This is a genomic window from Parcubacteria group bacterium, assembly GCA_041659505.1.
Taxonomy (GTDB): domain Bacteria; phylum Patescibacteriota; class Minisyncoccia; order Moranbacterales; family UBA2206; genus UBA9630.
On sequence record JBAZYF010000001.1, the window covers coordinates 57,672 to 173,014 of the forward strand.

Here is a 115,343-nt window from a genome sequence, read left to right on the forward strand (position 1 = left end):
TTGCGCCACATATTTCACGAAACTTGGCTCGTTCCTTTTTCCCCGCATCGGCACTGGTGCTAAGTATGGACAATCGGTTTCGAGCATAATTTTCTCAAGCGGGATTTTTTTAATCACCTCAAAAATTTCCGCGCCAGGTTTGTTGTAAGTAATATTGCCAGCAAAAGAAATTAGCATATTGGTTTTTTCTAAAACTTTTTTTGCAAATTCCAACCGTCCACCAAAACTATGCCAGACAAACTTCAAATCGGGAAATTTAGAAATGATTGCAAAAACATCTTCGTAGGCATCATCCGCTTCGCGATATGGACTTGGCGCAACAGGCCTCGATCCGCGACAATGCAAAATGACCGGCAATTTCAATTCTTTTGCAAATTCCAACTGCAAAGCAAAACCTTTTTTCTGCAATTCTTTTTGCGCGTCAGTGACCAAGCTCCCATCGGGAATAAAATAGTCCAGACCGATTTCCCCGATCGCCACGATTTCTTTGCTCGCAGATAGTGCTTTAAATTCTGGAATCTTGTCAAAACTTTTCTCAACATATTCCATAAAATAATGCGGGTGAAGACCGATCGAACAAAAAATATTGGCATATTTCTCAGCCAAAACCACACTGCGCTGGCTACTCCCCAACCCCGCGCCGATGTTGATGATTTTTTCCACGCCACCCTCAAATGCCCGCGCGATCACCTCGTCGCGGTCAGCATCGAATTGTTTGTCATCAATGTGAGCGTGAGTTTCAATTAGCATATGAAAGTGTCATAAAAAAATATTGTCATTCCCGCGAAGGCGGGAATGACACAAGCAAGCTACTTAATTCTTTGAAATAAAACTTCATCCAGTTTTTTTGTTTCCAGTGCTTTTTTAATTTTCTCGGAAGTTCCAGGCATGAAAGGTGAAAGTAATTCTGAAATTAGCGAAATGTCTGTTAGTAATTTTTCCATCACTTCTCCAAATTTAACCTCGTCAGTTTTCGCCAGTTCCCATGGCTTATTATCTCCAATAAATTTATTATTATCCGCAATAATTTTCCAAATATCTGATAGCGCCTGATCAAATTCCATCTTGTTTAGAAAATTGGAAATTGAGTCATTCGGTCCGCCAACTGGCGGATTGAAATTTGGAATTTGAAATTTGAAATTCTCAGCAAGCTTAATCACTCGCGATAAAAGATTCCCCAATCCATTCGCCAAATCAGCATTATATCTCTCAATTAATTTTTCCCAAGTAATATCAAAATCTTCACCAAAATTCGCCCCGGCTAAAAGCAGATAACGCGTTGCGTCTGTGCCGAACTTTTCTACCATTTCATAGGGTGAAATAACATTGCCAAGGGATTTGCTCATTTTTTGTCCATCGACCGTAATAAAACCATTCACAAAAACTTGCTTAGAATTAGAAAGTTTTGCTGACATGAGCATTGCCTGCCACATCGCTGATTGCTGGCGCAAATTATCCTTTCCGCAGACTTGCACTCCCGGCCAAAATTTTTCAAAATTTTCCAAGTTATTCGGCCAGCCCAGGGTTGAGATATAATTTACCAGTGCATCAAACCAAACATACATCACATGCTCATCATCACCCGGAACCGGCACGCCCCAGGCCATCTTGCTTTTGAGTCGCGATATGCTAAAATCCTCCAGTCCCCTTTCCACAAAGCTCCGCACCTCATTCATCCTCTTGGCCGGCACGACAAAATCCGGATTATTCTTATATAATTCCAATAGCTTTTCTTGATAGGCAGAAAAGCGGAAAAAATAATTCTCTTCTTCGATGGTCTCAATTTCCATATTGGGATGATCCGGACATTTCCCATCGATCAGTTCCGAATCAGTTTTTTCCAGCTCACACCCGACGCAATATTTTACCTTATAATTTTTCTTATATATATCGCCGTTCTTTTCACAAAGCTTCCAAAATTCCTGTACGGCTTTGATATGCTCCGCGTCTGTTGTTCGGATAAAGTTATCATAGCTCAAATTGAGCGAGGCTTTCAGTTTATCAAATTCCGGCACAACGCTATCACAATAACTTTGCGCGTCCATCCCCAGCTCAATTGCTTTTTGATAGATTTTTTGCCCATGTTCATCTGTTCCAGTATTAAAAAACACTTCCTCACCTTGTTCGCGATGAAAGCGCGCCAGCACGTCCGCTTCAACAATTTCCTTGGCAAAGCCAATGTGTGGCTTAGCATTGACATAGGGCAACGTGGTTGTGATGTAAAATTTGTTTTTCATATTAACTTTTCTATTAAAATTTTAAAATCAGTAGCCTCTATACTCTTTTCTTTTTTTATATAATTTTTCAGTAAATCCACCCTCTTTTGTATGTTTTTCTTCCAGTGCTATTATTTGCTTGTGCAACAAGTACGTCGCTTGGTGACAAAGCGTTAAGAGCCAATTGGATGCACGCTCTTGATCTTCCGGAAGTTTTACTGTTTTGAGAATAGCAACATTTCTCGAACTACTCAAATATTTTATTAGCTTCGAGCTTTCTCTTCTAAACTTAATTGTTCGCATATCAGTTTTTCCCCACTCATTCAGATTATTCTGCCGTAAAAAATCTTCCAAGTCTCCAGTAAGCTCCTCCAGGGAACCCTTGGAAGTTCCAGAAAGTTTTATCGCAATCTTCATTGATGTTCCCATATCATCAGAACCCTCCACAATATTTTGTTTTCCGCTTCTTGCGGCTCCCAGCATTTGTTCTTTTAACTTATAGCTCCTTATCCAACGATCACAAAATACAACAGTATGATCATAAATAACCACAGAAAACCAATATGTAAATAATTTTTTATACGGCTGCATAAGAAATTACTTGAGCAACTTAAGAATCTTAAGGTACTTAAAAAAATACTTAATACACGATTAATACAACCTCTCCTTTAACTTTATCTTTATTCTCCAAAAAATATCCTAAAACTTCCTCAATTGTTCCGCGTACGATTTCTTCGAACATTTTTGTCAGCTCGCGACCGAGGATAATTTTTTTCTCCGGTGCCAGACTTTTTAGCAGTTCCAGATTTTTGATGAGACGATGAGGAGATTCGAAATAGCTGACTGGATATTTTTGCGCGACGACTTCTTTAAAAAAAGTTTCTCGGCCTTTTTTGTGCGGTGGAAAACCTAGGAACACAAAGCGGGTAAGATCAATTCCGGAAACGCTTGCCAAAGTCGTGAGCGCGCTGACGCCGGGAACCGGAATGACAGCGATAGAATTTTCCACCGCGCGCGCCACCAACTGATTACCCGGGTCTGATATACCCGGCGTTCCCGCGTCCGTGATCAGCGCGATATTTTTTCCGCTCGTCAGTTCTGCTGTCAGATAATCTAATTTTGGCACCGGTTTTTTTGCTCCGCCTTCTCGTTGAATTTGATAGAAAGAAGTCGTCGACGTTTTAATCTCATAGCGATCCAAAAGCTTGCGACTGGTCCGCGTATCCTCGCACACGACTAAATCGACCTTTTCCAAGGTCTCAATTGCCCGATTAGTAATATCACCTAGATTACCAATCGGCGTCGCTACGATGTATAATATACCAGAATTCATTGCTAGATTGTCTAATTTTGCTTAATATACCTAACTTACCAACAATTTAACAATTTAGCAATACAACAATGGAAGCTATTCTGCCTTTCTTCTCTCCATAAAATCGTTAATTACCAAACTGATCGCAGTTGCCACTGGAATGGCCAAAATTGCACCCAACACTCCACCCAGACGCAAGCCCACAAGAAGAGCAATGATCGTTGCGACCGGATTGAGTCCGACCGCTTTTTTCATCACTTGAGGAACAATCACGTGATTTTCCACCTGTTGCGCGATAAGATAGACGAGAAGGGCGAGAAATCCCGTTGTGGGAGAAATCAAAAAGCCTAAAATTATACCAGGAATGGCGGAAATGATCGGCCCGATATAGGGAACTATTTCCATCACACCGGCAAAAATCGCCAGGATCAGCGCGTAAGGAACACCGACCAAATAAAGTCCGATCGCATCCAGGACAAAAATTATGAGCATCAAAAGTAATTGCCCCAGCATCCATTTCCCAATCTTTTCTTTGACTCTTGTTGCAAGGTTAGCGGCATAATTTTTAAAACGATCCGGCGTAACCGAGATGATGAACTTCTTGATTCCATTTTCCTCGACTGTCATATAGAACGCCAGAGAAAAAACCACGATTATGGAAATGAACCCGGAAAAAACATTGGCCGTTGTAGAAAAAATATCTCCCGAAAGTCCTGTTAGTGATCTGGAAAAATTATTCGACAATTGTTCTAGATCAAGCTGGATATTTTTGCTAGCAAAAAAATCTTTCAAATGAGAAAGAGAGGTCGCTCCAGATTGGAAATAGCTGGGAAAATTTTGGGAAAAATCCTGAAACTGAGCAATCATCGGCGGGATAAGAAATGAAATGGCTAGGCCAATGGCGAGAAATAGCAAAAAAAACAACCCTAAAACACCGGCCGTACGCGGAATTTTCCACCTCTGTAACCAGTCCACTAGCGGGTCCATCGCCGAAGTAATAATTACCGCGATAAAAACCAAAGCGATCACATCCATCACAAGATACATAAACCATAGTCCCAGGAGGATGAGGATGGTGCGAAAAACTATTCCGGTCGAAATTTCAATTTCATTTTTTTGCATAAAATCAGTATTAGAACTTACGCACTTGACCGAGTCAGCCGTGTTTTCTTAAAAAATCCTGTCTGAGAATGCCTTTTTTCTTCAAAATTTTCCATTGGCTGCCTTTGATAGAGGGAAAATTTTGAAAAGAAAAAAGAGCGTTCGAGTTATTTTTTTAGAAAACACGGCTGCGAGGCAAAACACGTATATCCTAAATATTAAATACTCAATAATTTTTGCAACTTTTCACTATTCTTGTGCGGTCCGATAATTGCTAAATTTAATTTTTTATTTTGAAAAATATCTTTTGCCACTTGCAAAATATCTTCCGGTGTCACTGAATCGACCCGGCGGAAAATTTCTTCCCGCTTCAAAATCTCACGCCGCGAAAGTTCCTGCCCGACAAAAAACATTGCGACCTCGTCCGACGCTTCCATCCCCATTACCATCTTGCCTTTGATGTAATCCTTGGCTTTTTGTAATTCCTTTTCCGGCACTTTTTCCGTCGCAATCTTTTTGTATTCAGCTAAAATTGTTTCTAGCGCTAGCGTCAGATTTTTATGTTCCACGCCCGCTTGTGTCGCCAGATATCCACACTCCTCAAATGATTCAGTGTTAGTGCGGACATAATAGGCTAAACCTTTTTTCTCTCGCACTTCCATAAACAGCCGACTAGACATATTCCCGCCGAGAATAATCGAAAGCAAGGAAAGTGCGAAACGCCTTTCACTATATTGGTCATAGGCGCGCGCACCCAAAATCAATTGCGTCTGATCAGTTTTTTTAAATTTAATCTTCACCGCCGGAACTTTTTGCGTTTCTTTCACTTTTTTGAGTTGTGGTTTTTTGCCGTCAGACATTTCGCGGAAATATTTTTTCACCCGCTCCACCAGTTTCTTTTCATCAAACTTTCCCGCCACACAAATCACAGTGTCATTAGAGAGATAGAACCGTTTCATATATTTCAAAAAATCCTTGCGCTTGAAACTATTGATCGTTTTTTTGTACCCAATAATATCCCGCCCCAGATCAGTTCCCGGATAGAGCAAATTTTCAAACACATCGCCAACGTTGCGCATCGGCATATCCTCATACATATTCAATTCCTGGATGATCGTTCCGCGCTCTTTTTCCAGTTCCACTTCTTCGATTTTGGAATGCAGATACATATCCGACACAACATCCAGCGCTGTGTCAATGTGCTTGGCGTCAACTTTGACATAATAGCCAGTCGAATCTTTGGAAGTGAAAGCATTGAATTCTCCGCCAATCGCATCCAATTCTTCCGCAATTGAAAGTGTCGTTGGCCTTTTTTCCGTTCCCTTAAAAAACATATGCTCGATAAAATGAGAAAGCCCAGCTTCCTTTTCCGCTTCATAGCGACTGCCGACACCCACTATCACCACAACCGTCACAGTTTGCGTCTCAAGCATCGGCACGGTCAAAATTCTCAGGCCGTTTTTTAGATTGGTTTTTTTATAATTCATAAGACTAGGTATTTAATTTATAAATTTCTGAATACTTATTCTTGATATAATCAATGAAATACTGTCCATTTAAACCCTCGCTTGTAATATTTTTAACCAGCTCGCTCGCAGAATAAAGTTTTCCATGAATATGAATATTTTTTCTAAGCCATTCTCGCAGATGCTCTAAATGCCCAAGAGCAATTTCTTTTTCAAGATTTAAAATGTCTTTTTTTGCTGTAGCATAAAATTGTGTGGAGTATAAGTTCCCCAGAGTGTATGTTGGAAAATATCCTATATTTCCACCTGACCAATGAACATCCTGCAGAACTCCAAGGGCATCATTCGGTACAATAACGCCAAAATATTCTTTCATTTTATCATTCCAAATCTTCGGCAAATCTTCAACTTCAATACTTCCCTCAATTAAATCTTTCTCAATCTCAAAACGCAGGATAATATGCAGATTATAAGTCACTTCATCCGCGTCAACTCTAATCAGACTTGGCTTTACGGCATTGATCGCCCTGTAAAAATCTTCGAATTTAATTTTTTTAAAATGTCCAGGAAATTCCCTTATAAGTTTTGGATAAAAATACTTCCAAAAATTCTTACCTCTCCCAACTAAATTTTCCCACATGCGCGATTGTGATTCATGCACCCCGTGTGAAATTGATTCTCCGAGCGGAGAACCAAAATTTTCCACCTTAATCCCCTGCTCATACAACGAATGGCCTGATTCATGAATCGTACTATTCAATGAAGAAAAAATGTCTTTTTCGTCATAGCGAGTCGTCATCCTAACATCCTCGGCATGAAAATTTGTCGAAAATGGGTGCGTACTAACATCTAACCTTCCAGCTTCAAAATCAAATCCCATCTTCCCTGCGATGAGCTTATTGAACTCAATTTGTTTTCCAATCTCAAATTTACCTTTTAACACTTTTCTATCAATTTTTACTTTTGATTTTTTAATTTTTGCAAGAAATGGAATTAAAAAATTCTTAAGCTCGTCAAAAATCATCTCAATTTCCTCAACTCGCATATATGGCTCATACGTATCAAGCAGGGCGTTATATGGCGAACCAGCATATCCAACAAGCTCTGCTTCTTTTCTTTTAAGCGCAACAATTTTTTTCAACTCCGGCAAAAATAATTTAAAATTGTTTTCCTTGCGCGCTTTCGCCCAAATCATCTGCGAGCGCGAAGTTGTCTCAGATAGTTCTTTGACAAATGCTAATGGCAATTTCTTTTCGCGAGAAAATTCACGCCAAACTTCTCGCACAATACAGGCGTTTTCATCGTTTAACTTTCCTGCGTCCATTTCCTTCTTCGCAGATTTAATTAATTTTGAAAAATCAGACGAAGTAAATTTATCGTGAAGGATACCTGAGAGATTCGCAATTGTCTTTGCGCGCAACTCATTGCCCTTTGTGGGCATATTCACTTCCTGATCCCAATTCAAAACAGTAATGGCAGAATTTAGGTGATACAGTTCCGCCAATTTTTCTCTAAATTTTTCAATATCGTTTTGATTCATAACTTTAAACATTCTCGCTAATATAAGCTAAAGTATCACATTTGACTATGAAACGCAACGAAAAACTTAGGCCAGCTTCTCCTGGAAATAATTCTCCAGTTCCGTAATTTTAATTCTTTCTTGCACCATCGTGTCGCGGTCGCGCACCGTTACCGCCTCATCATTTAGCGTTTCAAAGTCCACTGTCACGCAATAGGGTGTTCCGATTTCGTCTTGGCGACGATAACGTTTGCCGATCGATTGCGTTTCGTCATATTCGCACATAAAATTCTGTTTCAAAGTGCCCCAGATTTTTTTGGCCGGCACGGACAATTCTTCTTTTTTTGACAGTGGTAAAATCGCCACTTTCACCGGTGCCAGACGCTTATCTAATTTTAGCACTACCCGTGTCTCTTCTCCGACTAATTCTTCCGTGTAAGCTTGATCCAAAAACATAAAGACTAGTCGACCCAAACCGACAGAAGTTTCCATGATGTGCGGGATGAATTTCTCGCCGGTTTTTTCATCGAAATAGTTTAACTCCACACCGGAAAATTTGCTGTGCTGTGAGAGATCCCAATCACCTCGTGCGTGAATGCCTTCTGTTTCCTTGAAACCACCCAGCGATTTATAATCATACTCAATGTCATAGGCTTCGCTGGCGTAGTGCGCCAATTTTTCATGTTTGTACCAACGGATCTGATTTTCTTTGATGCCATATTCCAGATACCACCCCCAGCGCTCCGCTTTCCAGTGTTCATACTTTTCCTTCATCATATCGGGATGCAAGAAATATTGCATCTCCATCTGCTCAAATTCCCGCGTGCGGAAAATAAATTGGCGCGCCACAATTTCATTGCGAAAAGCCTTGCCCACCTGCGCAATGCCAAATGGTAATTTTTTGTGCAAAGAATCAACTGTATTTTTATACTCCAAATAAATTCCTCCACAAGTTTCCGGCCGGAGATAAACCACATTCTCCTCTTTCAACTCATCAGTTGGCGAACCGATATTGGATTTTACCATCAAAGAAAAAACTTTCGCCTCAGTGAGATCAGTCGATCCGCAATTGGGACATTTTAATTTTTTCTCCGCGCGCAGCTTATCCAACTCAACGTTCAGTCCTTCAACTGGAGTCTTATCATCAATGATCACGCCGAATTCTTCCAAGAGATGATCGGCGCGGAAACGTGACTTACATTTCTTGCAATCAACCTGCGGATCATTGAAACCACCGACATGCCCGGAAGCCACCCAAGTGGTCGGATGCATAAAGATCGCGCTGTCGAGCCCCACCACATCATCGCGCAGTTGAACCATCGCTTTCCACCACGCGTCACGGATATTATTTTTAAGGAGCGTGCCATAATGCCCATAATCATAGATCGCCTGCATCCCACCATAAATTTCCGAACTGGGATACACAAATCCCCGCCGCTTGCACAGCGACGCCATTTTTTCCATCATCCCTTGCTTATCCTCGTTTTTTTCTGCCATAGTTTTAAAATTAAAAAATAATTAAACTAATTTATCTTTATATTTTTTGAAGAAATTCGGTAAAGATGAATGTAAATCATCCGGTAAGCTGCCCAAGGTAAACCAATCAATATCTGAAAATTTGTGCGGTTCGCCAATCTTAACTTTTTTCCTATCAACCAAAACTTTAAACAAAAGGGCAACCCAATGTGTTTCTTTGCCGGCATGTTTTCTGTGGACATCATCAAAATCTATGAACTCATACCCCAAAACCTCTGTTGAATATTCCTCCCGTATCTCTTTCCTGAGCCTATCCTCAACTTTCTCACCAAATTCCAATGCCCCGCCACCAATATCCCACCGGTTATGCTCATCACGGCATTTCTCACTCCTTTTTGCCATCACAAAATTACCTTTGCCATCATGGCAGTAATAACAGATAGTAACACCAATATAATCAAATCCCTTTTGCATGTTTTGTAAATAAAAAAGTCTCGTCCCCACAATTAAAGAATATAAAAATTCTTAAATTGCCAGAACGAGACATTTCCCGCGATTCCATCTAGCTTCCTCCGACGTTACGTCGGAGACATCTTAATTTCTCTTATCAGCTCCAAGGATCCAAACCCTCTTCAATGCTGACCAAATTATCTCACTAAAACCAATTTTTCCAATCCAATTACTCTTTTTTCAAGTTCATCAAGCTCATCGCGAGTAACTTTTCTTTTTAGCTCAAATCTCACATCTCTTATCTCATTCTTAATTTCAATCTTTCTCACTTCCAAACTATCCATTCTTTTCTCCAAGCTGCCCATTCTTTTCTCCAAACTATCCATCCTTTTTTCGATACTATCCATTCTTTTTTCCAGTTTATCAATTTTCCCTCCAAGCACCAAAAACTCGCTCTGAATAAGCGTTGCCAAATCCTCAATTGTGGTTATTTTCTTAGTTTTCATGAGTCTATTATACCTCAATATTTTTTACTGTCAATTGACGAATTACCCACCATTCCAAAAACCTCTTGTATTTCATCTTTTATCCCAGGAATAAACTCACAATCATTAATTTCCGTTTCGGAGATAAATTTCCACTCACTATGCTCATCGGTAATTTCCGGCTCTTTTCCATTCACAAAACCAACAATTTCACAGGCAATCTTCACGCCAGGAATTTTTGGTTGTTCCGGATTGTTGGTAATAATTTCATAGGTCCCCAGATTCTTAAGCATTCCAATCGGTCGAATTTCCACGCCCAACTCTTCCCTTTGCCCGCGAATCAAGGCTTCTTCAAAATTTTCACCGTTCCGCACTTGCCCGCCACCACATTCCCAAAGATTAGGATAGAGCCTCCTTCCGGAATTTCTTTTCACAATAAGCACCTTATCGCCAAAAAAACAAATTCCCGCCACGTGCACTTCAATTTTATAGATTTTATTTTCTCGCATATTTTTTTTATTTCTTTATTATTTCACGATAAAAATAATCTTTTTTTATTAATGCGTCCTACCCCAAAAACATTTTTCGATATCTTGCCATCATTTTTTTATCAGAAAGGGTTCGATATATTTTGAGTGATATTTCTCCACTTCTAAAATTTTCGTCCGCTGTTAATTTTATGAATTCATCAAATGTATAAGATACTAGTTCTATTTTTTCTCCACTATCCAAATTTTGCTTTTGTATTTTTTTGCAACCCTTGGCAATAAAGACATAGTAAGCAAACTCTATCTTGCTTATGGGTTGTTCGGCATGCCAAAGATTCAGTTCCTCTGCCACTAGTCCAGATTCTTCCAATAGCTCACGCTTAGCTGCTTTTAAAATAGATTCTCCCTTGTCAACCCGACCGCCGATACAACTCAGATAGGTTTTGCGGCCAGGCTGTTTTTGCTTGGCAAAAAATAATTTTCCGTCAATGACTGGTATGACATGCACAGTATCCACCCTCTTTATTTTTTCAAAAATCTTGTAACTCCCATCAAACATCTTCTGTTGCCACTGGTACACGTCAAAAACTACTCCCGCAAAAACCTTCTTGGCATTTTTTGGTATCGGCTGGTTAGATTTTGGTCTCGCTACCTGCATAGAACTAATATTATAAACTTTCAGCAAACTTCAAAAAATATTCCTTCGGGCGCATTTCCGCCTCAACCACCTTTTTCCAATCAAGATTGACTTCTGAAACACGCACCACCTTTCCCTCATTATAACATATTGGGTCAATCACGCGCGACTTGCAAAAAACTTGTGCGTCATAATTATTGGGATTATTCGCGTAACCCACTCGATTATTCATTCGTTCCCAAAGTTTTTTTAGTATCTTATCTTTCTCCAAGAACTGGTTAATTTTTCCCAGCACTTCCACATCAGTCAGATATAAATCTTCTTTCGAAATATATTTTTTTTCTATGGCACACTTCAAATAATCACCAGTCGTGCGAAACATTACTGCCGATTCGATCCCAGAATAAAAATATTTATTGGCATGAAAAAATAAATCAGAAAAATTTTGCGCAGAGCTATAATCCCCAAAAATCCACCGTCCATCTTTCACAATTAAACTAGCCAAAATGCTAGGGATTTTCTTGGCATATGCTGGCGCATATCTGTGGAAATGCCAAATGTCTCGCAGGGAATAATCAATCCGGTCAGCACAAGTATCGGGTAGACTGTTCTCTTTCAAAGGAAAATTTTTGTCGTTCAAAATATAGTCCAAATCAAAGCCATGCCTGGAAAGAATGGCCGGAATTTCAGAATTACCCACGAAGGAATTGAAAATATTATCCTGGTGCGTTTGCTCCTTTTGCGATCCTTCCGCAAAAACATAATCGGCGGAATGAGAAAAAGCACTGTGCGAAACATCATGGATAAGACCGGCAATCTGCTCAGAAAGTTCTGCACCAAATTGGCGCAAAAGCAGATAGGCGCCGACGGAATGCTCAAAGCGAAAATAAGTTGCTCCAGGAAAAAAAGGCTCCATATATCCATGTTGATCAATGTCTTTAAGTCGCTGCATCGCGGGACAGGCCATCAACTCCAGAATTACCGGCTCAGTGATTTCATTTTCTCCGTAAATTGGATCAATGTATTGCATAATACTATGTGTCATTCCCGCGAAGGCGGGAATCCAGGTTCCACTATTTATAAACCCTAAAAAATCGAATTATAAATTTTCTAACTTCTATTTTCTAATCATTAAATCTCGTTTTTCTTTTTTTATAACCTGAGGTGCCTGGATCCCCGCCTCCGCGGGGATGACACGTTGGATTACTTTCCTCACCAAACTCCCGCTTTCTAATTTCCGATCAAACTCGAAATAATATTCCTTATTGTGTCCACCGTCTGCCACCAGTACTGCGTTTTTATTGTTATCTAAAATCTTTTTTATCTTGAGTTTAATGTTTTCTTTGGGCGTGATAGCTTCTAAGCTGTCCTCGATTGAGATATGATTATGCACCCGCAAAATATTCAGTTTGTCTTCCAGTGATTTCACCTCACCCACAAACTGAAATTTAGCCGGATTATTCTTATTTTCAAAATTATGCTCCGGCTCGCGTCCCAACAGAAAACCGGTCGAATATCCACGATGCACCAAATTATCCAACTCCGTTTTTTGTTTTTTTATAATTGCTTTAATTTCCTTTTCTGGCGCATCATTTTCCAAAGCATCCAGCACCGCGCGATAAGCGCGTGTCACAATCGCCAAATAGTAGGCGCTCTTGGCTCGCCCTTCAATCTTGAACGACGCCACACCCGCCTCTCGAAGTTCCGAGAGGTGTGCCAGCAAATTCATATCATAACTATTGAAAAAATAGGTCCCGTGCGTGTCCTCCTCCACATCCATCGCATAACGCTTCTGATCATCAATCACATTCATCTCAAAATAGTCATCTCCAAAATTTTGTTTTTTGATTTTTGATTTTTGATTTTTGGAATGATATGCCCACCGGCACGGCTGAGAACAATCTCCCAGGTTGGCACTGCGATCTGTCATCCATTTTGACAAAATGCAACGGCCGGAATAACTCATACACATCGCGCCATGGACAAAATATTCCAGCTCAATATTTTTCGATTGCTGACTAATCTCTTTGATTTCTTTGAGCGTCACTTCCCGCGCCAGAATAATTCTTTTCACTCCTTGCGCGCGCCAAAATTCCACCGCTGCCGAGTTGGTCGCGTTAGCCTGCGTGGAAAGATGAATCTCACACTCCGGCCAATATTTCTGGATGAAAAGAATGATCCCCGGGTCGCTCGCAATGATCGCATCCACTTTCAGTTTTTTTAAGTATTGGATATGCTCTTTGATTTTTGCCAAATGCTGATTATGCGCATAAATGTTGAGCGTCACATAAATTTTCTTCTTTCGTTTGTGCACATATTCCACCGCCTCAGCCAAATCTTCTTTGGAAAACCGATTGATCCGCACCCGCAAAGAAAAATCCGGCACGCCGCAATATACAGCGTCCGCGCCAAAAGCCAGGGCATATTTAAGTTTCTCCAGATCACCTGCTGGAGCAAGTAGCTCGATTTTTTTCATATATATAATCTAGGCCAGTTGGACAAAAAAGGCAAACAAACCCATAGCAAGCCTTTACAAATTCTTTGTTCTGTGCTATAAAGGATTGTTATCGAGATGTCCTTGATAATAAATCAGTTTTTTAACATTTACAAAAGAGAAGGGAGTTTTATCACATGAATAAGGCCTTAAATTTTTTCAAAGTCTGCCCGAACTATGGATCTGCAAACAAAAACACCGCCGAATCAAATGCCATAATTCTAAAAAATATGGATGAAAATTATAATCTGCTAGATATAGAGCAGGTAAAGAAAGAACTGAGCTTAAAAAAACTGCCCTGTTCGAAAAGCAAAATTGGTAGCGTAGTCCTACAATGCAAAAAAACGGTGCAGGCACTCCGGGGTGATAAAGAGGCTCAAGAATACCTAAGGAATCTCAGCAAAGAAAGATACTGGATCGCTATTCCCTATGAGACTTTTATAAAAAACGGAGTTGATTCATGGGAAAAAGTCCTTCAACTTATGGCAGAAAATGATAAGGACACCAAGACCACTGAACAAAAAACGCCTGCCAAAAATACTTGCGAGTTCGCGCAGCTTCCTTCTATGCTGCCAGAATGTTTCAAGAATACTCTCAATGAGATAGAATCCTGCACTAAAAAGTGGGCGCTAAGTCTCTTTATTGAGAGCAAGAAAGCGCTTTGCGATGTATGCCCTCTCAAAAAAGAACTTCGCGAGTGTCTCGCCGATCTAACCGCCTGCCAAATTGAGGCAGACAGACTCAGATCCGAGCTACGACTGATACGACAACAAGCAGTAAAAGCCTTAGAAAACTCTCCGGAATAGGAATAACTTCCGAAATAAATGGACATCAGCTAAACAGCCGATGTCCATTTAAATTTCCAAAAATTTAAAAATTATTTTTTTATTTCCCCGCGCAATTCCCTCATCAAGTCCATATAGAACTTCAAATTATGGATCGCGCAGAGGCGCATCGCCAAAGGATCTTTCATTGCAAAAAGATGTCGCAGATAACTCCGCGTATAATTTTTGCACAGCTGGCAATCACAACTAACATCTACCGGCGAAAAATCTTTCCTAAACTTTCCATTGTTGATATTAATCGTTTCATAAAACAATTCCGCATCCGCATTTTTTTTGTCACCTGCCTGCCGGTAGGCAAGGTTAGAAATTTTATCATTGGAATTTATTTTGAAATTGGAAATTAGAAATTGGAAATTACTTTTCCGTAGGAAAAGTCGCCCGTGCCTTCCCTCCCGCGTCGGAATCACACAATCAAACATATCCCAGCCGCACGCGACGAATTTAACAATATCATCCGGCGTTCCTACGCCCAAAGCGAATCTTAGAGCATTTTCCGGAATCAGTCTGGCAGTTTCTCGCACGACGTCTTCCATAAAATTGCCCTGCGCGTCAACGTGCCGTGCGCCAAAGCCATAACCGTCAAAGCCGATCGCGACTAATTTTTCCGCACAATATTTTCGCAAATCAGCGTGTCCTCCGCCTTGAATGACGCCGAAAATTAACGGCCGATTTTCCTTAGCTATTTTTCTCTTTTTCAATTGCTTTTCATATTCCACCTTGCACCGCGCAGCCCAAAGGATTGTCCGCTCGACTGCGTCCTTGATTTTTTCTTTTGAGTAACTATTCGGCGGCACATCATCTAAAACCACCATCATATCCACCCCCAGATCAAACTGGATCTGGATCGATTTTTCCGGTGAAATGGTATGCATCGAACCGTCCAAGGGTGATTTAAAAATGACCGCCTCATCGGTAATTTTCCCCATTTCGGGATTTTTATGAATCAAGGAAAAAACTTGATAGCCGCCCGAATCAGATAGGAGCGGCGCATGCCAATTCATAAACTGATGGGTCCCTCCGGCCTTTTTTATGAGTTCCGTCCCAGGCTGGAGATAGAGATGATAGGTATTGACCACCATCGGGAAAATTCCCGTTCCCAAAAGATCATCGCGATCCAGCGATTTCACAAAACCGCGCGTCGCGTCAGGCATAAAAAACGGGGTAGCGACTACTCCGTTTTTTGTCTTGATTTGACCGCTCCGTGCCTGGTCTTTTTTGTGCTTCAGTTCAAACATCAATTTACTACCTTATAATTCGTACCCAGAGCAGCGTCCTCTAGGAGATGCGTGCTTTTCCCCTCGACCTTAGCAGAAATATTTTCCTCTGTAAAGAGATCGTTAGCTGAAAAAATTGACTCCTTAAGCAGGGGGGCTTCATCACCAGCTTGATCGGGCGATGGTTTGATTTTAACCTGGAAAGCTACTTCTTTCGCATCAGAGATTATGCCTGTTCCAGCCGCAAGATTTCCAATCGTCCAAATGATCGAATTGGTCCGCTCATTATAAACCAAGGGGGCAGTTTGGGGAAAGAACTCTTTGGTCATCGTGACTGAAGTTGGCAGGACCGTCTCCACTTTTGCACTAGAAACATCATTAGAAACATTTAATACGCGAAAATGCATCGTATACGTAGTTTCCTCTCCAACTTTGGGTGGAATCGGTCCAGAGTTGGGAATATTGGCATCGTTATAAAAGCCGTTGACCATTAAGATTAATTTGGAATTTAATTTAATGTCCATCTTATTGCCTGAGATGATTTTATTCATACTGATCGGCGTGGGAATATCTGGGCTATCAATTTTTGTAAGGCTAGAAATGACGAAATTTTTGTCATTACTATTTGAAACTGGAATAATATCCTTAACTCTGATGGAAAATTTAATCACGCCACCCTGACCAGAAGTGAGGTTTTTCAGCTGGCTATAGTCGGCCGCTTTCCAGGTAATTATCTTGCTACCTGAATCATAGGCTCCGCCTGAAAGATCAAGAGTTGTATAGTCGAGGACGGGGCTATCGAGATGCTCGGTCACAACCACATCACGTAACCCCGTTGCACCTTCATTTTTATAATTTATTTCAAATTGTAAGTGATCGCCCGGATTTGCAACTATGTCACTTAGCCCATTAACTGTCTGCGTGATGACCAATGGCGAAGAAACGATCTTAGTCTGGACATCTGTTTCATTGTACGAAACAAATTGGCCGTTATTATCCGCTCCAATCTTTATTATAGCCTTTTTCACTTCATCCCTTTCACCCCCTAACTTTCCCACAATTACTACTTTTCCACTCTGTCCACCAGGCAGGTCACCAAGATACCAAATATTATTTCCCTCGGATACTCTTGGGTCAGAACTAGAAAAAGTGAACCGTTCGGGATAATCAATCCTAACCTTAACATTCTTAAAGCTTTCCGTTCCCTCATTTTTATAGTTAACCAAGTAATTCACTTCATCATCGCTGGAAATATTTTGCGGCGCCATCACCTCAAGCGTGATTGGCGCAGAGATGACACTTACCACTAATTGTGCACTCGCTATGAATGTTGTACTAATTGTAGATGGAGCATAAACGAGATCCGCCTTGAGCTTAATCAGGTTTCCCTTGGGACTATAGGCCCGACCACTGAAAGTCATACTACCTTCATCCCCCCCTTTGATGTCAGGCAAGCCAGCCACGCTGGAAGTTGTCCCCTCGCTTTTAAACTGATTGTTAACTTCCGGCTTAAAATCTTCTGGGTAAGTCAACCGAAGAGTGACATTTTTCAGATCCGCCCGATTGTCATTCTTGTATTTCACCGTGTAGCTGATCAAGTTTCCACTTTTAATCTCTGTCGAACCATCCAGCGAAATTATCACCTGATCAGTCGAAAAGAAGGCCTGTTTGATCTTTAAAAAACCCACGACCAGTACAATTACCAAAAGTAGTCCGGCTAAGATGTAGGCGCCTTTTTTGACGATTTGTTTATTTTCTTTCTCTAACGGCTCGCTTTTCTCTACCCAATCATCTTTCGGTAGCTCTGCTTTTTCGGGAGAACTAAATGCGACAATCTTGGTATTAAATTCACTCTTTTCATGCTCCAACACCTCTTTGTCAATTTCTTTCTTATACAGTTCGTTTTTTATTTCACCAAGTGACATATTTTTGTTTATATTGTTTTATTATCCTAATCTAATCTTACCTCATTCACTCAATTTTATCAAATATCCATGAGCTATAATTGACAATATCTCTGCAAAAAAATAAACTAAAAAAACAATCATAAAAATTAACAGTAAAAGTATAAAAAATTCACCCTCCCTATTGCAAAAAATAAACACTTTTTTTCTTGATGCGCTTTTCCCTATCGCTTGTTTAGCTTGCCAGAAAAAGAATCATTGGATTTGCGATGAATGTCTGGACAAACTCGAGCTACTCTCTTTCCAGGTTTGCCCGTATTGCGAAAAAGAAATCACCCAAAATGGCCTTGTTTGCGAAAGATGCCGGCAGATCCAATTCACAAAAAATTCACAACTTGACCTAAACGCTCTTGTCTGCGCTACGGATTATCAAAAAATCAGCAAACTGATCCATTTTTTTAAATATAATTTTGTCATTGACCTGGGGGTGCCACTGGGAAAAATAATCACGCGCGCCTTGCAAAAAAACAACCTGCCCCTGCCAGACTTCATCATTCCCATTCCGATCCACAAACGCAAATTGAAATGGCGCGGTTTCAATCAAGCCGAAATCTTGGCCAATTTTGTCGGCCAAAACATCACACCAAATTTTCCCCTTCCAGTTCGAACCGACTTGGTTTTTCGCCGGAAAAAAACCCAAACGCAGATGAAAATAAAAAGTTACCAAACCCGACTGGAAAATCTCAAGGATGCTTTTGCGCTTATGCCCCGAGCGCGAGAAGCAATTGCCGGAAAAAAAGTTCTGCTCATCGATGATGTCGCCACCACCGGAGCGACACTTTTTGAATGCGCCAAAGTTTTGAAAACTGCCGGCGCAAGAGAAATTTACGGCGCAATTATCGCCCGGCAAAAAATCTAACCGACCTCTAATTTAATCTTCCTTCACTTCTGACTCGGCTTTATGAAAAAGTTTGTAGTCAGCTCTGAAAAACCACAGTCCAATCCGATAGATGCTGTGCGTGATGAAAAAAGCGGCTACGACATCGATCGAGTAATGCAGATGACCCAAAATCATCGTCGCCCCAAACAACACGGAGAAAAAAACCAAGATATAGCGCAAAACCAAGTCATCCCAAAAAATCAAAGCCAGAAGAAATGGCATGCCGGTGTGTCCGGAAAAAAACATGTCATTGCCCGACGCAATACTCGACAAAATATCGTGCTTGCTAAGAAATGAATGATCCGGAATTGGTCCCAGGTGTGTAAGCGAAATGAAGACTGAGCGGATAAGGATAAATAGTGCCAAATTTTTGAGCACATAGGGAATGCGCTGGGGTTTAATGACAAGCAGGAAAAAAATAAACCAGATAAACAGCCAGACCACTTCATTGACCATAAAATTAACATCCACCACTGGCAAATTATCTAAAAGAATATCGTTCACATGGCTGCTAGCGCTTCTGTCGACATAGAGTGAGGCATAGTGATTAATGATGATGCTGGCGACAAAGAAAAGGATGCCCAAAAAAATTGACCGGGACACATCCTTATGTTTCCAATACTGTTTATTTTTGAGAAATGTTTTTTTGAGTTCAAACATCTTTTTATCTTATATCTTTATACTTTTTGGAAAAAGGTTTTTGAAAAGCAATTACCCAAAAATAATTAACCACATATCGCAGAGCGGTCAAGAGAAAGCCCTCCTGCGAAAACCTCCGCGCCGAAGTATGCATTGGGAAAAAAAAAGAAAATTTCACTTGACCAACTCGTTGGATTCTTTTGGCAATATCCGTGTCTTCGCCATAAAAACCAATGCGCACATCAAACCCGCCAATTTCTTCAAGCGCATTGCGCCTAAGCACAAAATTACCACCTTGGAGCATTGCACCTTTTCGAAGAATATACTGATTGAAAAGATGAATGATATATCCTAACGAATAATATATCCAAACGAGAAAGTTGATCCATAAAGATCTGTCATAATAAACATACGGTCCGCTCAGTGCGACTAATTTTTTGTTTTGCGAAAATTCCAAGACAGCTTTTTCGATCCAACCAGGCGCTAAAATACTATCAGCATCGATGTTAGCGATAATTTCTCCCGAGGAAGCCAGGAAACCAGATTGGCGCGCTTGCGCTAAGCCTTTTATCTGCTCATCGACTAGTCTAACATCGGGATGAGCCAAAATTATCTCCCGTGTCCTGTCTGTACTGGCATTGTTCACCGCAATCACTTCCGCATCGATCTTACTACTGCGCACTTCGCGAAGGATCGAGTCCAAGCATTTTCCAATATATTTCTCCTCATTATAGGCCGGGATGACAAAACTGATTTTCATATTTTTAATGCTAACATTTTTACAATTTGGTAAATTATTTCAAAAACAGAAATTGTTTTTAAAATATTCAGACTCATCATAACCTCCCCCTTAAGCCCCGCTAAAAATTTACCCTTTTGATGCTTCCAGGGACTGATCACATTTTCCCAGAAAACAATTTTTATTTTCAGCCTATTTTTTATGATCAACTTATTTAAATAAACTTCAAACCCGTAGGAAGGCAATTGTTCTATTTTTTTGATATGCCCTGCTATTAATTTTTTATCAAAAACCCTCTCGCCTGAGATATAATCCAATCCAATTTTTCTAAATGGCCAAGGTGCATTTTTTCTGAGACTGATTGTGATATCAGCTTCTCCGGATAAAATTGGGCTAATAATCGCTGTCACATTTAAAGGTTTTAGATCCAACAGATCGGCATCTAATAAAAAAATTGTTTCGCATTTAGCCTTAGCAATTCCTGACAAAACAGCCTGGCTCTTCCCTTTATTTTTTTCATGTCTTATTAGCTTCACATTATCAAACTTTCCAACTATTTCGCAAGTCTGATCTTTTGAACCATCATCGACCACGATAACTTCATTTATCAGAGGGTGCCTATGGACAGCCTCCAGTACATTTCCAATTCTTCCCTCCTCATTATATGCTGGAATTATACATGAAATATATTTCATTTCGTGACAAAAAAATTATTATTTTTGTGGTTTCTTAGTAAAATGATAGGCCACCAACCCCGAAATAATCACAAAAAGCATCGCAACAGTAAAATAGCCCAAATAAGTATCAATCTTGGCATAGGCATGCCCGAAATAATAACCAAGCAACAAAAAAACAAGTGTTTTGGGAACTGTGCCGATAAAATTAAATTTGATAAATTTTTTCAAAGAAATCCTTGCGATGCCTGATGCCACTAAAATAGCACCACCCGCCGAATGTGTCCATTTGCCGAAAAGAAGTGTTTTGCCGAAATGCTTGTCAAAATGATTTTTCATTTTTTGGACTTGTTCAATATTAATCCATAAAAAACGTCCCTTTGAAAAAATACGCTTGCCCCCAAAATATCCTACGGAATAATATAACACATCTCCCGTTACATCGCCAAAAACAGCCACCAAATAAAGTCCATAAACATTAAAATAACCCAGATAAGCTAAAAATCCTGCAATTACAGTGACAATTGGCCCCTCAATCACAACCAAAGGGAAAAAGATAAAATACTTATACTGCACCAGAAGATTAAATATTTGATTTTGTGACAAATTTAAAAACAAACGATTTATTTTTAAATATTTATCCTGGTCGGGCTGCCGAGAATCGAACTCGGTCTACATCCACCCCATGGACGCGTACTACCGGTATACTACAGCCCGTGGCCTTGCGCCCGCCTGCAACGCTATGCGTAGCATTGCGGGCAGGTACTACCGCCATACTACACCCTGAAATCTAAAAGGCAAAAAAGCACCCTTCTTATATCCCCAAAAATCTTTCCAACATTTCCGCCAGATTATGATCTTGTTTTATTTCTGGAATATATTTGAGTAGAATTCGGCGAATGATTACTGGATCTTCATTTTCGAGCGGAATGTGCACAAAGGGCGTGAGATAGCTTCTTGTGTGCAAGCTGATCACTTTAATATATCGCGGATCATAAAAAATCCAAAAAGAGTGGATATTTTCAAATTCATATATTTCATTGCCAGCCAGAATGCCCTCGGGCACAATGCGAAAATCCAAAATCCGCGGTTCCTTGCTTGAATACATATAGGCAACGATGCCGATAAGCACAAAAACAATCGCCATAATCGGATTATCTGTAAAAGTGGCATAGACAATAATGGCCAGAAGGACAAGTGCGACATAGGAAAGGCGCCGTTTATTCTGCTCATACATTTCAAATTCCGGCGCGCTCCAATGCCAAAGCGCATCTTTGGAATATTGTTCCAGCAATCCCTCACTCTCAGGCGCTGGAAGCATTTCCATTTCCGCTGGGCGACTTTTTAAAAACGCCTCGTTATCATCTCTAAAGGATTGTTTATGGTTTTTTATATACATTTTAATTACATTAAGGCAACGGTACCAATTTACTTAATGTTAACATATTAAGTAGAGACGAGGCAATGCCTCGTCTTTGTCTTGTCTTTACAATTGCCGGTTCAGCTGATAGTATTTAAAAGTTAAGATTTATCATATTTGGAGAGGTGGCTGAGTGGGCCGGATGCGATCAAACATCTGGCGGGTTGCAAAAGCAACCCCGGCAGACACGAAGCTACAGTTTTTTGACCGAGTCCGCCAACTGGCGGACGAGAAATATGGAGAGGTGGCTGAGTGGCTGAAAGCACCACACTGCTAACGTGGCAAGGGGTAAAACCCTTCGAGGGTTCAAATCCCTCCCTCTCCGCCTTCGCCACGCCGTAGCTTCAGCGAAGGCGGGCTTCGCCAAAGCTACGGCATGGCTACGGCGTGACAAGTCCGCTCAGGACTCAGCGAAGGCGGGCTTCGCCAAAGCTACGGCATGGCTACGGCGTGACAAGTCCGCTCAGGACTCAGCGAAGGCGGGCTACGGCATGGCTACGGCGTGACAAGTCCGCTCAGGACTCAGCGAAGGCGAGCTTCGCCAAAGCTACAGCGTAACTACGGCGTGACGCAGTCCGCAAGAAACCATGCGAAAGCGGGATTTACTACGCTACAATATTCTCAAAATAAAAAGCTATGTATTATGTCTATAGTCTAAAATGCAAGGATGGATATTATGTCGGTTGCACAGATAATCTTAAAGATAGAATAATTAGACATCAAAACGGCTACGTACCAGCAACTAAAAATAGACTGCCCTTGAAATTGGATTTTTATTTTGCAATGAACGATAAATATAAAGCATTTGAATTTGAAAAATACCTAAAATCAGGATCCGGACGTGCTTTTTCTGTGAAGCATTTTTAAAAAACAATGGGAGAGATGGCCGAGTGGTTTAAGGCAACAGTCTTGAAAACTGTCGTACTGTTAAAGGTACCGTGAGTTCGAATCTCACTCTCTCCGCCTTCGCCACGCTGAAGCGTGGCTTCGGCGTGACGCAGTCCGCCAGAAGCCATGCGAAAGCGGGATTCGCTACGCCGAAGCGTGGCTACGGCGTGACGCAGTCCGCCGTGGATACGCGTAGGCGAGCTTCGCCACGCCAGAACAAACATTCGGCGTGACGCAGTCCGCCAGAAGAATAGTTAAAATAAATAATTGCGCTTATAGCTCAGTGGATAGAGCGTCTGGTTGCGGTCCAGAAGGTCGCAGGTTCGATTCCTGCTAAGCGCACAAATGAACACTCTTCTTAAAAATATTCCCAAGATAACTCCGAAATATCTAAAGATCCTGGAGAAGCTCGGGCTTTTTACGGTTCAAGATTTTTTGTTTTATCTCCCTTTTCGTTATGATGACTTTTCCCAAACCATAGCGCTTTCTGATGATTATCTCAATTCTGTCGTCACTATCTCTGCAGTTGTTACTAAAACAAAATTAAACCGCATTTTCAAGCGCAAATTGACAATTGCGGAAGTAATGTTGGAAGATGAAAACCAGACGCCCCTGAAAGCGGTCTGGTTCAATCAGCCGTTCATCCTGGATTCAATGCCACTGGGTACCGAAGTACGACTTTCTGGAAAATTAGAGTTAAAAGGCAAATATTTCACCCTGACCAATCCCGCCTGGGAACGCGCCTCGCGCGAAAAAACCAACACCGGGCAACTCGTGCCGATCTATTCGGAAACACCAGGCCTCACTTCCAAGTGGATCCGCTGGCAAATGAAAACTTTTTTTGCCAACATTACAGACTTGGAAGATTATGTTCCGGAAGACTTGCGCAAAAAATTACATCTCTATTCTCTGCTTTCCGCTCTGCGTCAGATCCATTTTCCGGAAAATCAAGAAAAGCTACTCATCGCCCAAAAGACTTTTGCCTTCCGGGAGATGTTTTTGATGCAACTCAAAACTTTGCAAATGAAAAATACCTGGGAAGCACAAAGCGCCACCGGCCTCGCATTGGATGAAAAATTGATCCAAGACTTTATTGAAACTTTACCCTTCAAGTTAACCGGCGCACAACACAAAGCCAGCCTGGAAATTATCAAAGACCTGGTAAAAACTTGTCCGATGAATCGCTTACTCAACGGCGACGTAGGCGCAGGAAAAACAGTCGTCGCGGCCATTTCTGCACTGAGTGCGCTTTCGCAAAATCAGCAAGTGGCGATTCTTGCTCCGACCGAAGTCTTGGCTCTCCAACATTTCCAATCATTTTCAAAACTGTTTAAAAATTATGATTTTAAGATTGCACTGCTCACCAGTTCATATAAATTAGTTTTCAAAAATTGGGAACCAAAAGCCCAAAAAATTACGCGCGAGCAAATGCTTGGGCAAATTAAAAGTGGCGAAATAAACTTAGTCATTGGCACACATGCTATTATCCAAAAAGATGTTGCGTTCAAAAATCTCGCACTAGTGATTATCGACGAGCAGCATCGTTTCGGCGTCGCGCAGAGGTCAGTCCTTCAACGAGAAACTCTTGAACTGAAAGATGGAAAAAAGAAAACCATCCCCCATCTCCTCACAATGACTGCTACGCCAATCCCCCGAACTTTGGCAATCGCTTTTTTTGGCAGTCTTGATCTGTCTATCCTCGACGAGATGCCCAAAAACCGAAAACCGATCAAAACCAGAATTGTCCTGCCAGATCAAAGAGATCAGGTCTATGCGTTTATGCGCAAAGAAATCGATGCCGGCCGGCAAGTGTTTGTCATTTTACCTTTTGTCGAAGAATCTAAAGTGCTCACTGAAGTCAAAGCCGCCACAGAAGAGCATAAAAAATTATCCTTAGTTTTTCCGGAATATTCCTTAGGACTTTTGCATGGCCGTCTCAAATCGAAAGAGAAAGAAACTGTGATGCAAGATTTTAAGGATAAAAAAAGTCAAATCCTCGTTTCCACTTCGGTGGTCGAAGTCGGCATCGATATCCCCAACGCCACCATAATGCTTATTGAAAATTCCGACCGCTTCGGCCTTTCTCAACTCCACCAATTCCGCGGACGCGTCGGCCGCGGCGAACAACAATCATATTGCTTCCTTTTCACCGAATCAACCACAAAAACCGCCCTGGAACGCCTACGGGCAATGGAGAAAAGCAACGACGGTTTTGAACTTTCGGAAATTGACCTGAAACTACGCGGTCCCGGACAACTCCTCGGCAAAGCCCAATCCGGCCTCTCCGACATCGCCATGAAAAATCTCAACAACCTAAAACTGATCAAAATCGCCCGTGAAGAAGCCCAAAATATTCTAAAAACCGACGCAAAATTAAAAAAGCATCCGCTGATCGCCAAAGCTTTGGAAAAATTCGAGAAGGATGTGCATTTGGAATAATCAGAACCACTGATTCGCACGTGATTTTCCTGATTACACATGATTGAATTCTGATTTTCCCCCATCAGTGAAATCAGTGTAATCAGAGTTAATCAGTGGTTCAGACACCCCGTATACACCTTCAAAAGTTTCTCCGCACAAACCTCGCTCGTAAAATTTTCCCGCGCAATTTTGCCTGACGCTTCACCAAAACGCTTGCGTAAACTTTCATCGTTAATCAATTTCAAAACGGCAGTGGAAAATTCCTTTTCATCTTCTCGCACTAAAAATCCATTGGCCTTGTTAAGGGCGAGACTGCTGATGCCGGTGGAATCGACCGCTACGATGGGAAGATACATATGCATCGCTTCGAGCGGAATAATCCCTTGTGTTTCAGATTTGGAACCGTAGACGAAAATATCCGCCGCGGCATAATAATTTTTTAACTCATCATGCGAAACTAGACCGGCAAAAATCACTGAAGCGGAAAGATTATTTTCCTCACAATATTTTTTCAACTTTGGCAAAAGATAACCATCCCCTGCCACAAGAAATTTTACTTTTTTATTTTGCGCCAAAACATCCCTTACTGAGCGAAAAATAAATTCAATATTTTTTTCTTCCGTCAAACGAGACACCAAAAACAGTACGGTCTCGTCTGGGGCGATGCTATAAATTTTCCGCACGACTTCTCGATCAGCTCCGTCAAATTCTTCCGCCTTGATGCCGGTCGCGATCGGAATGATTTCTTTTTGCACGCCCCACTTTTTCAAAATCGGAATAATGGAAGCGGTTGGGGCGATGACTGCATCAGAATGATTAGCATATTCAACTGCCTTTTTTATAATATAATTCGCCGCCCATTTTTTGGGAATGAGCGGAATAAAATTCGTATATTGATCGTAGAGCGTATGCCAAGTGAACACGAGTGGGATTTTCTTTTTTTTGGCCCAACGCATCGCAGCCGAACCCAAAAGATTGGGATGTTGGGAATGGATGATATCAATTTTCAAGTCTTTCAGAATTCGATGAATTTTCCAAGAATATGGAATCGGCAAGGGAAAGCGAAATTTAAATTCAATATCAATTGATGGAAAACGAAAAACATTCGGATTTTTATCCGCATAGTCTTTCCATTTGGGCGCGAAAATATAGACGGTGTGGCCACGCTTTTCCAGCTCCGCGCGAAAAGTTTCGACGGAAACCGTCACTCCGTATGGATTAGGCAAGTAATTGTTGGTGAAAATGGCAATATTCATATTGCTCAGTTTTTATCTAAAAAATCCAGGATGTCCTTAAAAATATTTTCATTTTTAATATCGGAGATGAAAGTATGATAGGCGTCTTTGATATATTTTTTTTGTTTTATCCCTGATCCAATTTTGGCAAAAATTTGCTCAAGACTTTTTTTGGTCACGATATGATCAATGGAAGATTGCATTATGAGACATGGTTGAGTAATTTTTCCCATGACACGCCGAGAAAATTTGGCCAGTTTCAAAATTTCCAAAACGCTCCTGATCGGATAGGTTTGGTAGGATATTTTTCTGGTTACCATCTCTCCAGACCCAAAAGACGGCGGATAGTATTTTTTGTAATATTTCCTAAACAGCAACATGATTCTGGCAAAGAGATGCATAATTTTTTCCATCCGCAATTTGTATGGCATCGCCATAAGCACAAGACCAGAAATTTCTGGATTATTTCCCGCCAAAATTGAAGCCAGACTTGCACCAAGTGACGTTCCAATGACATAAATTTTTTTGTGATTTTCTCTCAATTTGGAATAGGCATTTTCAACGTCCTCATTCCAGATTTTCCATGAAACATTTTCCAAGTCTTTTGGAACAGTTCCGTGACCGGTCAGAAGCGGAGCATAAACAGTATAGCCCTTTGAGTGCAGATATTTTCCCAGTCGCCTCAGTTCATAGGGCGTCGTTGTCCAACCGTGGACCAAAAGAACGGCTCGGCCGTTTTCGCCGGGAAAATAAAAAGGCTTGTCGATAAACGCAAGCTCATCGCCACAAAGCATCTCCGGTTCAGTAGAAACAGCTTCCCTTTCTTTTTCCTCAGTCAAATTAACCATGTTTAATATCTTACTACTTTTCTCCAATTTAGCCAACTAGAGAATAAAAAAATCGCCCAAACCGTTGGTCGATCAAAATTAGGCTGGGATAAGCATGCTATGCCCTATTTCTTCCCATCATAATCCTTAAGCATTTTCTTCGCTTGATAATTCTTATAGAGCATGACTATAGCTATTGAAAAAAATGCCAGCGCAAAAATTATCCAGCCGATCCATTCGATGTATTGCTTAATATCCCGCCAGAGATAACCATAGAAATAGCCCATGGCCACCAAAAAACCGCTCCAGATTATTCCGCCGTAGACGGAATTTTTCAAAAAAGTGCGAAAGTCCATCTTGGCAATTCCAGCTGCCGCAAAAGTCGCCCAGCAAAGTCCGGTCGTTGACTTCACGGCAAGAATTGTTTTTCCGCCATGTTTTTTGAAATATTCCTGCATCCGCAAAACTAATTTTTCCGTGATGCCCAAATATTTTCCCACATGATGGACAAACCCCATGCCAAATTTGTAGCCCAATGCATAAAGTGCCACATCGCCGATGACGTCGCCTAAAATCGAAAAAAGTAAGACTAAAAAAACATTAAAAGCGCCCAGTGATGCCAACATCGCCGCAATCACCGTCACGACTGGTCCTTCCACAATCATCAAGGGAAGCATCATCCAATAACCGTACTGGTGCAAAAACTGAAAGATATTTTGACCAAGTTGTTCCATATTTTATCGTAGCCTCAAGGGGAGTCGCTCTTCATCCGTCCTTCGGCGTGCCTACGGCACATGCCTCACTCCTCCCTCAGAGCCTGGGTTTTCAAAAAAGTGAAGCCCCGTCTGCTTGTCGCAGACAGGCTTTTTGAAATACCCGTCCGACTCTATAAAAAATTATAGCCCGAAAAACTCTTTGATTGGTACTGCTTTCAAAACAATATGTAGCCTCAAGGGGAGTCGGACCCCTCTTTTCAGGATGAAAACCTGATGTCCTAACCGATAGACGATGAGGCCAAAACCAAAACAAAGCAAAACTGCTTTTTTCAACTTATTTATCTAAAAAACATAATATCACAGCTTGAAAAATAAATCCAGTGCTTGGCTGAAAAAGTAAAAAGCGCCCCGGATCGACTATTAAAAATAGCCGACCGAGGGCGCTTATGAAAGCAAAGATCAAAATTATTTCTTTCGGATTATTCCATAGTCGGGAAAGTCTAGAGATTCTCTCCGATACGCACCTTCTTGATAAATATCCAGACTTTTGACAAACTCAATTTTCTCACTGCCAGCCTTGCCTTTTTTGGCCGTGTTTTCCAGTACGATAAACATGATATGCCGCCAAACGGCTTTCTGAGTATGCGCACCTTCTTCGCACGATGCTGGTTTTCCAAAAATAACATCCAGATCATGGTCATATTCTGTCGGCTCAAATAAAAAAAAGCTTTTGGCCAATTTTTTGTTATTAGTCATTTCCTTGATAATCTTCCTCGCTTCGCCATACACATATCTCCTATACTTTTTCTCTCCTAGGAAACTCAGAAAATTATTCTGAAATGTCTGAGCATCGCGCTCCATAACCCAATAATCCCCTTTTTTGTATTTTCTATTAAGGATATAGTAGGCTCGGGCATATTCCCGAGAAAGGACAATGGCTTTTCCATAATAACTAAATTGCGTATCGCCTTTAACCATAATAGAACGCACGTCTGGCAAGAATTGTGCCGGAGGAGAAAATATAGTGTCCTCCCAGTTAATAGATAGCTGGCGTTCATCTTCGAACACCGGAACCATAAAAATTAACTTAGCAAATTTTTTATCCTCCAACGGCTCAATCATATTGCAATCCGGCCGGAGCTTGCCGGTGGTAATATTTGTCTCAATGAAATCAGCGACGTTGCCTATCTGCTGACTTTCCAACCAAATGGCGACAACATAAAAACTTTCTCGCCATTCTTTCGCAGTCCTTAAATGCCGCTCAACTTCATTGGAAAGCGCAGATGTGGCAATTGAAACTACCACGATAATAGCCGATAAAAAAACTAATGCTTCCTTCATGACGCTATCTCCTTTTTATTAGATTTTTTACAATTATATGAATTTGTTAATATGCTATTTGGCTTTATATATTACCCTATTTCCCATTAAAAGTCAACAAAAATTGCAATTATGCCCTATCTCAGCTAAGATAAAAGGATAAACCTGACCAAAATTATGATTATTCTAGGCCTGGAAACATCTTGCGACGAAACTGCGGCTTCCGTTTTGGAAGTGGAGAATGAGCACGTTACCGTGCTTTCTAGCGTTATTTCCTCCCAAATTGCCCTCCACGCTACTTGGGGCGGTGTCGTTCCTAATTTAGCGGCTAGGGAGCATTTGAAAAATATTTTACCCGTCATTGGAACAACACTCGAAAAAGCGGGCAAAAAACCCGCGGAAATTGATTTAATGGCCGTCACTAAAGGCCCCGGCCTCATTCCGGCACTACTCATTGGTACCACAACTGCCAAGACACTTGCCTATCTCTGGCGCGTACCATTGATCGGCATCCATCACATTGAAGGTCACATTTATGCCAATTTTATTTCTACTAAAAATAATACACTAAAGTTTCCCATTCTGGCGCTCGTTGTTTCTGGCGGTCACACCCAATTGGTTCTGATGAAAAAGCATCTGGACTATGAAATCATCGGCGAAACGGTCGATGACGCGGTCGGTGAAGCTTTTGACAAAGTGGCGCGCATCTTAGGCTTAGGCTATCCTGGCGGTCCAGCAGTGGCAAACCTAGCTGACAAATTCACTGGGGAGAAAAAATTCAAAATCACGCTCCCCCGCCCGATGCTCAAATCGGCTAATTTTAATTTTTCTTTTTCGGGACTCAAAACTGCTGTGCTATATGCCACTAAGAAAAATCCGGAAAATTTTAAAGATCAAGACTATATTTCCGAAATGTGTCATGAATTTCAGTCGGCCGTAACCGATGTACTGATTGCCAAAACGATCCGCGCGGCCAAAAAATATGTGCCAAAGACCATCCTGCTGGCTGGCGGAGTAAGCGCGAACACAGCTTTGCGGGAAAAATTAACAGCAACCACTGAGAAAGATTTAAAAAATACAATTTGTCTTGTGCCTGAATTTGCCTATAGCCTTGACAATGCCGCGATGATTGCGATGGCTGGATATTACCGCTGGAAAAATTTGAAAGATAAAAAATCACTGGAAAAAACCTGGCAAGATATGCAGACTAGCGCGAGTTTGAAGATGTAATTTAGCTCCCCTTCGCCCTTAGGGAGAAGGTGGCCGAAGGCCGGATGAGGGAAAGGGCGTTAGATAAAATTATTACTTTCCTACACAGAACATTTTTATTTTTTAGTATCACCCTTGCCCTCACCTGTCCTTCGGACATCCTCTCCCGAGGGGAGAAGAGGATTTTAATAAAAATTCGTACAAATTCGCCCGCCTTCCGATAGTCAATTAATTCGTAGAAAAAAATAATTTATGCTACCATTTTTCGAAGGCATCATTGCCGCCATCGGCGCATTAGTCATCGAACTCAGTCCGCCTATTTTTGGTCTGACACTCATAGAAAATTCTTTGCTTTTTTTACTGCTTATGGCGAGCGTCGAAGAAATAGTAAAATACACTTTCGTCTATAATCATTACCTAAAATCAAAAAATAAAGAGGATATTCTTGCGAGTGCCTTTTTCATCGGACTGGGTTTTGCTCTTGTAGACATTTTTACGAAAAAACTAGCCTATGCAAATATTGGATTTTTACCCATTGTTGGCATATTAATGATACATCTTACTACTGCCACGCTACTAGGGATATTCTTTAGAAAAATTACTCACAAAACTCTTTATTTCAGTCTCCTATTACTTGGACTAAATATAGCGCTACACTTGACTTACAATCTGCTTGTTTTACTCTATCAATAGCCCTTATGGGGGGAAATAAATACATTAACTTGCCAAATACCAACAGTCCCGCTATAATTCAAGCATAATGTAATAAATAATTTTTGAATTATGACCAAAATAAAAAAATCATTTTTAGAAAGATTGACTGGGGCGAGAACGATTGATGATGACACCTACCAACCAGAAAGACCAATCTCTCCAAGCGTGAATATGTACGGCAACGAAGAGGAGGAAGTCGAGATGGAAAGAGAGATTTCCGCCCGCTCAATGCAAAGCCAATATTCACGTGATGATCAAGAAGATGAACGGGAAGAATCTCCTGCGCATGAAATGGAAAGTAATGAGGGGCAATTAACCATTGATGTCTACCAGACGGACAATGACATCGTCATCAAATCAACAATCGCTGGGGTAAAGCCAGAAGACCTTGATGTCAGCATCAATAATGACATGCTCACGATTCGCGGAGAGAGAAAGAATGAGGAGAATGTGATAGAGGAAAATTATTATTACCAAGAATGCTATTGGGGTTCTTTTTCCCGCTCAGTCATATTGCCGATTGATGTGATGGCCGACAAAATCGAGGCCTCGATGAAAAATGGGATCTTGACCGTGAGAATGCCCAAGGCCGAAAGCAATAAATCAAAAAAAATCCAAGTTCGAGGGTTCTAATCTGAAATCATAATCAGTGTTTTTTAAAAACCTCGCTCTTATTGCGGGGTTTTTGTTTTTGATATATCCTTAAAGGTATGAAATCGAGTTATTATTTCACTATTTTTTTATTTGCCTTTTTCCTTTTTTCGCCCAGTTGCTCGGCGGAAATGATTGATTTGGGTTTTTTCAACACGCATGAAATATTAAGTAACCAAAAAACTGATCTGTCTGTCAAAATCAGAAACGAAAAGGCCATAATTCCGGCGACCGAAGTGGCTGGCTGGTTTCGAGAAAATCCTTCACTAGACTATAGCGCAGGCTATGGATCAGAAATAGAAAATGGCAACCTTTGCGCCTATAGCAAATCTTTACTTTGCAAATTAGTCTTTAGCTATCGTCAAGAAGCACATTTTAAAAAAAAAATTCTCATCAGCTTAGACACCGAACTGATGAAAAAATCTATCACCAATCTATCCGATACAGTCAACTCAGATCCGATCAATCCCGGCCTCAAGATTGAAGACGGAAAAGTGACTCTTTTTTCTCTAAGTAGCAAAGGACTCAAACTGGATGAGGACAAGAGCCTCATAATGCTCATCGATTCGCTCAAAAACAACTCAACCGCCAGTGAATTAAATCTACCTTACACCGAAATTGATCCGACAGTCACGCAAGATTCCATCGAAAACATGGGGATCAACACTCTGCTCGGCGAAGGCCATTCTAATTTCAAAGGTTCACCAAAGAATCGGATTTTCAACATCAATGTCGCGACTGATCGCTTCAATGGAGTGCTTATCAAACCGAAAGAGGAATTTTCTTTTGTCAGTGTCTTAGGTGAAGTTGATGGCGAGCACGGATACCTCCCTGAACTCGTAATCAAACAAGACAAAACTGAACCGGAATTTGGCGGTGGAATTTGCCAAGTTTCCACAACAGCTTTTCGCGCCGCGATTTATTCCGGACTGGAAATTACCGCCAGAAGAAACCATGCCTATCCTGTGAGCTACTACAACCCCCAAGGAATGGACTCCACTGTCTATGTCCCAAAGCCGGACTTGCGCTTCATCAATGACACGCCGGGCTATATCTTGCTTCAAACAAAAATTGAAGGAACGGAGCTGACTTTCCAATTTTATGGCACGTCGGATGGCAGAAAAACAACTGTGCTTGGTCCGACCATCCTGGAAAGAAATCCTGACGGTTCGATGAAAACCACTTTCACGCAACAAGTTTATGACAAAGATAATAACCTGGTTCGTGAAGACGAGTTTAAAAGCAACTACGAATCACCTTCAAAATTTCCGCACCCAGGAGAAACAACAGGCCTGCTCACTAAAAAACCGAAAAAATGGTCAGATCGCGAATGGCGAGTTTATAAAAAAGAACATGGGATGAACTAAGCGCCGGTTAAGATTGACTTAATCTGCTAATTTTGATAAGCTAATATCGCGTTGCCAATGGGCAATTTTTTATCTTGATTACCCTGCGCCGGTAGCTTCCGCCCGAGGCGGACAAGCAACGGATAGAGCGTGCGTTAAGCCAAGCTGAAAAAATCAAAAGCAATACCTTGCGCCGGTAGCTCAGTGGATAGAGCAGTAGCCTTCTAAGCTATTGGTCGCAGGTTCGATTCCTGCCCGGCGCACACAAAAGAATATCGCCCTTATAGCTCAGTTGGTAGAGCAGCTCCCTCTTAAGGAGATGGTCCTAGGTTCAAATCCTAGTGAGGGCACGAGAAGTTAAAGTTTTCAGAGTGGTGGCTATAGTTTAGTGGTAAAACTCGGGTTTGTGGTACCTGCGTCGAGAGTTCGATTCTCTCTAGCCACCCCCCTGAAAAGTTTAGACAAGCAAAAAATTAAATGCGCCCTTAGCTCAGCGGATTAGAGCATCTGGCTTCGGACCAGAGGGTCGGGGGTTCGAGTCCCTCAGGGCGCACCAATACATAAATCATTCCCTAGGATGGGATTTTTTACATAGTCTTACGCGTTACCATAAGGGACTTGAGGGAGATTTAAAAAAACGCACATAGCCTGTGCGCTTTTTCTTTTTTTATTGAGCAGGCTGTGTTTGTGCTTGTTGCTGCAGTTCTGGCTGTTGAGATTGAGGAGGGACTGGCAATTGATTAATTCTAAAGATATCATTTGGCTGATCAACTATTTTCACATACTCCTCCGCTCTCTTTTGTGCCTCATCCACAATGTTCTGAAATTTTTTACGATTAAATATCACGTCTTTGTCTTTGGTGCTCAAATATTGCGCTCTCTTATCCTCGCTCCATCGCGGAGCATAAACATAGACATACCAAAGATACCCACAATAGCCAGCCAGGAAAAAGAACAATAGAAATACCAATTTCTTAAGATTGCGGCTAAAAACACCACCGATCCAAAGAAAAATCTTGCCTGAAGAGATATCCTTTTTTATGTCTTTTAAATTTAGCATCATTCTGTGTAAACAACTATATTAAATGAACTCTTTAACTCTGAGGTATCATTGGAGCTATCTTCTGAATTATTGATGGAATTACTGTTTTGATTTATCGGCGAAAGAAATATCTCCCTTGAAACAGCACTTTTGTCTGTCGCTAAATTTTCATTTTTTATAAAAACTTTCTGCAAATCAAAAGAAAGTATATTGACATAGTATTTGCTATTTTCTAGTTTATGAATAAAATTTAAAAATCCAGCATAATTCCCCTCCAAATCAACCCTGATTGATATATATTGCCTGTAAACAAGTTCGCTTTCGATACCTTTCTTTTCATCACTTAGGGCAGCAGAAGTTTTCTTCGCAACAACTTTAGTTTTTGTGTCAGATATGGAATTGCCAGAATTATTATCATCCAAAACTTTTAGCACTATCTTATTATCTGTTTCCTGGGCCAGCGCTTCGACATACTCGATAAATTCAACTTTATTATTTGAATTGAGAATTGTGCCGACTGCCGATTTATTATTCTCGAAATCCATATTAGCTTTTTCCATCTCCGGTATCTTGCCTACTTTGGCCTTCTCCAAGCCACTATCAATTATTTTTTCCTGGATCAAGTCTGCCTTAGCCTGAATCATTTTTGTCATCATTAAAAACGACCAATAAAAAAGGGGCGCAATTACAACCAAAAAAATCATGATTGCTAAAATAATCTTATTTTTTTTCCAAAAATTTTTCATCGTTTCTTAATACAATTTTCCTTTATGCCTAAATCTATTTGGAATGCGATGTCTTCTTTGGAAACCAAATCAGACAGTGGCAGATTGACATTTTCAAAGCATTCTTCCTTGCTCAAATTGTCCCTAAATGAAAGCAAATCGTCACGCGTCTTTGCCTTTCCCATAAGATGGACCGAAAAATCCTTCGTAGACAATCCGATGATTTCAATACTGTGAGGTGTCGCGCGATTCAACATTAGAAAAAAATTTGACCAATAGAGCTGCCCGGAGGAAATAGCAGAAATTTTTGTCAGCTTTGCGTTTATTTCAGAAAATTTATTTTCATAGTAGGCGATTGTTTGATATTGCGCCCCGTTCAAATTATTACCCATTATTTCGGAATTGGCCTGGAGGTCGAACCTTAAAAGATAGTCAATTCCAAAAATAAACGTGAAGAAAACTAAACCAGTACAAAAAAATACAATTTCCCAGCCCAAAACTGACCGAAATCTTTCATTTTTCAAAATCTCATCCTTTTTGTCTTGTGGTAATAGATTAATGCCTATTTTCATAGTCTTTTTTTCTCATTGCGAGACCGATTGCTGTTGCGAATTGCAAGGATCTTTCTTTGTTGATTATTGGCAAGCGGGAACCGAAATCCAAATTCACCCATGGGTCTCCGATACAGATTCCATGCCCCAATCTCTTCGCTAGATACGGCACCAATCCTTTCAAGCTAGCTCCTCCGCAAATGATAATTCTGTCAACATCCTTGGATACGGTATTGATGTTTTGGTAAAAATCTATAGTTTTTTCTATTTCCACAGAAAGTCCTTCTAGATAGGATCTTATAGAATTAAAAACCGAATCATCGTCATGACAGCAACCCACTCCTTGAGAGATCTTTATCTTCTCCGCCTCTTCATTGTTGATTCCCAACGTCTTAGCGATTGCATCAGTTACACCATTAGAGGAGAATGGGATACTTGAAGAAAAAAATGGCAAATTATCCTCCGCAACAACAAAATTAGTTCGCCTAGAGCCCAGGTCAACAATCAAAGAAACGCGCCCTTCCTCCGTCGATCCATTGATCAAACTTCTGGCTGTCGCGATTGATTCCGCTTCAAGCCCATGAACTTCTATGCCAGCTAGTTCGAATACCTCCAAAAGATCATCAATAATTTCTTTGGAAATAGCTACAGTTAAAATGTTTTGTTTACCTGCGAAATTTCCAATCAGCTGCCAATCATAGTAAACTTGATCTACGGAGAGCGGGATGCTTGCCTCAATTTCCCATTTAATCGCCTCGCCGATCTCGGATTGTTCCATGTTTGGAATAGAAATGACGCGCAAAAAAACTTTCGACTCGGGCAAAGAACAAAAAGCTTTTTTGGTATTTATTTTTTTTGGCCCAACACCAGCCACTGCCGATCTCAATGCCGCCGCCACTTTTTGCTTGTCCACTATGCGCCCCTCTTCCATGCTCCCAGCGGGGATAGGCGCGACAGCATAGCTCCTGATACGATCATGCGCCCCATCACTTTCCAATTGCAGCACTTTCACGAAAAGATCTCCCAGATCAACACCAAAATACTTATCTTCAAAATTTATTACATTTTTTTTAAAAAAATTCATGAGCTTTCTGTAAATTATCTACTATAATAAGAGGATGGATGAGTTGTTATACGCATTGCAAATAAAAAATAAACTACGATTGCTAATTTAAGTATAGCACACTTTTTGTATTTGTATTTGTATTTTTATTTCATAATTCTTCCCAAAGATCGATAGCATACTCTGTCCCAGTAGGAAAAAAGGGTGGTGGAAAATAGAGCAGATTATTGTCAAAATTCAAATTGCGCGTATCATACCCAGTTCCATCGGTCCAAGAAAATCCGTAGCGCTGATTGGTTGCAATCGAACCATTGACCGTAATTGTATTTCTGTGATCATCAGAGTTGTAATCATCGCAATGCTGCACATCATCAGACAGATCGTTTGGAGTGACAAGCGACCAATTCTTCCAAATTGAGCAAGTACTGCCCCACCAACTTATACAAGTATCGTATTGCCATCGCTTACAAGTATAATATTCCCGGCCGACCTTTCCGCTTTGCGCCAAAAATGCACCATCTATTACTAAAGTATTTAGGCTATTTTTTACAATTTCTACATTATCTTGAGCAATGACCCCGATAATATCATTGCCGTTAAAATTCGTATACAATAGATTGTTGATACCCAAAAAAACGTTCGCCGGCAAACCGCTCCCAAGATTGGCCGCCACAATCGTTATCTTTTTATTATTGATCGTTCCTTCAAGCCAAATGTTATCTTCTACGAAAATTATCCCACTCGCCGGAATTGTGTAGGTGGTCGAGCTACTTTCTGTAGTTATAGTATTCAATCCCTGGTATAAAACTCGCCCTTTAGTATCATAAGTATTTTTATCATAATTCGTCACTCTCCTTACTGTCATAGTTCCATTGCTATTGAGCACGATATGTCTACCGTAATCGCTACTGTCGAAATAACAACCCGTTGCAGTACAATTATTATTAGTTGTTCCGCCTGGCTTCTTCGCCTCTGTCTTCATGAGACTCAAGTCGGAAATAACACCATTGAAGCTAACTTCCGCTACTGGAAATTGCCTGCCTGCCTCGAAAACATCCGCTCTTACTGGTATTGGACTGACTGAACCGGCCTCGGTCGCAAGGCCACTACTACTCACGCCAGTTTGCGGAGGAACTCTCACGTGTGTATGCACCCCAAATTCAACTACTCCAGTATGGTCAGAATCATCAACAGTCGGCAAAAGGCTAGAAATTACATTATGCGCTATTCCATCAAAACGAATGCCTCCATTAGAATGGATTTTTCCATAGACTTCCGTTCCTTCGCCAAAACGCATAAAATCATTGGCAAGCACGGCATATTCACTCCAGGATGGCCTCCTAAAACGCACCTTGACAGTTCTCTTTATGCCAGGAGCTTTATTCGACCAACCAGTCGATTCAACATTAATGATTGTCGATCCTGTTACTGGTGGAGTGACGACAATTTGATACTCTCCAATTCCTGAATAGTCCACTGCTTCGGGAGAAAAACCCATCGGCCCTCCAGTTTGCAAAAATGTATTAATCTCTGCAGCCGTTTTCCCTGAGGTTTCATGCGCAAGATACCAACGGTAATAATAGATGCCTGCTTCCGCAATCTGAAAAGCCTTTTCTTTTTCAACTCGATTAAGGCTAAATTTTAGCTGGGAGGATATGTAGCCCAAGATAGAAACCAAAATAATCATTACGCTTGACATAATCACAAGCGCATATGCCAATGCTGATCCAGAATTATTTTTTTGTTTTTTATTATGTGCCATATGTTTCCTGCCGACCTGTTAGTAAGTAGGCAGGCATTTTTCATGATTTAATGGATCCGATCATAATCGTTCAAATTTCGCATTTCCACAAATGTTTGCAGTTCGATATTATCTGGAGCCCGATTAGGATCAATATTTATCTTGAGATGGATTTTCATAAGCCGCACATCTGCCACATTAGCTGGAGTTACCAAAGGAACCTGCGTTGAGCCACCAGCATAATTCTTGTCATAATAGTAAAAAATGGGCTCTGCGCTAGTATTGACAATTCTTCTGGCAAGCGTAAGAATTTGCTGATCAGCGCTTGGATATGATTTGGGCATAGTTACTGTTGGATCAGTCACGCCCATTAAAATGTCCGTATTGCTTTTGTAAATGTGAATCCGCTCTGTTACGCCATCACGATCATAGTCAGAATAAGCGACTAAATCATTATCGTCGGCGAAATAAATAGGATACGCACCATTATCCGACTGCCTAATACTCCGAAGATAATTCACTATTGTATTCACTCCCTGAGAAACAGCCATCGAGGACTGCCCCATTTCTAGTGTATAGGAATTATTTTTCCAAGCATTGACGAAAAGCAAAGAGAATCCCTCAATTCCGATAGCAAAAATCGCAATAGCCACCAAAGTCTCCACTAGGGTTAAACCTTGCCTGCCAGCGGTCCTTCTGCCAGCATAATAAGCAAGCAGGCTTTTTTGTTTTTTTATCTTTTGATTCATCATAAAACTATCTCCACTTTCTTAAGACTGCCCGCAGTGACCACAACATCAGATTCGTTATCAGAAAAACCATCCGCCGTAATTTTCATGTGATATGTTTCTGGCAGAAACGGATCGCTCGAATCGGGAAAAAATACCTTCCCCTCACTGGTTGTTTCTAACTCCTTATCATAGCTCAATGCGCTATTGGTCAACTTTATCTTCGCTCCGACAATCGGGGCATCGCTAGCATCAAGCAGTATAACAAATAGAGCCGTAGAAGCCTTACTTGCCAATTTCACCTTAACGTCTAATGTTCCGTCGACTGATAATAAGGAGAAAGGGGCGATCGGATCAATATTCACTATTTCATAATCATCAAATGTTGAACCAGCTAAAGAAAAATTATACTCTCCGGGACTAACTGAATTAAAAAATTTTTGCCCGCTAGAATCGGTCGTACCATCCTCATCGAGGTTGTAGACTGGAGCAAATGGTTCGGCGATATCTGTGCCCAACGTTCTTCCTCCGGAAAGGTGAAAATTAGCATTATCAATCGGCGCGTCAAGGTAATCAACTACAGAAATTCTAATATTGGCCAATTGATTTTGGACAATATTTTTCAAATTTACTGAACCAGATCCAGTTACTACTGAAGCATGAATGTCGATAGGATTGTAAAGACTATCGGGATATGGCGGCATCGTTACGACCGTTTCATAACCAGCCTTGGTTACTGTTATTTGATATTTCTGGATCGAGTCTGTCACTGAACTTCCTATGAATGTAGCATTTCCTGAGCCATCAGTATCAAGGCTAGTATTGATGCCTGTCTCAGGATTATATATATGCACATTAGAATCAGCAATTCCTCCGCCACCTGGCTGATCACTAAAAATATTCACTGAAAGAATGCCGTCTCCAATATGGGGAATCTCCAGCCCAGGCGGAACAAAACGCGATATGAGCTTAACCTCTTCTGTGTTCCCCGTATTGATCCAGGAAACAGTAATTGAAACTTTTTTATAATCCTCAAACCATACCGTATCGGAAGCTGCAACTCCATCATAAGGATCATCGACATACACTACCTCGGTGTGCACATGATAATGGCGAGTATTTTCAGAAATGTCTTGATCTTGCGGAATATTTCCACTTATCGTCCCTCCGACTGTGCCAATATTGTCATAAGCGAGATTATGTACAATTTCGAGCTTCTCATTAGCAATTGCTAATGCTCCAAGTCGATTTTTGGCATCTTGAATATAACGAAGACCTACCGCAAAAACCGAATAGAACGTAACCGTAATCAAAGAAAAGATAAAAAGCAAAGTTAGCGCTTCGATGAGCATAAAGGCACTATGCATTCCTGCTTTCTTTGGATGACCTATTTCATTCTTCAGTTTTTCTTTTTGAACAAAATTCATTTTGCCTTCAATTTCTAATTTCTAAACAATTTCTAATTTATTAATGACTGAATTTTTAAATTAAGTCATTTTTAAAATTGTTTGAAAATTGTAAATTGTAAATTGAAAATTTATTTTATATTATCCATAAGACTATACATCGGCTGAAGCATCGAAATCGCAAAAAATCCCACTGCACCTCCAATAAAAATCATTAACACTGGCTCTATAATCGAGGACATATTTTTTGATATTTGATCAATTTCATCTTCATAAAATTCCGCTAATTTTAAAAGGACAGTTTCTGTTTTTCCCGTTTCCTCCCCGACTTGAGCCATCTGCGCCATCAGCACCGGAAAGACTTTGGTATTTTTCTGGATAACCTTACTGAGACTAATTCCCTTTTGAACATCTTCAATCCCCGCCCTGGTGGCTTCTTTGTAATAATAATTGGTCAGGGTATTGGAAATTATAGTCAGTGCCTCCACTACAGGCACTCCGCTGCGTAAAAGCGAGCTGTATATTCTAGCAAACCTGGCGCAATTGATTTTTATCACCATATTACTGACGACTGGGATATTTATCATAGCAAAGCCCAGTATTTTTTTACCAAATTCTGTCGTCAAAAGAAATCTCGCCACAATGATTAAAAAAACAAAGGATACGGCCACCATAACTGAGTGTGCTCTTAAAAAATTGCTCATACCGATGATAAATTGCGTCGAGGCTGGCAATTGTACATCCATATCCGCAAAAACACCCATCATTTTTGGTAAAATATATGTTAGCATCAGAACGGCAATGCCAATCATTGCCACAACAATCACTGCTGGATAAGTCATTGCGCCCTTGATCTTGCTCATCAGATTATGTTCTTTTTCCAATTGAACAGATAATATTTCCAAGATTTCCTCCAAATTTCCGCTCGACTCGCCCACTCGGATCATATTAACAAATAGATCTCCAAAAATTGCCGGGTAGCGCGCCAACCCATCAGCAAAAGTCATCCCAGATTGTATATCGTCAAAAACACTATTCAATATTTTTCGAAATCCTTTGTTCCTCGTTTGCAAGGATATATTTTGGACGGCTCTGGAAATCGGTAATCCTGAAGCAACCATCACGCTTAGATTACGAGTAAACATCAACTTATCCTTAAGAGAGATACTAAAAAAACGATCCAATAATTTCACTTGAGCATCACTCTTCTCCTTTGTTTTTAACTCCTTAAAAGAAGTCAAAATAAAACCATCCGAACGGAGCTGTGCCGCTAGATCTCTTTCATTTTTCACCTCTAGTTCTCCCGCTTTCGTCTCGCCAGAATAACTTTTTGCGCTATAGAACACCTTCATAGTCTTATTCTTTAGTGACCCGTAAAACCTCTTCCACGGTTGTGATGCCTTGAATGCATTTAGCAAAACCATCCTCAATCATCGTCAGCATCCCATTTTCCCGCCCCTTAATCTCTATGTCATGTGCGGAAGCCTTCTGTGAAATCATTTTTTTTATTTCCTCATCCACCTCCAAGACTTCATAGATGCCGTTTCGTCCGTGATAACCATCCATACACTGTTCACAACCCCTGGCTTTGTATAATTTAACATCCCGCCATTTATCCTTATCTTTAAGCCCGCCTCCGATTATTCCACTTTTTTTGATCGTTTCCAAAATATCATCCATTTCATAAGTCTGCTCCAGCGCTTTCATCTCTTTTTCACTTAATTTATATTCTACACGACAATCGGAACAAACCTTCCGTACCAAACGCTGAGCGATAATCACATTTGCTGTTGAGGCGACCAAAAACGGCTCTGCTCCCATATCCAAAAGACGGGGCAATGTTCCCGCTGCACTATTGGTATGCAAAGTCGAAAGCACGAGATGCCCGGTCATCGCTGCTTGAATCGCCATCTCCATCGTTTCATTGTCGCGAATCTCACCTACCATAATAATATCTGGGTCTTGACGCAAAAGCGCCCGCAATCCTGCTGCAAAAGTCAGTCCCACCTTGGGACGGATCTGCGTCTGGTTAACTTTCGGCATACGATACTCCACAGGATCCTCCACTGTGCTAATATTCACATCGGTCGTGTTAAGAATATCCATAATCGTATAGAGCGTAGTAGTCTTTCCGCTACCAGTCGGACCAGTTACTAAAATCATCCCGTTAGGTTTTCTTATTTCCCTATGAATAACTTCCAGCGCTTTTCCGGCCAACCCCATCATTTCCAAAGTCAGACCCTTGGAAGATTCGTCCAGGAGACGCATTACAATTTTTTCTCCATCAAAGATTGGCAAAACACTTACCCGAAAAGACATCTTTGTTCCATCCTTCTCAATCTTAAAACGGCCATCTTGCGGAATGCGATGCTCATCCAGCTTCAGATTAGATAATACCTTTATTCTTGCAATAATCCCATCACGCACTTGTTTGGGGAGGGTCATTGCTTCATGCAACATTCCATCGATCCGATAACGTACCCGCACTTCTTTTTCATCTGGCTCGATATGGATATCAGAAGCTCCCTGAAGAATCGCATGCTTGATTAAGGTATCTACGATTCTAATAATCGGCAAGCCCTGGGCAATTTCCTCCAAATCATCAGCCGTTTTTGCGCTTTCAGCCTCCGTTGCATTCTTATCAATAATATCTCCAAATTCCGCCTTAAGACTCTTGCCATATTGCTTAAGAATTGCCTCAATACTCTCTGAAGAAGTGATGCAAGTAATGATTTTCAGCCCGGTTTTTTTACGGATAAAATCGATCGTCTGGATATCCTCAGGATTAAGCATGGCAATCTTCAACTCCGCTCCATTTTTTTCAAAAGAAACGATCTTATACTTTTTAGCAATCGGTTCAGGAATAATCTGCAAAATTTCCGGAACGATCGTTTCTTTTTGTAAATCGACGAAAGGAATGCCTAAAATATAGGCATAGAGCTTACGTAGACGTTCTTCATCGATGAATTTTTTGGCCAAAAGAACATCACCAAGATGACCCTGTCCGTCTACTGCTTCCCTAAAGGCCAGATCCAATTTTTCATCTGGAATCATTTCGGAATCCTTGATAAAATCTCTCAGTTGTTCATTGCCTATACGCATTTGTTTTATTATTTTATTTTCAATGTCTCTTTTATCTTTTTCACAATATCTTCAAGTTTGTAGTTAGATTTCACCAAATAGGTAGTAGCGCCTTTATCAAAGGCTTTCTGGATATTCTCCGCACTTTCCAGATTAGTCAGCAAGATAATGGGTATTTTTTTAGTTTCCTCGTCGGCCTTTAACATATCCAAGACTTCAAAGCCATCCTTTTTTGGCAGGATAATATCCAGCAAGATTAGGTCTAGATTTTTCGTTTTGGCCAATTTCACCGCCTCCTCGCCATCAAACACGTTCATAACTTCGAAACCTTCTTCAGTCAAGAATTCCAGCAAAGCCTTATTCAGAGTCGGCTCATCTTCCGCAACTAATATTTTCGTCATATTTTTTTATTCCTCCAGACCTCTCCTCTATAGAAAACAATCCGGACGAGAAAATTAATTAACTTTAAAAATTGTTAAACTTATTCACTTTGGATACTTTTTTCTTGCTTGACTTTTCTGCTTACCGGGATAGAAAAGCTAAAAATAGAACCAAGACCTTCTACTGAATCAAACCAAATTTCTCCCCCCAACTGACCAATTATGTTTTTAGAGATGTACAGACCCAACCCGGTCCCCTCTGTCTGATATTTGACAATGTTATCACTACGAAAAAATTTATCAAACACACGTCCGTGCTGCTCAAGCGGTATCCCGACGCCATTATCTTTAATGCTGAAAATGACAAATTCTCCTTTCTTGAGAAGTTTTATCTCAATTTTTCCATGGTTAGTAGTATATTTAATTGCATTACCCAGAAGATTCTCCACTACCATTTGTAGTTTTTCCGGATCACCAAAAACCAATGGAACTTTTTTGGTATCACTAAAAATTACTTCGATAGATTTTTCCTTGGTTAATGGAGAGACGCCAGTAATCGCTCCTTTCGTAATTAATACAAGATTGGTAGGCATTCTTTTAATGATGAGCCTCCCTTGATCGATTCTTGCTACATCTAAAAGATCATTGATTAATCTGGTCATCTTATTGCTGAGTGTATTGATATTTTCAATGCTTTCACGCTGCTTTCCGTCGATTTTTTCCTTGCGAAACTTGCACAATAACAACTCTGTTTCCCAGCGGATAGCAGAAAGTGGGGTGCGTAACTGATGCGAAGCAACAGAAACAAATTCGCTTTTCATTTTATTTAGCTTTATCATTTGTTCCACCATAGTAATCACAACATTGCCCACAACCAAAACAACGATCACCACGAAACTTTCTGCCACAACTAAGAGCTCGGGACTATCATAATTCTTTGAAACATAGAAAGTCGCTGTCATTATTACTACAGCAACAACACCCATCATAATAAACAAAAACCCAGGGGTCTGCCAAAATTTTACCCCCAACTCACGCGCTTGTTTTTTTAAATTCAAATCATTGACGATCCACATATATCTTTTGTTTTACTTCGCTCCGCCGTATCCGCCAGCTGGCGGAGAAGAAGAGCTATTTTTATTTTGTAATTAAATTATACCATAAAAAAATTAAAAAGTAGAGCACGCAACTAGAAAAGTTCTCCGATGCTAAACCTGCCGCATATAATCCAACCAGCAGATCCCATTCTCACTCAACAGCAAGACCACTAGGAACACTGGGTGGAACCGTGTCCGCTCCTTGCAATTCATAGGCGCCGATATCATAGGCACCGCCTTGGGGACGGAGGAATGGTGAAGTGAATCCGGCACTGTTGATGGAAAGATTATAGGGACTGCCGAGGGTGGCGCCGGTGTTGATGGTGGGGCCTGATATGGTGGCGAAATAGTTTGTATTAGGAAGCATATTGGTGCCGTAGGTTCCATTAAAGCCGGTGGGAAGGGTGCCTCCGGTAAAGTTGGGGTCGGTGGTTTGGGCGGATGCTTCCCAGGTGAGGACGCCGGCGCGATTATAACTCGTTCCACTACTGATGTGCGTGTCCGATAAACCAGAAGATCGATACACTAAATTGTTCGAGTGTGTCATAACATTATACTGATCGATAACCGGAATAAGATCATCGCCATAAACAATATTGTTCCGGAAATTGACTTCTGGTTCTCCGGTGTTTACACCAAAAAATCCAATTGCGACAACGGCCTTAAAGTTTGTATTTTCATTCCCGGTTGAATAAATTGTATTATTATAGACATTAAAAACACTGCCCGTGTAATCATACCCGCCAGCAAGAGCAAACTCTGCTCCGTTTCCATTAGCATTCGTGATGCCATTATTGTAGATCAAGTTATTATAAAATGAAGCTGTTTCTGACAGACCTTGGACATTAGTAATTGCAACGCCGTATAAAACATTTCCGCTGATAAGATTATTTCTAGCGATAAAATTATTCGGCGCCCCATTTTCCCCTTCCGGAGAAGTTCTGACAACTATTCCATAACCATTATTATTGATAAGCGTCGAGTATTCAACAGTAACATTGTCAACGTCATTGGCCATTTCCAGTCCACAGCCAGCTCCCAATGCAGAACCGTTGTCCCGAGATACGCAATTCCTGATAAGCACACCGTCTATCTTGTTGCCGGGATAACCCCACGGAGCATACATGGCGATTCCTTCATGATTGTTATTATGAAAGCTGGAGTTGAGAATTGATAAGTTGCTAGTAACTATGCCGGGGTTAGCCGTAGATATGACGTTTATGCCATAACCCCAATGTCCAGTGACGTTTGAATCTCCCGTATCCATAATATCGTGTACATCCACATTGTCGATCATGATGTTGGTTATATTCTCTGTGGCACTATTTCCAATCAAAATTCCTGAATTCCAATAATCATTCCCGTCCAGTTCAAATCCTCTGAATATCGTATTGCTAGTCGAGAGATCAACCATGCCATATGCGCCATTCGAATGATCTCCAATGGCCTCAAATTTGGCTCTGGTTCCACTACCATAAGTTTCACCGTCATAGGTCACATTAGCTATGCCTATAGCTAAGACTCGTGATCCAGTTGGAGCAGCCCAGATATCTTGCGATCGGAAATAGACCGTGTCTCCATTGGCTAAAGTTACTGCTCCTGACCAGTTCGGCATTCCAGGGCAATGCGCCCAAGCATTTGCATCATCTAGTCCAGAGAGAGCATCATTACCTCCGTTTTTGACATAGTAGGTGGCGGCACTAGCTTTAGCACTCATGCCAAAAATTGCAATAAACAAAATTGCTAGGAAAAAGATTTTTATTTTTGGATTTTTGATTTTGAGATTCATTAGAAATTTTAAATTATTCCACCGCTAGTCCGCTTGGCATATTCGGTGGAATCGCGTCAGATCCATGATATTCATAAGCACCAATGCTTGGAGGATTATTTATGGATTGTCCTAAATAATCCGTTGCCAGTCCCACATCGATTCCTGTCCATTTTGCGGGGGATGGAGCCGTTAGATTATAATCACCACCAGAAAAATTAAATAATAGAGGGTCAGAAACAGAACTATTAGCATCATACCCCAATGTGTTCCATTGTAAAAATGTTTTACTTCCCCCATCATCTTCGATGGCCCATTCAGATGTGCCCCTATTAACATTGCTGGCCGGAAAGTACAAATTATAATTAATCACCGAGTTACTAACTGACCCTAAATACACAAGCCAATTTAAATTAGGGAGATTGTCGCTAACTACGATATTATTTTCAATGATATAGCTATCTAATTGGCCTATTGAATATATGCCTATCCGACTGTCTGTTATGATCGTGTTATTATATATATAATTTTCTCCTCCTGGCGTAGCAATGGGAAAAATACTTAGATTACTAGTCCAACCATCAGAATTGCCGCCGTACAAAATATTGTAGTAAATTTTGTTATTATAAAAGGACGAGGCAAGTTGTTCAGGTGCTAATTGAATGGTATTTTGCAAAGTGTTGATATAATTTCTATAGATATTATTATTCGACCCATCGTGACAGGAACCGACATAATGAACAAATCCCCGGCACATCCCAGTAATATTATTTTCATATACACTTGAGTTGTTTAAAGCTTGCGTCCCGATGCCTTCCGTATCTGTCCCACCTGACCAGCCCCAATATGTATAGGCGAAATCAATGTCATAATCATTTCCGTATGTTCTCCAGATATAGGGGGTATTTTTGGCCTGAGAGCAATGAGTTATCGCATTAGATGCGATAGTTGCTCCCATAAAAGCACCCGCGTCACCTTGAGTAGCAGTGTTAGCAGTTCCAAGCTCTATGCTATTTTGGACATAGCTAAAATTATTATCCGTGATACTAATTCCCGTGGATATGGCATTGTTGGTAAAAATCTGTACGCCTTGTATGATATCATCGAAATCAGAATTAGTAACTAGGATGTAATCATTATGAGAACCAGCAATGTTGGCAGTATAGACGCCATTGCCATATCTTCTAAAAGACAATCCATCAATAGTTATATAGCTATGAGAACCTAAGTTTATACCATACAAACGAGTATACTGAATAATGTGATCAGCCGGTATCCCACTGGTTGGTTTATAGTAATTTTTCCATCCGCTTTCCCAGTATACATTTCCATAATTACATTCTGTGTCTCTGCCATATCTTAGTGGCACATCATCCTCATAGATTGCATTATTAGTCACCGCCGTTGTGCTATATACTCCAGCCACCGGATCATTGGCAGTCCACTCGGTAATTGTGACACTCCCATCCAGAATAGCCTTGCCTGTCCCATAAGAATTAATAATGATAGGATTCCCCTCTGTGCCAGAAGCGCCAACAGTAACTGTTCCATAATATGTCGTCCCACCTTTCTGCGAATAAGTATTGCCCGCCACCCACGATACTTCCGCCCAAGTTTTAAAAGGGCCACTAGCTCCGCAAGTTATAGTTGTACCATTGCCACTGCTTCCACAAGTTGGATCGATGTAGACCGTGGCAGCACTAGCCTTAGCACCAAAGCTAAAAAGGCCACAAAATATTAATAGACTTAGAAAAATTAATTTAGAATTTAGTAATTTAGACTTCATTTTAAATTTAGAATTTAGACTTTAAAATTATTCTACTGCTAGTCCTGATGGAACTGTTGGTGGAGTTGTATCTGTTCCTTGGTATTCATAGGCGCCGATGTCATAAGCTCCGACTGGACGTAAGAATGGTGAAGAGAGTCCGGCGCTGTTGATGGAAAGATTATAGGGACTGCCGAGGGTGGCGCCGGTGTTGATGGTGGGGCCTGATGTGGTGGCGAAATAGTTTGTATTAGGAAGCATATTGGTGCCGTAGGTTCCATTAAAGCCGGTGGGAAGGGTGCCTCCGGTAAAGTTGGGGTCGGTGGTTTGGGCGGTGGGTTCCCAGGTGAGGACATCGGATCGGTTATAATTTATATTTGTCACAACATGATCGGCAATATCACTTGAAGATCTAAAAATTAGATTATTGGAATGAGTAAGTAGACCCAGATAATCATAAACTGCTTGATAGTTGTCAGAGCATGCAATATTATTCTTGAAATTTATTATGGGAGTACCAATGGCCCAACGCAGATTAATAGCACTATAGACATCTGCAAAGAGTGTATTATTATAAAAATTCAAAACTGTTCCCGTTAGATCACCACCCAGATAAATTTCGTTTGAACCATTACTGTAAATAAGATTATTGTTAATACCACCAGTAACAGCCACACCAGCACTATCAACATCATACACGGTTATGCCATGATCGCCATTATTATATATAATATTATATTTTATATCTAAACCGGTAGGGCTTCCATTTTCGCCAATAATAGATATCCCATTTGAGGCTGAATTGTAAAAAGATGAAAACTCTACTATAACATTTCTCGCGTCATTTTTAATCGCCAACCCAGATCCCCACGTTGATCCATCTTGCCCAGAGTCATGGCCCGAACAATTACGTAATATTATATTGCTTTCAATGCCGCTTCCTCCACTATATACAACAAACGCCTCGTGTCCAGTATTATATACATTCGTATTAGATATTAAAACATCGCTAACGGCCGTACTAGGCTGTGCCGACACTCTGACACCATAAACATAATTACCCTCTGGGCAAATATTATCATGCACCTGACAATCATCAATTATTATATTTGATTTGTCAGCACCATAAATAGTAATACCATCAGTAATTTGGCTGTTCATATCGACATTAAAACTCCTAACCGTAACATTACTCTGCCCGATAAAAATCACATAAGCTAGATTGCCAGTGGCTTTAAATGTAGCCCTCGTCCCGCTTCCATATATAGATCCATCATAAATTACACCTGCAGTAGCTACTAAAACAGGCGTCGTTGCGCTTGTCCACACATCTTGGCTACGAAAATATACAGTATCCCCGCTCGTCACTGTTGCCTCCACTTTGTCAATCGTCTCCCAAGCATTAGCATCATCCAACCCGGAAAGAGAATCATTGCCTCCGTTTTTGACATAATAGGTGGCGGCGCTGGCTTTGGCACTCACGCCGAAAATTGCTAAAAATAAAATTGTTAGGAAAAAGATTTTTAGTTTTAAGTTTTGGTTTGGCATTTTTTAATCTACACTTAGTCCACTCGGCGCATTCGGCGCAGTTATATCCGCTCCTTGATATTCATAAGCCCCAATATCATAAGCTCCAGCTAATCTAGCAATTGGATTGTCAGTACCGGCCGTGTTGATGTTGCCGTCATAGGGACTGCCAAGTGTGGCACCGTTGTTGATGGTGGGGCCGGATGTGGTGGCGAAATAATTGGTGTTGGGAAGCATGTCTGTGCCGTAGATGCCAGTGAAACCGGTAGGAAGCGTGCCGCCGTTAAATTGCGGGTCGGTGTTTTGGGCGGTGGGTTCCCAGGTATTGACCGCAGTTGAGGTATAGTCGGTAGTTTCCGTTTTAACTAACGTTCGACCAAGAGTTGTGGAATAAAATAAATTATTAGAATGATTCACAACTGGCGCTCCATCGATGAAAAGCTCTGTAAAATTACCGGCATACAAGATATTATTCTTAAAATTTACTTCTGCACCTTCTAGATTAGCCCACAAGCCTAAATTAACAAGACGAGCTGAATTCGTACAGGCCTTAGTCAGGGAATAAAAAGTATTATTGTAAATATCAAAGACAGTGCCAGCCCCAAAAGCATCATCCGTGGCATTGCTACTTATGACAGAAAACTCAGCACAGTCCCCAATGCTCGGTTGACCATTTTCGTAAAGTAAGTTTCCATAGAAAGCACCTGACATAGTAAGTGCAGATGGGCTATATATGCGGATACCCGTATCAGCATTATTGTATATAACATTATATCTAACAATCATGTTTATCGGGGCGGAAAAAACATTTTCCCCGCCTTCATAATCAGGCGAGGTTCTTACCAAAATTCCATCATGAATATTATCATACGCCCTGTTATATTCGAGCGTAACATTTTTTGAATCATTAACGATAGAGAAACCTTCTAAATTATTGTGCGATATGCAATTTCTTACTAAAACAGTTTCGTTTTGGTTACCTGGCGTATTCCAACTAGCATAAACATCTATCCCGGTAGCATAGAGACAATCATATGTTTCAGTGTTTAATATTTGCACATTACTAGTTTTATGTCCTCCACTATTGGAGACGATAATTCCATATCTGCCTGTATTGTGCACCGTACAATTATCAACGGTAATACCTGAGATGTCTTTGTCAGCAACATAGCCTATCCCGATACCATCAAGCGAAGTTTGATCATTAGAATCTATATCAAACCCTCTAAAAATAATGTTACTTTCATTTAGGTCGGCAGTACTCCAATTGTTATACGAAGAGACAGCATTTGATTTAAATTTAGCTCTTGTTCCTAATCCATAAGTAGCTCCGTCATAAATAACACCGCTAGTAGCATGCAACACGACTCCGGAAGTAATACTGGATTCCCACACATCTTGCGAACGAAAATAAACCATATCCCCGCTGGTCACTGTCGCCTCTACTTTAGCAATCGTCTCCCAAGCATTCGCATCATCCAATCCCGAAAGACTATCATTGCCTCCGTTTTTGACGTAATAGGTGGCGGCACTGGCACTTGTACTCAAAACGAAAATCCCACTAAAGATAATTAGGCCAAAAAGGATTAAATTAAAATTTAGGAATCTAGTTTTCATTTCAAAATTCAAATTAAAAAATTTTAAATTATTCTACGGCCAGTCCGCTCGGCGCTCCGGGCGCGGTTGTATCCGCTCCTTGATATTCATAGGCGCCAATATCATAAGCTCCAGCTAATCTAGCAATTGGATTGTCAGTACCGGCCGTGTTGATGTTGCCGTCATAGGGACTGCCAAGTGTGGCACCGTTGTTGAGGGCATTGCCGGAAGTTATTTTGAAATAGTCGGTGTTGGGCACTATGTTGGCTCCATAAGTGCCGGAGAATCCAGTTGGCAAAGTTCCGCCGGTAAATTGTGGGTCGGTGTTTTGGGCGGTGGGTTCCCAGACTGTAGTGACTGATCGATCATAGGTACTAGCCACCCACTTCTCACCAGCTACCGTATTCACATCTGAATACATATTGCCACCTTCATCGCGATAGACTTTGAGATAATTTGCTGAAACTTCATAGATATAAAATAAAGAACCATTGAGATCGGGTGAGCTAAATCCTGTCCATTTCACAAAATTACCAACACTAAACAAACTGGTCCAATCACCTCCGCCAACTTTGGTAAAATACATATAATCCCCCACGATGGATACCGTAACCACAGTCGAAGAAATTGGGATACTATCGTATGCAGCATCCCTAATGACCGCCAAAGAAGAACCGTCAGAACGATAAATTAAATTGCTAGAATGAGTGAGCCAATGATGGCGATCATCTACGGCATAGCTATCGGAAGTATAAATTATATTATTTTTAAAATTAAATACTGGCGTTCCAAAAATATTTCCTCCGTATTCTGCAACAGCCATACCCGTGCCATAGCTACCATCATTATAAATAGTGTTATTATAAAAACTAAAAACGCTTGATGAGTAGTTAGCATTAGACACTGATATGCCAGGAGAGTTGTTATAAATAATATTTCCATAAAATGACCCACTCAAAATCTGACTATAATTATCTTGGATGAGAATTCCTGAATCATTGTCATAAAGTTCATTATATCTGACAAGCATATTATTAGGTCCGCCATTACCCACCCCTCCATCGGGCGAAGTTCGTATGCTGATACCATCTGCTTGTCCAAACAAGGCACAATATTCAACCGTCACATTATCAGAATTATTATTTATTGCTATGCCCATCCCAACACCCGTTCCAAGGACATCGGTCCCATTATCATGTACCTTACAATTCCTAATTAGCACCCTGTCAACACCATTTCCGGTGGAATTCCAACTGGGATATATAGCAATACCCTCATGATAATTACTATAAACTTCGCTGTCTAGAATGCTGATGTCTGTGTTGATTATACCATCAGTCCGAGAACTTATTAATATTCCATACATCCATTCAGCTGATAAATTAGCTGGGTTTCCTAAATCAAAGACCTTGCAATTTTCAATAATAATATTTGAAATAGGTGCAATCAGACTTGCACTATAGCCAACAGATATTCCGGTCGTATTTATTTGATTTCCATCAATGGAAAAATTATTAAATGAAACATCGCTTACGTTAATTTCAACCAACTCATTGGTAGCATCTCCAGTAAATCCAGTGCTGGCCTGCAATACAGCTCTTGTGCCACTGCCATAAGCAGAGCCATCGTAAGTTACGCCTTCTGTAGCTCTTAATAGTGGTACCACAGTTGATGAAGATGTCCACGTATCCTGACTGCGAAAATAAACCGTATCCCCACTCGTCACGGAAGATTGAACTTTAGCAATCGTCTCCCAAGCATTGGCATCATCCAACCCCGAAAGGCTATCATTGCCTCCGTTTTTGACGTAGTAGGTAGAGGCACTAGCTTTTGCACTCACACCAAAAACTGCACAAAATATAATTACCAGGAAAAAGATTTTTAGTTTTGAGTTTTGGATTTTGAGCTTCATTTTAAATTTCAAATTGAAAATTATTCCACCGCCAGTCCGCTCGGTGCCCCAGGTGCTGTTGTATCAGCTCCTTGGTATTCATAAGCCCCAATGTCATAAGCGCCGACTGGACGTAGAAAGGGAGAAGCTAATCCGGCACTATTGATGGAGCTATTGAAAGGACTGCCGAGGGTTGCGCCGGTATTGATAGTTGGCCCTGCGGTGGTGGCAAAATAATTAGTGTTGGGTAGCATATTTGATCCGTAGGTACCAGTAAATCCGGTGGGGAGGGTACCGCCGGTGAATTGCGGGTCGGTGTTTTGGGCGGTGGGTTCCCAATCGCCGATATTAGCACTTGTATATGTACTATTTTGAGTCCAAGCTAATGCACCCGCTGAAGGTCTGTAATAAATATTATTGGTATGTTGGGATGTTGTTAGTTGTGCGCCATAATCATAAAAACAACGAGCTGCCAAATCGCAATAATAAATATTATTTCGGAACTCTATGCCGGAAGCATTACTACCTCCTTCATAAATTCCAGCGCAACCAAACATACTCGTGCTACCAGGAGAGTAAATTGTATTGTTATACATCTTAATTGATTTGTCATGATAATCTATGCCACTCAATGCAATAGAAGCATCAATAAGTATATTGCCATAGAATGCGCCAGAACCATAAAAGTGAGGGAAGTCAAAATAACCGCTCGTAGAAAAACCAGTCCCCTGCATAAGATTATGCCTTATAATAAAATTATCCGGGTACTCATCTGGTCCGGTATAGTCTGGGCCGTAATTCAAAACAGCTATAGCTGAACCGCTTACAGTATTGTACTCAATGGTTATATTGTCCGAATCATTACCGATATCAATAGGATGAGTACTGCCACCAGCCTGCCCAACATCATACACGGTATTTCCTCGAACAAGCGCCATATTAACTCTATTGCCAGCGACACCCCAATTTGGATAAACAGCAATACCTTCATGCCCCGCTTCATGAACTATATTATTAGTCACCGTCACGTTGCTAGTTGTATGACTTCCGCGCGCTCCCACAAGAATTGCATAGTAGTAGGATGGATTAGGACTGTCTGTCGTGATGCCATTAATAATCTCACAATAATCCACAGTGATATCGGTAATGTCCCCCGACGGAGTTGGGCTAGTCCCGCCAATATACACACCACCGAGAGATAGCTCATTGCTATCAACCAAAAACCCCCTAAAAGTGACATTGCTTGTGTAAATTTGCACCACGCCATAACCAGCGACTCGGGACGTGGCTTGTAATTTCGCTCTTGTTCCAGATCCGTATGTCGCCCCGTCATAAATCACCCCCTCCGTACAATTAAGCACGGGGTCTGCTCCTGTCCACGTATCCTGCGATCGAAAATACACAGTATCGCCACTCGTAGCAGAGGAGCTAACTTTGTCAATCGTCTCCCAAGCATTAGCATCATCCAACCCGGAAAGAGAATCATTGCCTCCGTTTTTGACATAATAGGTGGCGGCGCTGGCTTTGGCACTCAAGCCAAAAAAACCACAAAATATAATTACCAAAAAAATAATTTTGAATTTAAACTTGCTTGCCCCGGATGAGCAAAGCAATTTTTCGGAGTGTTTTTGCATTTTTTTATTCTTACCGAATCTCCCCGCCCCAGATATAGTCGAAGAAGTTCGGCACAATCTGCCGACCAATCAGCCGGTACTTTTTCAGCCCGGCAGTCCGAGCTAAATTTTCCAGTTTCTTTTTGTCAGTTTCAATTGGTGTTTCTTTTACTTCCAATCCAACTTTTTCATCAAGTACAAAATCAATCTCCCGACCGTTTTTGAGAGAATAATATTGCAACTTGCCCTGCTGGCGCAATTGATTGAAAATAGCATTTTCAAATTTTGAACCGCCATTCAGATCCGCTAGGATTCCCGCCAGGCCATTGTCGCAAAAATAAATCTTTTGAGCTTTCACAATTTCTCGATCGAAACTTTTTGTATAAATCGGGACTCTCTGGATTAAATAAGTTTTTTCGAAAAGATCCAAATAGCTGACTACTGTTGGACGAGAGAGATTGGAAAGACGTGCTAACTTGGAATAATCCAGTTTTGTTCCAACGCGACCGGCTAACATTTTTAACAAATTATAGATATTCTGTTCGTTCCTAAAATCAGCCAAAAATTTAATGTCGATGTTGAGATATGAGCTAATGATATCTCTAAGCAAATCCTTCTTTTCTTCCTCTGTATCGGCCAAAACCACTTCGGGAAAACCGCCAAATTCAACATAATTTTCATAGTAACTTCTTACTCGTTCATGCTCAATCGGATTGGCCTTTTTTTCCTGCCATTTCTCAGCTTTAAGATAGAAAACCTTATGAAAAACCAAATATTCTCCAAAATCCAAGGGATAGATTTCGAATATTTTTTTGCGCCCAGCCAGTGATTCACTGAAAAGATTTTTCAGATAATAGGAACTCGATCCGGTTACGATAAACTTCACATCAAAAGTATCGTATAAATATTTCAGAATACTAGCGATCGCTGGAAACATTTGAATTTCGTCTATTGCCAAATACATACGATCAGACATTGACAACCCCTTGCTGGCAAGTTCCTTGAGAATGTTGTCATAATTTTTTTGATTAAACAGCGCCCGATTATCCACTCGCTCCAAATCGAGATAGAGTTTATTTTTTGAAGGAATGTCTTCCAGCAATTGATTGAGCAGTGTGGTCTTTCCTGTTCGGCGCATACCGGTAATCACGGTTATTTGCCTTGATTTGAGATGTTTTTTCAGTTCGGGATAAATTTTGCGCTCTAAAAACATAGATTTTTACATTAATAATTACTAAACTATATATATAATATTACATTTAGTATCAATATTTGTCAACTGCTACTGTAGCATGGCTATTTTAAGCCTTTTATTCTACAGACAGTCCGCTAGGCGAAGCTGGCGGAGTTATCTCCGTGCCTTGATATTCATAGGCGCCGATATCATATGTGCCAACTGGACGTAGAAAGGAAGTCTCCAGTCCGGCGCTGTTGATGGAACTGTTGTAGGGACTCCCAAGGGTGGCGCCAGTATCGAGAGCGTTGCCAGTTGTAATTTTAAAATAATCTGTATTAGGAAGCATATCGGTACCGTAGGTGCCGGTGAATCCGGTGGGGAGGGTGCCGCCAGTGAATGCGGGGTCGGTGGTTTGGGCGGTGGGTTCCCAAGTCAAAACGCCTGAACGGTTATAATTCACAGTGCTTGCAAATGTGGTAACGTGATTATCACTTGAACCGGATGACCGAAAAATTAGATTGTTTGAATGTGTCAGGAAATTACCAGGGCAAGTAAAATCATCACTCCCACGACATTCTGCGATTCCTTCCCAGTTACTCGTGTAAATCGCGTTATTTTTAAAATTAAACACAGGGATTGGAGTTCCTGCGATATCGCAGGAAGTATACTCGCAAGCCACAACTGGTTGCTTATACACGCACGGATTGTTAGTGCTGTAGATAGTATTATTATAATAACTGAATACTGATCCGCTATAATCACCATTAGGAATATCAATATCATGACATGCACCACTGCCACTCCATCCAACACCAGTATCAAAGAATAAATTACCATAATATGCACCTGTCGAACCTTCCAGTCCCGCATCCCCGGTGCGATAAGACAACCCGAATCTATTATTATAAATCATATTATAGCGCACAATTAGATTTGATACTGATTCGGAAGTGTCATAATTAGATGTTCCAACTATAATGCCCGTACCATTATCATGTATATTCGAGTACTCAATTGTAATATTATCTGATCTGTTCATGATATAAAAACCTTGGTCAAATCCAGAAGCATAAGTGATACCATCGCCACGACCAACATCGTATACTTCGCAATTTCTGACTGTTATTCTATTAATCCTACAGCCTGTCCTGTTCCAAGAATTATATAATGCAAACCCCTCATGACCCGTGCTGTACACCTTTGTATCAGTAATTAATACATCGCTAACAACAACATCATTCGCGCTGATCCCTCCGACATAAAAACCATAAGCCCAATGGCCGGTAGGGACTAAGCTATTATGCACATCACAAGAATCAACAACTATATTACCAAAACTCACAGGAGCTCCCTGTCCGATGGCAAAAATGCATAATATCTGATCATTCCCATCTACATCAAATCCACGAAAAACAACATTAGATACGTTTATTTTAACAACCGCCATATTATCAGCGGATGAGCTTGTTGCTCTCAGCGTGGCTTTTGCGCCAGAGCCATATTCATTGCCAATATATGTTACCCCGGACACCGCAGTTAAAACAGTTGCTGCCCCTGTCCACGTATCCTGCGATCGAAAATACACAGTATCGCCACTCGTAGCAGAAGAGCTAACTTTAGCAATCGTCGCCCAAGCATTGGCATCATCCAATCCAGAAAAAGAATCATTACCTCCGTTTTTGACATAGTAGGTGGCAGCCTCAGAATTCTTGACCATGCCAAAGAAGCTGCAAAATATAATTAAGTTAAAAAAGATTGCATTAAAAATTTTAAATTTAATTTTCATTTCAAATTAAAAATTTTAAATTTCAAATTATTCCACTGCCAGTCCACCAGGCACACTGGGTGGAACCGTGTCCGCTCCTTGCAATTCATAGGCTCCAATATCATAGGCTCCGCCTTGGGGACGCAAGAATGGCGAAGCCAGTCCGGCGCTGTTGATGGAGCTGTTAAATGGACTGCCGAGAGTCGCTCCAGTATCAATGGTTGGTCCTGTGGTGGTGGCGAAATAATTAGTGTTGGGTAGCAGATTGATGCCGTAGGTGCCGGTGAAACCGGTGGGAAGGGTGCCGACGGTGAACTCAGGGTCGGTGTTTTGGGCGGTTGGTTCCCAGGTAGCGACGGCTGAACGATTAAAATTAGTCATCGTCCCCTTTACTCCAGTCACAATATTAATATCCGTATAGGGTATTGAAGTTTTTGCAACTCTCAGCTGATTTTCCGTCACCGCATCAACCATAAACACAATATTATTAAGTGCCGGCGTGGTAAAGCCAGACCATTTAAAAAAGTTATAATGTGTAAAAATAGTTGTCCAGTCCGTACCGCCTGATTTGGTAAAATATGTATATGTTGCATCGTTAGAAACAGTTACTTCCGTCTCTGGAATAACCTCCGCGTAGCTCATATTAGAAATGGCAGCCCCAGTCGATCCTGATGCTCTGTAAATAAGATTATTGGAGTGAGCTGTAATTTTAGTAAGATGATCATAAACTCCAATAGCATTATTACTATAAATAATATTATTTTTAAAATTAACTATAGGGTAGTTCGCCATAGCGTTAGAGTATTGGAAAAAAGACACAATCCCATAACTTGTGGCTGATACGGTATTGTAAATAGTGTTGTTATAAATATCAAACGTACTTGCTTCGTATTCGCCATTACTAACTTCCAAATCGATGCCGGCATTATTGTAAAATATGTTGCTATAAATATTAGCATTAAGTGAGTGCACCAGGCCTATCTGCGTAGAAAAACCACTTCCCGTATTTTCATAAATCAGATTATTTCTAATTATCAAATTATCTGGTGATCCGGCCGCAGCTTCCGGCGATGTCCGCTCCCAGATTCCCGTCATGCCATTATCACGGATACTATTAAATTCAACAGTGACATTATCTGCATTGTTAGCGACAAGCACTCCTACTCCGCCATTGCCATATGTGCCGTTAGCATTGGTATAGGTCGGCCTAGTACCGCAATCATGAACATTATTTCCCCGCACTGACACACCATCAACTCTCGGGTTCGTTCTTACCCATGCTGTGTAAATAGCAACACCTTCATGATAGGTATAGGCAACTTCATTATTGATTATATTAAAATTAGTATGTGTGATATTATCATCGCCACCAGCAGCATAAAGTCCATATTGCCAGTTAGGTTGCCAAGTTTCATTAAGAATATTAGGATCAGTAATGCTGTGATTACCTCCGACAAGATTCGGATTGCCTGTGTGATGAATATAACAGTCCTTAACTGTAATATTGTCGATGGCCTTTCCGGCTCCATATCCAACATAAAGGCCACCACCGGTCCCCATTGAACTACCATCTACCTCAAATCCCTTGAAAACCACATCACTTTCATTGATAACGACTAAGCGATGCGTGTCCGCCTCAAGGCCAGTTATACCCTTTAATTCTGCCTTGACGCCAGCGGATGGCCACTCATTTCCAATATAAGAAACCCCTCTCTCGGCAGTCAAAAATGGGGCCGTTGAAAATTCCCAAATATCGCCGGAATTAAAATACACCATGTCCCCGCTAGTGACTGTCAATTGAACTTTGGCAATCGTCTCCCAAGCGCTGGCATCATCCAATCCAGAAAGACTATCATTGCCTCCGTTTTTGACGTAGTAAGTCGCAGCCTCTGAATTTCTTGCCATTCCAAAGATTCCGCAAAACAAAATTAGAAAGACGAAAATTTTTAATTTAGTTATTTTCATTTTTAATACAACGCACCCTAAAAAAACTTCCTGGGAATATCCTTATTTTAGCATGAAACAGGTGAAAAATAAACCTAGACTATTCTACCCACAAAGAAAAAAATTAGTATAATTTCAAAATCCTAATTTCCAGCGTCAAATTAATTTCAAATGCCAAATTTCAAATTAAACAGCTTCTTTTGTAATTTGAGCTTTAGATTTGGTTGGAAATTTAACATTTTGATTTTGAAATTAGCCCTTAGCATTACAAAAAAAGACGCCACTTGCAAGCGTCCCTTTTGTTTTTTATTTCTTGCTTCCTGTTTCTTTTATTCCTACATCATCCCACCCATCCCTCCCATTCCCGGCATTCCCATTCCGCCGCCTGCTCCCGCTTCTTTTTTCTCCGGCTTATCAGCGACTGCCGCTTGAGTAGTAAGGAAAATTGCCGCGATACTCACGGCATTTTCCAGCGCTGCTCGCGTCACTTTCATCGGATCGATAATCCCGCTTTTCAGCATATCCGGGACAAATTCACCTGTGCTGGCATCAAATCCGAAATTGACTGATTTATTCTTAGTAATTTCATAAACAACCACGCCAGGATCTTTCTGTCCGCCGTTAGCCACGATTTGTTTGGCCGGTTCTTCTAAGGCGCGCAAAAGCAGTTTGTAGCCCACACCATATTCCAGATCCTTGAATTTATTTCCCGCCAGAGCGCTTTCGGCTTTTGCGGACAAGTTCGCCGCTACTCGCAAGAGCGCCACACCCCCGCCCGCCACAATCCCCTCGGCATAGGCCGCGCGGGTTGCCGCCAGGGCGTCTTCCATTTTGTGTTTCATATAGGTCAATTCTGTTTCGGTCGCCGCGCCAACTTTAATGACCGCCACACCGCCGGAAATCTTAGCGAGCCGTTTTTGCAATTTTTCTTTGTCCCATTTGCTGTCGCTGGCTGATAGTTGCTTTTTAATCTGCGCTTCGCGCGCATCAATATCTTTTTTCTTACCCTTGCCACCGACAATCGTCGTTACATCTTTCGTCGCGATAACCTTGGAAGCTTGCCCAAGCATCGAAAGTTCCACATTTTCCATTTTCATTCCGGTTTCATCAGAAATCACTTTACCTCCAGTGATGATGGCAATGTCTTCCAGAATGGCTTTTTTATTATCCCCAAATTCCGGCGCTTTTACTGCGAGCACATTCAAAGTCCCTCGCAACTTATTCACAACCAAAGTCGTCAGTGCCTCGCCATCGACGTCTTCCGCGATAATTACAATGTCTTTTTTTCCACCGGCTGTGATCTTTTCCAAGATCGGCAAAATTTCCGCAATAGTAGAAATCTTTTTGTCCGTGATAATGATATAGGCCTCTTTCATCTCCGCTTTCAGCGATTCATTGTTAGTGAGCATATATGGTGAGATGTAGCCCTTGTCAAAATTCATGCCTTCCACCAATTCTTTTTCCAAGCCAAATGTCTGTGATTCTTCCACCGTCACCACGCCGTCTTTTCCGACCTGCGAAATCACCTCAGAAATCATTTTCCCCATCTCGACACTTTCCGCGGAAATCGTCGCTACTTGAGCAATTTCTTCCTTGGAAGTGACGGCCTTGGCTGTTTTTTTCAGCTCCGCCACGACATCATTTTTCGCGTCTTCAATCCCCCGCCGGATACTGATCGGATTCATCCCAGTCGCCACCAGTTTTGAACCTTCCCGCACGATCGCTTGCGCAAGAACTGTCGCCGTGGTCGTACCGTCGCCGGCCGTGTCATTAGTTTTGTTCGCGACTTCCTTGATCAAATCAGCTCCGATGTTTTCAAACTTATCCTCCAGCTCGATTTCCTTGGCAATGGAAACTCCGTCATTGGTGATGACCGGCGACCCAAAACCTCTATCCAAAATCACATTCCGCCCTCTTGGTCCAATCGTGATTTTAATCGCGTCCGCCACTTTGTCAATCCCCGCCTTGATTTTTTTCCTTGCGTCTTCATCAAACTTGATAATTTTGCTCATAAATTTATTTAGAATATTAATGAATTAAGCTATTTTAGCAATCACAATACTAGAGTGCTAACATAGTCTATTTTGACAAAATCTGAAAATTTAGTCAAGCAACCCCGCGCGCGCCTAATAATTTATCGTTGCTTCTGCTATTTTTTCTACCCTTGCCTTAAATTCCTCAAATACTCTCGGGCCTTGTTTTTCAAAATTAGGCCAAAAAGCCAGTTCTTCGTCTGCATAAATTATCACTCCGCCTATTTTTTTTGTTTTTGGATTAGCCTTTATTTTAGCTGTTTGAAATTCTCGCAGATTGTTTTCAATAATTCTTGGGGCAAAAATCTTTTCCAAATTTTCTCTTACTGTTTTTGAAAATTGACTGTCTCTTATTTCTTTCATGTTTGCCAACCTATCGCTGAAGTTTGGACGAATCTCCTCTATCCATTTGTTTTTTTCTAAAAATTCATGATAAAAATTAAGCCCAAAAATTGGTACCATAAACACATATTCATGGGCGGAAAAAAGATCCTTTATTGATACAGAAAAATCCGTAGATAAAAAATGATTGAGACAAATCTTATTTTTTATCTTTTCTCCGTGCCTTCTTATGCCAAGAACAGAAAGAAAAGCTACTGTCAAAAATCTTCCTGTAAAAATATGACCTTTTTCCAAAATAATCATCAAGTCCAAATCACTCTTCTCCTCGGCATTTTTCATTGCCATACGACCTGTCACGGCAATCATTCGGATAAATGGCACAAAGCGCAAAAGCTTAATTACGCGCCGAACAATTTTGTATTTCTCTTCCGAAATCTTATTCCTCTCGATTCTTTGCGCCACCAAATCTTTTCGCCCAGGCAAAAAATAATACCCACGAAAAGTTTCGATTTGCTTTTTCAACGCTTCACTTTCTAATTCATTAATGATATCTATAATTAATATTTTCTTTTTTTCTTGCTTGCTTGCCGTAGCATTTTTGTCCACCGCAGCTTTAGCGGATGAGGAGGCATAGGCAGGATCACTGATCAAATATTTCCACAACTCAAAAACCGTCAAAGGATAATCCAAGACGTCATAGTAGCAAATAGTGGCGAGAATGTTTTGGGAAAGACTATCAGACATTAATTTTCAATTTCTAATTTTCAATTTTCAAACAATTTTCAATGTTATAATTTTTGAATTTAGAAATTAATTCATTGGTCATTGTTTAGAAATTGGAAATTAGAAATTAGAAATTTCCCTAAAGGTATTTCCCCGTCCAACTTTTTTTGCATTTTTTCAGTTCCGCTGGTGAGCCTTCAAACACAATTTCTCCTCCGCCCGATCCGCCTTCCGGACCCAGATCGATCACCCAATCAGAATTGCGGATCACATCCACATTATGTTCAACGACTAAAACTGTATTACCTTTGTCGACCAGTGCGTCCAAAACACCCAGGAGTTTGCGGATATCTTCAAAGTGCAGTCCAATCGTTGGTTCATCTAAGATGTACAAAGTTTTTCCCGTTGCTCGACGTGCCAGCTCCGTGGCCAATTTGATCCGCTGCGCCTCACCACCAGAAAGATCAACGGCGCTTTGTCCTAATTTTAAATAACCCAAGCCGACTTTTTCCAGCGTGGATAATTTATCTGTCACTAGTTTGGAGTTTTTGAAAAACGCCAGAGCATAGCTCACGCTCATATCAAGTACTTGCGCAATATTCACTCCGCGGTATTCAATCTCAAGAGTCCGCTGATTATACTTCGCGCCATTACACGTTTCACACGGCACATAGACATCCGGCAAGAGGTGCATCTCGATTTTTTTCTTGCCCTCACCTTGGCAATCCTCACAACGTCCGCCCTTCATATTGAAACTGAAACGGCTAGCATCATACCCACGCGTCTGTGCCTCCTCTGTTTCGGCAAACAGCTCACGGATGAGCGAAAAAACTCCGGTGTAAGTTGCGGCGTTCGAGCGCGGGGTGCGACCGATCGGTGCTTGATTGATACTGATCACCTTGTCGATGTTTTCCATTCCGCTAATTTTTTTGTGCTGTCCAGGAGCTTCTTTGGTATTGAAAAAATGTTTAGCCAAAGCTTTGGACAAAATGTCTGAAACTAAAGTTGATTTGCCCGAACCGGAAACGCCGGTAAGCGAAATAAATTTTCCCAAAGGTAAGCTCACATCAATATCTTTCAAATTATGCTCTGTCGCTCCCTGAATCTTGATAAATTTGCCCGAACCCTTGCGCGCTTTTTTCTTATCCCCGACCTGTCTTTTTCCGTTCAGGTACTGCGCGGTCACGGTTTTAGATTTGAGCAGCGTCGCGAGGTCACCAGAAAAAATCACCTCGCCACCTTCTTCGCCAGCCCCTGGCCCCATATCAATAATCCAATCTGCTGCCCGAATGATCTGTTCGTCGTGCTCCACGGTAATCAAAGAATTACCCGCTTCACGCAATTCTTCCATCGTCGCAATTAATTTTTCCGTATCACGATTATGCAATCCGATCGATGGTTCGTCTAAGACATAGGTGATGCCGGAGAGTTCTGAGCCAATCTGCGTCGCCAAGCGAATCCGCTGTCCTTCTCCGCCAGAAATCGAATTAGCCGAGCGCGAAAGTGAGAGATAACCCAATCCCACATTTTGGAGTGCGGCACTGCGCGCTTTCATTTCCTTGACCAATGGTAAAATAATATTTTTCTTCGCTGAGCTGATGTTGATTTTTTCCAGCGCTTCCAAGAATTGCGAAAAATCAACCAGTGGCATATCCACAACCTGATCAATTGATTTGTCCGCCACGAGCACTGAAAGATACTCCCCGCGCAGACGCTTGCCCAAACAAAGCGGGCAAACTTTCTCAATCATATATTTTTCAATCTCGCTTCTCAGATAGTTGGAATTCAGTTCTTCATATTTCTTTTTCATCGTCGGGATGACGCCTTCGAAAATGATCTTCGGGTCATTGGATCCATAGAGCACGATATTCAAATGTTCCCGACTGATTTTTTTCACCGGAATATCGACAGAAAATCCATATTTCTCTCCCAGCATTTGCAAAATGTTATTCCCGCTCGTCAGCACGCTTGAGCGTCCGCCGGATTTGTTCCACGACAAAATCGCACCTTCAGCCAGTGTGAGATTTTTATTAGGAATGAGCAAATCTTCATCGATTTCCTTAATCACACCCAATCCTGAACAATGTTGGCAGGCGCCCTCGGGACTATTGAAAGAAAAATGTTTCGGTGTAATGTCCGCCACTTCAAAAAAACATTTCTTGCAGACAAAATCACGGTTATAAATTTTTTCTGTCTCATTATCTTTAACAACCACGGCAGCACCTTTGCCCAATTTAAAAGCCGTTTCAATCGAATCTAAGATCCGTTCTCGATCAGGATTTTTCTTATTAAGCACGATGCGATCAATTACAATTTCTGCGCTACACGTTTCGTCTGCTTCCAATTCGTTCTGCGACAGTGCCTCGGTCAGCGACACGATTTTTCCTCGAAATCGAATCCGCGCATAACCCAATTGACTGACACTTTTGAGCCGCTCTTTCAAGCTCTGATCTTTACCATTCAGCTTAGCGAGAATTGCAATATTAGTCTTTTCCGGCGAATCAAGAATGTCCTCCAATACTTCGGCATTAGAAATTTTTTCCAACGGCGTCTTGCAGTGCGGACAATGCGGCGCTCCGGCCTTAGCATAAAGCACACGCAGATAATCATAGATCTCTGTGAGCGTCCCCACCGTCGAACGCGGACTGCGCGCGATACTTTTTTGATCGATCGAGATAGTTGGCGTCAGATTTTCAATCTTGTCCACATCCGGTTTAGCCGACACATCCAGAAACTGTGTCGCATAACTCGACATGCCCTCGAGATAGCGCCGATTGCCTTCCGCATAAATCGCATCAAACGCCAAAGAAGATTTTCCACTGCCAGAGAGTCCGGTAATGACCACCAGCTTATCCCGCGGAATTTCCACATCAATATTTTTCAAATTATTCACCCGCGCTCCGCGGACAATGATTTTGCTCCGATCTTTGGGTTTGTTTTTTGACATAAAGAAAAAAGAGGTTACATTTTTTAAAAAGACGCTAAAAGCATTACTAGGAACAAATTTTACACTAGTTTTTAGGTTTTGGCAAGCTGCTGACTATTCCAACGTCAAAACCTTACTATTCTCACGAAGCCATTTTCTGGCTGTTTTATATTCCGGCATCACGGTGGCGACTTTGTTCCAAAATTTTTGCGAATGGTTTTTTTCCGGAATGTGCATTAGCTCGTGGATGATGACATAATCTACCACCGCCTCCGGCGCCATAATGAGCCTCCAATTGAAGTTCAAACTATTTTTTGGTCCGCAAGAGCCCCAGTTGGTTTTGGCGTTGGAAATTTTAAGCGAACAGTATTTGAGGTTTAACTCTCCCGCGATCATTTTTGTCCGCTCGGAAATGGCTTCCTGCGCTTGTTTTTTGTACCAATCATGCATTCGTGCTTTTGCCCGCCACAAAAAAACTCTAGGAAAAAGTAATTTATGATCTTCGGTGACTTTAATCGTTGTCCCTTCCACTATTTCTAATTTATATCTTTTTCCCAGATAGAGAAATTCTTCGCCCGCCTCAAAAGTTTTTTTGGTCGCCTTGGGGCGCCGTTCAAATTCGCGCATCTTCCTTTCAATCCAAGCAAATTTTTCCTCGACCATTTTTTCGATGTAGCTGAGCGGCGTGCGCATCGGCGCACGCACGACCAACATCGCATCATGTGTAACCATAAGGGCAATATTTTTTCGCTTAGAGCGGATGATTTTTGAGATTTTGATTTTATTTTCCATATCGCTAGCTTTATTTATATCCCCTTCTCCATTAGGGAGAAGGTGGCCAAAGGCCGGATGAGGGAGGAGCCTCACGAAAACTCATCAAGCTTCAGAAACACTCCAGTTAAATTAGAATTAATTTCTCCATTCCAAACTCTTAATACTCGATAGCCTTGTCTTTCAAGATACTTAGTACGCTCTAAGTCGTACTCCTCTTGTTCGCTATGCTGCCAGCCATCTAGTTCTATTATTAACTTCTTTTCTTCGCAGATAAAATCCACAATATATTTCCCGATTTGATATTGTCTTCTAAACTTTAGGTTCTTGAACTGTCTGTTTTTAATTCTAGACCAGAGAATTATTTCTTGTGGCGTTGATTCTTTTCTTAGCTTTCTGCTTCGTTGTAAAGTTTTGGCTGTTAATTTTACTCTGAGTTTCATTGGGTTTTGTTCAATGCCCCTTCTCCTCTCGGGAGAAGGTGCCCGGAGGGCGGATGAGGGCAAGGGCGTTTGATTAAGAAAAAATTAGCTTTGTTTAGATTATTCTTAGCTTATCACCCTTGCCCTCACCTGTCATGAGTACATGACATCCTCTCCCGAGGGGAGAAGAGGAATTGAAGAGACTATTTTATAGCCTCACCTGTCACGTGCTCGTGACATCCTCTCCCTAAGGGAGAGGAGGAAATTTTTATTATTCCATAAAACTCTTCCCTCGTAATTTTTTATGATACGTAATTGCAAAACGATGGGCTTCGTCGCGGACGCGTTCGATGATTTCGTCGGATATTTCCGGCACACTACCGAAAGAATAGCGGTCGAGTTTTTTACGGGTCGGACCTTTGGCGACAGCCAAAAGCGGGATCTCCAGATGAAAATTTTTGAGCACACGCCGCACCGCTGTGAGATGACCTTGCCCGCCGTCTAAAATTATAAGATCTGGCATCGGCCAATTATTGCCAAATCTGCGCCCCAAAACTTCCGCCATCGAAGCCGTATCATTTGCGCCTTCGATGGTTTTTATTTTAAATTTGCGATACTGACTCTTGTTTGGGCCTATTTCCCCATTCGCATTATCAAACACCACCATAGACCCGACGCTCGATTTTCCGGAAATATTAGAAATGTCATAACCCTCAATGCGAAATGATTTTGCGTCGCCCTTGTAGAGACGAGGCACTGCCTCGTCTTGGCATTGTTGGTTTGCGCATTGACGTTCATTGCTCTCAAGACGTGGCAATGCCACGTCTCTACCTTCTGATATCAACGCAATATCCCGAATATGCTGCAACGCAAAAATCGCATTGCGCATTTTCCCCGCTTTTTCAAATTCCTGTTTCTCGCTTAATTCTGACATTTCTTTTTTCATTTTCGCAAGCAATGTTTTTTTCTTGCCTTCCAAAATCATCCGTATGCCACGGATATTTTTCATATAATCCTCTTTAGAAATCGCCCCAGCATATGGCCCCGGACAAAGCCCGATCTGAAAATCCAAGCAACCACTTTCCGTTTTTTGCGCCTTGGAATGATAGGGAAAAATTTTCCTAAGTATTTTCAGCGCAATTTCAATATTTTTTTTGGAAATATATGGACCATAGATTTTACTAAATTTGGATTTTATATCGACATCTTGATCCATTTCTCTTTTTCGCAAAAACAATATCCGCGGAAAATCTTCTTTTGTAATGGCAACATAAGAAAATGACTTATCATCTTTTCCATCCACATTAAACTTCGGCTGCCACTTTTTGATCAGTCCCTGCTCTAAAATATATGCCTCCAAAACCGTCTCGGTTTTTCGAACTTCAATATCCGCCACTTGAGAAATAAACATTTCAATCGGTCGCGATCCCATTCGTAAATTCGTAGGGGTTTGATTCATCAAACCCTCGGCTATTCCGGGTTCAATAAATTGAACCCCTACAAAATACGAACCAACCCGGTCTTTAAGTGATGTCGCTTTGCCCACATACAAAATTTTCCCAGAATCATTTCTAAAAATATAGACACCGGGAGAGGTGGGCAGACTTTTCAGTTTTTTGGCGATTTTGGTTGACATTTGCATAGATATAAGCTACATTACAACATCTTCTTTGACAATACAATTAACCAAATTGGAGGATATATGGCAGAAAAGGAACTGTTGTATAAATATCTTATAGTTATTTGCCGCGAAGGAATAACCGAAGTTATTCCCTTCGAAAACGAAATTACTCCCGAAAGTGTCGATGCATATTTCGAACGCGTTTCTGAACAATGGTCAGATGCATATTTTTGCAAAGTCCTTAAGGGGCCAATTAAAATATAAAAATAGGAGGTACAAAATGGTAGACTGGAAGAAAGCCAAACATTTCTTTTTTAAGGCGATGATCAACGGATGGGCCGGTAACGCAGAAAAAATTACGCTACCGCAAATGCCCGGATACAAAGTGATTTCATTCAGTGAGGAAGATTTATATCTCACTGATTGCTATTGCGTAACACCGGATTCCACAAGTTCGGTAGGAACCACTACGATATATTACGAGGATAATCCTATTTGGATTATGCAATACGGCGGTTACTACAGAAAAGAAGCTATTGGATTTCTTAAGGAAGTATTGCTTTCTTCCTATGAAAACCGTGACTTCATTGGCGGACGTGGCCCATATCAACAAAAAAATCATGACCTGATTTATACAAACAACCCATCAACAAATCGATTTCATGATTTTAAAGGAGAAGAGAACATACACAACCAGACATATAACATCAAAATGGGATATCACCATTATTGGGGCATGAGTTTTTAATCTGAAATTTTCCCACCTCTCCCATAATCGCTCAACAGCACCAACCCGGACAATCGTCACAACCGACTTTTGCCCGGTTTTTTATTTCCAAAAAATCAGTGAAATCACTTTAATCAGTGAAAATCAGTGGTTCTGATGTTTAGTGGTTCAGGCATTCTTTCAGATATTTCCCCGTCCAACTCTCTTTATCCCACTTCGCCACTTCTTCCGGTGTGCCGGAAACAATCACTTTGCCGCCTTCTTTCCCGCCTTCCGGACCCAGATCAATGATCCAATCGGCGGTTTTTATCACATCTAAATTGTGCTCGATTACAATCACGGTGTTGCCCGCATCCACCAGACGATTAAGAATGCCCAACAATTTTTTGATATCATCGAAATGCAAGCCAGTCGTCGGTTCGTCGAGAATGTAAAGCGTGTCGCCTGTTGCACGACGAGAAAGTTCCGTGGAAAGTTTGATCCGTTGGGCTTCTCCGCCGGAGAGCGTCGTGGCTGATTGGCCGAGTTGAATGTAGCCCAAGCCGACATCTTCCAAAACTTTGAGCTTGTCGGCGATATCATGAAAATTAGCAAAAAATTCGCGCGCTTCGGAGATAGTCAAGGCCAGCACATCCGCAATATTTTTGTCACGGTATTTCACTTTCAGCGTTTCACTATTGTAGCGTTTTCCACCGCAAACATCGCAAGGCAGATAAACATCCGGCATAAATTGCATTTCGATCTTATTATATCCATCCCCCTGGCAATTATCACAGCGTCCGCCTTTGACATTGAAAGAAAAGCGTCCCGGCGAATAGCCTTTCGCTTTGGCGTCGCGCGTTTCGGCAAACAGTTCGCGAATGGCCGTGAATAGTCCCGTGTAGGTCGCGGGATTGGACCGTGGCGTGCGACCGATCGGCGATTGATCAATCATAATTACTTTGTTGAGATAATGATCGCCGACAATTTCACTGTGCTTGCCTGGCCGTTCCAGAGAACGCATAATTTTGGCTGAAAGCGCTTTGTAGAGAATATCTTCCACCAGCGTTGATTTTCCCGAACCGGACACTCCGGTCACGCAGGTCAAAACTTTGAGCGGAAACGACACAGTAATATTTTGCAAATTATGTTCGCGCGCTCCCCGCACCACGAGCGTTTTTTTGCTTTTGAGCGATCGACGATATGCCGGGGCTTCAATCGAAAGATCTCCCCGTAAATATTTGGCCGTCAGTGATTCTTCACTTTTCATCACTTCTAGAGGCGTTCCTTCGGCGACAATTTCTCCGCCGTGTTTTCCCGCGCCTGGCCCGATGTCCACGAGGTAGTCCGCGGCGCGCATCGTTTCTTCATCGTGCTCCACCACAATCAAGGTATTACCCACATCGCGCAGTTGCAAAAGCGTCGCAAGCAGTTTGGCGTTGTCCCGCGCATGCAGACCAATTGATGGCTCATCAAGGATATACAGCACGCCAACGAGCTGGGAGCCGATCTGTGAGGCTAGGCGGATGCGTTGTGATTCTCCACCGGCTAAAGTGTTAGCGGCGCGACCGAGCGAAAGATAGCCAAGGCCGACGTCTTGCAAAAATCCCAAGCGATTTTGAATTTCTTTCAAGATCCGGCTAGCGATCAACTCTTCACGTTTGGTGAAATTTATTTTTTGAAAAAAATCCAACGTTTCCCGCACACTGATGGTGGAAACTTCATGGATGTTTTTCCCGCCTGCAACGCTATGCTCTTCAGAACTAGTACTTTCCTTTATTTTTTTACTATAACCGTCAGAATTCTCCGTTCCACTTAACAGCGTAGCATTGCGGGCAGGATCGCCCACAGTCACAAGTAAAGCTTCTTTTTTATAGCGCGAACCGAGACAAGTCGAACAGGGATTTTGGGACATATATTTCTCAATGTCTGTGCGCACGCCTTCCGAATCAGTCTTGAGATAGCGATCCTGCAAATAGCCCACCACTCCCCGCCAGTGCATATTATATTTCCAACTTGATCCGGTCTTGCTTCTCAAGGTCACAGGAATTTCATCCCCGCCCGCATCGCTACGCGAAGCGTTGCGGGCGGGAGCGCCTTCCTCTAACGTTATATCCGTTATATCTGAAGTGCCATAGAGCAGGGTATTAAAATCATCATCGGAAAGGTCGCGCAAACGCACATTATCCCGAATGTCATAAAAATTCGTCACTGCGCGCAAAATTGTTCCCTGCCAATTGTTTTTCTTATAACTCCACGGCATAATTCCGCCTTCCGCGATCGTTTTGTTCATATCCGGCACAACCAGATCAGGATCAATCTCTTTTTTCACGCCCAACCCTTCACAGGATGGACAAGCACCAAACGGACTATTGAAAGAAAACAGGCGCGGTTCCAATTCCGGAAAATCCACCTCATGCACCGGACAAGAAAAATTCTGATTGAAAATCATTTCGCCATCAAAACTAGGACCAGAGCTAAGCTCTCGGCTCCGAGAGCTTAGCTCTGGTTTCTCTAGTTTTTCGGATTTAAGTCCTCTTATGGTTTTTTTTGCTGTTTTATTTTTCCCATCTCCTGTCATCAATTTTATTTTCACAATTCCCTTAGACAATTTCAAGGCTTGTTCCACACCTTCAAAGATCCGCGAAATATTCTCGGAATTTATTTCTACCTTATCAACTAAGATATCAATATTGTGTTTTTTATAACGTTCTAATTTCACCCGTGTGCCGATCTTTTCATCCAGCGCATATTTTTTTCCGTTGACAAAGGCGGTGGAGAAACCGCGCCGAAACATCTCCTCGAGAAGTGTCGAGTATTCCCCTTTGCGTTCCCGCACGATAGGAGAAAAAATTTCAATCGCACAATCATCTTTTTTTGATTTTTTATCCTTACCTGTCGTGCAAATATTCAAAATCCGATCCACAATTTCATCTGTGGACAGTTTCACGATTTCTCGGTTGCAAATCGGACAATGCGCCACACCGATTTTGGCATAAAGCAGACGCAGATAGTCGTGAATTTCCGTCACCGTTCCCACGGTTGAACGTGGATTGTGTGAAGCGGCTTTTTGGTCAATCGAAATCGCGGGACTAAGCCCCTCGATTGAATCGACTTCCGGCTTTCCCATCTGACCCAAAAACTGGCGGGCATAGCTCGACAGACTTTCCAGATATCGCCGTTGTCCCTCGGCAAAAATGGTATCAAAAGCCAGCGTACTCTTGCCTGAGCCGGAAATTCCGGTGAAAACAATAAATTTATTCCGCGGTAGATCGAGATTGATATTCTTGAGATTGTGCTCTCTCGCTCCGCGAATGATTAATTCGTCTTGCATAATATATAAAAAGTGTGATGTGTTTAAATTTAGTATACTCTAGTTTACAGCTCTTTGAGTTTTCCTGCAAGCGAACTGTCCCTAAAATATTACGAGCCGGTACAAATGAGTTTGCACCGGCTCGCTTCCCTATTTAGGGATGTTGAAAGCTGTTTTTTTGAAAACCAGTCCGAAGAGCTGGCCACCACGCAAGGCTCGCTTGCTTATTTTTGCCTGATCAACAGAAAGAATCTCACTGAGATATCCCTCCCCATCGTCCCGTGGCAATACCACGCTTAGAATCTGAATAATCCAGAAATTTCCATCGGCATCTTGCAATAAAGAGTTGTTAATATCGCAGACCCGACTTAAAGATATCGTGGTTAAATCAGCGACATAACAATAGTTGTAGATCGCCGAGGAATCCTGTGGCAAAAGGTCTTGATCCAAAATCCCTAGCTGAAGAAATTCCGATTTTTTGACTTGCCCGAATGCAAATAAATAACAGGCCGGACTAGTGATCACACCTCTCAGCGAGAAACTGACCGGTTTGTCCTTATAAAGGGCATATATCCCTCTCGGCAGGACATTAGAATCGTGCAGTGCCCAGGCATAAGACCCATTGGCATATTTGAAATGGCATAATGTTCCTAGTCCTTCATTAAATACTAGCTCCATTTCAGAAGGGACGGTAAAAAATGACCATCCGCTAGACTGATAAAACGGGGACTCCAAAAAGACCTGGTTCAGAATTGACATCGTTTCAACCACTATCCTTTTCTGATGGATTATTTCCTTTCCATTAAAAAAGTACAGAGCTCTCTGCTCACTTGCAAATGCTAACAAAGAACTTGATAACAAAACAATCATTACCATTAAACACAACCCTCTTTTCATAAGACACCTCCTTGTGTGGTTTGTTGAAAAAATAATTGGTTATCCTTATGTTTACACCAAAGAACAGCTTAGTCAAATAGCTCCTCAGTATAGGCTAAGATTTGAAACACTACATGGCTTGAAACTTTTTGAGTTTTCCTGCAAGCCAAAATCTTAGAAAAAAATTCAAGCCAGCTTTTAATAGAACAAAGCTGGCTTTTTTAGGCAGAGACATTGCACTGCACTTCTGGAGTTAATAGAAAATGGCCATATCCCCTGGCTTGAGAGAAATGCCTTTTTCCACTCCCTTATTAAGATCGAATGAGGCAGATCCAAGTTCAACCATCTCCGAGTTTGCAATTGAGGCTGGATCATACATATACACTTTCTCGATGAACTCACCGAGAGTTCTTGAGTCTACAACTGGAAATTCTGGCATATGATTCCTCCTTTTAAAAAAGATTAAAAAAAAATTAAGCAACGAACACTCTTCTGTAGCAGGCACGATCATTCTTACGAATTGGATCATGAAGCCCAATGCGCATCTGGCCATCACAAATCAATGAGGTTACCCACCCTATACCAGGAATGCTGTCATCATTGAAACGTGACCCAGCGCAAAAAGCGATACGATTATGATCCAGTTGAAGTCCAGTTTCGTCGAAAAATTTGAGCGCATGGATCATTCCCTCAGTCAACGTTGCAGTCAAAACTCCAACCATTGAGACTTCCTTGGGAGACAATCCTCCCAAATCATCATCCGGCTCATCTCGCATAAGAATTGCATATGATCCGTTTTGCGCATGTCGATCGCTTTTCGCGACAAGTCGGTCTAGTTTTTTTTGCTCTGGAAGCCATAGATTGAATAGCTTTACAAATTTGTCGCGGAGTTGCTCGAAAGGAACATCTGCCATGACTATGTGTCTATAGCCGACTTTACTCTCAGGCATTTTAACATTAGAAAAATCACAATACATGTCAAAATGCCTCTTGTAAAAAGACTGTAAATCTTTGATGGCTTCCATGCAAGATTTTTCTGGTAATATTGGCATGACCAGTCTCCTCCTTACGTTCAAAAATGTTAAAGAGCCAAACTCTCCGTTAAATATAGCTACCGCTATAATAAACCAATTTATTACAATAAACCAGCGTTGTCAACCCCAAAACCTAAAGGCTCACATATTTCACCGGCAAAACTTTTCGGAAAATGCCGGCAAAAATGAAGGAGTCGGATTTGTGGATAAAGATCGGCTGGTGGATCGGGTTGGTCGATTTGGGAAAAAGGCCGATCACGTCTTCACTGACTTTTTTGTAGCGTTTGATGGTGGCCATGCCGTTCACCACTGCCACGACAATCTTACCTTCCAATTCTTCCTGGTGTTCATATTTCTCAAAAATGACGTAGTCGCCATCGTTGATTTTTTCCTTGTCCATCGAATCGCCCAAGGCCTTCACGGCAAAAAGCAAAGACTCATCTTTGTCACGAAAAAGCGCTTTGGAAATTTGCAAAAAGCCGTCGACATTGTCCTGCGCATAAGCCAGCGCTTCTCCGCAAGATGCCAAGCCATAGACCGGCACAGAGAAAATATTTTTAAAATTAGTATAATTCTTGTTTTCCACCAGATAGATTTTCTTGTTCTTATCACGCTTGATTAGATCCTTTTTTTCGAGTGATTCAATCACTTGCATTACCGATTTCAAACTATCCTTCACACCTTGCGACTCCAAAAATTTTTGCAACCGATAGCTGGTGGGATTAGCTTTCCCCTGGTCGATCAGCTCTCGGATCGATTCCAGGATGTTTTGTTGTTTGGCTGTTAGGATCATAGTTTTATTTTGGTTTTTACGCGTCTAAATTTTAGTAAACACGTAAATCCTCTTTTTTTAATAATTACAGTGTTATTTTAACATTGATAGTCTAACACTGTCAAGTGCCCCTATTTACACTAAAAAAGCCCCGAATAATCGGGGCTTTTGGCACTAATAAATTCTCAGGCTTAATTTCCGCAAGCAGCACCAGAGGCACTAGCAGCGGCAGGAGCAGTGCCCTCACCAAATCCCGGTGCGGGAGCAGCAGAGGAAAGTGTTGTCGAACATTCTTTCGGTTCAGTCTTAAATCCAGAGCAAATAGTTTTCAAAAGACTTGTAGCATCTCTTCCAGCTGAAGCAGCCTCCACCCCGTTAATTACGAGTGTTGGAGAACCTTTCACGCCATATTTTTCATTATCCGCCTTGTTCACATTGAACGGCGGGTATGATCCTTGGTAAGTACTCTTATCCTCATAATTTTTCGTCACGTCAAATTGAGTATCCGCTTGCGTCATGCAGGTTTTCACTGTTGCCGCAGCGACACCGGCTGTTTGCATACAACTATCCTCTGTACCTTGCCCAACCTTGAGAAAACAAGTCAGGTAAGCACTTAATTTTGCCGGCTGATTTTTTTGGATGCAATATTGTCTCAAATTTTCATCCAATTCTTTTTTGTCATGCATCGCGTAGTTGACAAATTTCAGAGTATAGTTAATTTTTGTTCCAAGAGCAGTGAGTACTGGCAGGATGCCTTTTTCAATCTGTGTTCCATATGGGCAATAACTCATCACGAACAGTTCCACAACCGGCTTGTCAGTTTTAGGAATTTCTGCCACAGGCTTGGTTTCTCCCGGTGTTTGCTCAGCAGCCATTTTTTGCTCTGTTTCCGCGATATCCATCACGCTAGGAAAAAACTTTGATCCGTCAGTTGATAGATAGGAAGTAATTTCTTGCTTTTGCGCTCCTTCGCCGATTGAAACCATCACTTTAAACATTCCGTTTTCCTTGGCCACTGACGTGATGTCGGCTTTCGCTCCACCTTGCATCAAATTGTTGTTGATGAAATCTGCCACTTTTGCCTTCGCCTGGCTTTCCGTCAAATTGTGTTTACTCCAAACTAGCTTATAGTAACCATAACCACCAAGCGCAACAACCAAAAGGATGATTGCAATAATCTTGGGCAAATGTTTTTTATATTTCTCGCAACCGCAAGTCCCCTTCTCGCAGCAGTCCGCATCCATGGACTCTTTCTTTTCTTCTTCCATAATTTATTTTGAATTATTTATTAGATTACCGGTGATTGCCGATACTTTTGCTATTATAACCAATCAGCGAATTTCGTGCAAGCGCTCATTTTTAGCATCCGCATCCAAAATTTTATCCAGATCTTTGATAAATTAATTACTCCACGCCTAAGGCAACAGCGACTCAATATATTTTTTCATATTCGATACAAACTCTTCCGGTCGCTCTTGTGCATGTTTTCTCAATTCTTCTGGCGAAATCCAAGCCACCGCCTCAACTTCATCTTCTTGCAACACAAATTCATCGGCTTTTTTATCAATAGTCAGCATAAACCATTGAGTGAAATGGTAGCTCCCGTCAATTTTTGTTTTTGGTCCAAGTTCTGGTTTAATATTTTTTAGTCCCAATTCTTCTTCGGCTTCTTTGATTATATTATCCAAATAAGTTTCCCCTTTCTCGACTGTTCCCGCAACCGCAGGTCCCCACATCCCTGGATGATGCGCCTTAGAATGATGCCGCTTCGCCAAAAGAATTTCACCACGAGAATTAGTTATCCATAAAGCCGAGACGCGATAAATGTTTTTCTTTTTGAAAGCGCCTCTCTCTTCATGCCCAATAATTTCATCATTTTCATCAACGATGATTATTTTTTGTTTGGCTGGTTCGGTCATAGTAAGTACTTATTCTTTTTATACTAAATTTTTCTGAAACAATCAATTATTTCAATCTTTTCTATTTTTTTCAGTTGTCCAATTGTAACAACATAGCCAACGAGAAGTTTATTCTTTTCCACAAAACGCTTGACTGCAGAGATATCCTTTGCGCTGGTGTTTTTTTTGAATTTAATCTCTATTGGGATAAGCGCGGGAGCCGCGTCAAGCAAGATATCAATTTCTTCCCCACTTTTTGTGCGATAATATTTAATCGTTTCTGGATCCACTCCTTTTTTAATCAGCTCGGAAACATAAAATCCTTCAAAGAGAAATCCCGCGTCAGAACGCGCGTCAACTGAAGAAAAATTTCCCAAAAAATAATTTCGCACGCCATTATCAAGAAAATAAATTTTGGGCATTTTAGAAATTTCCTTGTTTTTGTTGGTAAAATATGGACGCAGAATTGAAATAATATATGTCTCTTGCAAAATAGCCAAATAATTTTGCACGGTTTCTGTGCTTATCTCCGCTGCCGCTCCATACTTGGCATAGTTCGCCGTCTGCCCATGATTGATGGCTAAAATTTTCATGAGCTGACTGGCATTTCTTAACTTTTCCATTCTGACATATTCGGCAAAATCCTTTTTAATATAGAGATCAAAAATGGAACGCAGTGCCTCTTTTTTTTCTTCAATAGTTTTGGACAAAACGACATCCGGATATCCACCAAAGACTAAAAATTCTTCCAGCAAAGCATAGGCTTCGCGCATTGGAGAGAAGTAGTCTCCCGTTTGTACTTTTGGGAGTTGGTTTATTTTTGCAATAAGCTCAGACCTATCCTTAAAGTACAAAAATTCCTCAAAACTCAGTGGATAGACATGGGTGATTATTTTTCGTCCTGCCAAACTTTCTTGAATTGAATTTTTTATTTCCAATGATGATGATCCGGTAGCATATATTTTAATATTACTGTGGTGATCGTGGACGGATTTTATCACTCGCGATAAATCAACGTAACGTTGGAATTCATCCAAAAAAACATAGAAGAAATTTTTCTGTTTTTCCTCATAACCGTTTGTCTTGAAAGTGGCGATAGCTTTTTCGTAGGTCGCTACTTGCTCATAATCTGAAAAAATATCCACATCAAAAAAAATTCCTCCCAACTGTCGGTGCAGTTCTTTCAGAATTGTCGTTTTCCCCACTTGCCGGGGTCCAATGATAATTGAAGCCTTTTGGGAATTCTGTTGACCCAATATTTTACTGAAAACAAGCCTTTTTTTCATATTTTTTACTAAAATAAGGTTATACCTGCTTTTAGTATATACTTTTATCTGGCATACGTCAAGTTTAGTATAAATCATCTTCCGTCAAAACTTCAATGCCATTTTTCTTGAGCAGTTTTGTCATCACTCCGTCACCCTCAATCATAACGCCGGAAAAAGTGCCGTCATAAATTTTTCCACATCCACAGGATGGACTTTTTTGCTTCAAAATGGCAGTTGTAATTCCTCTGGCTTTAGCAATCTTCAAAACCTGCTCGGCACCGATTTTGAAATTAGCCGTCACATCAACCCCGCTTTTTGTGAAAACCCGATCGCCTCTTATCTCAGTTTGCTCCCGCGGAGTCAAAAGCCCCCTCAACTGCTCAGGACAAACCGGAACCAAAGTTTCTTTTTTAGCCAAAGCCAAAACTTTTTCATTGGCCTTATCACTGCCATCGTAACGACATTTTATACCCAAAAGGCATGCGCTGCAAAGTTTCATAAATTATTCATTTATCAATTTAAATCTAGGAGTTTCTTTCCCATCAACTATCACGTTTTCCAAAAACATCTGCTTGGGCCGCACCCATACGGAACCTTTTCCAAAAGTTCTACATTCGTATAGTGCCCTATATACGACCATCTCTTCCAGTGTCTCGCTATGATGAGCGACGGCGATAACTTCAATGATGCCACCCTTATAATGTTTATATTTTCCTAGTTTCATAAAGCGTTTTATTACTCCTCTCTATGCGATTTAAATTGAAGTTTTTATTTTCTCCGCCATTTTTTTTAATTTTTTAAAATCCGCCATCGGGCCATCAGCTGAACTCAGATAGCCGGCATATTTTTTAAAATATTCAGATTTTTCACTGTTATACCGTTTCCAAATACCTTTTTTCATATGCCCCGTTCCGTGCATTGGAACAAGCTTGATGTGTGCATGGTCTATTCCGGTGCCTTCCATAATGAGTCCAACTCGACCAACGTCTTTAAAATAATCTTCCAAAAGTTTTGCTACTTTCTTGGCGGCTAGGATAAAATTTGCCAAAGCCTTGTCATCCATTTTCAAGACGTCGCTAGCGTAATGCTTTTTGGGAATAATCATCGCAAATCCTTCCGTATTGGGAAAAGGAGACAGCCAAGCCATATAGTTTTTATCCTCCCAAATCAAACTATCACCTAAGGGTTTGATTTTACCTTTGGCGATTTCGCAAAAGATGCATTCACCCACGTCTGTTTTGTTTTTGTAGTTTGCCATAATATTTTAAAGCTTGCTTAAAATTATATTTCGTGTTATTTTCCAGTATCAGCAACGACTGATATTGAAAATCATAGCCAAAAGGAGGCAAAAATGCAACAAGCAAAACGAGATGACACAGGCTGCTGTATCGGCGAGATAAAAGCGGTAATGCCAGGCGACATTCTTACGCTTTTCCCAAGCGGCGATATTTTATTTCTTCGTGGATGTTATGGAATCGCAATTCCAGAAAGCGGAGTCATGCCAGAAAACGGGATTTGGACAGAAAAAAGCGTCTCTTCCCTAATCGCTTTCATTATAGACGAATTCGGACTTGCCGTAGAAAGAACGGAGAAAAAAAGCCTAATCTCCCCGGGTAATAATGTTTATTACCGCTTCATGCGATAAAACATCGCACGAAGCATATGCCCGTTCAAGGATTAAAACCTTGCGGGCATATTATTTTTTTAACTCCTCTGCATTTTCCGCAGCTGTGAAATTTCATCCCGGATAATGGCCGCTTTTTCAAATTCCAAGTTTCTGGCGGCGTCTTTCATTTCGCGTTCGCGCAATTTCACATAGCCGGCGATATCTTCCAGCGTTTCCAGTTGAGAAAAGTCTTGCACAATTTGAGGATTGATTTCGTGATCAACGATCGAGATGATTTTTTTCTTGATCGTTTTTGGTGTGATTTTGTGTTTTTTATTATAGGCTGTCTGGAGCGCGCGTCTGCGGTTCGTCTCGGTTATGGCGCGCGTCATTGAGCCGGTCATTTGATCGGCATAAAGGATGACTTGTCCGTGGACGTTTCTCGCCGCACGTCCGATCGTTTGGATGAGCGAAGTTTCACTGCGCAAAAAGCCCTCTTTGTCGGCATCGAGAATCGCCACGAGGGCCACTTCGGGAAGATCAAGACCTTCACGCAAAAGATTGACGCCGACCAAAACATCAAATTCTCCGCGTCTTAATTTTTCCAAAATTCTAACTCTGTCCAAAGTATCCACGCCACTGTGCAAATATTCCGCCTTCACTCCACTTTCTTTCAAAAAATCCGACAAGTCTTCGGCCATTTTCTTGGTGAGCGTCGTGACCAGTGCGCGATTTTTCTTGGCGACCGTTTTTTCAATTTCGCTCGCTACGTCTTTTACTTGCCCTTTGGCCGAACGGATAATAATTTCTGGGTCGATAAGACCGGTCGGACGGATGACTTGTTCGATGATGCCGTTAGCCCGTAGAGACGCATTGCAATGCGTCTCTACCTCTTTTGTAGATTTTTCAATTTCATATTTCCCCGGCGTCGCCGACACAAAAATTGTCTGTGCCATCTTTTTTTCAAATTCTTGGAATTTTAGCGGACGATTGTCAAAGGCGCTGGGCAAACGGAAGCCGTTGTCAATTAGGTTCTCTTTACGCGAATGATCACCGTTGTACATTCCATTGAGCTGAGAAACAGTTACGTGTGATTCGTCAATCACAGTGAGAAAATTTCTGACTCCTCCTGCGTTATTTTGTGAAGCGTTATTAGCTGCAAAGTAGTCCATCAAAGTATAGGGTGCTTCGCCAGATTTACGACCGGTCAAATATAGGGAATAATTTTCAATCCCGTTGCAATATCCAACTTCGCGCATCATTTCCAAATCTTGGCGCGTCCGCCGCCAAATTCTTTCTGCCTCCAAAATTTTGCCCTTATCTTGAAAAAACTTTTTCTGCGCTTCCAGTTCTTTTTCAATTTTCCCTAAGGCACTTTCCATGATCGCCTCCGGCACGACAAAATGCTTGGCCGGATAAATGAACGTCTGTTCCAATGTCGCTAATTTTTCACCGGTCAAGAAATCATATTCTACAATTTTTTGAATTTTATCATCTTCCAGATCGATCCGTGTCACAATTTCACGACCCGGCGTGATCACCTCCAATGTGCTTCCGGTCAGTCGAAATTTTCCGCGCGCTAAAATGTCCGAGCGGGCATATTGCATATCAACGAGAATCCGCGCGATTTTTTCTCGTTCCATTTTTGCTCCGACTTTCATTTCCAACATCGAATTGCGATAATAGTCCGGACTGCCTAAGCCATAGATACAGGACACGGACGCACAGATAATCACATCATCGCGACTCATCAGCGCCGCCGTCGCCGCGTGGCGCAACCGATCAATCTCTTCGTTGATCTGGGATTCTTTTTCGATATAGGTGTCCGTTGAAGCAATGTAGGCTTCGGGCTGGTAATAGTCATAATAGGAAACGAAATATTCCACCGCGTTTTTGGGAAAAAAGGTACGAAACTCTTGCGCCAACTGCGCCGCCAAAGTTTTGTTCGGCGCAATCACGAGCGTCGGCTTTTGTACTTTTTCAATCACGTTAGCAATCGTGAAAGTCTTTCCTGACCCAGTCACACCCAAAAGCGTCTGACTTTTTTTGCCAGCTTCGAGGCCACCGACCAACTGCGCAATCGCATTGGGCTGATCGCCTTCGGGTTTGAACTTGGATGAAATTTTGAATTTGTTTTCGAACATGTTTTCGGACATTGACAAAATGATTATATCTTGATAATATCAGACATTCTTTAAAATTTGAATTATTCGGACTGCAATCACCATTCACTCAAAAAGGAGGACCAGATGAATACTAATACTAGATTTACTATTTCAGGTGCCATTATAATGACAATAGTACTGGGACTTTTGCTGCTAGCTCATAGATTAGATGAAAGGGGGGTGGTTTCTGCTGGTATTACCAGCGCCGCTATACAGGAAATACGGCCTATCAGCACAACCCGTGACCCACAAAACATCAACCCAGAAAATGATTTTATTGGATTCGAGATTATCTTCACCAGTGAAATCCAATGCGGAAAATTCAAAACCAATGTGGTAAGATTTTCCGCAGATCATTCAACTGGGTCTGGGCTTAGACAGATATTTATTATTGCTGGAAACCCCCAGCATAAATATGAACTCCAGGATTTTACCATTCGCACCAAAGATGGTGGTAAAAGTTTTTATGTGATAACTTCGGTTATCGCAATCCTGAAATAATTCAATTCCATCTTCTTTCCAAGCGAACTCACTCGCACCTGCCATATTTCCAAGAAACATCGGGAATATGGCAGTTTTTTTATTTTAAATTGTCTTGAACTGTGATTTTTGTGATTATTTGATGGACTATGATTTCTTAATCAAAATCCCAATCATAGTTTTCATTCAATCAGACGAATCATAGTTCGAGATTAAGATAACAAGCGTAGCGATCAAGTTTCCAATCCCGCACCTGCCTTACAGTATTTGAACCTATTTCGACCATTTTAACCAACTGGTTAAAATGGTTATCCGTGTCCTGAACGCTATTAATGCAAGCCTTTATAGCCCTACTGATAACTTCCTGGGCTTTTTGCCAATTTGGATAACCCAAGAGAGGCATCAGCTCCCGCGCTTCCCAAAATTCGACACCATTTTCATCGATCTTTTTAATGTTCTCAAAGTCCTTGTGGACTCCCAATGCAACTTCCATTTTTGTCATAGTTTTAGTGTTAGTTTTATTATAATGATATTATAACACTAAAGCAAAACTACTGTCAATTGTCTGAACCACTGATTATCACATGAGCTCACATGATTTCACTGATTTATGAATCTAATCATGTGAAATCAGCGTAATCAGTGCGAATCAGTGGTTCTGATTTATAGATACTTCCCTCCCCGCTCTTTCAACTCTTCCACTATTTTTTTCACATCCTGCGCTCGGGATTTGGGACAAATGAGCAGTGCATCATCCGTGTCCACAATTAGCAAATTGTCTATGCCAATTGTTGCAATCAATTTATTTCCATTCCCCTTGATAAGCGAGTTTCTGCTTTCAATAGCCAAAATATTACCATCCGTATAGGCTTGTTCTGGAGAAGCTAGGTATTCATAAATAACCCCCCAGGTGCCCATGTCCATCCACTTAAATGGATTGATAATCAGGTAGGTCTGATCAAAAATATGTTTTGTAACATCTTCTACTGGGCCAGATTTCATAGAAGCATAAATTTTATCCACTTCCCTCGTTGAATCTTTTTTCCCGAGAGCTGTTTTTATCTTCATCAGTGCCTTATGCCAGGCGGGGTTATGTTTTTCATAAAGAGCCAGCATCAAATCGGGATACCAGCAATAGTGATTTGAGTGGGTTGCTATTTTGAAATTACTGATTAGCTCCTCTGTTTCTTCGTAGGTATCCAGCCGGGGGATAAATTTTTGAATTTTGAAAATATCCATATCCTCCTTGCTTTTGACCTGCTCACCTAGCATTAAATAGTCAATGCCCATATCTGGGTAGAGCGCTTTTTGTCCTCCAGTTACCAGCTTTTTCTCTTTCTTAACTAGTCTTTCGGCGGCTCTTGTCATTTCAATGAATTTTTTGTCCGGCTTACGAAGGCAATCCGCTTGAACAATCATGAAAGGTTCTTTGGGATATTTCATAGCTACTTTCACAATTGCAAAGCCTGTGGCTGGCCCGGTATTTCTCGCCACGTCCGGTTCAATAATAATATTTTCTAGAGATATTTCCGGCGCATCTTCAACTACATACTTCACATATCTTCTTTTGGTTGAAACAAAAATATCCTGAGATCCATATTCCTTGAGTAACGATTCAACATTTTGCCTGAAGAGAGTTTTATTTCCCACTATTGGCTGAAATTGCTTTGGCTTGTCTTCTCGACTCAATGGCCAAAGTTTAGTTCCTTGCCCTCCTGCGAAGATTATAAATTTCATACTGTTTCTTTTTAGTTAATTAAGTGGATTACCCCCTAATTAAACCACACCATTTGAAAAAACGGAAATCTGGTAGAGACGAGGCACTGCCTCGTCTTAATGCTGGTGGTTTTTAAGACGAGGCAGTGCCTCGTCTCTACGGGGGATATTCGGCTATTACAAGCCAAGAAATGACTTAAAATAGCCATTTTGGACTTGACGAAAGAATGGCGCCGTGCTAACCTCAAATGAGTCATAGACTGGAAATTTTAATCTTTGATTTTCAAAAAAATGCTAAAAATCATTAATATTGCTGAAATCGTCATCGCTATCGCGCTCATCGTTTCTATCTTATTGCAAAACAGAGGCGCGGGACTGTCCGGCACATTCGGTGGCGGATTTGAAGGCTATTACACCCGACGTGGATTCGAAAAGTTCTTGGTCTATTTTTCCATCTTTCTTTCCACCGCCTTTATCATTCTGGCTATTATTAATTTGATTTTGACTAACAAGTTAAACTAAACATATTAGTAAACCGCTCGAAAATTGCAAGTGGCTCTCACCGCAATGTTTTGCGAAGCTCTACAGAGTCAGCAACTTCAAAGAAAAACTGCTCCTTTCTTTTTTAGTCTTGCTTTTCATTTCTTCTCTCGGCTATTGGGGGATTTCTTTCTATTATTCGCACACCCAAGCATTGCCAAATTATGGCGGTGAATACATCGAGGGTAGCGTCGGTCAACCGCAACATATCAATCCTTTGCTCAGCGCGTCCAATGATGTTGATGCTGATCTGTCTAAGATTATCTATAACGGCCTTCTGAAATATGACGACAAAGGAGCACTTATCCCTGACTTAGCAGAGCGCTACGAAATCAGCGAAGATAAGACCGTCTATACTTTTTATCTGAAAAAAAATGTCACTTGGCATGATGGCGTGTCCTTTTCTGCCCGGGATGTAATTTTTACTTTCAACCTGATTAGTGACCCGGCCTACAAAAGCCCTCTACGCTCCAATTGGCAAGGCGTCACAGCCAATCTTGTCGATGATTCCACTGTCACTTTTACCACCAGCCCATATGCCGGGTTTCTCAGCAATGCTACTTTTGGCATTCTCCCTCAGCATCTATGGGACAGTGTAAAACCAGAAAATTTTTCTTTGGCCCAATTTAATCTGGAACCGATCGGCACCGGACCGTTCAAATATAGCGGTTCATACCAAAAAGATTCCAAAGGCAACATCCTTTCCTACAAACTAGTCGCCAATCCAAACTATTTCGACGGGAAACCTTATCTTTCCAAAATCACTTTTAATTACTACACGGACGAAGATTCCGCGCTAGACGCCTATAACCGCAAAGAGATTATGGGGATGAGCAGCATCTCTTCTCAGAAAATAGCTGCGATAAAGAATAAAAACAGTTCATTGGAACATATTTTTTCCATTCCGCGCTATTCGGCAGTTTTCCTCAATCAAAGCAAAAGCCTGCCCTTGGCTGACGATAAGGTCAGAGAAGCCCTGAACTATGCCACCGACCGGAAGGAAATCATCCAACTCGTACTTGATGGAAAAGGCACGCCCGTCTACTCCCCGATTCTCCCGGGAATGCTTGGCTATTCTGCCGATCTAGGAAAAGTAGATTATGATCAGGAAAAAGCCAAAAAAATTCTGGATGATGCCGGCTGGAAAGTATCCGATGATAAATTCCGCAAAAAAAATGATACGCTGTTGGAAATAAATCTTATCACTACTGATTGGGATGAATTTACTGAAAGCGCAGAAATTCTCAAGACTCAGTGGGAAAAAATCGGAGCCAAGGTTGCCATAGAAAGTCTCTCTGTTTCGGATATCCAACAAAATTTTATCCGGCCAAGAGAATATGAAGCTTTGCTTTTCGGCCAAGTGATGGGTGCCGACCCCGACCTCTATTCTTTCTGGCACTCGGCCCAGAAAAAAGATCCCGGTCTCAATCTCGCAATGTTCGGCGATAGTGAAACAGATAAATTGATCGAGAATGCTCGCATCGAATTTGATCCCGCCAAGCGCGCCGAGCTTTATACGCAATTCCAAGAGAAATTAGTGGCTGAAATACCCGCTATCTTTCTTTGCAGCCCGGAATATATCTACCCAGTCAACAAAAAAGTCCAAGGCATCGACATCCAAAATCTCATCTCCCCCGCCAAACGCTTTTCCAATATTGACAAGTGGTTCATCAGCACCAAACGGGTTTGGAAGAAATAACTTTTTTCTGTTTTTTCACTTTTCATAAGATAACTGTTCCGATAAAAAATCTGGTAATAAGTAATTTTTTTAAAATAATCCTTATGCCAAAAACAAACAAGATCGACAAAGAAAATCTGCGTCAAGTCATCATCGACTCTCCCAAGCAGTTTGCCGAAGGATTCCGGTTAGCAAAAAACATCAAACTAAAAAAACAGAAATTCACCGCCGTCTGCGTTTCCGGTATGGGAGGCTCATCACTGCCGGCTGATCTGCTACGAACTTACGTTGATCATCTTTTTGAAACCAACTCAAAGGATAATGCGCCCTTGGAAATAATCCAAAATAAATCCTACGCCCTTCCCAAAAGGACACTCAAAAATTGCTTACACATCTTCGCATCTTATTCCGGCAATACAGAAGAGACGCTTTCTGCTCTCGACGAAGCGATAAAATTGAAACTTCCTTCTGTCGGGCTGATGCACGGCGGAAAATTGCAAGAACTTTGCACGAAAAACAACATCCCATATGTCATCCTACCAGCCGTCAGTCAACCGCGCTATGCCAGTGGCTATTTTTTCGCTACCAGCCTGCAGATTCTTAATAATCTCAACCTTATTGAAGATAAATCAAAAGAAATCGATCGTCTGGCTAAAAAACTGGAGGAGATGGTTACAACACTCGAAGCACCAGGGAAAATTTTGGCCAAGAAATTAAATGGAAAAACGCCGATTATCCACACGACAGACAAATATCGATCGGTTGCTCTTATCTGGAAAATTAAAATTAACGAAAATGCCAAGACGCCTTGTTTTTGGAATTTTTATCCAGAACTCAATCATAATGAAATGGTCGGCTACACTTTGCCCCAAGGAAAATTTCACATCGTAACGCTCCTTGACCCGACTGATAATCCCAGAATTATAAAGCGGATGAAAATCACCGCCCCCCTGCTCAAAACTAAAGGAATCGAAACGACTTTTTTTGAAATGCCCGGTACTGAATTATTCACCAAAATTTTTAGCACGCTACTTTTTGGCGATTGGGTTTCCTATTACCTCGCCCTTGCCTACGGCCAAGACCCAACGCCAGTTGATATGGTGGAAGATTTGAAAAAAGCCCTAGCTTAGAAAACAAAAAACCGCGCTTTTCAAAAGTGCGGTTTTTTTATGGAACGTGGTATAATTGAAGCACTTAATTTTTAACTACAAAACTATGGAACCAAAAATTTTCAAAGCCTATGATATTCGCGGACTTTATCCGGCAGAAATCAACAAAGACGTCGCTTATACTATCGGCCGGGCACTCGTTACGCATACCAGTGCCAAAAAAGTGATCGTTGGATTTGATATGCGCGAATCTTCTCCGGAATTAGAAGCGGGTTTAATTTCCGGCATTACTGACCAAGGTGCTGACATTATCAGAATTGGAATCTCCACCACCCCGATGCTCTATTTTGCCTCCTGGCAAATTGAGGCAGATGTGGCAGTGATAATCACCGCTTCGCACAATCCGGCCGAATGGAATGGGATGAAATTTTGCCTCAAAGGCGCTGTACCAATCGGTGAAGGCAGTGGGATGGAAGAGGTGCGAGACCTGGCCATTGCTGGAAATTTTCCAGAAAATACCACAAAGGGCGTGGTGACAGAAGAACTGGATTTTCACCAGAAATATCTCAGCTATATGGAACAGTTTTTTGTCACAGGTAAACCAAAGAAAAAATTAGTGATTGATTTTGCCAACGGAATGGGCATTTTGGATAAAGAAGTTTTTGAAAAATTTCCGACTGAAATTGAGGCGATTTATATGTACGATACGCTCGACGGAAACTTCCCTAACCACGAAGCCAACCCGTTGAAAACGGAAACGCTCGCCGCGCTTCAGGAAAAAGTCGTGGCAGAAAAAGCCGATCTCGGCATCGCTTATGATGGTGATGCGGACCGCGTCGGTTTTGTTACAGAAACCGGAGAGGTTGTTTCCATGGATTACCTCATCGCCCTTTTGGCCAAGGAAGTACTCAAAAAAGATCCGGGAAGCCTCATCCTAATGGATCTGCGTAGTTCTAATGCGGTACGAGAAGTGATTGAAGAAGCGGGCGGGAAAGTGAATCGTTGTCGCGTCGGACATTCACTGATCAAAAAACAGATGCGCGAGCAAGGGGCAGTTTTTGCCGGCGAACTTTCCGGCCACTATTTCTTCGCGGAAAATAGTAAAGCAGAAATGACCACATTCGCTGTCATCACACTTTTAAATCTCATGAATGAAACTGGCAAAAAAATGTCTGAATTAATTACTGAATTAAAAAGGTATTTTCACAGCGGAGAAATTAATTCTGATGTCGCCGACAAAGATGCAGTGATGAGAAACCTCAAAGAAATTTACAAAGCCGGAAAGTTGGATGAGCTAGATGGCATCCGCATCGACTTTCCTGAATGGTGGTTTAACGTTCGCGCCTCAAACACCGAACCAAAGTTAAGATTAAATTTGGAAGCGAAGACAAAGGAGTTGATGGAAGAAAAAAGGGATGAAGTTCTGGGGATTATTAGAGGCTAATAATCAAAAAAGAGCCTCGAGGCTCTTTTTTTATGTGTCATTCCCGCGAAGGCGGGAATCCAGGTTCCACTAGCTTTAAACTCTGGAAAATCGAGATGCAAGTCTAACATGCTTTTAGTTTCAGTAAGTCTTGAATTTTAATAATTCGTTTTTTCCTAGTGTTGAACTTGAGGTGCCTGGATCCCCGCCTTCGCGAGGATGACACTCATTGAAGTGTCTTGCAAAAAAAAGAAACGAGTCATCGGCTCGCTTCTCATCTTTCTCAGTAAATTAGAACAATTTAAAGGATAAACCCCACTTTTTTCTTCACCTCATCCAACTTCTTCTTCGCCAATGGTCGGACTTTTTTGGCGCCGTCTTCGAGGATCTTTAGCACTTTTTCGTCAGACAATTCCGCCATCCGTCTTTGGAACGGTTCGAGGAATTTGATAATTACTTCTGCGAGTTCTGTTTTGAAGTCAGAATACTTTTTACCCACAAAAAGCTCCGCCACTTCTTGGGGTTTTTTATTGTCCAAAAGAGCATAAATATTGATCAAATTTTTGAGCGCCGGTTTATCGTCAGAATAAATAATTTCACTGCCGCTGTCCGTCACCGCTTTTTTGATTTTTCTCTTCACTGTATCCGCGTCATCGCTAAGTGCGATGTAGTTATATTCCGATTTGGCCGATTTAGACATTTTCTTGGTTGGATCATCAAGACCCATGATATTTTCACTTTCTTTGTTTGTGTACGCCTCTGGCACCACAAATGTCTCGCCAAATTTATGATTAAATCTTTGTGCTAAAGTCCGCGCTAGTTCGATGTGTTGCTTTTGGTCTTTGCCGACAGGCACCGCCTGGGTATCATAGAGCAAAATATCAGCCGCCATTAAAACTGGGTAATCAAAAAGACCAACCGAAGATTTATTAAATGTTTCTCTGATAAATTTTTTATATACATCAACGGTTGAAAGTATGGCTGTTTTATGCAAAAAATTTGCAAGTTCAAGAATCTTATCTGCTTTAACCGCTCTATCGATTACGAACCCATTGTTTTCTAAATTCGTTATTATATCTTCCTTTGATTTTTCCATCATTGCTTCAACAAAAACATCTTCGTCAAAACCAGTCTTATCTTTGAATTGAGTCATTTTATTCAGATCACCATTCTGGGTAATCGTATTTAAAATCCAACTCAGCTCCGCATGCTCCGAAACGTGCGATTGGATAAAAATTGAACATTTCCCTGGGTCTATCCCCGCTGCCAAATAAATCTTGGCGATTTCAATTGTGCGACGACGTAGCGTTTCCGGATCTTGCGGAACCGTGATGGCGTGCATATCCACGACACAAAAAATCGAATCATACTCCTCTTGTAACTTGACCCAATTCTGGATTGCGCCGAGATAGTTTCCAATGTGAAGATTCCCCGATGGCTGAATGCCAGAAAATATGCGTTTTTTCATAGGATTATTTACCGCTTAGTTTTTTAGTATCTTTATTTTTCAAAAAATTATTCTTCGAAACAATCGGCCGTTTCAATTTCCTTTCAATTTGCTTTCTGGCCGTTCCAGCAATTTGTCCACCGACTCGCGCGTCATCTTTCAGTCTCGGCAAGCCCTGGGAATCTTTTGTGCGATGAATTTCCGTCGTTGTTCTTTCTCCGAGCATCGTGAGTATGAGCTCGAAATCATCCATGTGATCACGCAGATTTTCCCACTTCAACCCTTTCACCTTTTTATATTCCGCTGGCGTTATACCAAAAGTAGCCTTGGAAATTTCTGCAGTCAAAATTTCATAATCCCGCTGCTCTTTTGCTCCACGTTTTTGCCATTCATCGGTTAGTTCTTCGCGAACAGCAATACCGCGCATCCGTTTTTCAATCCAATCTTCGGGATAGCCTTTGAGCTTATAGAGCAGTTTCGTTCTTTTAGTCGCCAGTTCAGGATTTTCAATTTCTTGTATTCGCTCATAGCCCACTTTCGCCAACCAACGTTTTAGTGGCTCAGCTTTGGGCGAAGGAATTGATTGAACAATACGAAACATTCCCTCAGTATTGGCGCAATCAGTTTCATATTTTTTCCCATCTGTCGCCTCCAATTTCAGTTGTACCCAAATTGGGGACAACTGAAGATCAATAAACTCGCGCCGTTTTACCTTACCCCAATATTGCCTTGGGGTGGGGCTATCTGTTAGTACAGCAACCACATCAACAATCGAAAACCACCACTCTTTCTGATGCAGCGTTTTTCGAATTGACTTGCCTCTAAATATGGCGATTTGATTATTTTGATTTTCGCTGTCCAACACAATTTTACAAAAAATTAACTAAATCCATTTTAGCCCATTTTATCGTTTCGGGCAATTCTCGCTAAAACAAAAGCCCCGCCTAAGCAGAGCTCCTGTATTTTTACTGATTCCCGTTCACTGCTTGCCTACCAAAGCTTTAGCGTGGGCAGGTTTACTGCTCACTGTTTTAAACTTCAATAATCACCGGCAAAACCATTGGGCGTCTTTGCGTCTGTTGGAAGAGATAGAGTCCGACGACTTCGCGGATGTTGTCTTCGATGAATTTCTTTTCTGGTGAAGTTTTTTTGGAGGTCGTATCCTTGATCGCTTTTTGCACGCGCCGCTTTGTTTCATTGATCAGGTCAAAGTTATCTTTGACATAGATGAATCCGCGAGAAGTGATTTGAATGTTACCGACAATTTCTTTTTTCTTGCTGTCAAGAATGACTGTGATGACAAACATTCCATCAGCGCTGAGCACTTGACGGTCACGAATGACCACTTGTCCCACGTCGCCGACACCCAGTCCATCCACCATCACATAGCTCGTGTCAACTTTTTTCGGCAAGACTTTGGCTTTACCTTTTTGCACTTCCAAAACGTTGCCGTTGTCCAGCACAAAAATATTTTCTTTGCGAAATCCGATCCGCACTGCCAGTTTTTCCGCTTCTTTGAGCATATAGTGATTAGCATAGACCGGCAAGAAAAAATCTGGGCGCACTTGCCTGAGCATCTCTTGGATATCTTGTGCGCTACAATGACCACTAGTGTGGACATCCATCACATCCGAGTGGATGACATTGTCGCATTTGCGATAAAGATTATCTTTCAAACGTTGGACCGTCCGTTCGTTGCCCGGAATGACCGAGGAAGAAAAGATGACTGTATCGTTTTTCTTGATTTTGATGAAGCGATGATTGTCCGTGATGATGCGTGAAAGCACAGCATTCCCCTCGCCTTGCGCACCGGTACAGATGATCACTACTTTGTTTTCCGGGTATTTGTGCAAGTCGTTGACGGTAATCAGGGTTTCTTTGTGCATCTTGATGTACCCCAGTTCTTTAGCAATCTCCACATTCATTTTCATGCTATAGCCATCCAGGGCTACTTTCTTGCCGACTTTTTCGGCATATTCCAAAATGTGGCCGATGCGCCTGATCTGGGAAGAAAAGGTACCAATGATAATCTTGCCGGTCGCTTCGCGGATCAGTTTTTCCAAGTTATAGTACATTTCCTCTTCGGTCGTACGGGATGGATTGGTAACGATTGCGCCGAGGCTTTCCAGCATCAAAATTCTAGGGCTGGGCAATTTCGACAAATGATCATAGGTCAAAAGCTTTCCGCCCTCGGGCGTTTTTTCCATCGTCCAGTCGCCGGGATGAATCACGGTTCCGTCCGGGGTTTTGAGAATCACGCCGACGGCGTCCATGATGGAATGTTCGATCTCAAAAAATTCGATAGTAAACTTTCCTAAGGATACTTTATCCGTGACTGATTTGACGCGGATGGTTTTCAGATTTTGAGCAGAACCTTTTTCAAAGTCTTCCAATTTTTTCTTGACCATAGCGAGCGTCATGTCGCGACCGATGATTGGCGGATAGCCCAGTTGGCGCAGAAGGATCGGCGCCGCACCGATATGATCCAAATGGCCATGGCTCAAAACGACACCACGGATATTTTTTTCTTTACCTTTGAGATAGCTGATATTGGGAATGATGTAATCAATTCCCGGCATATCTTCTTCCGGAAATTGCAGACCCATGTCAAGGATGACGATATCTCCGCCATATTCAAACACAGTCATGTTGCGCCCAACTTCCTCATTACCGCCCAAGGGAATGATGCGCAAACTCTCCTTAGAACTTCCCGAATTTGTTGTCATCGGCATCGGGCTGCGATTTGGTTTTGGTTTTAGCCTCGCTAAACCGTCGAGGTTTTTGGGTATCGCAAAACTGTTTGGACGTGCCAAACCAGCTGGCGATACATTGGTTGTTTTCTTAAACATACTTTTCGAAAATTAAAGACACCAAAAAAAGTTGGTTGCCCTTAACAAAAGCGACATACGCGCTTTTTTATTTAAAGAAATTAGTTAGTATTATCAATCCCAGAGAAACTCCGGGCTTTTTTTCTACAAAAAGCTACGCGAAACAAATAATAAGCTCGTCACGCCGTAGCCCTGGCGGAGGAGGAGTTAATAATAAAGAAATAGAATAATTGACTAAAACAAAAGGTTTTCTTCCACTGCTGAAATTATATCATACTATTATACACGAATCAACAGAATTGTCAAATGGTCTTGTGGAAACCGGTGAAATTAGCTAGACTGAAAATATTATCCATAAAGAAACACTATGTCACTAAAAATCGGGATTGTCGGACTGCCAAATGTGGGAAAATCAACCCTTTTTAAAGCCTTAACCAGGACACAGGTAGATATCAGCAACTACCCTTTTTGCACGATCGAACCCAATGTGGGAATCGTAAAAGTGCCAGATGAACGCCTTGATAAGCTGGCTGAAATGTCAAAGTCGGCCAAAATCATTCCAGCCATCATTGAATTTGTCGACATTGCCGGCATCGTGAAAGGCGCCTCGACTGGGGAAGGCTTGGGTAACAAATTCCTTTCCAATATCCGCGAGGTTGACGCCATCTGCCAAGTCGTTCGAGTATTTGATAATTCTAGCATCATTCACGTTAATAATAAAATCGATCCAGAAAGTGACATTGAAACGATCAACACTGAACTAATTTTGGCTGATCTAGAAACTATTGGCAAAGTGAAAATTCGCCTTGAAAAAGAAATGCGTGGCAATAAAAAGGGCGCTGCTGAACAACTGGACGTACTGAATAAAATTAGGGAAAATCTTGAAGCAGGAAAAACGGCCAACTCTACCAGCCTAGATCTTGAAGAAGAAAACACAAAAATCATCGTGCGCGAACTGTCCCTACTCACGATGAAACCGTTTTTATACATTTTCAATGTCGCTGACGTCGAAACTAAATTATCGGAAAATCTGGAAAAATTACCGCATGTCAAATTGGATATAAAAATCGAAGAAGAATTGATCGAGATGACGAAAGCGGAAGCCGAGGAACTGAGCGTGCGATCAAATCTAGATGAACTCATCGTACGCGCCTATGAACTTTTGGGGCTCATCACCTTTCTCACTACCGGCAAAGATGAAACGCGCGCCTGGACAATCAAAAAGGGCTGGACCGCACCGCTGGCCGGCACCGCCATCCACAATGATTTCAAAGATAAATTCATCCGCGCCGAAGTGATCAACTGGCAAAAACTCCTGGACGCCGAAACCTGGTCAAAAGCCAAAGAACTCGGAACACTCCGCTTGGAAGGCAAGGAATATGTCGTTGCCGATGGGGATGTGATTGAGTTTAAGATTTAAATCCACCTCATCCGGCCTTCGGCCACCTTCTCCTTAGTAAGGAGAAGGGCTCAACGCATAACCTCCTCGATTCCTAAGCTCAGAGAAATTGATACAACATATCTGCATTTGTCCCCTCTCCTTACTAAGGAGAGGGTTAGGGTGAGGTGAATTAATTCGTAATTCTTAGAGAAAACTATATGACCATCATCCACGCAATAATTTTCGGCATCATTCAGGGCTTGGGAGAATTTTTGCCCATCTCCTCTTCTGCTCACCTAGTAATCTTTCCTTGGCTGTTCAATTTTCCAGATCCGGGACTGGCTTTTGATGTCGCGTTGCATTTTGGCACATTAATCGCTGTCGTATTATTTTTCTGGAAAGATTGGCTGAAAATTATTGCCCTCGCTTTTGGTTTTTCGAAAAAATTAAAATTAACTTCAGTCATAAATTATCCCAAAAATACGTTTTGGCTTTTGGTGATCGCCACAATTCCGGGAGCGCTTATTGGGTATCTTCTCGAAAAACAAGCGGAAACAATTTTCCGCTCTCCGCTCCTCATCGCCGGTACACTAGTTCTGGCCGGATTAGTTTTGTATTGGGTTGATAAAATGGGCAAGAAAAATCAGAACTTTGATAAAGTCACTCCCAAAAATGCACTCCTAATCGGGCTTTCCCAAGCCGTCGCGATTATTCCCGGCATTTCTCGTTCCGGTGCAACAATTTCAACGGCTCTCGCTTTGGGCCTTGATCGTACGAGCGCCGCGCGTTTTTCATTCCTGATGTCTGCGCCAATTATTTTTGGCGCGACGATTTTAAAATTTTCCGATCTCATTGCTGATTTCAGTTTTGTCCAATTTATTGCTATCCTCTTTTCCGCCCTCTCCGGTTTTCTCGCTATCGCCTGGATGTTAAAATTCATCGAACGCGTAAGCTACAAAATCTTTTTCTGGTACCGTTTGGCTTTTGCGGTGGTTATTGTTTTGATTTTTTTCTGGCGCTAAATTTGACTAATCCCCCATTATGCGCTAAACTGTGCAAACAACCTAGAAAGCCCCGAAGTTCTCTCGCCTGGCAACTTTTTTTGCCAGGATAAGAGCACAAACATTCCGCATCGGGGCAAACTCTGGCGGTTTTTGTTTTTAGGTGTCATCCTGAGCGTAGTCCGTACTCGGACGAAGTCGAAGGATCTGCTATCGAATATCGTTAGCTTCATATCTAAAGGCTAAGTGTTGGGTTACGCAAAGCAGATTCTTCGACTCCGCTGCGCTGCGCTCAGAATGACAATTGCGATTTTTCATACACAAGAGTAAAGTTATATTAATTAACTAATTCATTAGAACGAAAAAATTATGCGTTACGAACTGTTCTATCTCGTCGGTGTTTCGAAAGAAGTCGACTTGGATAAAATCAAGGCTGAGGTAGACGAAATTGTCACCAGCCACGCGGGTGTTTTTGAAGAAAAGATGACCCAGGAAAAAAGAAAGATGGCTTATAAGATCAAAAAGGACACTCATGGCATTTATGTAGCCAAGCGGTTTTCCACTGAAGAACCGGCTAACGTCCCGGAAATCATCAACAAGCTCAATCTCCACCCGGGAGTTTTGCGTTTCATCATCAGCGATGCATCGGAACTGCCAGAACTGAAAACGAAAGAAGAGCGCATCGAGCAAGAAGAAAAAAGAGGTGAAGTAGAAAAAATGCGCGAGGCGAAAAAAGAAGCGGAAGAGCTAGAAAAAAATCCGGTCAAAAAAGAAGAAGTAGCCCCAGCCGCTCCAAAGACCCCAGAAGAAGTCACCCAAAAAGCCGAAGACGCCGAGGCGTTGGATAAAAAACTGGACGAAATTCTCAACAGCTAGTTTTTATTAATTATTAAGTATAGACGACCTGCAATTGCGGGACGTCTCTACCGATAACAAAAATATGAACATCAACAAAGTGATCCTCGTCGGAAGATTGACTCGGGATCCCGAAGTAAGAACTACAACTACCGGACAAACTGTCACTTCCATCTCAATTGCTACTAACCGCTTCTGGAAAGACAAGAACGGACAAAAGCAAGACCAGACAGAATTCCACAATGTCGTACTTTGGGGCAAGCTCGGTGAAATTGCCGGACAATATCTGACAAAAGGACAAGAAGCCTATTTCGAAGGTAGAATGTCCACAAGGAAATATACTGGAAAAGATGGCACTGAACGACGCACAACCGAAGTAGTCGCCGAGAATATGCAACTGGGATCGCGCGCCGGACAAGGTGGCGGACAAGCAGCGGGAACTTACAACAAACCGATTGCTGCTCCAGCGCAAGCTCAAAGTCCACAAGCACCATCTTCAGAAGAAATCCCCACGATAAATCTTGATGAAGAGGAAGACGAGGTGAGAATTGAGGACGTACCATTTTAGTAATTCCTCCTCTCCCTTAGGGAGAGGATGTCACATACTCGTGACAGGTGAGGGAAAAGGGCTAAAAAATTATAGGTAAACTAACTAAAATTAGTCTTTCTATAACATCAAGTCCCCTCCCTCATCCGCCCTTCGGGCACCTTCTCCCTAAGGGAGAAGGGGTAATTCGTTTAATTTGTAAGTAATTTAAAGTATGTATAACAATCGCAACAGCAACGAAATCAGCGTGCCGGAGAAAAAACTCTGCCACTTCTGCCAGAATCGGATCGAAAAGATCGATTTCAAGGATGCCTATTTCATCCGCCGTTTTATGAATTCTCAAGGCAAGATTTATCCACCAAAGCGTCATGGAACCTGCACCAAACACCAAAGAGTGCTCACGAACGCGATCAAAAAAGCCCGCGTCATGGCGCTGGTGCCTTTTGTGGCAAGATAGCCTTTTAGTGTCATTAAAAGCAGGTTCGAGTTTGTAACTCGAACCTCATAGTTTACTAGCTAAATCTGTTCTATGGTAAACTAAAAGGACCGGGTTACAAACCCGCTCCTGCGAAATTAAATAAAAAAATATTTATGATTGGAATTTCAGATATCAAGACTGGGAAAAATATCATCTTGAATGGGATGCCATTTGCCGTGCTTTACCACGAACACTCCAAGACCGGACGCGCGGGATCAGTGCTGCGCACGCGCCTCAAGAACCTGACGACCGGAGCGGTCCTCGAAAAAACCTTTCAAGGTGCCGAACATGTGGAAGAAGCGACGATCACCAAATCCAAAGCCCAGTTTCTCTACAAAGAAAACACCGATTATTGTTTTATGGATAACGAATCCTACGAACAATTCTCGCTTTCCACGGAAACACTGGGAGATAATGTGGATTACTTGACCGAAGGAACGGAAGTGATGTTTCTCAATTTTGAAGGTAACGCAATCAACATCGAACTGCCGGTCAAGATGAAACTGAAAGTGACTGAAGCGCCACCAGGCATCAAAGGCAATACCGTTTCCACTGGAGGCAAAATGGTCACCCTAGAAACCGGTAAAAAAATCTCCACTCCTCTTTTCGTTGAAGCTGGAGATGAAATTATCGTCAACACGGAAAAGGGTGAATATGTCAGTCGAGCGTAAAATTAGAATTTATTCGTAGAGACGCCCCGCTGGGCGTCTTTAAAAACCAGTTATTTTACAAAATACTTTTAGGGGAGTCAAAGGAAAGGAGAGCGATATGAAAGATGAGAATAGCACCGGGAATAAAGGCCCCGAGCGCATACTCAAGATCGGACATAACATGTACACGACCTTGGAAGCGCAACAGCTCAAGGCAAGAATAAAATCTCCTGATTTGATGGACATTGAACCAATAACTGCGGGCGAACTTATTGAGCAACCAAAAGAGAAAACGCAAAGTCCCGCAAAAAAACGTAGAAAAAAGTACTTCAACGGAAGGGGGCCATTTTCCAAGATTAACCAATTAACAACCACTATCGGCATGATTAATGCCGTAACTAACCATGGCCTGGGCGGAGATGGATTTAGTGCCATCAGAAGCTCCGAAATTGCCCAAGGCGTATCAGAATATTACAAGATCGCCACCGATCTAAATTATGGGAAAATAAAATGATTTATCCAAAATCGACTCCCTGAAAAAAGGGGAACAGCGATTCCCCTCCCCTAAAAGTATTTGGTGAAAATTAACTATCCGAGTTTAAATCCCCACCAACCGATTGACTTCTTTTTGAATCACTTTTTTTATTTCTTCCCAATCCGCCCTTTGGAGCATCACAGGAGATGCTTCATTTTGTGCGTCCTCAAAATAGACAAGACTTTTCAAAATATGCATCTTATTGTAGTGGATATTGGCGTATCTTTTTTCAAAAAATCCGATAATTTCTTCCAAAGAATATTTTTTCAATAAAAAATACAGATCAATAAAATCTTTTTTGCTTCCTCGTGACGAGATAGCATCAACTTTCATCGCCGCGATATCCCGCTCATCCGCCAGTTTTGCATCCTCAAAAGCAATAAAGGGAAATAGTGGCGAATAATTATAATATAAAAATGTTATTTTCACCCCATCCAAAATTCCATGCAAAGTTCCTGGGGCTTCGCTAACCACTTCAAAATTACCAGTATCTGCCAACTGGCCTTTTAATTTTCCCAAACTAAACTCTTTTTCCGTAAACCAATCCAAATCAATCGACTCACGTTGGCCAAGTTGAATTGCCAAGGCTGTTCCGCCAGCCAGATAAAAATCTTTGACGATGCCGGATGAGACTAGTTTGTCCAAAACGGACTGAGTTTTTTTTGTGATTGCTTCTTTGTGCATTCTATTTGTGATAAATTAAAATATTGGCACCAAAAAAACTGCGACTTCGGATTCAGCTTATTACTTTCAAGCGCATATTGCTTTAGCTTCTCCTTGCCATATTGCTCACTTGCCCACCGCACATCATCTGTGTCGCCAAAAGCCAAAATTCTCTCCACGACGAATTTTTCATTTTTTTGAGCATTTAGTTCTTTTAGGTCAACATCCCAAAAAAGGGCTGTTTTTTGTAGTGTTTCCATATCTTCAATTATAGCACAAAATCACCAAAAAATCCAGCTTTCTATTGTAAGCGCTAGAAATACTTGCTAGACTAGTCTTATGGGCGTACTTGCAATCAACAAAAGAGCCAATTTTGACTATTCCCTCCTGGATCAGTATGAGGCTGGTTTGGTTTTGAGCGGACAGGAGGTCAAATCGGCCCGATCAGGCCAAGTCAGTCTGAAAGAAAGCTTTGTGACGCTCAAAGGCACGGAATTATACCTTACTAACGCCTACATTGCACCATATAAGCAAGCGGGGCTAAAACAGGTCAATGATCCGACCCGCGCGAGAAAACTGCTCCTGCGAAAGTCAGAAATCCGCCAATTGATTGGAAAAGTCCGCACAGAAGGCTTGACATTAGTGCCACTTAGGTTGTATACTAAGAAACGACTATTGAAGTTATCTTTTGCCGTGGGAAAAGGCAAAAAGAAGTTCGATAAGCGCGAGGATTTAGCCAAAAAAGAGGCCAAACGGAATATTGATAGGGCGCTCAAGAATTCTTAACTTTTGCAGTTTCTGATATCTAAATAAATAATCTCTGTGCTTGGAAATTAGGGCAATTGGGATTTGTTTAGAAATTAGAAATTGAAAATTAGAAATTATACCTGGGGATGCCTGGTTTCGACAGGTTGTACGTTTAAAATATGCAAGCCGAGCTCTTATAGCTGCTCGTAAAACCGCTATTAAAGTTATAAGTGTAAACTTACTAACAAAAGCAAAAACTGCGATTGCGCAAGCTTTCACAGTCAACTTTGCTACCGCTCTTGCCTAATACTAGTCTTTACTAGTTAGGGCACCAGCCATCGGACTTATTTTCGCCCAAGAGGTAAAATCCGGTGTCACATCATTGGGCTAGCTCTCGATATTTTTCTTGACGATCAAGAGCAAAACTAAAGTCAGGGATAGATCGGAAAGGTTTTGTTCGCCATTCACTTTTCGATCGACCCGCCTCGTGCGGAAAATAAGGCGGAATAAGCTTGTAGTATATTTTGAATGAATAATTTTGGACGCGAGTTCAACTCTCGCCATCTCCACAAAATATTTCAATACTATTTGAAATATACGAGTAATGGGTTTCCGCCCAAGGCGGATCAGCCTCGGGCTGACAACTCCCATCATCTCCACAACTACGAATTACGAATTTATACGAATGTACTAACGCGTGAATCGCTTAGCGTATAAATAATATAAAGTTTATATATTTTTCGTACATTCGTACCAATTCGTAATTCGTAGAGAATACGAAACATAATCATTAAATTAAAGCTATCAGACGAACACCCTACAAACGACCAGTGGTCAGAAAAGGACCGATCACGAGAATCAACGATCAGATCCGCGTACCGGAAGTGCGGGTTATTCGTGATTCTGATAATGCGCAATTGGGCGTCATCCCGACCAGCCAAGCCTTGGAGCTGGCACATGACGAAGGACTTGATCTCGTGGAAATCGCTCCTCAAGCCAAACCTCCGGTTTGCAAGATTATGGATTTTGGAAAATTTCAATACCAAAAATCTCGTTTGGAAAGAGTGAATAAGACCAAGCAGAAAAAATCCGAAGTGAAAGGCATCCGATTGGGAGTTCGTACCGATACGCACGATTTGGAATTTAAGAAAGCCCAAGCAGAAAAATTTTTGAAAAAAGGCGCTAAGGTGAAAGTAGAACTAACAATGCGTGGAAGAGAAAAGGCCCATCAAGATCTGGCTCGGGCCAATCTGAAACAGTTCCTCCATGAGATCGCGATCCCCTACAAGATCGAACAAGAGATCAAGCGCTATCCAGGAGGATTCAATGCTATTATCGCTCCGGACGAAGAATAGCTCCATTCCCCTTCGCCCCTAGGGAGAAGCCTGCCTGCCGGTAGGCAGGGTGGCCAAAGGCCGGATGAGGGAAAGGGCTAAATAATATAGAAAACATTTTTTAAGATAAATAATTATTGAGTTAGATTTTAAATTTATGCCAAAGCTAAAAACGAAAAAAGCGCTTGCCAAGAAGATCAAGATAACGAAAAACAAAAAGGTGATCCGCCGATCAACTGGACAAAACCACTATAACTCGAAAGAAAACGGCAAGGTCGGACGAGAGAAAAAGGGCGACAAAAGACTCTTCAAAGCTGATGAGAAAAATGTCCTAAAGAGAATGCACTGTTAAATTGTTAAATGGTTACATTGTTTCATTGCTAATATATTTTCATAACCATTTAGCAATTTAACAATATAACAATGTAAATATATGACTAGAGTAAAACGCGGAATGGCCGCCTCAAAAAGAAGAAAGAATCTCTTGGAAGACGCCAAAGGTTTCAAATGGAGAAGAAGTACTAATTATCGCGCCGCCAAAGAAGCTGTGATCAAAGCGGGCTCTTATGCTTTCCGCGATCGCCGAGCGAAAAAGCGCGTGATGCGAAAATTGTGGATCACAAGGCTCAATATTGCTCTTCGCGAATTGGGATTCAAATACAGCCAATTTATTAAAATTATGGCTGACAAAAAAATTGAGCTAGATCGCAAAGTGCTTTCTCAGATGGCCGTAACTGAACCGAAAGTTTTTGCTAAGTTGATCGAGTCGGTGAAATAGATTTTATTTCAACATTTTTAAAACCCCGCATGAGCGGGGTTTTTTGATGTGTCATTCCCGCGACCGCGTGCCGCCTTAGCTTTAGCGGTGGAGCAAGGCGGGAATCCAGTTTCCACTAGTTATCAACTCTGGAAAATCGAGATGCAAGTCCAGCAAGCTCTCAATTTCAGTTAGTCTTGAATTTCAATAATTCGTTTTTTCTTAATTTAAGATCTGAGGTGCCTGGATCCCCGCCTTCGCGGGGATGACACAAGAGAAAAACATTACCTCTTCTTCCCCAAAATCACCTCACGGATCAAACGTCGGAGGCCATAAAAGGGCAACCAGATCCAGAGTGTTTTTTTGAACCAGGTGTTCCAAAAAGCATTGGGATTGGTGGCGAAATAATCAAAGACAAGGTAGAGGATGAAAAAAAGCAGAATGAATGGTCCAAACATCAGCACATAGGCATCAAATATATTCATGAATTTGGCTAAAAAATAAATTAATTTTTATTATTAATCTCATAGAGCACGTCTTTTTTCTCCACCATAATTTTCCAGCCTTTCTTTTGAGCGATCTGGCGCAGATTCAAATCGGGATTGAAAGCGATCGGCGCATCGACCAGTTCCAAAAATGATGCGTCAGATTGCGTATCACCAATCCCAAAAGATCCGACCAGCGAGATATCATTTTCTGCCACAAACTGCTTCACGACTGAACCCTTGTCATGCGTCGGCTCAAAGACAGTTTTCCCCGTATAAAGCTTATTTTTGTCGATTTCATAGACACTGCCATAGTAAGCATCAAATTGGAGAATTTCGGCATATTCTTTCACGATCTCGATCGGTGAACCGGAAATCATGAGCATCACGTGGTCATGGCGCATCTCTTCAATAATTTTTTTAGCAAAGATGTAGGTCCGCTTGGCATTGAAATCAGCCACTACCTTTGCCGCCTTGATGATATCCTCCTGACTCTTGCCTTTTAGATTTTTTTCATATAAATCCACTAGTTTCACGCGATACGCCTCATAGGTCCCCTCGTTGTCCAGCCAGTGGCCATAGAGAGTCATTAGTTCACTACGGACAGTTTTGGGAAATATCTTCATCCAAGACAATTCGTTCAAAAGTTCAAAAGCTAAATTTTTACGAAAAATCGTACCATCAATATCAAAAATAGCAATTTTTTTCTTATGCATTTTTTTGCAGATTTCTTTGATCATGCTTTTTTCAAAATCTTAGATATTTATCCCAATGCGCATACAGCTCGGCAGTCGTGGCCAGATCGCGCGCACAATACCTGGCAATCTCCAAATACTTTCCTGCCTGATAGAGCTCACCTACCATATCTCCTGTAATACCTTCGTCTTTGGAACTAACGATTCCGAAAAATTTAGCATAAAAATCCAAATTGTACCGGCGCGTCGCTCCATAAAAAGTCAACTGCTCTAAGAGATCGCAATGTGTCACGTGGGAATAACGATAACCGAAAAGATTCTTGGCGGGATGAATTTCATGTTTGGCACTGCGAAGTGCCAGAAACGGTCCGTCGAAACTACGCCCGTTGAACGTGATGATCTGGTCATAGCTTTGCATCAGTTCCCAAAATTTTTCCAAGATTTCTCTTTCTGTCCCACTCACATATTTCACTCCATTTTCTTCAAATTCAATTTTTTCTTCGCCCTTATTTTGAAAAAGGATCAGCCCCTTTAACGTGCCCGGATTAAGCATCCCAATCGTTACAATCTCGCCCGTGAGAGGGCTAAGCCCCAGGCGCTTTTTCACTTCATCCTGCTCTTCATCATCTTTGGCGTATTTGAGCAGATACTCCTGCGTTTCCCTTTCCAACGCCTCAAAATCAAAACCGATCGTCTCGATATCAACAACAATTCTTGCCATAAAATTATCTTGAACTGAAATTGTTTAGGCTTTTTTAGTATTCAATTTATTTCTGTCTATTCTTCCCCGTTCGCTTCCATCAAATCTACACCATGCTTCTTATGTATCAAACGCAATTCATCAAATCTTTTGACTTGCAATGTAATTTTTCTTATTGCCTCAGGATCTCCTTTTGTCACTGTATCATATAGCAGTTCCATTAATGATTTTTTATATTCTTCCCAGTCTATACTTTTATCAGCTTTAAGTTCTTCCCTGACAGTCTCCATGAAAAACAACCCTGGGTCATCTGCTTTTTTTTCGATCCCCCTATTTTCTCCAAACAATTCTACCATATTTTTTTCTTTAATAATTACACATCTATTCTAATACACAATCACCGGAGTGCCAACCTCGGCCCAGTCGTAGACGATTTTGGCCGGTCCGACGCCCAAGCGCATACAACCATGCGAAACGGGGATCCCCAGGTGATTGGCGCCTTCCTTGTAGCCTCCTGGCCACTCCGGTAGCTCGTGGATGCCGAATTTACCACCTGGAACGATAGCCATCCAGTTAGGCATATAGAGACCGTAGGCTTTGGAATAGGCACGCGGCGTTTTATTGTAAATCTGGTGCGTACCGACCGGCGTTTCCATTCCCCGCTTGCCTGATGAAATCAGAAAAGCGTCGAGCAGTGTTCCGCTTTCAAAGGTGGTCATTATTTGAGTAGCCAGATTAACATCAATATATTTCCCTTCGGTTATTTTGGCCTTGGTATATTTTTTCGCTTGATCGATGCGGAGCGCATGATCTTTTTCCCAAACAACTGGAGTAGGCTTCAATGTTTCAAACACTCCATCATAAATCTGCTTGTAGTTTTCATCCCCGTCCTCCGTCACTTTAGCAAATATTTTCAACGTATATTTTATACCATTTTCAATATTGCTTTTTGGTAAAATTTTAAATTGAGTCTTCTGGGGATTGAGCTGGTAATCCAAGCCATTGCCTGGATTTAGGACAAATTTGATGTAATAATTTTCAACTGATCGATTGAAATTGACCATAATCGGATCTTCTGCTCCCAAAACCACATCTGTCGCGCCATCAACTGGAAAAACTGATCCTATCTCTGGAAGTCCAGCTACAGAAAAAGCTAGCTTTCTGTCTAAAATTTTGGTCAGCATCGTTGTGCGCCCTTCTGGCAGACTGATTACATAGCTCACTGTAGGCTGCCAAAAAGTTCTCGGGGTGATAGTCAATTTTCTTTTTGCCTCATCAAAATCAAACGTCACTTTTTCATCTGGAATAATTTTTATCCCTTTTGCATAATCAGCATTCCAGACCGGTACAGAAAAATTAATTTCAACCGCCTCTTTCACGCCAACATCTTTTGTTTTCTTCACTACGACATTTTCCTGATAAGCTTTCCCATAAAACTGCCAGCCATAAAAAGCGATCAAACTCAAAGAAGCCAAAATCAAGCAAAATAAAAATGTTTTGACGAAAAGTTGGAAGAAGTTTGATTTTTTTTGCATAAATTATTGATTATGAAACATCCCTTTCGCCGTGTCCCACAGTTCTGGGTGATTATTATTCACTTTCAACCAATACCACCACTCCGCGCCCCAGAGATAGATTTCTGGAAAACCAACTTGCCGGGCGAAGGAAACATTATCCTGCAGTTTTTGGACATTCATTGACTCAAATTGTTTTTCCAGAGGTTGATTAGTTGTCCAGCCATTGATCCATGGTTCCGCTTGCAACTCAATCACAATTGCATTGTCATTTTTGACAAACAACTGATTCATCCAATATTTGAATTGAAAAAAGCGCGGACCGATCGGATAGGTATAAAAAAGATCATATTTAGCAGTATAAATCGTCCGGTACATTGTCGTACCGAAAATATCCGCCCGAGAAATTGCATTGTACCATAAGCTAAGTTCTCCCGAATCAGTCACGATGATTTTTCGACTGGGGTCAGTTTTGTGCGCCATCGCGATTTCACTATCCAATAGATTTTTGTCCAAGACCGGACACTCCCCAAATTTCAAAAACGGCTCATTCTCAATCTGCCAATATTTGACCGCCTTAGAATTTTTATAATGCTCAACCACGACCCGCACAAATTCCACCAGCTCCATTTTTCTCTTAGCATCATCATTTTTGAGATATTCCGGGATGAAACATTCTGGCCAACGTGGCACTTTTTGTCCAACGGCGAGAATTATTTCGGCATTGCGTTTTTCGGCCTCCTGCATCTGCCAATCTAGATCAGTAAAATCATATTGACCTTCTTGCGGTTCCACCCAATCCCAATAGACCGGCACACGGATCTTTTTCACACCCAAATCATCCAAAGTAGCAAGGTAGGCCGCGCGCCAATCCAGACCAATATCCTCAGCGTAGCGCTTGGAAAAGGTGACACCCAGTTTTGCGTCAGTATTTTCTTTGGCTACAGGAATATTAAAAAAAATCAGAATTACACAAGCAAGAGCAAAGATGACGAGGAAGGTTTTGAAGATAATTTTGAGCACTTTTTTTGTTTTTTGCATTTTTGTTTCTGCCGTGTCATTCCCGCGAAGGCGGGAATCCAGGTTCCACTAGTTATGTATTATAAAAAAATGAATTATAAATTCTCAGATTTCATATTACAGCTTGTTTATTTTTTATTTGTTCGTTTTCTCTAAAAGTTAAGCCTGAGGTATCTGGATCCCCGCCTTCGCGGGGATGACACGAATTAATTATCTCTTCACATGCGAAACCAGTCCGATTCCAACGGCAATAATAATAATCGCTAAAATCTTCTGCAGAACGGTTTTCCAATCTTTTTTTTCTTGCATCACTTCGGGCACCCAGGCGGAAAAAAGGATGCTGAGGATGAAAATAAAGACATATTCGACAGAAACCAGTGCGCTCACGATCGTCACACTAGCTGTGGCCAGTGAGGTGGCATATTCTTTCAGAAACGATCCACTGCCACCCATAATTTTGGCCAGCACAAAAGAAGCGCCTGATTTTTGGTGGTCTTTTTGGGGCTTTTTAAATTTCAAAAGTGAACCCAAGATGGCTTTCCGCCAAGCTGGGATAATTAAGAAACTAAGTGTCCCCAAAAATGCCCCCGCGCGCGTCCAAGCAAACACATTCAAAAAATTGTCATGAAAATAGAGCGCTTTGATCATAATTGCGGAAAGGGCCAGAAAAAATCCCGCCAGAAGCGAGGCGCGAAAACCCTTGAAAAATATCCGTTTTTCCAGTTTGTCCAATTCAAAAGAAATCAGAAGTCCACCCAAAATGAGTGTTGCGATACCGAAAATTCCCCGCGCACCGAGCCGTTCGTGCAAAAAAAAGACCGCCAGAAAAAAAGTGACGATCGGAATGACGGCGCCCACTACTGGAAGCACTCGGCTAGCCTCGCCTTTTCGCACCGCGAAAAACAGCGAGAGCATGCCGTAGATAAAAATTATCCCCGCAATAAAACTAAAAATAATTTTGCCTGAAGGGATGAAATGAAAACCGCCAAAAAACAAACTGACAATCACCGCAAACAGCCCCAGTGTCCCGGAATAAAAAGCATAGATGGCCGGATGGGAAACGCGTTTGGAGGAAAGCAAAAATTTATCCAGAATAATCTCCAGCGCCAAAAGCAAATACGCGACGATAGTAATCGTTAGCCAATTCATAGTTTTATTATACACGATAATTTGACACAAAACCAGCCTCGGAGTAAAATTGAACTATGGAAGAAAATACACAAGCTAAAACTGAATATATCACTTCCAGTGATCTTGCGGAACAAACCAGGATTATTCTTGGCGCGATTGACGGCCGCTTTAATAAAGTTGATAATCGGCTCGATGGTATTGATAATCGGCTTGATGGTATTGATAATCGGCTTGATGGTATTGATAATCGGCTTGATGGTATTGACAATCGGCTCGACACGCTAGAAACTCGGGTTAATATCCGGTTTAATAATGTTGACGCCAGATTCGACGAACTGGAAACAGAATTAAAATCTGACATTAATAACGTCCAGACGCTGATCGACGGTTACGTCAAAGCGCAAGAAGATTTTAAGCAAGAATTTGTGATTATGAAAGAAGAAGTGCGCATGATGAAACAGATTTTCAAAGAAAAGTTAGGTGTGGAAATTCGGGCGGTTTAGCTGTCTGAACCACTGACTGTGCCTCGCCGAGCAGGCGGGTTAACACTGAAAGCACTGATTGCACATGATATTTTAAAAACCGGCAGAGCCGGTTTTTTTAATCAGTGTAATCAGGAAAATCAGTGATAATCAGTGGTCAGGAATTGGCCTTTTGACGATAGAGCGCCACGTCCGAAATCCATTTGCGCACACTGGCCGGATCGTGCCCGGCGCAAGTTGACCCGCATTTCCAAACGACCATCTTTTCCGCCGTGTCGATTTTTTTGTCCAACAGTTCGCGAATTTTTCCGCCGACAACTTCAATCGCTTGCTCGGGAGAATCAAAACAGCTGTAGCCTGAAGCAGTTTGATTATAGGTTCCGCGATAACCCCAAAAGTTGAAACAGCTGCGACCATTTTTTTGCGGAGAATATCGACCAAAGTCGCTTTCTTTTTTGGCAATCGCGATGAGAAATGAAGCAGTCTCACTGTCGCATTTAGCGATAAACGGCAACATCTCCTCGATCGGACTGCCAGACACCAGTTTTTGATATGTTTCCAGCTGGCCATTCTCCGGTTCTTTTTTTTGCGATTCTTGTTTGACCTTCTCCTCACGCTCTTTTTGCTTTTCTAATTCAAGCTTCTCCATACTGACCTTAACCCTGTTCATCGGATCGAACTTAAAAACGGTCGTTTTTGGCAATATTAGCGGGGTTTCTGTCTGGCTAAAAAAGGCTTCGGCATTATCCTCCGTCAAGACTGAAATGAGGCTATTTTGCCGAAAATAGACTGAAAAAAACAGCCCTATGGCTAGCATAAGTGTTATTTTGCCTCTTTTCGTTTGTTTCTTGCCCCCTAAACTCGGTAATTCATCATCCATAAAAGCCTCGCCCCTGTCCTCCTTTGCTCTTCAGTTTATGGTTATAATTAACCCAGATATTCTAGCAGAAAGCAAGATGAGAGTCAAGCCGTCTGAGCCGTCTGAACCACTGATTAACACTGATTTTCCTGATTGCACTGATTTAATTCTAAATTTTCAATTCAGTGAAATCAGTGCTCTCAGTGATAATCAGTGGTTCTGATTACTTCTTCCTAATCACATTTTCCCCAAACACCTTATCCCCTGTCGGCTGGCCTTTGGCTAAATCGTTGATCGTCAAATCTTCCACATCAAGCTTGTCCAAATTGATCTGATATTTTCTCGCCCGCACAGTTTCTTTTTCTGGTCCAGCGCCTTCCGGCAGTTCTTTTTTTCTCGCTTCATCAACTGGAGCATTTTTGGTTTCCGCTTCCATCAATTTTTGCGCTTCCTCGGGCTTCAGTTTTATTTTTACGATCAAATAGCTGATTTTTTCCGTATCTGACCATTGATGCCCATCTGGCACATAAGCAATCACATCGCCCCGTTTTAGGCTCGAGCGGGCATCCTCGACCGGGTCATTTACTTTTTCATCCGCCATCTGCACCAGCACCTCATAGACGCTTTCTACGTTTCCTTTCAATAGCTTATTTTTCTGATATTTCTTGTACCCGAAATAGCCACCAACGAGGAGCACAATCATGGCCAGGAAAATAATTAGCGGTTTTTTTGATACGAGGACGATTTTTGGCATATTATTTAAGTTTATAAATTACTAATCTATTATACCACACCCACAGATTTTCGAGCAGCTTATTGTTCAATTCGAGGTCCGACCTCGAAGCGTGGAATTTTAATTCCCAAAACTCAACGTCTTATTTTCCCCTTTCACTAAAAAATTATTCCCCGAAACAACTTTTTTGCCGGTCTTTTTTTCCAAATCAATGCGCGCCTTTTTCGCTACCGCGCCTCCGCTTTTTCCGGCAACTTTGTTCTGCGCCAACCCTTCGGCCGAAAGCGCCGTCGCAATTTGTCGGGTGGACACTTCCGCCAGAGCCGTGAAAATCAACTCTACCTCGCTCATGTGATCGCGCAAGTTTTGCGTTTTTAGATTTTTCAATTTCTTATGCTGACCGACTGTCAGATCCGACCATTCTTTGTGAATGATGTTGGTCAAAATGGCAAATTCATCTTTTTCGGAAACGCCGTGTTCGCTCCAATAATCGGTCAATTTATTCCTCGTTTCCTGCCCCATCATTCTCTGCTGAATCCATTTTTGACTTCGACCGTGCTTTTCCCAATTTTCCCGTGCGCGGTTCAGGGATTTTTCCGGATCATTAATTTCTTCAATTCTTTCATAGCCAACTTTGGCCAGCCATAATTTAATCGGCTCGACTTTCGGACTAGGCACCGATTGGATCAGACGAAAAATCGTTTCTGTGTCGGCGACATCGGTTTCTCGCATTTTCCCGTCTTGCGCCAGCATTTTCAACCGGTTACATTTTGTAACCGCTTCACTTTTCTCAGTTTTTAGGCGAATTTTTAGCACCTTCCAATAGTTTCTGGCAGCTTGAAAATCCGTTTGTTCCAAAAGCGCTCGGATAATATCCACCACGGAAAAATACCATCTTTCTGTTTTTTCATCATACTGCCGGCGAATTTCAAAATTCTCAAAAATCGCCAGCCCGGTTTTGTCGGACATAATTTTGTTTTTTAATAATTATGATGATATTATATCATCATAGCTATTTTTTGGCAAATCTTCCCGTAGGGGTTTGATTCATCAAACCAAAAATATATGTCATCCTGAGCGTAGCGCAGCGGAGTCGAAGGATCTACTTGTGGTTATCGTAAATTTTCCCGATTAATAGCAAGGCTTGCGGCAATGGATAGTAGATCCTTCGGCAAGCTCAGGATGACAAATTTTTTATCATTCAGTGAAATCAGTGCCCTCAGTGATAACCCACCTGCTCGGCGAGGCACGGTCAGTGGTTCAGACTTACGGAATCTTAAATTCCACCCCACTCTTCAATTCAACATTCTGCTTAAATTCAATCAGGGCGTTTTCGTTTTCGTCCGCGCCGATGTCCCATTTGGTCTGGTCGCTTGGGCGGGACTGGCCGTCGATGTCGGTCATGAAGGGCAGATAGGGATCATTACCGAGGAATATGCCCATATTTTTGGCTCCGGTGTCGTTGTTGGCGAGATGGAAATCATTGTTTGTTGCGTCGACAAAACTAAATGACTGAGAAATCTTATTATGTGTTCCCTGCCCGATATCATCAGTTCCGTCCGTTGCGTTATAATCTGTGCCAGATGCAAATGTTCCGCCATAGGCATTAGTATCACCACTGCCATAAACAATATTATTTTTTGCAATTGCCATTCCTCCTGAAATAATAGAAATTCCATTGGAGCAATTTGCGATAGTATTATTGTAAGCATATAAGTTGCCATATGAATAAACTCCATTGCTATAAGCAGACCCATCAGAAAATCCGTAAATAAGATTATTGGAAACATAAACATTGCTACTAGCACCCGCATAAATAGCCTGTCCCCATCCGCCACTGCTATACACACCGGAAATTATGCTATTGCTAATCTCCATTTTATTTGGACCACTTATACTACCCGATATCCCCAATACATTGTCAGCACTGCTTGAGCTAATCATGGAAAATTGCAGTCCGTCAATTTTCACATAATTATTATAAATTGCAATGACACTAGTATCATAGTATTTATTTGCCTCCCATTTTCCATCGTGTCTTTGGGAACTATTGGCTTCCGTGCTCGTATTGGTAGGAGTATAAACACGGACAAAATTTTCCGGTGAAGTGGTGAAGGCCAAAAGATTGACACCGTAAACTTCTGGTCCCGAATCGTAGTAGCAGGGAGTATTGAGAGTATAATTACCAGTCACTAAATCTCCTGTGTTAAGATGATTGGAATCAGCCGCCCCAGCCCAAGACATACCCAGGGCCGAATAAAGTGAACCAAAAGCATGAGAAACCGAAACCACCGCCGAATCGGTGATGTCCGCCGGCAATGTTCCGGTGGCCGTTCTGACTGTCCAGATGCTGGTCGTGGTTTTGCCGGTGATGTAGGCGACGACGTTTGTGTTGTAGATTACTTTATCGCCTACGCCCATGTTCGTTGCCGTTTGCGCTTCACTAAATGTGGCAACGCCGCTCGCGATTGACACAGTTGGCGCTGTGCCGGTTTTGTGATCGGTCGTGTTTTGGCCGACGGAATAAAAGACCTCTGTCGCGGTTTCGTCCGCGCCGATGTCCACCATTCCCGCGCCGGTCAAACGGTTTTGGCCGTCGATGTCGGAAGTGATTTTCAAATTGGTATCCGCCGACAAATCCACGCCGGCATTGCGCGCGTTGACGTCTGTCGAGGTCAGATGAAAATCCTTGTTCGTCTCATCCACAAACACCACCGACTTCCCATTTTGTGGATTTGTTCCCGGCGCATCAGTTTGAGTTGGTCCAGAGAGGTTGTTAGTGGAAGTGGCATAAAAGCCAGAATACCAATTAATACGATTGTTATAAGAAATATTATTTTTTGCAATTGGCCCCATTCCACCACCTACTATGCCATAAGAATTATGATAGACAGTATTATTATACACATATGCAGTCGCATTCCATATCCATATTCCTCTGGTATTATTGGTACTATTAGTGAAATCATACACTATATTGTTCCATATTTTCGCTGTGTTATTGCTGTAAACATCAGCCAATATGCCCGCGCTTGCTGAATCACCTGTTATCGTTCCTCTGACGATATTATTACTTATTTCATACCAACTATTCGGGTAACCATAGGCAGCGGTATATATTCCCGACTGATAACCCCCGTTCGAGTTAGTAAAATCTATTTGAAGTCCATCAACTTTCACGTATCCATCTCTTGCATTTATACCATCAGTATTTGTTATTTGCATGCGATATTTTGCGTCATCCCACTTCCCCAAATGCCTCTGCGAACTGTTCGCTTCAGTTGTAGTATTGTTTGGCGTATAAATATTTATGAAATTAGTCGGAGCAGTAGCATAACCACTGATGGTTGTACCTGCCGTATCCGCTCCGGTATCGTAGTAGCAAGGGAAATTGAGTTGGTAGTTGTTAGTGAGAAGATCAGACGTATTGAGCAGCGTTGCGCCAGTCGCTCCCGCTTCGGCGGAACTGAGTGAGGAGAAGACGCGTTTGATGGAATTGACTGTTACGTTGGTGACTGTCGCTGGAAGAGCGCCGGTGTTCGTCTGGACATTCCAATTCGATTGATCAGTTTTGGAAACGATATAGGCTTTTTTGGCGTCACTATCATAATCAATCACATCCCCCACACCAATGTTGCCGGTTTGAGGTGCGCTGAAAGTGGCGAGTCCAGCTGAATTGATTGAAATATTTCCAGCCACTTTGCGATCCGTCGTGCCATCTTGTCCGACGGAATAATAGACTGCTGTTGCGGCTTCGTCTGCGCCGATATCCCACGTCGCCACGCCGGAGCCTGGGCGGAGGCGGGTATTTCCATCAATATCAGTGTTAAAAGCAAAATTACTATCCGCACTTAAATCCGCACCGAAGTTTTTAGCGGCTGAGTCGGTTTGGGCGAGGTGATAATCGGCGTTGGCAGAATCCAGGAAACTGAAAGTCTGGCTGTAGCGATTGCCTGTGCCGGCGGGAATGCCAGAGGCTTGGTTGGTAGAGTTGTAGGTAAAACTTGGGTCGCCACCGCAGCCAGTGTTGCTATAATCAGAAGTATTTCCAGATAAAATATTATTCTTAACATAGCCATCGGCGCATTGTTTTTCAAAGCCAACTGCGCTATTTACGATAGTATTGTTTGATAAATAAATATTATCCCCATTTTGAAAATACACAGCCGTATCATTTCCATAAATAATATTATTAGCCACATGCGTACGTGAAGCACTCAGATATAGTCCCGTATCAATATTACGGACAATATTATTAGAAATTTCCGTATCATTACCGCTTGTCCAGATACCCATATGTGCACCATTAGTACCATCTATCTGCAGACCATCAATTTTAACCTGACTGATAGAATAAACACCAACAACTTCTCCTGCAGTCGTTCCGATAGTAAAGGCGGAATTCTTCCATCTTCCATCATGCCGTTGTGATTGGTTAACTGCCGTTGTTGTATTAAAAGGAGTATAAATTCTGATATAGTTCGGTACAGATGTATTCCAACCGCCCACCGTCACCCCGATTGTGTCCGCCCCACTGTCATAGTAGCAGGGAATATTCAACTGATAATTATTACCCGCTAAGTCCTTGGAGTTGAGGTGCGAAGAATCAAACGCACCAGCGCCTGTGTTGGCATCGACTGCACCTTCGAGAGATGCAAATGGATGCGCAATCGAAACAACCGGCGAATCCGTAATGTCGGCGGGAATGGTTCCCGTGGCGGTGCGCACTGTCCAAATGCTCGTCGTTGTTTTGCCGGTGATGTAGGCCACGTCAGTGCTGTTGTAAGTTATCTTATCGCCAACGCCCATATTCGTCGCGGTTTGCGCCACATTGAAAGTGGCTGTTCCGCTGGCAATCGTCACCGTCGGCGCC

The 115,343-nt window shown here is 41.6% G+C and carries 110 protein-coding genes, 9 tRNA genes and 1 other RNA gene (2 of these 120 cut by a window edge); 37 read left to right on the top strand and 83 right to left on the bottom strand.

Going from position 1 to position 115,343, the window contains the following annotated elements; genetic code table 11:
• The 14 genes from WC848_00270 to WC848_00335 form a co-directional block, all read right to left on the bottom strand.
• Positions 1-750 carry the 5' portion of a TatD family hydrolase gene (locus tag WC848_00270; protein ID MFA5961107.1) on the bottom strand. 84 nt of this gene lie to the left of the window's left edge, so only the first 750 of its 834 coding nucleotides appear in the window; the start codon lies at positions 748-750; the stop codon falls past the left edge of the window.
• Between the two features lie 59 nt (positions 751-809).
• Complete coding sequence (gene metG / locus WC848_00275; protein MFA5961108.1) at positions 810-2,237, bottom strand: methionine--tRNA ligase; 1,428 nt, start codon at positions 2,235-2,237, stop codon at positions 810-812.
• 27 nt (positions 2,238-2,264) lie between these two features.
• Positions 2,265-2,807, bottom strand: coding sequence for a four helix bundle suffix domain-containing protein (locus WC848_00280; GenBank protein MFA5961109.1), 543 nt, complete (start codon positions 2,805-2,807; stop codon positions 2,265-2,267).
• Positions 2,808-2,856: 49 nt separating this feature from the next.
• Entirely contained in the window at positions 2,857-3,549 is a 693-nt protein-coding gene (rsmI, locus tag WC848_00285) for a 16S rRNA (cytidine(1402)-2'-O)-methyltransferase (protein MFA5961110.1), read from the bottom strand.
• Between the two features lie 75 nt (positions 3,550-3,624).
• Entirely contained in the window at positions 3,625-4,650 is a 1,026-nt protein-coding gene (locus WC848_00290; GenBank protein ID MFA5961111.1) for an AI-2E family transporter, read from the bottom strand.
• 197 nt (positions 4,651-4,847) lie between these two features.
• Positions 4,848-6,116: a pitrilysin family protein gene (locus WC848_00295; GenBank protein ID MFA5961112.1), complete on the bottom strand. Its 1,269-nt coding sequence runs from the start codon at positions 6,114-6,116 to the stop codon at positions 4,848-4,850.
• Between the two features lie 4 nt (positions 6,117-6,120).
• Positions 6,121-7,635 carry a carboxypeptidase M32 gene (locus WC848_00300; GenBank protein ID MFA5961113.1) on the bottom strand — a complete coding sequence of 505 codons (1,515 nt, stop codon included), beginning with the start codon at positions 7,633-7,635 and terminating at the stop codon, positions 6,121-6,123.
• A 66-nt stretch (positions 7,636-7,701) separates the two neighbouring features.
• Complete coding sequence (locus WC848_00305) at positions 7,702-9,111, bottom strand: glycine--tRNA ligase (GenBank protein ID MFA5961114.1); 1,410 nt, start codon at positions 9,109-9,111, stop codon at positions 7,702-7,704.
• A gap of 21 nt (positions 9,112-9,132) precedes the next feature.
• On the bottom strand, positions 9,133-9,564 hold the full coding sequence (locus WC848_00310; protein MFA5961115.1) for an NUDIX domain-containing protein: 432 nt from the start codon (positions 9,562-9,564) through the stop codon (positions 9,133-9,135).
• A 173-nt stretch (positions 9,565-9,737) separates the two neighbouring features.
• Positions 9,738-10,046: a hypothetical protein gene (locus tag WC848_00315; protein MFA5961116.1), complete on the bottom strand. Its 309-nt coding sequence runs from the start codon at positions 10,044-10,046 to the stop codon at positions 9,738-9,740.
• Between the two features lie 14 nt (positions 10,047-10,060).
• Entirely contained in the window at positions 10,061-10,534 is a 474-nt protein-coding gene (locus WC848_00320; GenBank protein MFA5961117.1) for an NUDIX domain-containing protein, read from the bottom strand.
• A gap of 58 nt (positions 10,535-10,592) precedes the next feature.
• The gene (locus tag WC848_00325) at positions 10,593-11,171 is read right to left on the bottom strand and encodes an NUDIX hydrolase (protein MFA5961118.1); all 579 of its coding nucleotides are present in this window, start codon (positions 11,169-11,171) and stop codon (positions 10,593-10,595) included.
• A 10-nt stretch (positions 11,172-11,181) separates the two neighbouring features.
• A complete protein-coding gene (locus WC848_00330) occupies positions 11,182-12,180 on the bottom strand; it encodes an HD domain-containing protein (protein ID MFA5961119.1) in 999 nt (332 codons plus the stop codon).
• Positions 12,181-12,267: 87 nt separating this feature from the next.
• Complete coding sequence (locus WC848_00335; protein MFA5961120.1) at positions 12,268-13,626, bottom strand: U32 family peptidase C-terminal domain-containing protein; 1,359 nt, start codon at positions 13,624-13,626, stop codon at positions 12,268-12,270.
• Between the two features lie 248 nt (positions 13,627-13,874).
• On the opposite strand from WC848_00335, the gene WC848_00340 reads away from it, so the two are divergent.
• Positions 13,875-14,450, top strand: a complete 576-nt coding sequence (locus WC848_00340) for a hypothetical protein (protein MFA5961121.1) — start codon at positions 13,875-13,877, stop codon at positions 14,448-14,450.
• Positions 14,451-14,521: 71 nt separating this feature from the next.
• Here WC848_00340 and tgt read toward each other — a convergent pair whose 3' ends face one another.
• Together tgt and WC848_00350 are read right to left on the bottom strand one after the other, a co-directional pair.
• The gene (gene tgt, locus WC848_00345; protein MFA5961122.1) at positions 14,522-15,724 is read right to left on the bottom strand and encodes a tRNA guanosine(34) transglycosylase Tgt; all 1,203 of its coding nucleotides are present in this window, start codon (positions 15,722-15,724) and stop codon (positions 14,522-14,524) included.
• Complete coding sequence (locus tag WC848_00350) at positions 15,724-17,628, bottom strand: hypothetical protein (GenBank protein ID MFA5961123.1); 1,905 nt, start codon at positions 17,626-17,628, stop codon at positions 15,724-15,726. Before WC848_00350 ends, tgt begins: the two co-directional genes overlap by 1 nt.
• Before the next feature lie 163 nt (positions 17,629-17,791).
• Here WC848_00350 and WC848_00355 point away from each other — a divergent pair, with 163 nt between their 5' ends.
• A complete protein-coding gene (locus tag WC848_00355; GenBank protein ID MFA5961124.1) occupies positions 17,792-18,526 on the top strand; it encodes a phosphoribosyltransferase family protein in 735 nt (244 codons plus the stop codon).
• 12 nt (positions 18,527-18,538) lie between these two features.
• On the opposite strand, the gene WC848_00360 is transcribed toward WC848_00355, so the two are convergent.
• The 6 genes from WC848_00360 to WC848_00385 all read right to left on the bottom strand — a co-directional run bounded on the left by WC848_00360 (position 18,539) and on the right by WC848_00385 (position 21,926).
• Positions 18,539-19,207, bottom strand: coding sequence for a phosphatase PAP2-related protein (locus WC848_00360; GenBank protein MFA5961125.1), 669 nt, complete (start codon positions 19,205-19,207; stop codon positions 18,539-18,541).
• A gap of 4 nt (positions 19,208-19,211) precedes the next feature.
• Positions 19,212-19,946: a glycosyltransferase family 2 protein gene (locus tag WC848_00365; protein ID MFA5961126.1), complete on the bottom strand. Its 735-nt coding sequence runs from the start codon at positions 19,944-19,946 to the stop codon at positions 19,212-19,214.
• Positions 19,943-20,620, bottom strand: coding sequence for a glycosyltransferase family 2 protein (locus tag WC848_00370; protein MFA5961127.1), 678 nt, complete (start codon positions 20,618-20,620; stop codon positions 19,943-19,945). The genes WC848_00365 and WC848_00370 overlap by 4 nt, the downstream gene beginning before the upstream one ends.
• Before the next feature lie 18 nt (positions 20,621-20,638).
• The gene (locus WC848_00375; GenBank protein MFA5961128.1) at positions 20,639-21,205 is read right to left on the bottom strand and encodes a VTT domain-containing protein; all 567 of its coding nucleotides are present in this window, start codon (positions 21,203-21,205) and stop codon (positions 20,639-20,641) included.
• 37 nt (positions 21,206-21,242) lie between these two features.
• Positions 21,243-21,316: transfer RNA gene (locus WC848_00380), tRNA-Pro, on the bottom strand.
• Between the two features lie 97 nt (positions 21,317-21,413).
• On the bottom strand, positions 21,414-21,926 hold the full coding sequence (locus WC848_00385; GenBank protein MFA5961129.1) for a hypothetical protein: 513 nt from the start codon (positions 21,924-21,926) through the stop codon (positions 21,414-21,416).
• Between the two features lie 331 nt (positions 21,927-22,257).
• On the opposite strand from WC848_00385, the gene WC848_00390 reads away from it, so the two are divergent.
• From WC848_00390 to recG, 5 genes are all read left to right on the top strand, one after another.
• Positions 22,258-22,344 (top strand) — tRNA-Ser (locus WC848_00390).
• Positions 22,345-22,655: 311 nt separating this feature from the next.
• Positions 22,656-22,886, top strand: coding sequence for a GIY-YIG nuclease family protein (locus tag WC848_00395; protein ID MFA5961130.1), 231 nt, complete (start codon positions 22,656-22,658; stop codon positions 22,884-22,886).
• Positions 22,887-22,895: 9 nt separating this feature from the next.
• A tRNA-Ser gene (locus WC848_00400) sits at positions 22,896-22,982 on the top strand.
• A gap of 194 nt (positions 22,983-23,176) precedes the next feature.
• Positions 23,177-23,249: transfer RNA gene (locus WC848_00405), tRNA-Arg, on the top strand.
• Between the two features lie 3 nt (positions 23,250-23,252).
• A complete protein-coding gene (recG, locus tag WC848_00410; GenBank protein ID MFA5961131.1) occupies positions 23,253-25,346 on the top strand; it encodes an ATP-dependent DNA helicase RecG in 2,094 nt (697 codons plus the stop codon).
• 92 nt (positions 25,347-25,438) lie between these two features.
• On the opposite strand, the gene WC848_00415 is transcribed toward recG, so the two are convergent.
• From WC848_00415 to WC848_00435, 5 genes are all read right to left on the bottom strand, one after another.
• Positions 25,439-26,584 (bottom strand): glycosyltransferase, encoded by a 1,146-nt coding sequence (locus WC848_00415; protein ID MFA5961132.1) that lies wholly within the window; start codon positions 26,582-26,584, stop codon positions 25,439-25,441.
• A 5-nt stretch (positions 26,585-26,589) separates the two neighbouring features.
• The gene (locus WC848_00420) at positions 26,590-27,411 is read right to left on the bottom strand and encodes an alpha/beta fold hydrolase (GenBank protein MFA5961133.1); all 822 of its coding nucleotides are present in this window, start codon (positions 27,409-27,411) and stop codon (positions 26,590-26,592) included.
• Between the two features lie 104 nt (positions 27,412-27,515).
• Positions 27,516-28,124 carry a DedA family protein gene (locus tag WC848_00425; protein ID MFA5961134.1) on the bottom strand — a complete coding sequence of 203 codons (609 nt, stop codon included), beginning with the start codon at positions 28,122-28,124 and terminating at the stop codon, positions 27,516-27,518.
• A gap of 210 nt (positions 28,125-28,334) precedes the next feature.
• Positions 28,335-28,406: transfer RNA gene (locus WC848_00430), tRNA-Glu, on the bottom strand.
• A gap of 165 nt (positions 28,407-28,571) precedes the next feature.
• Positions 28,572-29,447: a hypothetical protein gene (locus WC848_00435; GenBank protein MFA5961135.1), complete on the bottom strand. Its 876-nt coding sequence runs from the start codon at positions 29,445-29,447 to the stop codon at positions 28,572-28,574.
• Positions 29,448-29,603: 156 nt separating this feature from the next.
• On the opposite strand from WC848_00435, the gene tsaD reads away from it, so the two are divergent.
• The 8 genes from tsaD to WC848_00475 all read left to right on the top strand — a co-directional run bounded on the left by tsaD (position 29,604) and on the right by WC848_00475 (position 33,902).
• Positions 29,604-30,656, top strand: a complete 1,053-nt coding sequence (gene tsaD, locus WC848_00440; GenBank protein ID MFA5961136.1) for a tRNA (adenosine(37)-N6)-threonylcarbamoyltransferase complex transferase subunit TsaD — start codon at positions 29,604-29,606, stop codon at positions 30,654-30,656.
• Positions 30,657-30,887: 231 nt separating this feature from the next.
• Positions 30,888-31,328, top strand: coding sequence for a hypothetical protein (locus tag WC848_00445; GenBank protein MFA5961137.1), 441 nt, complete (start codon positions 30,888-30,890; stop codon positions 31,326-31,328).
• A gap of 90 nt (positions 31,329-31,418) precedes the next feature.
• Positions 31,419-31,982 (top strand): Hsp20/alpha crystallin family protein, encoded by a 564-nt coding sequence (locus WC848_00450; protein ID MFA5961138.1) that lies wholly within the window; start codon positions 31,419-31,421, stop codon positions 31,980-31,982.
• 77 nt (positions 31,983-32,059) lie between these two features.
• On the top strand, positions 32,060-33,367 hold the full coding sequence (locus WC848_00455) for a VanW family protein (protein MFA5961139.1): 1,308 nt from the start codon (positions 32,060-32,062) through the stop codon (positions 33,365-33,367).
• Between the two features lie 169 nt (positions 33,368-33,536).
• Positions 33,537-33,609 (top strand) — tRNA-Arg (locus WC848_00460).
• A 14-nt stretch (positions 33,610-33,623) separates the two neighbouring features.
• A tRNA-Lys gene (locus WC848_00465) sits at positions 33,624-33,696 on the top strand.
• A 24-nt stretch (positions 33,697-33,720) separates the two neighbouring features.
• Positions 33,721-33,791 (top strand) — tRNA-His (locus WC848_00470).
• Between the two features lie 34 nt (positions 33,792-33,825).
• Positions 33,826-33,902: transfer RNA gene (locus tag WC848_00475), tRNA-Arg, on the top strand.
• A gap of 111 nt (positions 33,903-34,013) precedes the next feature.
• Here WC848_00475 and WC848_00480 read toward each other — a convergent pair.
• The 26 genes from WC848_00480 to WC848_00605 form a co-directional block, all read right to left on the bottom strand.
• Complete coding sequence (locus WC848_00480) at positions 34,014-34,406, bottom strand: hypothetical protein (GenBank protein ID MFA5961140.1); 393 nt, start codon at positions 34,404-34,406, stop codon at positions 34,014-34,016.
• A complete protein-coding gene (locus WC848_00485; GenBank protein ID MFA5961141.1) occupies positions 34,406-35,134 on the bottom strand; it encodes a hypothetical protein in 729 nt (242 codons plus the stop codon). Before WC848_00485 ends, WC848_00480 begins: the two co-directional genes overlap by 1 nt.
• On the bottom strand, positions 35,131-35,685 hold the full coding sequence (locus WC848_00490) for a PilN domain-containing protein (protein MFA5961142.1): 555 nt from the start codon (positions 35,683-35,685) through the stop codon (positions 35,131-35,133). The genes WC848_00485 and WC848_00490 overlap by 4 nt, the downstream gene beginning before the upstream one ends.
• Complete coding sequence (pilM, locus tag WC848_00495; GenBank protein ID MFA5961143.1) at positions 35,669-36,748, bottom strand: type IV pilus assembly protein PilM; 1,080 nt, start codon at positions 36,746-36,748, stop codon at positions 35,669-35,671. The genes WC848_00490 and pilM overlap by 17 nt, the downstream gene beginning before the upstream one ends.
• 130 nt (positions 36,749-36,878) lie before the next feature.
• Positions 36,879-38,489, bottom strand: a complete 1,611-nt coding sequence (locus WC848_00500) for a pilus assembly PilX N-terminal domain-containing protein (protein MFA5961144.1) — start codon at positions 38,487-38,489, stop codon at positions 36,879-36,881.
• 47 nt (positions 38,490-38,536) lie between these two features.
• Positions 38,537-39,220, bottom strand: a complete 684-nt coding sequence (locus WC848_00505; protein MFA5961145.1) for a prepilin-type N-terminal cleavage/methylation domain-containing protein — start codon at positions 39,218-39,220, stop codon at positions 38,537-38,539.
• Positions 39,217-40,623, bottom strand: a complete 1,407-nt coding sequence (locus WC848_00510) for a carboxypeptidase-like regulatory domain-containing protein (GenBank protein ID MFA5961146.1) — start codon at positions 40,621-40,623, stop codon at positions 39,217-39,219. Before WC848_00510 ends, WC848_00505 begins: the two co-directional genes overlap by 4 nt.
• A 110-nt stretch (positions 40,624-40,733) precedes the next feature.
• Entirely contained in the window at positions 40,734-41,954 is a 1,221-nt protein-coding gene (locus WC848_00515) for a type II secretion system F family protein (GenBank protein MFA5961147.1), read from the bottom strand.
• A gap of 4 nt (positions 41,955-41,958) precedes the next feature.
• Positions 41,959-43,704, bottom strand: coding sequence for an ATPase, T2SS/T4P/T4SS family (locus WC848_00520; GenBank protein MFA5961148.1), 1,746 nt, complete (start codon positions 43,702-43,704; stop codon positions 41,959-41,961).
• A gap of 8 nt (positions 43,705-43,712) precedes the next feature.
• Positions 43,713-44,084 carry a response regulator gene (locus tag WC848_00525; GenBank protein MFA5961149.1) on the bottom strand — a complete coding sequence of 124 codons (372 nt, stop codon included), beginning with the start codon at positions 44,082-44,084 and terminating at the stop codon, positions 43,713-43,715.
• A gap of 80 nt (positions 44,085-44,164) precedes the next feature.
• Complete coding sequence (locus tag WC848_00530) at positions 44,165-45,139, bottom strand: HAMP domain-containing sensor histidine kinase (protein ID MFA5961150.1); 975 nt, start codon at positions 45,137-45,139, stop codon at positions 44,165-44,167.
• Positions 45,140-45,311: 172 nt separating this feature from the next.
• On the bottom strand, positions 45,312-46,949 hold the full coding sequence (locus WC848_00535) for a right-handed parallel beta-helix repeat-containing protein (GenBank protein MFA5961151.1): 1,638 nt from the start codon (positions 46,947-46,949) through the stop codon (positions 45,312-45,314).
• A gap of 13 nt (positions 46,950-46,962) precedes the next feature.
• Positions 46,963-48,714: a hypothetical protein gene (locus WC848_00540; protein ID MFA5961152.1), complete on the bottom strand. Its 1,752-nt coding sequence runs from the start codon at positions 48,712-48,714 to the stop codon at positions 46,963-46,965.
• Positions 48,715-48,741: 27 nt separating this feature from the next.
• Positions 48,742-50,241: a right-handed parallel beta-helix repeat-containing protein gene (locus tag WC848_00545; GenBank protein ID MFA5961153.1), complete on the bottom strand. Its 1,500-nt coding sequence runs from the start codon at positions 50,239-50,241 to the stop codon at positions 48,742-48,744.
• A gap of 3 nt (positions 50,242-50,244) precedes the next feature.
• Positions 50,245-51,837: a right-handed parallel beta-helix repeat-containing protein gene (locus WC848_00550; protein ID MFA5961154.1), complete on the bottom strand. Its 1,593-nt coding sequence runs from the start codon at positions 51,835-51,837 to the stop codon at positions 50,245-50,247.
• 28 nt (positions 51,838-51,865) lie between these two features.
• Complete coding sequence (locus WC848_00555; GenBank protein ID MFA5961155.1) at positions 51,866-53,728, bottom strand: hypothetical protein; 1,863 nt, start codon at positions 53,726-53,728, stop codon at positions 51,866-51,868.
• Positions 53,729-53,748: 20 nt separating this feature from the next.
• The gene (locus WC848_00560; GenBank protein MFA5961156.1) at positions 53,749-55,341 is read right to left on the bottom strand and encodes a right-handed parallel beta-helix repeat-containing protein; all 1,593 of its coding nucleotides are present in this window, start codon (positions 55,339-55,341) and stop codon (positions 53,749-53,751) included.
• Between the two features lie 10 nt (positions 55,342-55,351).
• Complete coding sequence (locus WC848_00565) at positions 55,352-56,533, bottom strand: ATP-binding protein (GenBank protein ID MFA5961157.1); 1,182 nt, start codon at positions 56,531-56,533, stop codon at positions 55,352-55,354.
• A gap of 97 nt (positions 56,534-56,630) precedes the next feature.
• The gene (locus WC848_00570; GenBank protein MFA5961158.1) at positions 56,631-58,283 is read right to left on the bottom strand and encodes a hypothetical protein; all 1,653 of its coding nucleotides are present in this window, start codon (positions 58,281-58,283) and stop codon (positions 56,631-56,633) included.
• Positions 58,284-58,310: 27 nt separating this feature from the next.
• Positions 58,311-60,167 carry a right-handed parallel beta-helix repeat-containing protein gene (locus WC848_00575; GenBank protein MFA5961159.1) on the bottom strand — a complete coding sequence of 619 codons (1,857 nt, stop codon included), beginning with the start codon at positions 60,165-60,167 and terminating at the stop codon, positions 58,311-58,313.
• Positions 60,168-60,541: 374 nt separating this feature from the next.
• The gene (gene groL / locus WC848_00580) at positions 60,542-62,218 is read right to left on the bottom strand and encodes a chaperonin GroEL (protein ID MFA5961160.1); all 1,677 of its coding nucleotides are present in this window, start codon (positions 62,216-62,218) and stop codon (positions 60,542-60,544) included.
• A 114-nt stretch (positions 62,219-62,332) separates the two neighbouring features.
• Entirely contained in the window at positions 62,333-63,325 is a 993-nt protein-coding gene (locus tag WC848_00585) for a hypothetical protein (protein MFA5961161.1), read from the bottom strand.
• 118 nt (positions 63,326-63,443) lie between these two features.
• Positions 63,444-66,251 (bottom strand): excinuclease ABC subunit UvrA, encoded by a 2,808-nt coding sequence (gene uvrA, locus WC848_00590; protein ID MFA5961162.1) that lies wholly within the window; start codon positions 66,249-66,251, stop codon positions 63,444-63,446.
• A 93-nt stretch (positions 66,252-66,344) separates the two neighbouring features.
• Positions 66,345-67,022 (bottom strand): SprT family zinc-dependent metalloprotease, encoded by a 678-nt coding sequence (locus tag WC848_00595; GenBank protein ID MFA5961163.1) that lies wholly within the window; start codon positions 67,020-67,022, stop codon positions 66,345-66,347.
• 71 nt (positions 67,023-67,093) lie between these two features.
• On the bottom strand, positions 67,094-67,444 hold the full coding sequence (locus WC848_00600; protein MFA5961164.1) for a DUF559 domain-containing protein: 351 nt from the start codon (positions 67,442-67,444) through the stop codon (positions 67,094-67,096).
• A gap of 250 nt (positions 67,445-67,694) precedes the next feature.
• Positions 67,695-69,059, bottom strand: a complete 1,365-nt coding sequence (locus WC848_00605; protein ID MFA5961165.1) for a UvrB/UvrC motif-containing protein — start codon at positions 69,057-69,059, stop codon at positions 67,695-67,697.
• A gap of 66 nt (positions 69,060-69,125) precedes the next feature.
• Here WC848_00605 and WC848_00610 point away from each other — a divergent pair, with 66 nt between their 5' ends.
• Positions 69,126-69,308 carry a hypothetical protein gene (locus WC848_00610; protein MFA5961166.1) on the top strand — a complete coding sequence of 61 codons (183 nt, stop codon included), beginning with the start codon at positions 69,126-69,128 and terminating at the stop codon, positions 69,306-69,308.
• Between the two features lie 16 nt (positions 69,309-69,324).
• Positions 69,325-69,792, top strand: coding sequence for a DUF5680 domain-containing protein (locus WC848_00615; protein ID MFA5961167.1), 468 nt, complete (start codon positions 69,325-69,327; stop codon positions 69,790-69,792).
• A gap of 139 nt (positions 69,793-69,931) precedes the next feature.
• Here the strand turns inward: WC848_00615 and uvrA (WC848_00620) are convergent, their stop codons facing one another.
• The 11 genes from uvrA (WC848_00620) to WC848_00670 form a co-directional block, all read right to left on the bottom strand.
• Positions 69,932-73,084: an excinuclease ABC subunit UvrA gene (gene uvrA, locus WC848_00620; GenBank protein ID MFA5961168.1), complete on the bottom strand. Its 3,153-nt coding sequence runs from the start codon at positions 73,082-73,084 to the stop codon at positions 69,932-69,934.
• Between the two features lie 129 nt (positions 73,085-73,213).
• The gene (locus WC848_00625) at positions 73,214-73,822 is read right to left on the bottom strand and encodes a hypothetical protein (GenBank protein MFA5961169.1); all 609 of its coding nucleotides are present in this window, start codon (positions 73,820-73,822) and stop codon (positions 73,214-73,216) included.
• Between the two features lie 370 nt (positions 73,823-74,192).
• Complete coding sequence (locus WC848_00630) at positions 74,193-74,378, bottom strand: hypothetical protein (protein MFA5961170.1); 186 nt, start codon at positions 74,376-74,378, stop codon at positions 74,193-74,195.
• Between the two features lie 34 nt (positions 74,379-74,412).
• Positions 74,413-74,991, bottom strand: coding sequence for a hypothetical protein (locus WC848_00635; GenBank protein MFA5961171.1), 579 nt, complete (start codon positions 74,989-74,991; stop codon positions 74,413-74,415).
• A 115-nt stretch (positions 74,992-75,106) separates the two neighbouring features.
• Positions 75,107-75,766 (bottom strand): S24 family peptidase, encoded by a 660-nt coding sequence (locus WC848_00640; protein MFA5961172.1) that lies wholly within the window; start codon positions 75,764-75,766, stop codon positions 75,107-75,109.
• Between the two features lie 170 nt (positions 75,767-75,936).
• Positions 75,937-77,013, bottom strand: coding sequence for a hypothetical protein (locus WC848_00645; GenBank protein MFA5961173.1), 1,077 nt, complete (start codon positions 77,011-77,013; stop codon positions 75,937-75,939).
• 147 nt (positions 77,014-77,160) lie between these two features.
• Positions 77,161-77,664 (bottom strand): NUDIX domain-containing protein, encoded by a 504-nt coding sequence (locus tag WC848_00650; GenBank protein MFA5961174.1) that lies wholly within the window; start codon positions 77,662-77,664, stop codon positions 77,161-77,163.
• Between the two features lie 23 nt (positions 77,665-77,687).
• Positions 77,688-78,929: an ATP-binding protein gene (locus WC848_00655; GenBank protein MFA5961175.1), complete on the bottom strand. Its 1,242-nt coding sequence runs from the start codon at positions 78,927-78,929 to the stop codon at positions 77,688-77,690.
• Positions 78,930-78,993: 64 nt separating this feature from the next.
• Entirely contained in the window at positions 78,994-79,410 is a 417-nt protein-coding gene (locus tag WC848_00660) for a DUF523 domain-containing protein (protein MFA5961176.1), read from the bottom strand.
• 3 nt (positions 79,411-79,413) lie between these two features.
• Positions 79,414-79,635: a DUF1653 domain-containing protein gene (locus WC848_00665; protein MFA5961177.1), complete on the bottom strand. Its 222-nt coding sequence runs from the start codon at positions 79,633-79,635 to the stop codon at positions 79,414-79,416.
• A 30-nt stretch (positions 79,636-79,665) separates the two neighbouring features.
• On the bottom strand, positions 79,666-80,169 hold the full coding sequence (locus tag WC848_00670; protein ID MFA5961178.1) for an HIT family protein: 504 nt from the start codon (positions 80,167-80,169) through the stop codon (positions 79,666-79,668).
• Positions 80,170-80,262: 93 nt separating this feature from the next.
• On the opposite strand from WC848_00670, the gene WC848_00675 reads away from it, so the two are divergent.
• Positions 80,263-80,556: a hypothetical protein gene (locus WC848_00675; protein MFA5961179.1), complete on the top strand. Its 294-nt coding sequence runs from the start codon at positions 80,263-80,265 to the stop codon at positions 80,554-80,556.
• Positions 80,557-80,615: 59 nt separating this feature from the next.
• Here WC848_00675 and uvrB read toward each other — a convergent pair whose 3' ends face one another.
• Positions 80,616-82,661, bottom strand: a complete 2,046-nt coding sequence (gene uvrB / locus WC848_00680; GenBank protein ID MFA5961180.1) for an excinuclease ABC subunit UvrB — start codon at positions 82,659-82,661, stop codon at positions 80,616-80,618.
• A 147-nt stretch (positions 82,662-82,808) separates the two neighbouring features.
• Between uvrB and WC848_00685 the strand changes: the two genes are divergently transcribed.
• Complete coding sequence (locus WC848_00685) at positions 82,809-83,183, top strand: hypothetical protein (GenBank protein ID MFA5961181.1); 375 nt, start codon at positions 82,809-82,811, stop codon at positions 83,181-83,183.
• A gap of 178 nt (positions 83,184-83,361) precedes the next feature.
• Here WC848_00685 and WC848_00690 read toward each other — a convergent pair whose 3' ends face one another.
• Together WC848_00690 and WC848_00695 are read right to left on the bottom strand one after the other, a co-directional pair.
• The gene (locus WC848_00690) at positions 83,362-83,664 is read right to left on the bottom strand and encodes a BRO family protein (protein ID MFA5961182.1); all 303 of its coding nucleotides are present in this window, start codon (positions 83,662-83,664) and stop codon (positions 83,362-83,364) included.
• Positions 83,665-83,825: 161 nt separating this feature from the next.
• Entirely contained in the window at positions 83,826-84,899 is a 1,074-nt protein-coding gene (locus WC848_00695; protein MFA5961183.1) for a sugar phosphate nucleotidyltransferase, read from the bottom strand.
• Between the two features lie 270 nt (positions 84,900-85,169).
• On the opposite strand from WC848_00695, the gene secG reads away from it, so the two are divergent.
• From secG to WC848_00715, 4 genes are all read left to right on the top strand, one after another.
• On the top strand, positions 85,170-85,400 hold the full coding sequence (secG, locus tag WC848_00700) for a preprotein translocase subunit SecG (GenBank protein MFA5961184.1): 231 nt from the start codon (positions 85,170-85,172) through the stop codon (positions 85,398-85,400).
• A gap of 109 nt (positions 85,401-85,509) precedes the next feature.
• Positions 85,510-87,117, top strand: coding sequence for a peptide ABC transporter substrate-binding protein (locus WC848_00705; protein MFA5961185.1), 1,608 nt, complete (start codon positions 85,510-85,512; stop codon positions 87,115-87,117).
• An 83-nt stretch (positions 87,118-87,200) separates the two neighbouring features.
• Positions 87,201-88,226 carry a bifunctional phosphoglucose/phosphomannose isomerase gene (locus WC848_00710; protein ID MFA5961186.1) on the top strand — a complete coding sequence of 342 codons (1,026 nt, stop codon included), beginning with the start codon at positions 87,201-87,203 and terminating at the stop codon, positions 88,224-88,226.
• A gap of 85 nt (positions 88,227-88,311) precedes the next feature.
• A complete protein-coding gene (locus tag WC848_00715) occupies positions 88,312-89,649 on the top strand; it encodes a phosphomannomutase/phosphoglucomutase (GenBank protein MFA5961187.1) in 1,338 nt (445 codons plus the stop codon).
• Between the two features lie 280 nt (positions 89,650-89,929).
• On the opposite strand, the gene trpS is transcribed toward WC848_00715, so the two are convergent.
• The 3 genes from trpS to WC848_00730 form a co-directional block, all read right to left on the bottom strand.
• Positions 89,930-91,096 (bottom strand): tryptophan--tRNA ligase, encoded by a 1,167-nt coding sequence (trpS, locus tag WC848_00720; protein MFA5961188.1) that lies wholly within the window; start codon positions 91,094-91,096, stop codon positions 89,930-89,932.
• Between the two features lie 4 nt (positions 91,097-91,100).
• Positions 91,101-91,940 (bottom strand): Bro-N domain-containing protein, encoded by an 840-nt coding sequence (locus tag WC848_00725; GenBank protein MFA5961189.1) that lies wholly within the window; start codon positions 91,938-91,940, stop codon positions 91,101-91,103.
• Between the two features lie 166 nt (positions 91,941-92,106).
• Positions 92,107-93,924 (bottom strand): ribonuclease J, encoded by a 1,818-nt coding sequence (locus WC848_00730; protein ID MFA5961190.1) that lies wholly within the window; start codon positions 93,922-93,924, stop codon positions 92,107-92,109.
• Between the two features lie 346 nt (positions 93,925-94,270).
• Between WC848_00730 and ychF the strand changes: the two genes are divergently transcribed.
• The 7 genes from ychF to WC848_00765 all read left to right on the top strand — a co-directional run bounded on the left by ychF (position 94,271) and on the right by WC848_00765 (position 99,329).
• Positions 94,271-95,323, top strand: coding sequence for a redox-regulated ATPase YchF (gene ychF / locus WC848_00735; protein MFA5961191.1), 1,053 nt, complete (start codon positions 94,271-94,273; stop codon positions 95,321-95,323).
• Positions 95,324-95,502: 179 nt separating this feature from the next.
• Positions 95,503-96,306 (top strand): undecaprenyl-diphosphate phosphatase, encoded by an 804-nt coding sequence (locus WC848_00740; protein MFA5961192.1) that lies wholly within the window; start codon positions 95,503-95,505, stop codon positions 96,304-96,306.
• A gap of 348 nt (positions 96,307-96,654) precedes the next feature.
• Positions 96,655-97,161, top strand: a complete 507-nt coding sequence (locus WC848_00745) for a 30S ribosomal protein S6 (GenBank protein MFA5961193.1) — start codon at positions 96,655-96,657, stop codon at positions 97,159-97,161.
• Between the two features lie 64 nt (positions 97,162-97,225).
• Entirely contained in the window at positions 97,226-97,708 is a 483-nt protein-coding gene (ssb, locus tag WC848_00750) for a single-stranded DNA-binding protein (protein MFA5961194.1), read from the top strand.
• Between the two features lie 193 nt (positions 97,709-97,901).
• The gene (rpsR, locus tag WC848_00755) at positions 97,902-98,144 is read left to right on the top strand and encodes a 30S ribosomal protein S18 (GenBank protein MFA5961195.1); all 243 of its coding nucleotides are present in this window, start codon (positions 97,902-97,904) and stop codon (positions 98,142-98,144) included.
• Between the two features lie 134 nt (positions 98,145-98,278).
• Positions 98,279-98,836: an elongation factor P gene (efp, locus tag WC848_00760; protein MFA5961196.1), complete on the top strand. Its 558-nt coding sequence runs from the start codon at positions 98,279-98,281 to the stop codon at positions 98,834-98,836.
• 97 nt (positions 98,837-98,933) lie between these two features.
• Positions 98,934-99,329 (top strand): hypothetical protein, encoded by a 396-nt coding sequence (locus WC848_00765; protein ID MFA5961197.1) that lies wholly within the window; start codon positions 98,934-98,936, stop codon positions 99,327-99,329.
• Positions 99,330-99,413: 84 nt separating this feature from the next.
• Here the strand turns inward: WC848_00765 and WC848_00770 are convergent, their stop codons facing one another.
• Together WC848_00770 and WC848_00775 are read right to left on the bottom strand one after the other, a co-directional pair.
• Positions 99,414-99,995, bottom strand: coding sequence for a nucleotidyl transferase AbiEii/AbiGii toxin family protein (locus WC848_00770; GenBank protein ID MFA5961198.1), 582 nt, complete (start codon positions 99,993-99,995; stop codon positions 99,414-99,416).
• Positions 99,983-100,273, bottom strand: coding sequence for a hypothetical protein (locus WC848_00775; GenBank protein ID MFA5961199.1), 291 nt, complete (start codon positions 100,271-100,273; stop codon positions 99,983-99,985). Before WC848_00775 ends, WC848_00770 begins: the two co-directional genes overlap by 13 nt.
• Positions 100,274-100,352: 79 nt before the next feature.
• On the opposite strand from WC848_00775, the gene smpB reads away from it, so the two are divergent.
• From smpB to rplT, 5 genes are all read left to right on the top strand, one after another.
• The gene (gene smpB / locus WC848_00780) at positions 100,353-100,799 is read left to right on the top strand and encodes an SsrA-binding protein SmpB (protein ID MFA5961200.1); all 447 of its coding nucleotides are present in this window, start codon (positions 100,353-100,355) and stop codon (positions 100,797-100,799) included.
• 103 nt (positions 100,800-100,902) lie between these two features.
• Positions 100,903-101,332, top strand: a transfer-messenger RNA (tmRNA) gene (ssrA, locus tag WC848_00785).
• A gap of 258 nt (positions 101,333-101,590) precedes the next feature.
• Positions 101,591-102,115 carry a translation initiation factor IF-3 gene (gene infC, locus WC848_00790; GenBank protein MFA5961201.1) on the top strand — a complete coding sequence of 175 codons (525 nt, stop codon included), beginning with the start codon at positions 101,591-101,593 and terminating at the stop codon, positions 102,113-102,115.
• A 136-nt stretch (positions 102,116-102,251) separates the two neighbouring features.
• On the top strand, positions 102,252-102,446 hold the full coding sequence (locus WC848_00795; protein MFA5961202.1) for a 50S ribosomal protein L35: 195 nt from the start codon (positions 102,252-102,254) through the stop codon (positions 102,444-102,446).
• A gap of 81 nt (positions 102,447-102,527) precedes the next feature.
• Complete coding sequence (gene rplT, locus WC848_00800) at positions 102,528-102,872, top strand: 50S ribosomal protein L20 (GenBank protein ID MFA5961203.1); 345 nt, start codon at positions 102,528-102,530, stop codon at positions 102,870-102,872.
• A gap of 263 nt (positions 102,873-103,135) precedes the next feature.
• On the opposite strand, the gene WC848_00805 is transcribed toward rplT, so the two are convergent.
• The 7 genes from WC848_00805 to WC848_00835 form a co-directional block, all read right to left on the bottom strand.
• Positions 103,136-103,336, bottom strand: a complete 201-nt coding sequence (locus WC848_00805; GenBank protein ID MFA5961204.1) for a hypothetical protein — start codon at positions 103,334-103,336, stop codon at positions 103,136-103,138.
• Between the two features lie 20 nt (positions 103,337-103,356).
• Complete coding sequence (locus WC848_00810; GenBank protein ID MFA5961205.1) at positions 103,357-104,076, bottom strand: HAD-IB family phosphatase; 720 nt, start codon at positions 104,074-104,076, stop codon at positions 103,357-103,359.
• Between the two features lie 7 nt (positions 104,077-104,083).
• Positions 104,084-104,752 carry a ribonuclease H-like domain-containing protein gene (locus tag WC848_00815; protein ID MFA5961206.1) on the bottom strand — a complete coding sequence of 223 codons (669 nt, stop codon included), beginning with the start codon at positions 104,750-104,752 and terminating at the stop codon, positions 104,084-104,086.
• 56 nt (positions 104,753-104,808) lie between these two features.
• Positions 104,809-105,087, bottom strand: a complete 279-nt coding sequence (locus tag WC848_00820) for a hypothetical protein (protein ID MFA5961207.1) — start codon at positions 105,085-105,087, stop codon at positions 104,809-104,811.
• Between the two features lie 30 nt (positions 105,088-105,117).
• Positions 105,118-106,266, bottom strand: coding sequence for a L,D-transpeptidase family protein (locus WC848_00825; protein ID MFA5961208.1), 1,149 nt, complete (start codon positions 106,264-106,266; stop codon positions 105,118-105,120).
• 3 nt (positions 106,267-106,269) lie between these two features.
• Positions 106,270-107,286, bottom strand: a complete 1,017-nt coding sequence (locus WC848_00830) for a beta-galactosidase (GenBank protein ID MFA5961209.1) — start codon at positions 107,284-107,286, stop codon at positions 106,270-106,272.
• 189 nt (positions 107,287-107,475) lie between these two features.
• Positions 107,476-108,414: an EamA family transporter gene (locus WC848_00835; protein ID MFA5961210.1), complete on the bottom strand. Its 939-nt coding sequence runs from the start codon at positions 108,412-108,414 to the stop codon at positions 107,476-107,478.
• A gap of 56 nt (positions 108,415-108,470) precedes the next feature.
• Here WC848_00835 and WC848_00840 point away from each other — a divergent pair, with 56 nt between their 5' ends.
• Positions 108,471-108,899, top strand: coding sequence for a hypothetical protein (locus WC848_00840; protein MFA5961211.1), 429 nt, complete (start codon positions 108,471-108,473; stop codon positions 108,897-108,899).
• Between the two features lie 136 nt (positions 108,900-109,035).
• Here WC848_00840 and WC848_00845 read toward each other — a convergent pair whose 3' ends face one another.
• A complete protein-coding gene (locus WC848_00845; GenBank protein MFA5961212.1) occupies positions 109,036-109,695 on the bottom strand; it encodes a hypothetical protein in 660 nt (219 codons plus the stop codon).
• A 100-nt stretch (positions 109,696-109,795) separates the two neighbouring features.
• On the opposite strand from WC848_00845, the gene WC848_00850 reads away from it, so the two are divergent.
• A complete protein-coding gene (locus tag WC848_00850; protein MFA5961213.1) occupies positions 109,796-109,960 on the top strand; it encodes a hypothetical protein in 165 nt (54 codons plus the stop codon).
• Here WC848_00850 and WC848_00855 read toward each other — a convergent pair whose 3' ends face one another.
• From WC848_00855 to WC848_00865, 3 genes are all read right to left on the bottom strand, one after another.
• Entirely contained in the window at positions 109,961-110,491 is a 531-nt protein-coding gene (locus WC848_00855) for a hypothetical protein (GenBank protein ID MFA5961214.1), read from the bottom strand. It lies immediately after the preceding gene.
• 99 nt (positions 110,492-110,590) lie between these two features.
• Positions 110,591-111,439 carry a BRO family protein gene (locus WC848_00860; GenBank protein ID MFA5961215.1) on the bottom strand — a complete coding sequence of 283 codons (849 nt, stop codon included), beginning with the start codon at positions 111,437-111,439 and terminating at the stop codon, positions 110,591-110,593.
• A gap of 297 nt (positions 111,440-111,736) precedes the next feature.
• Positions 111,737-115,343, bottom strand: the 3' portion of a protein-coding gene (locus tag WC848_00865; protein ID MFA5961216.1) for a right-handed parallel beta-helix repeat-containing protein. 15,167 nt of this gene lie beyond the right edge of the window; 3,607 of the gene's 18,774 nt are visible here — the last part of the coding sequence; its start codon lies off the right edge, out of view — the gene reads right to left on this strand; its stop codon occupies positions 111,737-111,739.

What these genes read in the sequence shown, in the direction of transcription:
- metG (MFA5961108.1), bottom strand. Translation starts at nt 2,237, where the DNA reads ATGAAAAACAAATTTTACATCACAACCACGTTGCCCTATGTCAATGCT.
- WC848_00280 (MFA5961109.1), bottom strand. Translation starts at nt 2,807, where the DNA reads ATGCAGCCGTATAAAAAATTATTTACATATTGGTTTTCTGTGGTTATT.
- rsmI (MFA5961110.1), bottom strand. Translation starts at nt 3,549, where the DNA reads ATGAATTCTGGTATATTATACATCGTAGCGACGCCGATTGGTAATCTA.
- WC848_00290 (MFA5961111.1), bottom strand. Translation starts at nt 4,650, where the DNA reads ATGCAAAAAAATGAAATTGAAATTTCGACCGGAATAGTTTTTCGCACC.
- WC848_00295 (MFA5961112.1), bottom strand. Translation starts at nt 6,116, where the DNA reads ATGAATTATAAAAAAACCAATCTAAAAAACGGCCTGAGAATTTTGACC.
- WC848_00300 (MFA5961113.1), bottom strand. Translation starts at nt 7,635, where the DNA reads ATGAATCAAAACGATATTGAAAAATTTAGAGAAAAATTGGCGGAACTG.
- WC848_00305 (MFA5961114.1), bottom strand. Translation starts at nt 9,111, where the DNA reads ATGGCAGAAAAAAACGAGGATAAGCAAGGGATGATGGAAAAAATGGCG.
- WC848_00310 (MFA5961115.1), bottom strand. Translation starts at nt 9,564, where the DNA reads ATGCAAAAGGGATTTGATTATATTGGTGTTACTATCTGTTATTACTGC.
- WC848_00315 (MFA5961116.1), bottom strand. Translation starts at nt 10,046, where the DNA reads ATGAAAACTAAGAAAATAACCACAATTGAGGATTTGGCAACGCTTATT.
- WC848_00320 (MFA5961117.1), bottom strand. Translation starts at nt 10,534, where the DNA reads ATGCGAGAAAATAAAATCTATAAAATTGAAGTGCACGTGGCGGGAATT.
- WC848_00325 (MFA5961118.1), bottom strand. Translation starts at nt 11,171, where the DNA reads ATGCAGGTAGCGAGACCAAAATCTAACCAGCCGATACCAAAAAATGCC.
- WC848_00330 (MFA5961119.1), bottom strand. Translation starts at nt 12,180, where the DNA reads ATGCAATACATTGATCCAATTTACGGAGAAAATGAAATCACTGAGCCG.
- WC848_00335 (MFA5961120.1), bottom strand. Translation starts at nt 13,626, where the DNA reads ATGAAAAAAATCGAGCTACTTGCTCCAGCAGGTGATCTGGAGAAACTT.
- WC848_00340 (MFA5961121.1), top strand. Translation starts at nt 13,875, where the DNA reads ATGGATGAAAATTATAATCTGCTAGATATAGAGCAGGTAAAGAAAGAA.
- tgt (MFA5961122.1), bottom strand. Translation starts at nt 15,724, where the DNA reads ATGTTTGAACTGAAGCACAAAAAAGACCAGGCACGGAGCGGTCAAATC.
- WC848_00350 (MFA5961123.1), bottom strand. Translation starts at nt 17,628, where the DNA reads ATGTCACTTGGTGAAATAAAAAACGAACTGTATAAGAAAGAAATTGAC.
- WC848_00360 (MFA5961125.1), bottom strand. Translation starts at nt 19,207, where the DNA reads ATGTTTGAACTCAAAAAAACATTTCTCAAAAATAAACAGTATTGGAAA.
- WC848_00365 (MFA5961126.1), bottom strand. Translation starts at nt 19,946, where the DNA reads ATGAAAATCAGTTTTGTCATCCCGGCCTATAATGAGGAGAAATATATT.
- WC848_00370 (MFA5961127.1), bottom strand. Translation starts at nt 20,620, where the DNA reads ATGAAATATATTTCATGTATAATTCCAGCATATAATGAGGAGGGAAGA.
- WC848_00385 (MFA5961129.1), bottom strand. Translation starts at nt 21,926, where the DNA reads ATGGAAATGCTTCCAGCGCCTGAGAGTGAGGGATTGCTGGAACAATAT.
- WC848_00395 (MFA5961130.1), top strand. Translation starts at nt 22,656, where the DNA reads ATGTATTATGTCTATAGTCTAAAATGCAAGGATGGATATTATGTCGGT.
- recG (MFA5961131.1), top strand. Translation starts at nt 23,253, where the DNA reads ATGAACACTCTTCTTAAAAATATTCCCAAGATAACTCCGAAATATCTA.
- WC848_00415 (MFA5961132.1), bottom strand. Translation starts at nt 26,584, where the DNA reads ATGAATATTGCCATTTTCACCAACAATTACTTGCCTAATCCATACGGA.
- WC848_00420 (MFA5961133.1), bottom strand. Translation starts at nt 27,411, where the DNA reads ATGGTTAATTTGACTGAGGAAAAAGAAAGGGAAGCTGTTTCTACTGAA.
- WC848_00425 (MFA5961134.1), bottom strand. Translation starts at nt 28,124, where the DNA reads ATGGAACAACTTGGTCAAAATATCTTTCAGTTTTTGCACCAGTACGGT.
- WC848_00435 (MFA5961135.1), bottom strand. Translation starts at nt 29,447, where the DNA reads ATGAAGGAAGCATTAGTTTTTTTATCGGCTATTATCGTGGTAGTTTCA.
- tsaD (MFA5961136.1), top strand. Translation starts at nt 29,604, where the DNA reads ATGATTATTCTAGGCCTGGAAACATCTTGCGACGAAACTGCGGCTTCC.
- WC848_00445 (MFA5961137.1), top strand. Translation starts at nt 30,888, where the DNA reads ATGCTACCATTTTTCGAAGGCATCATTGCCGCCATCGGCGCATTAGTC.
- WC848_00450 (MFA5961138.1), top strand. Translation starts at nt 31,419, where the DNA reads ATGACCAAAATAAAAAAATCATTTTTAGAAAGATTGACTGGGGCGAGA.
- WC848_00455 (MFA5961139.1), top strand. Translation starts at nt 32,060, where the DNA reads ATGAAATCGAGTTATTATTTCACTATTTTTTTATTTGCCTTTTTCCTT.
- WC848_00480 (MFA5961140.1), bottom strand. Translation starts at nt 34,406, where the DNA reads ATGCTAAATTTAAAAGACATAAAAAAGGATATCTCTTCAGGCAAGATT.
- WC848_00485 (MFA5961141.1), bottom strand. Translation starts at nt 35,134, where the DNA reads ATGAAAAATTTTTGGAAAAAAAATAAGATTATTTTAGCAATCATGATT.
- WC848_00490 (MFA5961142.1), bottom strand. Translation starts at nt 35,685, where the DNA reads ATGAAAATAGGCATTAATCTATTACCACAAGACAAAAAGGATGAGATT.
- pilM (MFA5961143.1), bottom strand. Translation starts at nt 36,748, where the DNA reads ATGAATTTTTTTAAAAAAAATGTAATAAATTTTGAAGATAAGTATTTT.
- WC848_00500 (MFA5961144.1), bottom strand. Translation starts at nt 38,489, where the DNA reads ATGGCACATAATAAAAAACAAAAAAATAATTCTGGATCAGCATTGGCA.
- WC848_00505 (MFA5961145.1), bottom strand. Translation starts at nt 39,220, where the DNA reads ATGATGAATCAAAAGATAAAAAAACAAAAAAGCCTGCTTGCTTATTAT.
- WC848_00510 (MFA5961146.1), bottom strand. Translation starts at nt 40,623, where the DNA reads ATGAATTTTGTTCAAAAAGAAAAACTGAAGAATGAAATAGGTCATCCA.
- WC848_00515 (MFA5961147.1), bottom strand. Translation starts at nt 41,954, where the DNA reads ATGAAGGTGTTCTATAGCGCAAAAAGTTATTCTGGCGAGACGAAAGCG.
- WC848_00520 (MFA5961148.1), bottom strand. Translation starts at nt 43,704, where the DNA reads ATGCGTATAGGCAATGAACAACTGAGAGATTTTATCAAGGATTCCGAA.
- WC848_00525 (MFA5961149.1), bottom strand. Translation starts at nt 44,084, where the DNA reads ATGACGAAAATATTAGTTGCGGAAGATGAGCCGACTCTGAATAAGGCT.
- WC848_00530 (MFA5961150.1), bottom strand. Translation starts at nt 45,139, where the DNA reads ATGTGGATCGTCAATGATTTGAATTTAAAAAAACAAGCGCGTGAGTTG.
- WC848_00535 (MFA5961151.1), bottom strand. Translation starts at nt 46,949, where the DNA reads ATGAATCTCAAAATCAAAAATCCAAAAATAAAAATCTTTTTCCTAGCA.
- WC848_00540 (MFA5961152.1), bottom strand. Translation starts at nt 48,714, where the DNA reads ATGAAGTCTAAATTACTAAATTCTAAATTAATTTTTCTAAGTCTATTA.
- WC848_00545 (MFA5961153.1), bottom strand. Translation starts at nt 50,241, where the DNA reads ATGCCAAACCAAAACTTAAAACTAAAAATCTTTTTCCTAACAATTTTA.
- WC848_00550 (MFA5961154.1), bottom strand. Translation starts at nt 51,837, where the DNA reads ATGAAAACTAGATTCCTAAATTTTAATTTAATCCTTTTTGGCCTAATT.
- WC848_00555 (MFA5961155.1), bottom strand. Translation starts at nt 53,728, where the DNA reads ATGAAGCTCAAAATCCAAAACTCAAAACTAAAAATCTTTTTCCTGGTA.
- WC848_00560 (MFA5961156.1), bottom strand. Translation starts at nt 55,341, where the DNA reads ATGCAAAAACACTCCGAAAAATTGCTTTGCTCATCCGGGGCAAGCAAG.
- WC848_00565 (MFA5961157.1), bottom strand. Translation starts at nt 56,533, where the DNA reads ATGTTTTTAGAGCGCAAAATTTATCCCGAACTGAAAAAACATCTCAAA.
- WC848_00570 (MFA5961158.1), bottom strand. Translation starts at nt 58,283, where the DNA reads ATGAAAATTAAATTTAAAATTTTTAATGCAATCTTTTTTAACTTAATT.
- WC848_00575 (MFA5961159.1), bottom strand. Translation starts at nt 60,167, where the DNA reads ATGGCAAGAAATTCAGAGGCTGCGACTTACTACGTCAAAAACGGAGGC.
- groL (MFA5961160.1), bottom strand. Translation starts at nt 62,218, where the DNA reads ATGAGCAAAATTATCAAGTTTGATGAAGACGCAAGGAAAAAAATCAAG.
- WC848_00585 (MFA5961161.1), bottom strand. Translation starts at nt 63,325, where the DNA reads ATGTCTGATAGTCTTTCCCAAAACATTCTCGCCACTATTTGCTACTAT.
- uvrA (MFA5961162.1), bottom strand. Translation starts at nt 66,251, where the DNA reads ATGTCAAAAAACAAACCCAAAGATCGGAGCAAAATCATTGTCCGCGGA.
- WC848_00595 (MFA5961163.1), bottom strand. Translation starts at nt 67,022, where the DNA reads ATGGAAAATAAAATCAAAATCTCAAAAATCATCCGCTCTAAGCGAAAA.
- WC848_00600 (MFA5961164.1), bottom strand. Translation starts at nt 67,444, where the DNA reads ATGAAACTCAGAGTAAAATTAACAGCCAAAACTTTACAACGAAGCAGA.
- WC848_00605 (MFA5961165.1), bottom strand. Translation starts at nt 69,059, where the DNA reads ATGTCAACCAAAATCGCCAAAAAACTGAAAAGTCTGCCCACCTCTCCC.
- WC848_00610 (MFA5961166.1), top strand. Translation starts at nt 69,126, where the DNA reads ATGGCAGAAAAGGAACTGTTGTATAAATATCTTATAGTTATTTGCCGC.
- WC848_00615 (MFA5961167.1), top strand. Translation starts at nt 69,325, where the DNA reads ATGGTAGACTGGAAGAAAGCCAAACATTTCTTTTTTAAGGCGATGATC.
- uvrA (MFA5961168.1), bottom strand. Translation starts at nt 73,084, where the DNA reads ATGCAAGACGAATTAATCATTCGCGGAGCGAGAGAGCACAATCTCAAG.
- WC848_00625 (MFA5961169.1), bottom strand. Translation starts at nt 73,822, where the DNA reads ATGTCAATTCTGAACCAGGTCTTTTTGGAGTCCCCGTTTTATCAGTCT.
- WC848_00630 (MFA5961170.1), bottom strand. Translation starts at nt 74,378, where the DNA reads ATGCCAGAATTTCCAGTTGTAGACTCAAGAACTCTCGGTGAGTTCATC.
- WC848_00635 (MFA5961171.1), bottom strand. Translation starts at nt 74,991, where the DNA reads ATGCCAATATTACCAGAAAAATCTTGCATGGAAGCCATCAAAGATTTA.
- WC848_00640 (MFA5961172.1), bottom strand. Translation starts at nt 75,766, where the DNA reads ATGATCCTAACAGCCAAACAACAAAACATCCTGGAATCGATCCGAGAG.
- WC848_00645 (MFA5961173.1), bottom strand. Translation starts at nt 77,013, where the DNA reads ATGGAAGAAGAAAAGAAAGAGTCCATGGATGCGGACTGCTGCGAGAAG.
- WC848_00650 (MFA5961174.1), bottom strand. Translation starts at nt 77,664, where the DNA reads ATGACCGAACCAGCCAAACAAAAAATAATCATCGTTGATGAAAATGAT.
- WC848_00655 (MFA5961175.1), bottom strand. Translation starts at nt 78,929, where the DNA reads ATGAAAAAAAGGCTTGTTTTCAGTAAAATATTGGGTCAACAGAATTCC.
- WC848_00660 (MFA5961176.1), bottom strand. Translation starts at nt 79,410, where the DNA reads ATGAAACTTTGCAGCGCATGCCTTTTGGGTATAAAATGTCGTTACGAT.
- WC848_00665 (MFA5961177.1), bottom strand. Translation starts at nt 79,635, where the DNA reads ATGAAACTAGGAAAATATAAACATTATAAGGGTGGCATCATTGAAGTT.
- WC848_00670 (MFA5961178.1), bottom strand. Translation starts at nt 80,169, where the DNA reads ATGGCAAACTACAAAAACAAAACAGACGTGGGTGAATGCATCTTTTGC.
- WC848_00675 (MFA5961179.1), top strand. Translation starts at nt 80,263, where the DNA reads ATGCAACAAGCAAAACGAGATGACACAGGCTGCTGTATCGGCGAGATA.
- uvrB (MFA5961180.1), bottom strand. Translation starts at nt 82,661, where the DNA reads ATGTTCGAAAACAAATTCAAAATTTCATCCAAGTTCAAACCCGAAGGC.
- WC848_00685 (MFA5961181.1), top strand. Translation starts at nt 82,809, where the DNA reads ATGACAATAGTACTGGGACTTTTGCTGCTAGCTCATAGATTAGATGAA.
- WC848_00690 (MFA5961182.1), bottom strand. Translation starts at nt 83,664, where the DNA reads ATGACAAAAATGGAAGTTGCATTGGGAGTCCACAAGGACTTTGAGAAC.
- WC848_00695 (MFA5961183.1), bottom strand. Translation starts at nt 84,899, where the DNA reads ATGAAATTTATAATCTTCGCAGGAGGGCAAGGAACTAAACTTTGGCCA.
- secG (MFA5961184.1), top strand. Translation starts at nt 85,170, where the DNA reads ATGCTAAAAATCATTAATATTGCTGAAATCGTCATCGCTATCGCGCTC.
- WC848_00710 (MFA5961186.1), top strand. Translation starts at nt 87,201, where the DNA reads ATGCCAAAAACAAACAAGATCGACAAAGAAAATCTGCGTCAAGTCATC.
- WC848_00715 (MFA5961187.1), top strand. Translation starts at nt 88,312, where the DNA reads ATGGAACCAAAAATTTTCAAAGCCTATGATATTCGCGGACTTTATCCG.
- trpS (MFA5961188.1), bottom strand. Translation starts at nt 91,096, where the DNA reads ATGAAAAAACGCATATTTTCTGGCATTCAGCCATCGGGGAATCTTCAC.
- WC848_00730 (MFA5961190.1), bottom strand. Translation starts at nt 93,924, where the DNA reads ATGTTTAAGAAAACAACCAATGTATCGCCAGCTGGTTTGGCACGTCCA.
- ychF (MFA5961191.1), top strand. Translation starts at nt 94,271, where the DNA reads ATGTCACTAAAAATCGGGATTGTCGGACTGCCAAATGTGGGAAAATCA.
- WC848_00740 (MFA5961192.1), top strand. Translation starts at nt 95,503, where the DNA reads ATGACCATCATCCACGCAATAATTTTCGGCATCATTCAGGGCTTGGGA.
- WC848_00745 (MFA5961193.1), top strand. Translation starts at nt 96,655, where the DNA reads ATGCGTTACGAACTGTTCTATCTCGTCGGTGTTTCGAAAGAAGTCGAC.
- ssb (MFA5961194.1), top strand. Translation starts at nt 97,226, where the DNA reads ATGAACATCAACAAAGTGATCCTCGTCGGAAGATTGACTCGGGATCCC.
- rpsR (MFA5961195.1), top strand. Translation starts at nt 97,902, where the DNA reads ATGTATAACAATCGCAACAGCAACGAAATCAGCGTGCCGGAGAAAAAA.
- efp (MFA5961196.1), top strand. Translation starts at nt 98,279, where the DNA reads ATGATTGGAATTTCAGATATCAAGACTGGGAAAAATATCATCTTGAAT.
- WC848_00765 (MFA5961197.1), top strand. Translation starts at nt 98,934, where the DNA reads ATGAAAGATGAGAATAGCACCGGGAATAAAGGCCCCGAGCGCATACTC.
- WC848_00775 (MFA5961199.1), bottom strand. Translation starts at nt 100,273, where the DNA reads ATGGAAACACTACAAAAAACAGCCCTTTTTTGGGATGTTGACCTAAAA.
- smpB (MFA5961200.1), top strand. Translation starts at nt 100,353, where the DNA reads ATGGGCGTACTTGCAATCAACAAAAGAGCCAATTTTGACTATTCCCTC.
- WC848_00795 (MFA5961202.1), top strand. Translation starts at nt 102,252, where the DNA reads ATGCCAAAGCTAAAAACGAAAAAAGCGCTTGCCAAGAAGATCAAGATA.
- rplT (MFA5961203.1), top strand. Translation starts at nt 102,528, where the DNA reads ATGACTAGAGTAAAACGCGGAATGGCCGCCTCAAAAAGAAGAAAGAAT.
- WC848_00805 (MFA5961204.1), bottom strand. Translation starts at nt 103,336, where the DNA reads ATGAATATATTTGATGCCTATGTGCTGATGTTTGGACCATTCATTCTG.
- WC848_00810 (MFA5961205.1), bottom strand. Translation starts at nt 104,076, where the DNA reads ATGATCAAAGAAATCTGCAAAAAAATGCATAAGAAAAAAATTGCTATT.
- WC848_00815 (MFA5961206.1), bottom strand. Translation starts at nt 104,752, where the DNA reads ATGGCAAGAATTGTTGTTGATATCGAGACGATCGGTTTTGATTTTGAG.
- WC848_00820 (MFA5961207.1), bottom strand. Translation starts at nt 105,087, where the DNA reads ATGGTAGAATTGTTTGGAGAAAATAGGGGGATCGAAAAAAAAGCAGAT.
- WC848_00825 (MFA5961208.1), bottom strand. Translation starts at nt 106,266, where the DNA reads ATGCAAAAAAAATCAAACTTCTTCCAACTTTTCGTCAAAACATTTTTA.
- WC848_00830 (MFA5961209.1), bottom strand. Translation starts at nt 107,286, where the DNA reads ATGCAAAAAACAAAAAAAGTGCTCAAAATTATCTTCAAAACCTTCCTC.
- WC848_00835 (MFA5961210.1), bottom strand. Translation starts at nt 108,414, where the DNA reads ATGAATTGGCTAACGATTACTATCGTCGCGTATTTGCTTTTGGCGCTG.
- WC848_00840 (MFA5961211.1), top strand. Translation starts at nt 108,471, where the DNA reads ATGGAAGAAAATACACAAGCTAAAACTGAATATATCACTTCCAGTGAT.
- WC848_00845 (MFA5961212.1), bottom strand. Translation starts at nt 109,695, where the DNA reads ATGCTAGCCATAGGGCTGTTTTTTTCAGTCTATTTTCGGCAAAATAGC.
- WC848_00850 (MFA5961213.1), top strand. Translation starts at nt 109,796, where the DNA reads ATGGTTATAATTAACCCAGATATTCTAGCAGAAAGCAAGATGAGAGTC.
- WC848_00855 (MFA5961214.1), bottom strand. Translation starts at nt 110,491, where the DNA reads ATGCCAAAAATCGTCCTCGTATCAAAAAAACCGCTAATTATTTTCCTG.
- WC848_00860 (MFA5961215.1), bottom strand. Translation starts at nt 111,439, where the DNA reads ATGTCCGACAAAACCGGGCTGGCGATTTTTGAGAATTTTGAAATTCGC.